101 protein-coding genes, 1 other RNA gene and 1 pseudogene (2 of these 103 running past the window's edge) are annotated in these 113,381 nt (G+C 60.1%); 27 read left to right on the forward strand and 76 right to left on the reverse strand.

The window, feature by feature from the left end; genetic code table 11:
* Positions 1–507 carry the 5' portion of an MFS transporter gene (locus ACJ8IJ_RS06410; protein WP_442518365.1) on the reverse strand. Its footprint begins 717 nt before the window's first position, so only the first 507 of its 1,224 coding nucleotides appear in the window; it begins with the start codon at positions 505–507; the stop codon falls past the left edge of the window.
* 95 nt (positions 508–602) lie between these two features.
* Here ACJ8IJ_RS06410 and ACJ8IJ_RS06415 point away from each other — a divergent pair.
* The 3 genes and pseudogenes from ACJ8IJ_RS06415 to rluF all read left to right on the forward strand — a co-directional run.
* Positions 603–1,040: pseudogene (locus ACJ8IJ_RS06415) on the forward strand (winged helix-turn-helix transcriptional regulator); the annotation flags it as partial.
* 42 nt (positions 1,041–1,082) lie between these two features.
* Positions 1,083–1,886 (forward strand): aminoglycoside adenylyltransferase family protein, encoded by an 804-nt coding sequence (locus ACJ8IJ_RS06420; RefSeq protein ID WP_369324567.1) that lies wholly within the window; start codon positions 1,083–1,085, stop codon positions 1,884–1,886.
* A gap of 125 nt (positions 1,887–2,011) precedes the next feature.
* Positions 2,012–2,881 carry a 23S rRNA pseudouridine(2604) synthase RluF gene (rluF, locus tag ACJ8IJ_RS06425; RefSeq protein WP_021504493.1) on the forward strand — a complete coding sequence of 290 codons (870 nt, stop codon included), beginning with the start codon at positions 2,012–2,014 and terminating at the stop codon, positions 2,879–2,881.
* Between the two features lie 137 nt (positions 2,882–3,018).
* Here the strand turns inward: rluF and ACJ8IJ_RS06430 are convergent, their stop codons facing one another.
* Entirely contained in the window at positions 3,019–6,081 is a 3,063-nt protein-coding gene (locus ACJ8IJ_RS06430; protein ID WP_131165054.1) for an autotransporter outer membrane beta-barrel domain-containing protein, read from the reverse strand.
* Positions 6,082–6,275: 194 nt separating this feature from the next.
* Positions 6,276–6,590: a lipoprotein gene (locus tag ACJ8IJ_RS06435; RefSeq protein ID WP_004941478.1), complete on the reverse strand. Its 315-nt coding sequence runs from the start codon at positions 6,588–6,590 to the stop codon at positions 6,276–6,278.
* Positions 6,591–6,765: 175 nt separating this feature from the next.
* Here ACJ8IJ_RS06435 and ACJ8IJ_RS06440 point away from each other — a divergent pair, with 175 nt between their 5' ends.
* Together ACJ8IJ_RS06440 and ACJ8IJ_RS06445 are read left to right on the forward strand one after the other, a co-directional pair.
* On the forward strand, positions 6,766–7,398 hold the full coding sequence (locus tag ACJ8IJ_RS06440) for a response regulator transcription factor (protein WP_004941476.1): 633 nt from the start codon (positions 6,766–6,768) through the stop codon (positions 7,396–7,398).
* Positions 7,395–9,176 (forward strand): hybrid sensor histidine kinase/response regulator, encoded by a 1,782-nt coding sequence (locus ACJ8IJ_RS06445; RefSeq protein WP_131165055.1) that lies wholly within the window; start codon positions 7,395–7,397, stop codon positions 9,174–9,176. Before ACJ8IJ_RS06440 ends, ACJ8IJ_RS06445 begins: the two co-directional genes overlap by 4 nt.
* A gap of 97 nt (positions 9,177–9,273) precedes the next feature.
* Here ACJ8IJ_RS06445 and ACJ8IJ_RS06450 read toward each other — a convergent pair whose 3' ends face one another.
* The 3 genes from ACJ8IJ_RS06450 to ACJ8IJ_RS06460 form a co-directional block, all read right to left on the reverse strand.
* Positions 9,274–9,468 (reverse strand): hypothetical protein, encoded by a 195-nt coding sequence (locus tag ACJ8IJ_RS06450; protein WP_126186674.1) that lies wholly within the window; start codon positions 9,466–9,468, stop codon positions 9,274–9,276.
* A 158-nt stretch (positions 9,469–9,626) separates the two neighbouring features.
* Complete coding sequence (locus tag ACJ8IJ_RS06455; RefSeq protein WP_033644081.1) at positions 9,627–11,741, reverse strand: peptidase domain-containing ABC transporter; 2,115 nt, start codon at positions 11,739–11,741, stop codon at positions 9,627–9,629.
* Entirely contained in the window at positions 11,734–13,011 is a 1,278-nt protein-coding gene (locus tag ACJ8IJ_RS06460; protein ID WP_033644082.1) for an HlyD family secretion protein, read from the reverse strand. The genes ACJ8IJ_RS06455 and ACJ8IJ_RS06460 overlap by 8 nt, the downstream gene beginning before the upstream one ends.
* A 320-nt stretch (positions 13,012–13,331) precedes the next feature.
* On the opposite strand from ACJ8IJ_RS06460, the gene ACJ8IJ_RS06465 reads away from it, so the two are divergent.
* Positions 13,332–13,649: a hypothetical protein gene (locus tag ACJ8IJ_RS06465; RefSeq protein ID WP_079007635.1), complete on the forward strand. Its 318-nt coding sequence runs from the start codon at positions 13,332–13,334 to the stop codon at positions 13,647–13,649.
* A gap of 76 nt (positions 13,650–13,725) precedes the next feature.
* Here the strand turns inward: ACJ8IJ_RS06465 and ACJ8IJ_RS06470 are convergent, their stop codons facing one another.
* The 4 genes from ACJ8IJ_RS06470 to guaB form a co-directional block, all read right to left on the reverse strand.
* Positions 13,726–15,351: a cholesterol oxidase substrate-binding domain-containing protein gene (locus ACJ8IJ_RS06470; protein WP_342579249.1), complete on the reverse strand. Its 1,626-nt coding sequence runs from the start codon at positions 15,349–15,351 to the stop codon at positions 13,726–13,728.
* Between the two features lie 128 nt (positions 15,352–15,479).
* On the reverse strand, positions 15,480–16,283 hold the full coding sequence (locus ACJ8IJ_RS06475; RefSeq protein WP_442518366.1) for a helix-turn-helix domain-containing protein: 804 nt from the start codon (positions 16,281–16,283) through the stop codon (positions 15,480–15,482).
* Between the two features lie 1,099 nt (positions 16,284–17,382).
* Positions 17,383–18,960 (reverse strand): glutamine-hydrolyzing GMP synthase, encoded by a 1,578-nt coding sequence (gene guaA / locus ACJ8IJ_RS06480; protein WP_021504498.1) that lies wholly within the window; start codon positions 18,958–18,960, stop codon positions 17,383–17,385.
* Positions 18,961–19,063: 103 nt separating this feature from the next.
* Complete coding sequence (gene guaB / locus ACJ8IJ_RS06485) at positions 19,064–20,527, reverse strand: IMP dehydrogenase (RefSeq protein WP_004941460.1); 1,464 nt, start codon at positions 20,525–20,527, stop codon at positions 19,064–19,066.
* A 170-nt stretch (positions 20,528–20,697) separates the two neighbouring features.
* Here guaB and xseA point away from each other — a divergent pair, with 170 nt between their 5' ends.
* A complete protein-coding gene (xseA, locus tag ACJ8IJ_RS06490; RefSeq protein WP_004941456.1) occupies positions 20,698–22,074 on the forward strand; it encodes an exodeoxyribonuclease VII large subunit in 1,377 nt (458 codons plus the stop codon).
* Between the two features lie 3 nt (positions 22,075–22,077).
* Here xseA and ACJ8IJ_RS06495 read toward each other — a convergent pair whose 3' ends face one another.
* Together ACJ8IJ_RS06495 and ACJ8IJ_RS06500 are read right to left on the reverse strand one after the other, a co-directional pair.
* Complete coding sequence (locus ACJ8IJ_RS06495; RefSeq protein ID WP_442518367.1) at positions 22,078–24,444, reverse strand: glycoside hydrolase family 31 protein; 2,367 nt, start codon at positions 24,442–24,444, stop codon at positions 22,078–22,080.
* Between the two features lie 11 nt (positions 24,445–24,455).
* Positions 24,456–25,766: an MFS transporter gene (locus ACJ8IJ_RS06500; protein WP_004941453.1), complete on the reverse strand. Its 1,311-nt coding sequence runs from the start codon at positions 25,764–25,766 to the stop codon at positions 24,456–24,458.
* 359 nt (positions 25,767–26,125) lie between these two features.
* Here ACJ8IJ_RS06500 and ACJ8IJ_RS06505 point away from each other — a divergent pair, with 359 nt between their 5' ends.
* From ACJ8IJ_RS06505 to ACJ8IJ_RS06515, 3 genes are all read left to right on the forward strand, one after another.
* Complete coding sequence (locus tag ACJ8IJ_RS06505; RefSeq protein WP_442518368.1) at positions 26,126–27,208, forward strand: LacI family DNA-binding transcriptional regulator; 1,083 nt, start codon at positions 26,126–26,128, stop codon at positions 27,206–27,208.
* Between the two features lie 63 nt (positions 27,209–27,271).
* Positions 27,272–28,297: a M4 family metallopeptidase gene (locus ACJ8IJ_RS06510; protein ID WP_049186741.1), complete on the forward strand. Its 1,026-nt coding sequence runs from the start codon at positions 27,272–27,274 to the stop codon at positions 28,295–28,297.
* Complete coding sequence (locus tag ACJ8IJ_RS06515) at positions 28,297–28,638, forward strand: protealysin inhibitor emfourin (protein ID WP_004941448.1); 342 nt, start codon at positions 28,297–28,299, stop codon at positions 28,636–28,638. The genes ACJ8IJ_RS06510 and ACJ8IJ_RS06515 overlap by 1 nt, the downstream gene beginning before the upstream one ends.
* A gap of 4 nt (positions 28,639–28,642) precedes the next feature.
* Here the strand turns inward: ACJ8IJ_RS06515 and ACJ8IJ_RS06520 are convergent, their stop codons facing one another.
* The 22 genes from ACJ8IJ_RS06520 to trmJ form a co-directional block, all read right to left on the reverse strand.
* The gene (locus ACJ8IJ_RS06520; protein WP_442518369.1) at positions 28,643–28,864 is read right to left on the reverse strand and encodes a zinc ribbon domain-containing protein; all 222 of its coding nucleotides are present in this window, start codon (positions 28,862–28,864) and stop codon (positions 28,643–28,645) included.
* A gap of 13 nt (positions 28,865–28,877) precedes the next feature.
* On the reverse strand, positions 28,878–29,834 hold the full coding sequence (locus ACJ8IJ_RS06525; RefSeq protein WP_004941444.1) for an AEC family transporter: 957 nt from the start codon (positions 29,832–29,834) through the stop codon (positions 28,878–28,880).
* A 98-nt stretch (positions 29,835–29,932) separates the two neighbouring features.
* Complete coding sequence (gene der, locus ACJ8IJ_RS06530) at positions 29,933–31,423, reverse strand: ribosome biogenesis GTPase Der (protein WP_015378774.1); 1,491 nt, start codon at positions 31,421–31,423, stop codon at positions 29,933–29,935.
* 131 nt (positions 31,424–31,554) lie between these two features.
* Entirely contained in the window at positions 31,555–32,736 is a 1,182-nt protein-coding gene (gene bamB / locus ACJ8IJ_RS06535) for an outer membrane protein assembly factor BamB (RefSeq protein WP_442518370.1), read from the reverse strand.
* 11 nt (positions 32,737–32,747) lie between these two features.
* Positions 32,748–33,368 (reverse strand): YfgM family protein, encoded by a 621-nt coding sequence (locus ACJ8IJ_RS06540; protein ID WP_019452355.1) that lies wholly within the window; start codon positions 33,366–33,368, stop codon positions 32,748–32,750.
* 13 nt (positions 33,369–33,381) lie between these two features.
* Positions 33,382–34,656 carry a histidine--tRNA ligase gene (hisS, locus tag ACJ8IJ_RS06545; protein WP_025159556.1) on the reverse strand — a complete coding sequence of 425 codons (1,275 nt, stop codon included), beginning with the start codon at positions 34,654–34,656 and terminating at the stop codon, positions 33,382–33,384.
* Positions 34,657–34,795: 139 nt separating this feature from the next.
* A complete protein-coding gene (gene ispG, locus ACJ8IJ_RS06550) occupies positions 34,796–35,917 on the reverse strand; it encodes a flavodoxin-dependent (E)-4-hydroxy-3-methylbut-2-enyl-diphosphate synthase (protein WP_016929756.1) in 1,122 nt (373 codons plus the stop codon).
* Between the two features lie 47 nt (positions 35,918–35,964).
* Positions 35,965–36,918, reverse strand: a complete 954-nt coding sequence (gene rodZ / locus ACJ8IJ_RS06555; protein ID WP_131165062.1) for a cytoskeleton protein RodZ — start codon at positions 36,916–36,918, stop codon at positions 35,965–35,967.
* Entirely contained in the window at positions 36,908–37,657 is a 750-nt protein-coding gene (gene pilW / locus ACJ8IJ_RS06560) for a type IV pilus biogenesis/stability protein PilW (RefSeq protein ID WP_004941430.1), read from the reverse strand. Before pilW ends, rodZ begins: the two co-directional genes overlap by 11 nt.
* A gap of 98 nt (positions 37,658–37,755) precedes the next feature.
* Positions 37,756–38,952 (reverse strand): bifunctional tRNA (adenosine(37)-C2)-methyltransferase TrmG/ribosomal RNA large subunit methyltransferase RlmN, encoded by a 1,197-nt coding sequence (locus tag ACJ8IJ_RS06565; protein ID WP_004941426.1) that lies wholly within the window; start codon positions 38,950–38,952, stop codon positions 37,756–37,758.
* A 237-nt stretch (positions 38,953–39,189) separates the two neighbouring features.
* Entirely contained in the window at positions 39,190–39,615 is a 426-nt protein-coding gene (gene ndk, locus ACJ8IJ_RS06570; RefSeq protein WP_004941424.1) for a nucleoside-diphosphate kinase, read from the reverse strand.
* Positions 39,616–39,777: 162 nt separating this feature from the next.
* Positions 39,778–40,608, reverse strand: a complete 831-nt coding sequence (gene sseB, locus ACJ8IJ_RS06575; protein ID WP_004941422.1) for an enhanced serine sensitivity protein SseB — start codon at positions 40,606–40,608, stop codon at positions 39,778–39,780.
* Positions 40,609–40,697: 89 nt separating this feature from the next.
* Positions 40,698–41,993, reverse strand: a complete 1,296-nt coding sequence (pepB, locus tag ACJ8IJ_RS06580; protein WP_442518371.1) for an aminopeptidase PepB — start codon at positions 41,991–41,993, stop codon at positions 40,698–40,700.
* Between the two features lie 83 nt (positions 41,994–42,076).
* Positions 42,077–42,277: a Fe-S cluster assembly protein IscX gene (gene iscX / locus ACJ8IJ_RS06585; RefSeq protein ID WP_006327336.1), complete on the reverse strand. Its 201-nt coding sequence runs from the start codon at positions 42,275–42,277 to the stop codon at positions 42,077–42,079.
* Between the two features lie 32 nt (positions 42,278–42,309).
* The gene (gene fdx, locus ACJ8IJ_RS06590; protein ID WP_004941417.1) at positions 42,310–42,645 is read right to left on the reverse strand and encodes an ISC system 2Fe-2S type ferredoxin; all 336 of its coding nucleotides are present in this window, start codon (positions 42,643–42,645) and stop codon (positions 42,310–42,312) included.
* A 2-nt stretch (positions 42,646–42,647) separates the two neighbouring features.
* The gene (gene hscA / locus ACJ8IJ_RS06595) at positions 42,648–44,498 is read right to left on the reverse strand and encodes a Fe-S protein assembly chaperone HscA (RefSeq protein WP_131165063.1); all 1,851 of its coding nucleotides are present in this window, start codon (positions 44,496–44,498) and stop codon (positions 42,648–42,650) included.
* A 32-nt stretch (positions 44,499–44,530) separates the two neighbouring features.
* Positions 44,531–45,052: a co-chaperone HscB gene (hscB, locus tag ACJ8IJ_RS06600; RefSeq protein ID WP_004941412.1), complete on the reverse strand. Its 522-nt coding sequence runs from the start codon at positions 45,050–45,052 to the stop codon at positions 44,531–44,533.
* Positions 45,053–45,114: 62 nt separating this feature from the next.
* Positions 45,115–45,438 (reverse strand): iron-sulfur cluster assembly protein IscA, encoded by a 324-nt coding sequence (gene iscA / locus ACJ8IJ_RS06605; protein ID WP_004941410.1) that lies wholly within the window; start codon positions 45,436–45,438, stop codon positions 45,115–45,117.
* 54 nt (positions 45,439–45,492) lie between these two features.
* The gene (gene iscU, locus ACJ8IJ_RS06610) at positions 45,493–45,879 is read right to left on the reverse strand and encodes a Fe-S cluster assembly scaffold IscU (protein ID WP_004941408.1); all 387 of its coding nucleotides are present in this window, start codon (positions 45,877–45,879) and stop codon (positions 45,493–45,495) included.
* Positions 45,880–45,903: 24 nt separating this feature from the next.
* Positions 45,904–47,118, reverse strand: a complete 1,215-nt coding sequence (iscS, locus tag ACJ8IJ_RS06615; protein WP_015378780.1) for a cysteine desulfurase — start codon at positions 47,116–47,118, stop codon at positions 45,904–45,906.
* Between the two features lie 54 nt (positions 47,119–47,172).
* On the reverse strand, positions 47,173–47,667 hold the full coding sequence (iscR, locus tag ACJ8IJ_RS06620) for a Fe-S cluster assembly transcriptional regulator IscR (protein WP_004941404.1): 495 nt from the start codon (positions 47,665–47,667) through the stop codon (positions 47,173–47,175).
* A 193-nt stretch (positions 47,668–47,860) separates the two neighbouring features.
* Positions 47,861–48,595, reverse strand: a complete 735-nt coding sequence (trmJ, locus tag ACJ8IJ_RS06625; protein ID WP_015378781.1) for a tRNA (cytosine(32)/uridine(32)-2'-O)-methyltransferase TrmJ — start codon at positions 48,593–48,595, stop codon at positions 47,861–47,863.
* A 119-nt stretch (positions 48,596–48,714) separates the two neighbouring features.
* Between trmJ and suhB the strand changes: the two genes are divergently transcribed.
* Positions 48,715–49,518, forward strand: coding sequence for an inositol-1-monophosphatase (gene suhB, locus ACJ8IJ_RS06630; RefSeq protein ID WP_004941400.1), 804 nt, complete (start codon positions 48,715–48,717; stop codon positions 49,516–49,518).
* A 56-nt stretch (positions 49,519–49,574) separates the two neighbouring features.
* On the opposite strand, the gene ACJ8IJ_RS06635 is transcribed toward suhB, so the two are convergent.
* Together ACJ8IJ_RS06635 and ACJ8IJ_RS06640 are read right to left on the reverse strand one after the other, a co-directional pair.
* A complete protein-coding gene (locus tag ACJ8IJ_RS06635) occupies positions 49,575–50,597 on the reverse strand; it encodes a nickel/cobalt transporter (protein WP_442518372.1) in 1,023 nt (340 codons plus the stop codon).
* On the reverse strand, positions 50,588–51,223 hold the full coding sequence (locus ACJ8IJ_RS06640; protein ID WP_442518373.1) for a DUF1007 family protein: 636 nt from the start codon (positions 51,221–51,223) through the stop codon (positions 50,588–50,590). The genes ACJ8IJ_RS06635 and ACJ8IJ_RS06640 overlap by 10 nt, the downstream gene beginning before the upstream one ends.
* A 182-nt stretch (positions 51,224–51,405) precedes the next feature.
* Between ACJ8IJ_RS06640 and csiE the strand changes: the two genes are divergently transcribed.
* A complete protein-coding gene (gene csiE, locus ACJ8IJ_RS06645) occupies positions 51,406–52,665 on the forward strand; it encodes a stationary phase inducible protein CsiE (RefSeq protein ID WP_442518374.1) in 1,260 nt (419 codons plus the stop codon).
* On the opposite strand, the gene ACJ8IJ_RS06650 is transcribed toward csiE, so the two are convergent.
* Together ACJ8IJ_RS06650 and glyA are read right to left on the reverse strand one after the other, a co-directional pair.
* Positions 52,666–53,811 (reverse strand): 3-phenylpropionate MFS transporter, encoded by a 1,146-nt coding sequence (locus tag ACJ8IJ_RS06650; protein WP_440484483.1) that lies wholly within the window; start codon positions 53,809–53,811, stop codon positions 52,666–52,668. It lies immediately after the preceding gene.
* 156 nt (positions 53,812–53,967) lie between these two features.
* Positions 53,968–55,221 (reverse strand): serine hydroxymethyltransferase, encoded by a 1,254-nt coding sequence (gene glyA, locus ACJ8IJ_RS06655; RefSeq protein WP_004941389.1) that lies wholly within the window; start codon positions 55,219–55,221, stop codon positions 53,968–53,970.
* Positions 55,222–55,578: 357 nt separating this feature from the next.
* Between glyA and hmpA the strand changes: the two genes are divergently transcribed.
* Positions 55,579–56,769, forward strand: coding sequence for an NO-inducible flavohemoprotein (gene hmpA / locus ACJ8IJ_RS06660; protein ID WP_060445257.1), 1,191 nt, complete (start codon positions 55,579–55,581; stop codon positions 56,767–56,769).
* Positions 56,770–56,806: 37 nt separating this feature from the next.
* Here the strand turns inward: hmpA and ACJ8IJ_RS06665 are convergent, their stop codons facing one another.
* The 15 genes from ACJ8IJ_RS06665 to purL all read right to left on the reverse strand — a co-directional run bounded on the left by ACJ8IJ_RS06665 (position 56,807) and on the right by purL (position 78,745).
* Positions 56,807–57,991, reverse strand: coding sequence for a c-type cytochrome (locus ACJ8IJ_RS06665; protein ID WP_442518375.1), 1,185 nt, complete (start codon positions 57,989–57,991; stop codon positions 56,807–56,809).
* Positions 57,988–59,898: an NAD(P)/FAD-dependent oxidoreductase gene (locus ACJ8IJ_RS06670; RefSeq protein ID WP_049299985.1), complete on the reverse strand. Its 1,911-nt coding sequence runs from the start codon at positions 59,896–59,898 to the stop codon at positions 57,988–57,990. Before ACJ8IJ_RS06670 ends, ACJ8IJ_RS06665 begins: the two co-directional genes overlap by 4 nt.
* Positions 59,899–59,983: 85 nt before the next feature.
* Positions 59,984–61,408, reverse strand: a complete 1,425-nt coding sequence (gene patD, locus ACJ8IJ_RS06675; protein WP_033632318.1) for an aminobutyraldehyde dehydrogenase — start codon at positions 61,406–61,408, stop codon at positions 59,984–59,986.
* A gap of 35 nt (positions 61,409–61,443) precedes the next feature.
* Positions 61,444–62,250, reverse strand: coding sequence for an ABC transporter permease (locus tag ACJ8IJ_RS06680; protein WP_442518376.1), 807 nt, complete (start codon positions 62,248–62,250; stop codon positions 61,444–61,446).
* Positions 62,240–63,184: an ABC transporter permease gene (locus ACJ8IJ_RS06685; RefSeq protein ID WP_021504515.1), complete on the reverse strand. Its 945-nt coding sequence runs from the start codon at positions 63,182–63,184 to the stop codon at positions 62,240–62,242. The genes ACJ8IJ_RS06680 and ACJ8IJ_RS06685 overlap by 11 nt, the downstream gene beginning before the upstream one ends.
* Before the next feature lies 1 nt (position 63,185).
* Positions 63,186–64,214, reverse strand: coding sequence for an ABC transporter ATP-binding protein (locus tag ACJ8IJ_RS06690; protein ID WP_015378790.1), 1,029 nt, complete (start codon positions 64,212–64,214; stop codon positions 63,186–63,188).
* 53 nt (positions 64,215–64,267) lie between these two features.
* Entirely contained in the window at positions 64,268–65,422 is a 1,155-nt protein-coding gene (ydcS, locus tag ACJ8IJ_RS06695; RefSeq protein WP_033639608.1) for a putative ABC transporter substrate-binding protein YdcS, read from the reverse strand.
* Between the two features lie 73 nt (positions 65,423–65,495).
* A complete protein-coding gene (locus tag ACJ8IJ_RS06700) occupies positions 65,496–66,959 on the reverse strand; it encodes a gamma-aminobutyraldehyde dehydrogenase (RefSeq protein ID WP_442518377.1) in 1,464 nt (487 codons plus the stop codon).
* 115 nt (positions 66,960–67,074) lie between these two features.
* Positions 67,075–67,998 carry a LysR substrate-binding domain-containing protein gene (locus tag ACJ8IJ_RS06705; RefSeq protein WP_004941365.1) on the reverse strand — a complete coding sequence of 308 codons (924 nt, stop codon included), beginning with the start codon at positions 67,996–67,998 and terminating at the stop codon, positions 67,075–67,077.
* Positions 67,999–68,214: 216 nt separating this feature from the next.
* The gene (gene glnB, locus ACJ8IJ_RS06710) at positions 68,215–68,553 is read right to left on the reverse strand and encodes a nitrogen regulatory protein P-II (RefSeq protein ID WP_004847623.1); all 339 of its coding nucleotides are present in this window, start codon (positions 68,551–68,553) and stop codon (positions 68,215–68,217) included.
* Between the two features lie 11 nt (positions 68,554–68,564).
* A complete protein-coding gene (locus ACJ8IJ_RS06715; RefSeq protein ID WP_004941363.1) occupies positions 68,565–70,187 on the reverse strand; it encodes an NAD+ synthase in 1,623 nt (540 codons plus the stop codon).
* Between the two features lie 130 nt (positions 70,188–70,317).
* A complete protein-coding gene (gene glrR / locus ACJ8IJ_RS06720) occupies positions 70,318–71,658 on the reverse strand; it encodes a two-component system response regulator GlrR (protein WP_004941361.1) in 1,341 nt (446 codons plus the stop codon).
* Positions 71,655–72,527 (reverse strand): two-component system QseEF-associated lipoprotein QseG, encoded by an 873-nt coding sequence (gene qseG, locus ACJ8IJ_RS06725; protein WP_004941359.1) that lies wholly within the window; start codon positions 72,525–72,527, stop codon positions 71,655–71,657. The genes glrR and qseG overlap by 4 nt, the downstream gene beginning before the upstream one ends.
* A gap of 3 nt (positions 72,528–72,530) precedes the next feature.
* Positions 72,531–73,967: a sensor histidine kinase gene (locus ACJ8IJ_RS06730; RefSeq protein ID WP_004941357.1), complete on the reverse strand. Its 1,437-nt coding sequence runs from the start codon at positions 73,965–73,967 to the stop codon at positions 72,531–72,533.
* A gap of 887 nt (positions 73,968–74,854) precedes the next feature.
* On the reverse strand, positions 74,855–78,745 hold the full coding sequence (gene purL, locus ACJ8IJ_RS06735) for a phosphoribosylformylglycinamidine synthase (RefSeq protein WP_442518378.1): 3,891 nt from the start codon (positions 78,743–78,745) through the stop codon (positions 74,855–74,857).
* Between the two features lie 278 nt (positions 78,746–79,023).
* Here purL and mltF point away from each other — a divergent pair, with 278 nt between their 5' ends.
* Complete coding sequence (gene mltF / locus ACJ8IJ_RS06740) at positions 79,024–80,484, forward strand: membrane-bound lytic murein transglycosylase MltF (RefSeq protein ID WP_004941352.1); 1,461 nt, start codon at positions 79,024–79,026, stop codon at positions 80,482–80,484.
* Here mltF and tadA read toward each other — a convergent pair whose 3' ends face one another.
* Positions 80,485–80,991, reverse strand: a complete 507-nt coding sequence (gene tadA, locus ACJ8IJ_RS06745) for a tRNA adenosine(34) deaminase TadA (protein ID WP_015378796.1) — start codon at positions 80,989–80,991, stop codon at positions 80,485–80,487. It abuts the gene before it with no gap.
* 117 nt (positions 80,992–81,108) lie between these two features.
* On the opposite strand from tadA, the gene ACJ8IJ_RS06750 reads away from it, so the two are divergent.
* Positions 81,109–82,161 (forward strand): DUF2157 domain-containing protein, encoded by a 1,053-nt coding sequence (locus ACJ8IJ_RS06750; RefSeq protein ID WP_044030657.1) that lies wholly within the window; start codon positions 81,109–81,111, stop codon positions 82,159–82,161.
* Positions 82,162–82,209: 48 nt separating this feature from the next.
* Here the strand turns inward: ACJ8IJ_RS06750 and yfhb are convergent, their stop codons facing one another.
* From yfhb to murQ, 3 genes are read right to left on the reverse strand one after another with little or no spacing between them, the layout of a single operon-like run.
* Entirely contained in the window at positions 82,210–82,866 is a 657-nt protein-coding gene (gene yfhb, locus ACJ8IJ_RS06755; protein ID WP_004929188.1) for a phosphatidylglycerophosphatase C, read from the reverse strand.
* A 3-nt stretch (positions 82,867–82,869) separates the two neighbouring features.
* A complete protein-coding gene (locus ACJ8IJ_RS06760) occupies positions 82,870–84,237 on the reverse strand; it encodes a PTS transporter subunit EIIC (RefSeq protein WP_197753804.1) in 1,368 nt (455 codons plus the stop codon).
* An 18-nt stretch (positions 84,238–84,255) separates the two neighbouring features.
* Positions 84,256–85,149 carry an N-acetylmuramic acid 6-phosphate etherase gene (gene murQ / locus ACJ8IJ_RS06765; protein WP_049186766.1) on the reverse strand — a complete coding sequence of 298 codons (894 nt, stop codon included), beginning with the start codon at positions 85,147–85,149 and terminating at the stop codon, positions 84,256–84,258.
* A 167-nt stretch (positions 85,150–85,316) separates the two neighbouring features.
* Here murQ and ACJ8IJ_RS06770 point away from each other — a divergent pair, with 167 nt between their 5' ends.
* The 3 genes from ACJ8IJ_RS06770 (at position 85,317) to ACJ8IJ_RS06780 (ending at position 88,205) form a co-directional block, all read left to right on the forward strand.
* Positions 85,317–86,165 carry a MurR/RpiR family transcriptional regulator gene (locus tag ACJ8IJ_RS06770; protein WP_049186768.1) on the forward strand — a complete coding sequence of 283 codons (849 nt, stop codon included), beginning with the start codon at positions 85,317–85,319 and terminating at the stop codon, positions 86,163–86,165.
* A 143-nt stretch (positions 86,166–86,308) separates the two neighbouring features.
* A complete protein-coding gene (locus tag ACJ8IJ_RS06775) occupies positions 86,309–87,853 on the forward strand; it encodes a phosphoethanolamine transferase (RefSeq protein ID WP_192839588.1) in 1,545 nt (514 codons plus the stop codon).
* 91 nt (positions 87,854–87,944) lie between these two features.
* Positions 87,945–88,205 (forward strand): YfhL family 4Fe-4S dicluster ferredoxin, encoded by a 261-nt coding sequence (locus ACJ8IJ_RS06780; RefSeq protein WP_049186770.1) that lies wholly within the window; start codon positions 87,945–87,947, stop codon positions 88,203–88,205.
* A 46-nt stretch (positions 88,206–88,251) separates the two neighbouring features.
* Here the strand turns inward: ACJ8IJ_RS06780 and acpS are convergent, their stop codons facing one another.
* The 7 genes from acpS to lepA form a co-directional block, all read right to left on the reverse strand.
* On the reverse strand, positions 88,252–88,632 hold the full coding sequence (acpS, locus tag ACJ8IJ_RS06785; protein WP_004929169.1) for a holo-ACP synthase: 381 nt from the start codon (positions 88,630–88,632) through the stop codon (positions 88,252–88,254).
* Positions 88,632–89,363, reverse strand: coding sequence for a pyridoxine 5'-phosphate synthase (gene pdxJ / locus ACJ8IJ_RS06790; protein WP_016929790.1), 732 nt, complete (start codon positions 89,361–89,363; stop codon positions 88,632–88,634). Before pdxJ ends, acpS begins: the two co-directional genes overlap by 1 nt.
* Before the next feature lie 71 nt (positions 89,364–89,434).
* Positions 89,435–90,166, reverse strand: coding sequence for a DNA repair protein RecO (recO, locus tag ACJ8IJ_RS06795; protein WP_004929165.1), 732 nt, complete (start codon positions 90,164–90,166; stop codon positions 89,435–89,437).
* A 6-nt stretch (positions 90,167–90,172) separates the two neighbouring features.
* A complete protein-coding gene (era, locus tag ACJ8IJ_RS06800) occupies positions 90,173–91,081 on the reverse strand; it encodes a GTPase Era (RefSeq protein ID WP_004929162.1) in 909 nt (302 codons plus the stop codon).
* Entirely contained in the window at positions 91,078–91,758 is a 681-nt protein-coding gene (rnc, locus tag ACJ8IJ_RS06805) for a ribonuclease III (RefSeq protein ID WP_004929158.1), read from the reverse strand. Before rnc ends, era begins: the two co-directional genes overlap by 4 nt.
* 234 nt (positions 91,759–91,992) lie before the next feature.
* A complete protein-coding gene (lepB, locus tag ACJ8IJ_RS06810; RefSeq protein ID WP_004929153.1) occupies positions 91,993–92,970 on the reverse strand; it encodes a signal peptidase I in 978 nt (325 codons plus the stop codon).
* A gap of 32 nt (positions 92,971–93,002) precedes the next feature.
* Positions 93,003–94,802 carry a translation elongation factor 4 gene (gene lepA / locus ACJ8IJ_RS06815; RefSeq protein WP_004929150.1) on the reverse strand — a complete coding sequence of 600 codons (1,800 nt, stop codon included), beginning with the start codon at positions 94,800–94,802 and terminating at the stop codon, positions 93,003–93,005.
* Positions 94,803–95,321: 519 nt separating this feature from the next.
* Here lepA and ACJ8IJ_RS06820 point away from each other — a divergent pair.
* The gene (locus tag ACJ8IJ_RS06820; RefSeq protein ID WP_004929146.1) at positions 95,322–96,158 is read left to right on the forward strand and encodes a hypothetical protein; all 837 of its coding nucleotides are present in this window, start codon (positions 95,322–95,324) and stop codon (positions 96,156–96,158) included.
* On the opposite strand, the gene rseC is transcribed toward ACJ8IJ_RS06820, so the two are convergent.
* Genes rseC through rpoE form a run of 4 tightly spaced genes read right to left on the reverse strand, consistent with a single transcriptional unit; the run spans position 96,155 to position 98,846 of the window.
* Positions 96,155–96,631, reverse strand: coding sequence for a SoxR-reducing system protein RseC (gene rseC, locus ACJ8IJ_RS06825; RefSeq protein ID WP_004929144.1), 477 nt, complete (start codon positions 96,629–96,631; stop codon positions 96,155–96,157). The two genes, ACJ8IJ_RS06820 and rseC, sit on opposite strands and share 4 nt — an antisense overlap.
* Positions 96,631–97,587, reverse strand: a complete 957-nt coding sequence (rseB, locus tag ACJ8IJ_RS06830) for a sigma-E factor regulatory protein RseB (protein WP_004929141.1) — start codon at positions 97,585–97,587, stop codon at positions 96,631–96,633. The genes rseC and rseB overlap by 1 nt, the downstream gene beginning before the upstream one ends.
* Complete coding sequence (gene rseA / locus ACJ8IJ_RS06835; protein WP_004929138.1) at positions 97,587–98,240, reverse strand: anti-sigma-E factor RseA; 654 nt, start codon at positions 98,238–98,240, stop codon at positions 97,587–97,589. Before rseA ends, rseB begins: the two co-directional genes overlap by 1 nt.
* Before the next feature lie 30 nt (positions 98,241–98,270).
* Positions 98,271–98,846 (reverse strand): RNA polymerase sigma factor RpoE, encoded by a 576-nt coding sequence (gene rpoE / locus ACJ8IJ_RS06840; RefSeq protein ID WP_004929136.1) that lies wholly within the window; start codon positions 98,844–98,846, stop codon positions 98,271–98,273.
* A 214-nt stretch (positions 98,847–99,060) separates the two neighbouring features.
* On the opposite strand from rpoE, the gene nadB reads away from it, so the two are divergent.
* Complete coding sequence (gene nadB, locus ACJ8IJ_RS06845) at positions 99,061–100,662, forward strand: L-aspartate oxidase (RefSeq protein ID WP_004929128.1); 1,602 nt, start codon at positions 99,061–99,063, stop codon at positions 100,660–100,662.
* Between the two features lie 38 nt (positions 100,663–100,700).
* On the opposite strand, the gene trmN is transcribed toward nadB, so the two are convergent.
* A complete protein-coding gene (trmN, locus tag ACJ8IJ_RS06850) occupies positions 100,701–101,447 on the reverse strand; it encodes a tRNA(1)(Val) (adenine(37)-N(6))-methyltransferase TrmN (RefSeq protein WP_442518379.1) in 747 nt (248 codons plus the stop codon).
* A 132-nt stretch (positions 101,448–101,579) separates the two neighbouring features.
* Here trmN and srmB point away from each other — a divergent pair, with 132 nt between their 5' ends.
* Entirely contained in the window at positions 101,580–102,905 is a 1,326-nt protein-coding gene (gene srmB / locus ACJ8IJ_RS06855; protein WP_015378813.1) for an ATP-dependent RNA helicase SrmB, read from the forward strand.
* A gap of 52 nt (positions 102,906–102,957) precedes the next feature.
* Here srmB and ACJ8IJ_RS06860 read toward each other — a convergent pair whose 3' ends face one another.
* From ACJ8IJ_RS06860 to grcA, 3 genes are all read right to left on the reverse strand, one after another.
* Positions 102,958–103,713, reverse strand: coding sequence for an ankyrin repeat domain-containing protein (locus ACJ8IJ_RS06860; protein ID WP_442518380.1), 756 nt, complete (start codon positions 103,711–103,713; stop codon positions 102,958–102,960).
* Positions 103,706–104,665, reverse strand: coding sequence for a phospholipase (locus ACJ8IJ_RS06865; protein WP_442518381.1), 960 nt, complete (start codon positions 104,663–104,665; stop codon positions 103,706–103,708). Before ACJ8IJ_RS06865 ends, ACJ8IJ_RS06860 begins: the two co-directional genes overlap by 8 nt.
* 182 nt (positions 104,666–104,847) lie before the next feature.
* Positions 104,848–105,231 (reverse strand): autonomous glycyl radical cofactor GrcA, encoded by a 384-nt coding sequence (gene grcA, locus ACJ8IJ_RS06870; RefSeq protein ID WP_004929114.1) that lies wholly within the window; start codon positions 105,229–105,231, stop codon positions 104,848–104,850.
* A gap of 346 nt (positions 105,232–105,577) precedes the next feature.
* Here grcA and ung point away from each other — a divergent pair, with 346 nt between their 5' ends.
* A complete protein-coding gene (gene ung, locus ACJ8IJ_RS06875) occupies positions 105,578–106,261 on the forward strand; it encodes a uracil-DNA glycosylase (RefSeq protein WP_033635636.1) in 684 nt (227 codons plus the stop codon).
* A gap of 56 nt (positions 106,262–106,317) precedes the next feature.
* Here the strand turns inward: ung and grpE are convergent, their stop codons facing one another.
* On the reverse strand, positions 106,318–106,902 hold the full coding sequence (grpE, locus tag ACJ8IJ_RS06880; protein WP_016929801.1) for a nucleotide exchange factor GrpE: 585 nt from the start codon (positions 106,900–106,902) through the stop codon (positions 106,318–106,320).
* A gap of 125 nt (positions 106,903–107,027) precedes the next feature.
* Here grpE and nadK point away from each other — a divergent pair, with 125 nt between their 5' ends.
* The 3 genes from nadK (at position 107,028) to bamE (ending at position 110,233) form a co-directional block, all read left to right on the forward strand.
* Entirely contained in the window at positions 107,028–107,906 is an 879-nt protein-coding gene (gene nadK, locus ACJ8IJ_RS06885) for an NAD(+) kinase (RefSeq protein WP_004929107.1), read from the forward strand.
* An 86-nt stretch (positions 107,907–107,992) separates the two neighbouring features.
* Positions 107,993–109,654: a DNA repair protein RecN gene (gene recN / locus ACJ8IJ_RS06890; protein ID WP_033635637.1), complete on the forward strand. Its 1,662-nt coding sequence runs from the start codon at positions 107,993–107,995 to the stop codon at positions 109,652–109,654.
* Between the two features lie 240 nt (positions 109,655–109,894).
* Positions 109,895–110,233, forward strand: coding sequence for an outer membrane protein assembly factor BamE (gene bamE / locus ACJ8IJ_RS06895; protein WP_004929101.1), 339 nt, complete (start codon positions 109,895–109,897; stop codon positions 110,231–110,233).
* Positions 110,234–110,351: 118 nt separating this feature from the next.
* Here the strand turns inward: bamE and ACJ8IJ_RS06900 are convergent, their stop codons facing one another.
* Together ACJ8IJ_RS06900 and ACJ8IJ_RS06905 are read right to left on the reverse strand one after the other, a co-directional pair.
* Positions 110,352–110,636 carry an RnfH family protein gene (locus ACJ8IJ_RS06900; RefSeq protein ID WP_004929098.1) on the reverse strand — a complete coding sequence of 95 codons (285 nt, stop codon included), beginning with the start codon at positions 110,634–110,636 and terminating at the stop codon, positions 110,352–110,354.
* Positions 110,629–111,063: a type II toxin-antitoxin system RatA family toxin gene (locus tag ACJ8IJ_RS06905; RefSeq protein ID WP_004929096.1), complete on the reverse strand. Its 435-nt coding sequence runs from the start codon at positions 111,061–111,063 to the stop codon at positions 110,629–110,631. Before ACJ8IJ_RS06905 ends, ACJ8IJ_RS06900 begins: the two co-directional genes overlap by 8 nt.
* Before the next feature lie 161 nt (positions 111,064–111,224).
* Here ACJ8IJ_RS06905 and smpB point away from each other — a divergent pair, with 161 nt between their 5' ends.
* A complete protein-coding gene (gene smpB / locus ACJ8IJ_RS06910) occupies positions 111,225–111,707 on the forward strand; it encodes an SsrA-binding protein SmpB (RefSeq protein ID WP_280631278.1) in 483 nt (160 codons plus the stop codon).
* 49 nt (positions 111,708–111,756) lie between these two features.
* Positions 111,757–112,120: a transfer-messenger RNA gene (gene ssrA, locus ACJ8IJ_RS06915) on the forward strand.
* Between the two features lie 133 nt (positions 112,121–112,253).
* Here the strand turns inward: ssrA and ACJ8IJ_RS06920 are convergent.
* On the reverse strand, positions 112,254–113,381 hold the 3' portion of the coding sequence (locus ACJ8IJ_RS06920; protein ID WP_131165094.1) for an HlyD family secretion protein. 9 nt of this gene lie beyond the right edge of the window; 1,128 of the gene's 1,137 nt are visible here — the last part of the coding sequence; its start codon lies beyond the right edge, outside the window; it ends in the stop codon at positions 112,254–112,256.

Genomic DNA, 113,381 nt, shown 5'->3' on the forward strand with positions numbered 1-113,381 from the left:
GACGTCCGCCAGCGCGCCGGAGAGAGTGCGCGCCAGCAACAGCCCCAGCACCACCCCGCCCTGCGCCGCGCCGACCACCCGCCCGCGCTCCTGCGGCGCCGCCAGGGCGGCGGCGAATGCGATCAGCCCCTGCGTCATGGCGGTGCCCAGTAGCCCCACCAGCAACATCCCCGCCAGCAGCCAGGGCGCGCTGTGCGCCCAGCACACCAGCAGCAGCGCGCCGATCAGCCCCAGCTGTTGCCCCGCCAGCAATCGATGCCGGTTCAACCGATCCCCCAGCGGCACCACCAACAGCAACGCCAGCGCGCAGCCCAACTGAGTCACTGTGATCACCATGCCGACCGCCGCCAGGCTGATGGAAAAATCACGGGCAATGGCGTCCAGCAGCGGCTGCGCATAATAAACGTTGGCCACGCTAAAGGCGCTGGCACCGGCCAACAGCAGCACCAGGGCGGCCGGCAGACGCCCCAGCGCCGCACAGGGGGGATCCAGCAGTTTGTCGCTCATCGCACACCTCAACCTGGTTTCATAATTAAACCCAATGAACTTTAGATGCGAAGGTTTTATAATGCAACCAGAATATGTCGCTGGAGATAAACGCCGTGAAACGTAAAAGCCTGGAAGACGCGCCGTGCCCGGTAGCGCGCACGCTGGATGTGATTGGCGACTGGTGGTCGCTGCTGATCGTGCGCGACGCCTTCGACGGCGTCACCCGCTTTAGCGAATTTCAAAAAGGGCTGGGGATGGCGAAGAACATTCTTGCCACCCGGCTGCGCGCCCTGGTGACGCACGGCGTGCTGGAGATCGTGCCCGCCGCGGACGGCAGCGCCTATCAGGAGTATGTGCTGACCGAGAAAGGCCGCGCGCTGTTTCCGGTGATCGTTGGCCTGCGCCAGTGGGGGGAAGATCATCTGTTCGCCGAGGGAGAGGCGCACTCAACGCTGGTGGAAAGCGACAGCGGCCGCCCCGTGCCGCGCCTGACGCCGATCGGCAGCGCCGGGCAGACGCTCACCCCGCTGAATACCCGGGTGGTGAAGGTGGGGGAACGCTTTGAGCCGTCTTTTAACAATCCCCAATTAGCGATAAAAGAAACACTTCCAACCGAAATCGCCGCACAGATCGACGCCGCATGCAACGTGCTGACAGAGCAACTCGGCGAGACACTCTTGGGCATCCATCTGTATGGATCCGCGGTCGATGGCGGTCTTAAACCCAACAGCGATATCGACATCTTGGTCGTCATCAGCAAGCCGCTGATGTCAACCACTCGGGCCGCCCTCATGAAAGCTTTGCTGACCGTGTCGGCTCCGCCAGGTGCCGACAGTATTTTTCGCCCGCTGGAAGTCACCGTGCTGGTACAGACCGACATCAAACCCTGGCGCTATCCGCCACGACGTGAGTTACAGTTTGGCGAATGGCTGCGTGAAGAGTTGCTGGTGGGAATTGTCTCCCCCGCCACCTTGGATCCTGATGTGGCGATCCTGCTTACCAAAGCCCGGCAGCATCATCGACATCTGTTCGGCGCCTCCTTTGAACTCCTGTATGACAGCGTCCCTCGCAGCGACTTCATCGCCGCGCTCACCGATACCCTGAGTCAATGGAACGAGCCTGATGACTGGCATGGCGACGAATGCAACATTGTGCTGGCGCTGGCGCGCATCTGGTTCAGCGCGGCGACCGGTCGGATCGCCCCCAAAGATGTGGCCGCCGAATGGCTGCTGGAACGCTTGCCATCTGAACACCAGCCGGTACTCAGCACCGCGCGGCGAATTTATCTCGGACAAGCGATAGATGATCTGCCTCAGCATCAGCAGCCGTTGGCAGCATTCATCGGCTATGCCAAAACGACGATCGCAAGTCTATTGACGACAACAGCATCGCAATAAGACGCAGGCCTGTCGACACCACTTATTGATGCAGGGACGGATTTTGTTCATGGCCGCCGCCCCCTGCATGATTCACTTCGCAGCGCCATCCGGGTAATGTATAGTCCGCGTTTTACGGAGAACCCATGCTGACTAACTCATCCATTCGTCTGAACAAATACATTAGCGAGAGCGGTATCTGCTCACGCCGCGACGCCGATCGATACATCGAACAGGGCAACGTTTTCATCAACGGTAAACGCGCCACCGTTGGCGCCCAGGTATTTGCCGGCGATGTCGTGAAGGTTAACGGTCAGTTGATCGAACCGCGTAACGAAGAAGATCTGGTGCTGATCGCGCTGAACAAACCGGTCGGCATCGTCACCACCACCGAAGACGGCGAACGCGACAACATCGCTGACTTCGTCAACCACAGCAAACGTATCTTCCCGATCGGCCGTTTGGACAAGGATTCGCAGGGGCTGATCTTTCTGACCAACCACGGCGATCTGGTCAACAAGATCCTGCGCGCCGGCAACAATCACGAGAAAGAGTATCTGGTGACGGTCAACAAGCCAGTGACCGACGAGTTTATTCGCGGCATGGGCGCCGGCGTGCCGATGCTTGGCACGGTGACCAAAAAGTGCAAGGTGAAGAAAGAAGCGCCGTTCGTGTTCCGCATCACGCTGGTGCAGGGGCTGAACCGCCAGATCCGCCGCATGTGCGAACACTTCGGCTATGAGGTCACCAAGCTGGAACGCACGCGCATCATGAACGTCAGCCTGAAAGGGTTGCCGCTGGGCGAGTGGCGCGATCTGACCGATGACGAGCTGATCGAACTGTTCAAGCTGATTGAAGGCTCCTCGTCCGAGGCCAAGCCGGCGAAAAAAGCCCCGGCCAAATCCGCCGCGGCGAAAAAGCCGAGCGCCGGAGGGCCAAAAAGCGCCGACAAAGCCGCTGCGCCGGCCGGCCGCAAGCGCTTTACCCAGCCGGGGCGCAAGAAAAAAGGGCGTTAAACGCCCTCCCCCGCCAGCCCGCCGTTGCGCGGGCTTTTTTATCGTGAAAGTCAGCCACAGGCCGCCACTGAGTTCTCACCATAAAAAAGGCCCGCATCATGCGGGCCCGTCGGTACCAGAGAAGTCTAGAGGGAAAATCAGAACGACCAGCGCAGGTTGGCGTTGACCGAATTAACGCGGGTATCGGCGCCGAATTGCCCCTGATAGCCGACATCCAGCGTCGCAGCGCGCGACAGCTTCACGCTCACGCCGATATCGCCCACCATCACGTTGTCATCCACGGCCTGGCCCTGCGTGACGAACGCGTCGCTGCCGGCAAACGCCATGCGCGATGAGGTGTTCTTATCGCCGTAGGCATGTTGCCAGCCGAGCGAGCCGTAGAGGCTGACGTTCTTCGGCAGTTCGGTCACACCGCGCACCCCGAGCGTGGAGTAGAAGGTGTTCATCGTTTCATTGCGCACGCTCAGCGCCGCCGCGCCACCCGACTCCTGGAAGCTGTCGGTATGCAGGCGGATGTAGCTCAGGTTGATGAACGGTTCGACGTTCATCTCCGGCTGGCCGAAACGGTAACCCGCTTCGGTGAACGCCAGCAGCGAGTTGGCGTCGTAATCCGACTTCAGCCGATCCGAGAAGCCGCTGAAATCGACGTTGCGCTTGCCTTCAATCTTGTGCCAGGTGTAACCCAGCGCGCCGCGCAGCGAGAACGCATCCTGTTGCCCGGCCGCATACAGGCCGAGGTGGTAGTTGTCGGTATCGGCCTTGGATCGGCGGCTGTCGACGTCATAATCGCCGCGGCTGTAACCGAAGTAGCCGCCGATGCGCACGTTATGGTCCGCCAGTTTGCGATCTGCGCCCAACAGGAAGCCGGTGGTGTTGCCATCCAGCTTGCCCACGTTGCCGTTGCCGCTGTTCCTGCCCCAGGAACTGAAGGTCTGGCCCCAGACGCCGCTGTTTTGCGCCTGCGCCGGTTGCACCAGCGACATCGCCAACGGCGGTATCGGCAGACTGTCGTTGTCGAACAGGCGCAGCATGCGCTGGTTCAGCACATTGAACAGCTGGGTGCTGCCGGCGATCAGGTTAGACTGCATCGACGGATAGACTTCGCCGGACAGCTGATTGAACGCCTCGCGCGCTTCCGGCGCGCTCAGCAGCAGCAGCGAGTTGTACAGCGCCAGCGAAGGTCCGCTCTGCGTCAGCGTCGAGAGCGCGCCGGCGGTATTCCACTGGTTGCCGCTCTCGGCCACCGTTTGGAAAATGCCCGGCTTGCCGCTGCCTGGATTCTCGCCCCCCGGATTTTCTCCGCCTGGATTTTCTCCGCCCGGGTTCTCGCCCCCCGGATTTTCCCCGCCTGGGTTTTCTCCGCCCGGGTTCTCGCCCCCAGGATTCTCACCGCCTGGGTTTTCCCCGCCTGGATTCTCACCACCCGGATTTTCACCGCCCGTGTCTTTCTGCGCGATGGTCAGATCCACGGCGTTGGCGCTGTGCTTCAGCGCCACATCGAGGAAGGCAGACTTGGAGACCGCCGCCGCGAACTGGCCGTCAATGCCGCCGTCCGAGGTCAGAATGCGGTAGCTTTGGCCGGTTTTATAGCTGGTTTGCGGATCCAGCGCCGTCACCTGCACCTTGGCCTGATCGCTGATGGTGGTTTTGCCCGCCACCAGCAGCTGGTCGCTGCGGCCGTCGCCGGCGATATCGACGTCATAGAAGGATTCGCCGATAAAGTTCAGGTAGCGTTTCAGCGTCAGCGTGCCGATATTGCCGTCGCCGGGCGAGATATGGCCGCCGGACTGGATCTCGGTCTGGCCCAGCGTGCCGTTGCCGCCCAGCGTGCCGCCGGCCTTGATCGACGCGGCGCTGCTGTAGCCCAGCCCGTTATTAACGTCGGTACCCGCCGTCGCGTTCAGGATCAGCGTGCCGCCGTTCTCGGCGCCGAGGGTTTGGATCTCGAAGATGTCGTCTTCTTTCTGGGTATTGATGTCGCTGGCGATGATGAGTTTGCCGCCGCGCGCGGTGACGTTGGCCTGCAACCCAGTGAGATCGCCGTTCAGCGTCGTGTGCCCGGCGGTGTTGATCACCTCGCCTTCGCCGCTCATCTTGTTGCTGAAGACGTAATTGCCGTCGGTATGGTTAAAGTACACATAGCTGCGGAACAATCCGCCCCGCAGGGCGATCGCCGTCTGGGCATCGATGGTGCCTGCGGCGCCCGCCGCGCCGAGCGTCGGCTCGGTCAACCCGGTGCCGGTGTCCATATTGCCGCGGCTGCCGATAATCAGCGCGCCGCGGTTCGAGCCGGAACCGGTCTTGCCCAGCACCACTTCGTTGCCGCCGGCGGAGAATGTCCCGCCGTCCATGACCGCCAACACGCCGTTGCCGTAATCGCCGACGTTGACGCTGCTGCCGCTGGTAAAGCGCGAGCCGTTGCCGGCGACCACCAGCTCGGCGGTTTTACGCGCGCCCGAGACACCCGCCACCTGGATGTTGCCGACGTTGACCGCAGCGCCGTTCAGCACGTCCAGATCGCCGTAGAGCGTGAGCGCGCGGCCGACGTTCCACTGGGAATTGGCCCCGGTGACCGTGGCTTTCGGGCTCAGCGTATCGGTCTCACCCGGTCCGCTGCCATTGCCGATGCGCGCGTCAAAGGCGGTGTTCAGCACCGCGCCGTCTTCGATCGCCAGCGTGGATCGCGCCCCTAAATCGGTGCCGACACTGAGAAAATTGCTGGTGACGCGAGAACCGGCGCCGGTGGCGATAAGGTGGCTGTCGTAGCCACGGGTGGTGCCGACCACGATCTCTTTCGCGCTGGCCAGCGCGCCGTCTTCAACCCGCAGCGTGCCCCGCCCCAGATTCAGGCCGCCGCGCAGCACGAACTGATCGTTCACCGCGTTCAGCTCGGCGTTCGGCCCACGAACCGTGACCACGCTGTCGTGAATTTGGCCGTTGAACATCCGGCCGATATTGATGTTATAGGCGCTGATCTTGCCATTCTCGATCAGCAGGTTGCCGCTTTGATTACGGCCGACGTAAACGTCCCCGGTGTAGGCCAATGATTCGGTAATTTTTGAGTCGCCGTCAAAAATGGCATCGTCTGCGCGAGCGAGATCGGCGGGCGCCAGCATCAACAACGGCGCGGAAAATAGAGCGAGGTAAAGTTTGGAAAGCGGTGTTCTAACCGCTAAAGGGTGCGATGTCTTGTCATTCACGGGCTATCTCCGTACTCGTTAGCGTGATGTCGCGAAATTTATTGTTATAGGGAACTCAATACACTAGAGGAGAAGTGAGGCGTTATTTCGCGCACGCCGGTTTAGTGATCGTCGAAGCAAAAGCTTATTGCCCCCCGGCGCTGACGCTCCGACGATGAAAAACCAGGAAGCGGTAATACCGCCCCCAAAGCGAATTATTTATGCGTGACCACCGGCGTACAGGTCGGCGCGCTCAGCGACGGCGACGAACCTAAAATTCCCGGCATCATCAGCGACGAGCAATCGAAAATGCGGCCTTTTTCCGTGGTGGCGCGATAAGAAAGTTTTTGGCCGCCCAGCGCATCCGGCTGCGCGCCATTGACATTGGTCACGGTAATTTCGTCCGACGATCCCAGCCCCAGCATTTTGGCGGTTTCCGCCTGCAGTAATGGAATGGCCTGATCGGTTTTCAGGGTGGAACAACCGGCTAGCATCATCGTAACGGTTAAAGCGATAAGTGGTTTCTTCATAAATTATCCTTTATAACCAATCAGTTAAAATTACCAATTGGCTTTATGTTTTCTCTTATCCAAATCCTCGAATAATATATTTCCCTTTCCTAAACGAAAAAACCCTCCTAAAGTAGGGAGGGTTGATAATAATTCATCAGGCCTATCTGATATTTGAAGGCGAAAGGAGAATCCTTTGGGGCAGGATTATGCGTTGGTCGTTGATGACCATCCATTGGTAGCAAGCGGCATCGCCAATTTTCTCAGCACGCATTGCCGATTCAAACAGGCGCATGTGGTGACCAATGAAGAGAATTGCTACCGCCATATTAGGGAAAATGGCCCACCGCGTTTACTGGTGATCGATTTTTGGCTCTCTTCCGGCACAGCGTTGAAATTACTCAAAGAAGTAAAGCAACTTTACCCGCAGGTGCGGATTTTGGTGGTCAGCGGTGACGAGAATAACGATATCTGGCAGAAAGTTAACAATGCCGGCGGGCATGGGTTCGTGTTAAAAAACGAACCACCTGAATTATTCGCCAGGGCGGTTTTTGCGCTGAGCAATAATCAGGATTGGTTCCCTGAAGACAATGAATTTACCGTAAAAAACAACCATGACCATTTAAATAAATTCAATTTAACACCGAGGCAAATCGACGTGTTAAATATGATGCTGCGCGGTCTGCCAAATAAAAGAATTGCGACGCAACTGTCTATTTCCGAACCCACCGTCAAAGAACATATCAGCAATATATTGAAAAAGATCGGCGTCAACAGCCGGGTGGAAGCCATCACGCTGTTGCACGGCAAACGGGATCCGTCGTCATGAGGTTTTTCCAGCATTTACAAAATGATGGCATCTCCCCACGCGCGCAGATCCGCCTGCTGGACAACACCTTCATGCGGCTGGTGTTCAGTTTCACCGCCGTGCCTTTCGTCGGCATCCCTTTCGCCATCTGGATTTATTTGCTGGGGGATGAACTTGGCCCAACCATTGCCTGGATCATGGTTTACCTGCTATGCGCCGTGGCGATCAGAATATGGCATCGGCGCTACCTGCGCGAGGCCAAAGAAAATGATGAAGACACCGTGCTGCGCCGCTGGCTGCCGCGCATTAATAAGGTGGCCTTTATTCACGGCTTGGGGATCTCCTCACTCTATTTAATTACGCCGCAGACCCATAACTTTGACTTTTTTCTGCTGCTCAATATCAGCATCGCCGCGATCGTCGCCGCCAACGCAACGCACCTGACGCCTGTCATCAGCACCTTTACCCGCTTTTTCTTCGCCTCCTGGGGGCTGCTGAACCTCGGCATCATCTGGCGGCTGGAAGACGTGATGTTCATCGTGCTGATGCTGAACTTGCTGTACGGCTTCGCTATTTACCGCCACGCGTTAACCTCGCATGCGTTCTTTATTCAGCAGGCGCTGCTCGAAGAACAAAGCTCGCGCCTGGCGGAGCAGTTCCGTCAGGCCAAAGAAGAGGCGGAACAGGCGCTGCTGGATAAGAACCAATTCCTGACCACCGCCAGCCACGACCTGCGCCAGCCGGTGCACGCCATGGGCTTTCTGATCGAGGCCATCATCCACAAAAACCGCGACGACAGCCTGACGCCGCAGCTGCTGGATCTGCAACAGAGCGTGCGTTCGGTGCATTTGATGTTCAATTCGCTGCTCGATCTCAGCAAGATCGAATCCGGCAACGTGCGCACCGCCGCCACCCATGTGGATATCGGCGCTCTGCTCGACTCGGTGGTCACCCTGTTCCGCGAAGAGGCCAACAGCCGCGCCCTGGCGCTGCGCACCTGGCGCCCCAGACGGCGCATCAGCGTGATGGGCGATCCGCTGCTGGTCCGGCAATCGCTGATCAACCTGATCCAGAACGCCCTGCGCTACACGCAACGGGGAGGCGTGCTGATCGCCATCCGCCCGCGCGGCGCCGAGTGCCTGGTGGAAGTGTGGGACACCGGCGTGGGCATCGCCGACGAAGAGAAAAGCAAAATCTTCTCCCCTTACTACCGCCCCGAGCTGGCGTGGAAAATCGACAGCGCCGGCCACGGGCTGGGGCTGGCGGTGGTGGCGCGCTGCGCCAAGCTGATGAAGGTGAAGTACGGCATGCACTCCGTCGAAGGCAAAGGCTCACGCTTCTGGATGCGCTTCACGCAATACATCGGCGAAGATAAAGCGCCGGAAACCGCCGCCGCCTACGACAACACCGCCACGCCTACCCGCTATGCACCGCTGCGCGGCGCCTGCCTGGTGGTGGACGACGATCCCTTGGTGACCTCCGCCTGGGAGAGCCTGATGAGTACCTGGGGCATCACCGTGCGCTGCGCGGCCTCCGCCGAGGAAGCCTTCGCCATTGTCGACGGCGGCTTCACGCCGTTCGCCGTGCTGTGCGACCAGCGGCTGCGCTCCGGCGAGAGCGGCTTCGACATCCTGCAGGCATTGTTCGAACGCCTGCCGAACGTAAGCGGCGCGATGGTCAGCGGCGAGTTCAATTCGCAAGTTCTGCAAGAGGCCGAGCAAGAAGGCTATCTGGTGCTGCGCAAGCCGCTGGAGCCGGCCAGGCTGCATGCGCTGCTGACGCAGTGGGGGGCGGGTTAACTGCGTCGATGGCGCACGTTATCCGCCAGCAATAAGGCAGGCTTAATGAATAAAACATTAAGCCTGCCGCATATTACGCTGCGTTATCTAAATACGATTAATCGCATTTAGGCGGTTTTGGTTTGCAGACCGGCGGCTCAGGTTTACATACCGGCGGTTTTGGCGTGCAACCGCCCCAGGCATTATTCCACGCGTTTCCCCAGCTGTTAACAACCTTGCCGATGATAGCCAAACCCAGGCCAATCGTTGCGCCGTTCACCTGCTGAACTTCTGTTGAGTTTAATTCTCTCATTTTTCATCTCCATTCACTAAAAGAATCAATTAAAAAAGACTGCTTTTTATGAACCGTCGGTTCACGCTTTAGGTATAAGGCGCTCGATAAATTAACTCAATAACGAAAATCTTAATTAAAGATGAAATAAATATAAAATTTTATATTTCATCAAACAATTACGCCATTGCATTTACAGGTTGCAATGTAATTACCCGATCTGCCGATGCAATCGTCGATGGCCGATGAGCAATGATAACGCGGGTCATTTTCAACGAGGATATGGCTTCGTTCACCCTTTTTTCATTGTCCAGATCCAAATGACTGGTGGCTTCGTCCATAAACAGAATACTGGGCCTTCGATATAACGCACGGGCGATAAGCACCCGCTGTTTTTGCCCGCCGGAAAGGCTCCCCCCTAATTCGCCCACCAACGTTTCATATCCCATCGGCATTTTCATAATATCGTCGTGAATATTGCAATGCTTGGCGCATTCAACGATAAATTCCGTATCGGGATGAGCATCAAAACTGCATATGTTCTCGGCAATTGAACCGGCAAGCAGTTTATCTTCTTGCAATACACACGCGATGCACTCCCGATAATTATTAATGCCGATATCATGAATGTTAATGCCGTTGATAAACAAGCGCCCTTCCGTCGGTTCCAACAGCCCGCACATCAGCTTCATCAACGTGGTTTTGCCAACGCCTGAAGGCCCGACGATCGCCACGCTTTCTCCCGCTGCGATCTGCAGGCTGAGCCCGGGGATCACTGGGCGCGAAAGGCTGTCATATTGATAAAGCAGATCGCGCACTTCAAAAGTCACCGCCTCGTTGGGATTGCATATCTTGCGATAGGGCTTTTCTTCCTCTGTCGTAGAAAGCACGATGTCCGCCAGCCTTTCATTATGCAAATTCAGCATTCGCAGCCGAATGACCATATCGATAAGATTTGACGCGCGATCGGAGAATTGCCCCCGATAGGCATTAAAGGCGACAAACATGCCTAATGTCATTTGACTGTCGATCACTAAAGACGCGCCCAACCACAAGATAACGATTTGATCGCAGGCCGCAAGAAACGCATTCACGCCGCCAAAGAACATATCAAGCTTCGTCACCCGAATATTGGCGTTTGCCGTATCGATATTTAAATTTAACCAGAATTGCGAACGCGTTCCCGCCAACCCCAACGACTTCAGCGTCGCGATGCTGTACAGCGTCTCCATAAAATGTGAGCTGGCTTTCGCCGACTTCACCAATTGCTCCTCGGACGCTTGCCGATAATAGCGATAGGTCGAAAGGCGCAGCAGAACATATAAGACCGTAAAGCCGGAGGCTACCCACACCAGCCAGCCGCCGTACATGAACATCATGATAAATACGCCGACCGACATGATGCCATCAATGATGCTGGAAACGATACTGGTGGTAAACGTGGTGCGAATGGCGTCCAACGAGCCAAAGCGCGATTGAATATCACCCAGCTTGCGCTTTTCAAAATAGGCAAGCGGGAGCTTCATCAGATGATCAAACAGCCCTGATTTCCACTGTATATCGATCAGCGCGCCCATCACGATGGAGATCCACGAGCGAAACATCGAAACGCAGGTGCGGAACAAGATAAAAAACAATAAACCGACGCAAATAATGACCAATAAATTATGGTCGCCGGCCTGGATGACGTGGTCCATCACCAACTGAGTCCCGACGGGCATCAGCAGGTTGACGGCCTCAATGACCAGCGACAGCGCGAAAATTTTTACCAGCGCGCTTTTAAGACCGGTGACATTGCTGAGCAGTTTTCTAAAGTGCAGGCGATTTTTCTGCACCACAGGCGTGAATTCACTGCTTGGCCATACCTCTAAAGCGATTCCGGTAAAATGAAGGGAAAACTCCTGCAGGCCGATAACCCGGCGGCCAAATGCCGGATCGTGCAGGGTTATCCGCCCACCGCGAATGTTGACCAGGACCACAAAGTGATTCATATCCCAGTGCAATATGCAGGGCCTTTTCACCTGGTGAATCTCATCCAGGCTCAAGGATAAAGCCCGCGTTTTCAAATTGAGATTCTCGGCGATCGCGATCAGCGAGCTCAGGGTGGCGCCACGGGCCGAGATATCAAACTTCTGCCGCATCGACAGCATATCGATGTGCATGCCGTAATAGCCGCACACCATCGCTAAACTGGCCAGCCCGCATTCGGCGGCCTCCGTTTGCAAGACCTGCGGCACTTTTCTTCTGAGCGACAGGTTCAGCTTGCCAACGATATTCTCATAAACTTTATTCACGAAGTGGCCCCGACACACTGTTTTTCATGTCATAAAATGGCGCGAACATCCATTGGTAGATGGGTCTTTTCTCCAGGAAAAGCGTGGCTTGCGCCTTCATGCCGCTTGAAAGGTTCAGCTTCTTTCCCTGATAGCCAAACTGCGTGTTATCGATAGCCACCAGCACTTTGTAGTACGACTCAACCAGTTCAGCCGATTGTCGAGTTGGCGAACTGCTGTAAGTGGACATTTCCTGAATCGATGCGGGAACATAAGCGATGCTTTCGATCACGCCGGGAAACTGACCAAATTTTTCATACGGAAAGGCGTCATAGCGAACGTTGATGTGATCGCCTCGGCTCACGTAAGGCACGCTGCTGTTGGGCAACCATAAAACCAAATAATAGATGGCATGATTACTGGGGATTAATTGCGCCAGGCTGTCTCCTGTATTGACCATTTGCCCAGGCGTCACGCTGAGCGATTCAACGCGCCCGTCCGCCGGCGCATTGACAATCAACGAGCCGCTGGCGTCCGCTTCGGCCAGCTGCCGCAGGAGATCATTGCGCTGAAATTGATATTGTGAGATTTGATTATCGAAATCGGACGCTCTTGTCGCGAGATCGCTATTCAGGTTAGTTATCTGCAAAGACTCTTGAATGCTTTGGTTATAGAGACTGTGGAACGTACTCTGCTGCTGATAGTAGAGGTAAACCTGGTTATTCAGCTGATCCCGATTAATGAGCCCCTTACTGCGATACTCATCGTAATTTTTCATGGTTTCGCGCATGAAGTTAACGCCGTTGCGTGAATTCTCGACCATCTGTTTGGACTGGCTGTGCGCCAGTTTATATTGGTCAATCTGCGCTTGCAGATTGACCAGGGTCGTTTTCTTGTTCGCCTCCAATTTGGCGATGATGCTATCGACCTGCGCCAGTTGATTTTCTATCGCCTGCCGCGTGCTTGCGCTGACGGTGCCGGAATCCGTCACCCTGCTGACGTCTATCTGATAAAGATGCTGCCCTTTTTTTACCTGATCGCCCACATTAACAAAGCGTTGTGCAATGAATCCCTGCTGAGTAGCAAATATGTTGACCGACCTTGGCAGCGTCGTGACCTCTCCGCCGACGCTGATACGCCGGGTATAACCGCCATAGGTCACGAAAATGATCAGCACAGAAACGAATGAAAGTGAAATGCCCGCGATGACCCAGGCCGGCAACCCTGCAATTAACAATGCTTTTCCTGCCCATTTAGAACGACTGTGCGATAAGGCCTCTTCCCTAAACAAATTCTGACCTCTCCATATATAGCGACACCGTTCATTTTTATCTTATCCATGGCCCAATACGGCGCTTATTTAGATTTAGTCTTTGTTGGCAAAACCCACAAGTAATAATAATCTTAAAAAACCACAAAACTGCTAAAACGTCACAAAAAGTGCGACCATAATATTAGCGACGGCGTTATGAGTTGCATATTTCAACACCGACCTCTTTAATTTAAGTGTATTCTCATCAAGCCGTCATTCACAGAGGCTGCGAGAATTAAGCTGCGAAACGCTTTACGTTTCGTTCCTGAGGTATAGGGATAAAGTTGAAAGGATTTACTATGAAAGAGCTAAATACTGCAGAGATCGAAATCGTTTCTGGTGCGGGGATTATTTCCGATACGGCAAGCTTTGTATCAGGATTTGCCGGCGATGTTATCATTGATACCGTAAAATTGGCCAATGATGCGCTTAATACCCGATTGATCTCTTCCGTAGGCCAAGGGTTCAACGCGATCGGTTTTGGCTTGGGCGCCGTTCATAATGTCGCGGACTCGCTTGGCTATGCGGCATTTAAAAGCGTTGCAGCCGTAGGCTCCCTGCTGGGTGGGGATGCAAGCCGTATCGAATATCATTACGAGAAAGAATGGGGTGCTTGAAAACAAGCGGCTCCCTCTGAAAGGTTAATGATGCTAACCACCTGCCAATCAGGTGGTTATTTCAATTACGCACTCACTAACTCTTCTGTTTGAAAACCGCTTTGGTCAATGGAGAGGAGAACACGTTGTGCGGATCGTACTTATTCAGCACGTTGCAGGCATGATTCCAACTGTCATTGTTCCCTGCCCCGGCATTAAAGCTGCGCGGAATGTTTTCTTCGAGTACGGTTTTATCCTGCCACGCTGCCTGTGACGTATAACCCCAGCCTTTACTCCACTCTACGCGAACCGTCGCATAGTCGCCCGCATAGTGGCTAAAAATCCATTTTTCCATTTCACTGTAGAATTTATTGGCATCCGGCGTATCGGGCATGGTCAGAATATCCAACCAGATCGCGACATCCCATTCCGGATGGGATTCAACGGGGCGAATAGCCGAAAGATCGGGAACAATGGCATTGGCCACCGCACTCTCTTTTGCACTGTCCAATCCGGTGACGCGAATTTCAATCGGGCCATTCATCGGAAATGAATTCTTGCGCTGGTAATCGGCCACCATTTCTTCATATTTTTTCGTGAAATCGTGCAATACGTTTTGAATATTGCTCCGCTTCGTGATTATCGCGTAACCATTGGCCGTCACGCGCAGCGTTGTCGGCTTCACATACAACAGCAGATCCTTGCTCCACCCCCACAGATCCGCCGACACGGTGGCCCCTAAACCAATGCTGACCAACTCCATCTGCGCCTTGCCGAGTGTCGGGGTCAGCTCCGGGTGGCCATTATTGATTTTTTTAATGATATCGGAAATTTTAACCGGCAAATTATCCGAGAACGGATAGTTAAATGGACCATTAACCGGTTTTGACACTTTTGGGAAGCTGTCTTCTTGCTTCCACACTTTCAGCCATGGTTTTTCCGTGAACGGGAACCAGATGACTTCAACGCGCCCGCACAGATCCAAGAAATGGCTGAAGGTATTTTTTGTCGTGCTCGCAGTGGAAAAAAGATCCGCCGCGGTGACATTAACATAACTTTGACAGCGTAAACGCCGGTTGCGCGGCACCTGCAGCGTCACTTCGCTGATAAAAGCCCGGCCGACATGCACCAGGAATGCCGAGCTCTCCGCATTATCACGCGTAAACTCCTTTAATTCATACTTCGACCGCGCCTGATCCCAAACGACAGCTTTTAGCGACACCACGCTATTGCTCACGGAACCAAAGCTGGCAAACTCAGCCAGACGCTCATCTTTTGCCGGGATGCAGGTTCCATGGCCGCCGATGGCGAGCACGCCGCCCAGGGTCAGATCGCCAGGCGCCGGCGTCGCGTAAAAGCCGAGTTTCTTTTTTTCTAATTCAGTGAGCAAAGCCTGCATTGTCACCCCCGTTTGCGCGGTGACGTATCCATGCTCTCCCACTTTATTGATTGAGATGTTTTTGAATTTCCTGGTGAGGTCGATCAGCACGACATTGCTGTTATCCTCCCCGTTTGCAATAACGAGCGGTGACCAGTTGTGCTTGATGCCAACCGGACGCACGCAATATTTATTCTCATGCGCCCAGTTAATCACGGCCAAGAGCTCATCCGTATTTTGTGGATAGCAGGTCAGAATATGATTGCCGGAGATTTCTTTTGACCAATTAACAAAGTTGACATACTCATAACCCACAGGGAACGTGTTCAAACTAGAACTAGTCATAACTGACTTCCTTTTAAAATTAAAATCGATAGAGATAAAAACGGCAACAGCCCGAGCGCTAATTAATCACCCTGATAAGCACCTCCTTTTCCTTGGGATAATCCCTCTGTTTTACTGCCCGAATAGCGTCAAGACTTGCCAATATAAACCAACACCTTGACGTTAAGTTCTGCGTATTGAAAATTCTTTTCTTTATGCAATTCAATTAAAAAGCCGTTTCTTATTCGCACGCCAAGCAAAGGAAGATAGGCGTCATAGATGCTGTCAAAAAAAACCAGGTATTCGTTCAACCTGCCGTTAAACTCGAACAACAAATACTGCCCTCTTATCAACGTCAGATTGCGTGTCTCGTAGTACCCTTTGCTGAGCGTTACTTCCCAACCGGATGATGCCAACTTTACCGTGTGCATTGACGTATCGGTGTTTTTCCCTGTGCGGCTGCTGTATTTCTGTCGTTCCTCTCCTCCAGAGCTGGAAGCATTCATCGAATGATAGAGAAAAAAATTATATCCCTTAAGCAGGTATATGTTCTTGGGCATTTCGATAAAATGATATGCTGACGGATTTTGTATTAAAAAGGGAGGGAGATGTTTGGAAAAGTCCCATTCCTGGCTCGTTCTAAAGTCCTTTGGGCTTTCACCGAAAAAGCGTTGAAAGGCGCGGCTAAAAGCCTGCTGGGAGCTAAAGCCGATAGCAGTAGCCACTTCCAATACTTTTAAATCAGACTGTTTGAGCATGACGGCAGACTTGCTCAGACGCCTATTTCTGATATACGTCGCTATTTTCATTCCCGTATAACGCTGAAACATTCTTTGCAAGTGCCATTTCGAATAACCAGACAAATCCGATAACTTTTCTATCGAGAGATCATGCTGTATATTCATCTCGATCAAATTAACTAGCTCGACCACAATACTATGCTGGTAACTCATAATGACATCCATGCCCTAACAAAACCCACCCTCAGACAACCTGCTCATTGGGCTTTTATCCATTAAAATGAAAAACAAAGCGCTGCCGCAATCATGCAATTAGGATTAGAATGTGAAAAACGATGAACCTTTTATAGTTGATTGACAAAGAGACACTTCTTTTTGGGTAGACATCCTCCTTGTGACGTTATTGGTATAATTCTTATAAAGCTTTTCCCTGGTGACGGCTTTTCCTGTCTCTTTCATCTTGACCAATATCCATCCTGACGTTGTGCAACTAAGCAGTCAAAAGAAAGCATGTCCTGGCATCCGTTGATAAATCGTTTGCCTCCCTCTCGGCGGTGCATTTTAATACCCTTACATTTAGAGTAGCCTATGTAGATAGCTTAGAAAATATCAAATGCCAGATAATTATACAGTTCGCACTTTATGTTACGACAATAAGTAAAAGACAAGAAAAATCATATAATTAGAATTTCAATTCCAAGCAATGAATGCCGATAAAACGTAGGACTCGTCCTTGAGAAGGGTTATTAAATACAATAAAACCGCTGATTTCCTCAATAAAAACAGAAGGAAAGATTTATAAAATAAGAAATAGACTAATTCATCGCATCCTTCTGATGTATTTATTCGTCAGACCAAGTCTTTCAGAAAAATCCCATAAAAGGGCGCACGGAGTCCTTTTATTTTCGCAGAGGATTAATTAGCTACGCCATCGCCCGATGCCGATGAGTCGACGCGCCTCAATACGGCAATTCATTATGCCGCGGCCCGGCGGATACGGTGAATAAAGCTCCGTTATCCGACGACATTATCGCACCGGCGAAGTGCGCGTGGTTGCAGAATGCCGTTCTGCGGATAGGCGCAAAGCCGAGATGGAAAACGCCGCGCCTCAGGAAATGAGCCGTAAGCAAAGTGCAGGCGGCTCCGCGCGGGCTGTCCTCTCCGTTCGCGCCTCTCTCAACCCAGCCCTCCTTTCGGATCGGAGGCCGTCTACGGCACAGGGCGCCAAACATCGGGCATAAAAAAACCCGCCGTTAAGCGGGTTTGGTTCTCATGTGCGGTTCACTGACGCCAGCCTACGCCGGACGCGGGATTACTCCCACTCAATCGTCGCCGGCGGCTTGCCGCTGATGTCGTACACCACGCGGGAGATGCCGTCCACTTCGTTGATGATGCGGTTGGAGACGCGGCCGAGGAAGTCATACGGCAGGTGCGCCCAGTGCGCGGTCATGAAGTCGATGGTTTCCACCGCACGCAGGGAGACCACCCAGTCATATTTGCGGCCGTCGCCCATCACGCCGACCGAACGCACCGGCAGGAACACGGTGAACGCCTGGCTGACTTTGTTGTACAGGTCGGCTTTGTGCAGCTCTTCGATGAAGATGGCGTCGGCGCGGCGCAGCAGATCGCAGTACTCTTTCTTCACTTCGCCCAGCACGCGCACGCCCAGACCTGGGCCCGGGAACGGGTGACGGTACAGCATGTCGTACGGCAGGCCCAGCTCCAGGCCGATCTTGCGCACTTCATCTTTGAACAGCTCTTTCAGCGGCTCGACCAGGCCCAGCTTCATCTCTTTCGGCAGGCCGCCCACGTTGTGGTGCGACTTAATCACGTGCGCTTTGCCGGTGGCGGAAGCGGCGGATTCGATCACGTCCGGATAGATGGTGCCCTGCGCCAGCCATTTCACCTGCTCTTGCTTGCAGGCTTCTTCGTCGAACACTTCAACGAACACGCGGCCGATAATTTTACGCTTGGCTTCCGGTTCGTCCACGCCCGCCAGTGCGGTCAGGAAGCGGTTTTCCGCCTCGACGTGCACGATGTTCAGGCCGAAGTGGTCGCCGAACATTTCCATCACCTGCTTGGCTTCGTTCAAGCGCAGCAGGCCGTTGTCGACGAACACGCAGGTCAGGCGTTTGCCGATGGCGCGGTGCAGCAGCATCGCGGTGACGGAGGAGTCAACGCCGCCGGACAGGCCGAGGATCACGTGGTCCTCACCCACCTGCTCGCGGATGCGCTCGACCGCATCTTCGATAATGGTGGCCGGCGTCCACAGGGCTTCACACTGACAGATGTCCAGTACGAAGCGCTCCAGCATGCGCTGGCCCTGACGGGTGTGGGTCACTTCCGGGTGGAATTGCACGCCGTAGAAGCGTTTTTCTTCGTTGGCCATAATGGCGAACGGGCAGGTGTCGGTGCTGGCGACGGTCACGAAGTCGGACGGGATCGCGGTCACTTTGTCGCCGTGGCTCATCCACACGTCCAGCAGCGGTTTGCCGGCCGGGCTGATGGCGTCTTCGATGTCGCGCAGCAGCGCGCTCTCGTTGACGATTTCCACCTGCGCGTAGCCGAACTCGCGTTCGTTGGAACCCTGCACATGGCCACCCAGCTGCATCGCCATGGTCTGCATGCCGTAGCACACGCCGAGCACCGGCACGCCGGCGTTGAACACGTAGTCAGGGGCGCGCGGGCTGCCGGCTTCGGTGGTGCTTTCCGGGCCGCCGGACAGGATGATGCCGCTTGGGTTGAATTCGCGGATCTGCTCTTCGCTAACGTCCCAGGCCCACAGTTCGCAGTAAACGCCGATTTCGCGCACGCGGCGGGCGACCAGTTGGGTGTATTGCGAACCGAAGTCCAGTATGAGGATGCGATGCTTATGGATATTTTGTGTCATGTGAGGCGAATTCCAGCAACAAGAGAAAAAGAGCGAAAATGTATGTTTTCGGGATGGGGCTTGGCGCCCCACCCCGGCCTCTCACTCAGGAGAGGTTAAGGCATCAGCCCATGCGGTAGTTCGGTGACTCTTTGGTGATGGTCACGTCGTGCACGTGGCTTTCCTGAATGCCGGCGCCGCTGATGCGCACGAACTCCGCCTTGGTGCGCAGATCGTCGATGGTGGCGCAGCCGGTCAGGCCCATGCAGGAGCGCAGGCCGCCCATCTGCTGGTGCACGATGGCTTTCAGCATGCCTTTATAGGCCACGCGGCCTTCGATACCTTCCGGCACCAGTTTGTCGGCGGCGTTATCGGTCTGGAAGTAACGGTCGGAAGAGCCTTTGGACATCGCGCCCAGCGAACCCATGCCGCGGTAAGATTTGAACGAACGGCCCTGATACAGCTCGATTTCGCCCGGAGATTCTTCGGTGCCCGCCAGCATGGAGCCAACCATCACGCAAGAGGCGCCCGCGGCGATCGCTTTGGCGATGTCGCCGGAGAAGCGGATGCCACCGTCGGCGATAACCGGAATGCCGGTGCCTTCCAGTGCTTCCACCGCGTCAGCGATGGCGGTGATCTGCGGCACGCCCACGCCGGTCACGATGCGGGTGGTGCAGATGGAGCCAGGGCCGATACCCACTTTCACCGCGCTCACGCCGGCTTCAGCCAGCGCTTTGGCGCCCGCTGCGGTCGCGACGTTGCCGCCGACGATCTGCAGATCCGGGTATTTGGCGCGGGTTTCGCGAATGCGCTGCAACACGCCTTCGGAGTGGCCGTGCGAGGAGTCGATCAGCAGCACGTCAACGCCCGCCGCCACCAGCGCGTCGACGCGCTCTTCGTTGCCGGCGCCGGCGCCGACCGCCGCGCCCACGCGCAGACGGCCGTGCTCGTCTTTACAGGCGTTCGGCTTACGTTCCGCTTTCTGGAAGTCTTTAACGGTGATCATGCCCAGCAGATGGAAGCTGTCGTCCACCACCAGCGCTTTTTCTACGCGCTTTTCGTGCATCTTCTGCAGCACCACGTCGCGCGCTTCACCTTCTTTCACGGTGACCAGGCGATCTTTCGGCGTCATCACCGCAGTCACCGGCTGAGTCAGATCGGTCACGAAGCGCACGTCGCGGCCGGTGATGATGCCGACCAGTTCGTTGTCTTCGGTAACGACCGGGTAACCGGCGAAGCCGTTGCGCGCGGTCAGCTCTTTCACTTCCTGCAGCGTGGTGGCCGGAGTAACGGTCTGCGGGTCGGTGACTACGCCGCTTTCATGTTTCTTCACGCGGCTGACTTCTTCAGCCTGGCGCTCGATGGACATGTTTTTGTGGATGAAGCCCAGGCCGCCTTCCTGCGCCAGCGCGATGGCCAGGCCGGATTCGGTAACGGTATCCATGGCTGCGGACAGCATAGGGATGTTCAGGCGGATGGTTTTGGTCAGTTGAGTGCCGAGCTCTGCAGTGTTAGGCAGAACCGTGGAGTGGGCTGGAACCAGGAGGACGTCGTCAAACGTCAGAGCTTCTTTAGCGATACGTAGCATGGGCAATATCTCACCAGGGTGGGCTGTGAAAAAGATAAAATATTGCCGCGGCATTATACAGAGCGGAATCGGTTGCCTCCAGCACTTTCTTACAAAAAGTCTTGATTACCTTTTTCAGCCATGTAGTATCGACCAATTAAGTGATTGTTTTGAAATTTGATCTGGGTCACATGTCGCTACCTGTTTCGCCTTCCATTTTTACCGTAAGCCGCCTGAATCAGACGGTTCGCCAACTGCTGGAAAGGGAAATGGGGCAGATTTGGCTCTCCGCCGAGATCTCCAACCTCTCCCAGCCCGCCTCTGGCCACTGGTACTTCACGCTGAAGGACGATCGCGCCCAGGTGCGCTGCGCGATGTTCCGCAACAGCAACCGCCGCGTCACCTTCCGGCCGCAAAACGGCCAGCAGGTCCTGGTGCGCGCCAGCATCACGCTGTATGAACCGCGCGGCGACTACCAGCTGATCGCCGAGAGCATGCAGCCCGCCGGCGACGGCCTGCTGCAGCAGCAGTTTGAGCAACTGAAACAGCGCCTGAGCGCCGAAGGGCTGTTCGATCAGCAGTTCAAGCAGCCGCTGCCCGCGCCGGCCAAACGCGTCGGGGTGATCACCTCCGCCAGCGGCGCGGCGCTGCACGATATTCTGCAGGTCTTGCAGCGGCGCGATCCGTCGCTGCCGATCGTCATCTACCCCACCTCGGTGCAGGGCGCGGAAGCGCCGATGCAGATCGTGCGCGCCATCGAGGCCGCCAACCGCCGCGATGAATGCGACGTGCTGATCGTCGGCCGCGGCGGTGGTTCGCTGGAGGATCTGTGGAGCTTCAACGACGAACGCGTGGCGCGAGCGATCTTCGCCAGCCGCATTCCGATCGTCAGCGCCGTCGGCCATGAAACCGACGTCACCATCGCCGACTTCGTTGCCGACCTGCGCGCGCCGACCCCATCCGCCGCCGCCGAACTGGTGAGCCGCAATCAGCTCGAGCTGTTGCGCCAGCTGCAGTCGCAGCAGCAGCGGCTGGAGATGGCGATGGATTACTACCTGGCGCAGCGCCAGCAGCAGTTCACCCGCATTCACCACCGTTTACAGCAGCAGCATCCGCATCTGCGCCTGGCGCGTCAGCAGACGCTGCTGTTCAAGCTGCAGCGCCGGATGGAAGACGGCATGCAGCAACAGCTGCGCCTGGCCGCCCGCCGCAGCGAGCGCGCCCAGCAACGGCTGGCGCAGGTGCAGCCGCAGGGCCGCATTCACCGCTACCAACAGCGCGTGCAGCAGCAGGAATACCGCCTGCAGCAGGCGATGGAGCGCCAGCTCAACGCCTACCGCCAGCGCTTCGGCGTGGCCTGCAGCCAGCTGGAGACCGTCAGCCCGCTGGCGACGCTGGCGCGCGGCTACAGCGTGACGCAAACTCCGCGCGGCGAGCTGCTGAAAACCACCAAGCAGGCACAGGTCGGCGAACTGCTGAAAACCCGTCTGCAGGACGGCTGGGTGGAAAGCGAGGTGAAAACCATCACCGTCGCCAAGAAGCCGCGCAAGAAACGCGCGGCCGAATAGCCCCTACTCCAGCGTAAAGCGCTCGCCCGGTTCGCCGTTCACCCACAGCGCGCGCGTTTCGCCTTCCGGCAGGCTGAGCGTCAGCGTGCGCCAGGCCGGGCAGAAACGCCCTTCCGTCGCGATATCCAGCATGATGCGCTGATGGTCGCAGCGCATTTCCCAGCGCAGCCACAGCGCATCGCCCTGCCGCCAACCGTCGCTTTCGCCGTCGTCCTCAAACAACAGCCCGCTGCTCACGCCGCAGCCCTTGAGCGGAAACAGCCGCAGCTCGCGCCGATCGTCGGCAGCCACGTCCACATGCGCCAGCCGCTGCGACAGCGGCAGCGCCGCCCCGGCGCGCACCAGCAGCGGCAGACGCTCCAACGGCGCCGCCAGCGTCACCGTCTGCCCGCCGCCGAACCACTGGCCGCTGTAGAAGCAGTACCAGCCTTCGCCGTTATCCGGCAGATACACCGATCGGCGACGCTGCCCCGGCTCCACCACGCTGGCCACCAGCAGATCGCGGCCGATCAGAAAATCGTCGTTCTCGCCGAAGGTGCGCACATCCTGTTCGTGATCGAGAAAAGTCGGGCGCAGCATTGGCTCGTCGTCGGCGCAGGCCTGCCACAGCAGAGTGTAGAAATACGGCAGCAGCCGGTAACGCAGGTTGATCGCCTCACGTACCGCCGGGGTAGCGCTCGGGTACATCCAGGGCTCGTTGACCGTGGCGTCGTCGTTCCAGGAGTGGATGGTGAAACGCGGATGCATCACGCCGTTTTGTACCCAGCGCACCAGCAGCTCGGCGTCCGGCTTGTCGCCGGAGAAGCCGCCGACGTCGTGGCCGAGGTTATACAAGCCGGACAGGCTCATGCCCAGCCCCATGCGGATGTTGTAGCGCAGCGTCTGCCAGCTGGTGCGGTTGTCGCCGCTCCAGGTCTGCACGTAGCGCTGCATGCCGGCGCAGCCGGAGCGCGAGATCAGGTACGGCCGCTTCTGCGGCGCGAAGCGCTGCTGGGCCTCCATCGAGGCGCGCATCATCAGCAGCGGCATCACCGGGCGGATGTGCTTGATGGCGATCGGCCGCCCGAAGCCATGGCAGCGCGCTTCGCCATCCCACACTTCGTACTCGTTGTTGTCGTTCCAGGTGGAATCGATGCCCATCTCCAGCAGTTGCTGCGTGACGCCCTGCTGCCACCAGCGCACCGTCGCCGGGTTGGTGAAGTCGAGGTGCGAGCCTTCGTCGTCCCAGAAGCTGGAGCGTTCCGGCGCGTCGCTTTGCGAATCGCGGATAAACAGCCCCTGCGCCGCCACCTCTTGATACTGCGGATGATCCTGCAGCAGGCACGGCTTGATGTTGGCCGCCAGCCTGAGGCCGGCGTCGTGAAACGCCTGGCTCAATTGCTTGGGCTGCGGCACTTTGTCGTAATTCCAGTTGAACACGTAGCGCTTGTTGTTAATCGAGGTGTAGCCCGACGACAGCTGGAAGGAGTCACAGGGGATGGCGTGCTGGCGGCACAGCGCAATGAACTGTTGCAGCTGCTGCTGGGCGTCCGGCGCGTCGGTATAATGCATGGTCGAGCCGCTGTAGCCCAGGCTCCACTTCGGCCCGAAGTGGGTGCGGCCGGTCAGGCGCACGAAGGCCTTGGTGACGTCCAAAACCTTCGGCCCGAGGAACAGGTAGTAATCCAGATCGCCCGCTTCGGCCTGATAGCGGCGATAGGCCGCGTGGTAATTGTCGATCTCGTTGCCCAGATCCAGCCAGCAGCTGCTCAGGTTGTCGTAGAACAGACCGAAGCTCGCCTCCGGCCCACGGGTGATGGTGAACGGAATGTGCTTGTACAGCGGATCGGTGCTGGCGGCGTTGTACCCCATGGCGTCCAGGTTGCGCATCTCGAAGCGGCGGCCGGTGCGCTCCAGATCGCCGGCTTTCTCCCCCAGGCCGTAATAGCGCTCATCGGCGAAGCGGCGCTGGTAGTGCGCCACGCCGTCGCCGTGCGCATTGAGCAGGTAGGCGCTGGTCGGCCGATCCGCCGCCAGCGGCCGCCACTCGCCGGCGGCATTGCAATGCTCCCATTCCAACCACAGCGGCTGATGCACCGTCACGCGCAGCAGCGGCGTGCTGACCACCAGCCGATCGCTCTCCTGGCGCAGCTGATAGCCCGGCAGGCTGAAACCGGCGACGCTGAGCCGATCGCGCCCCTCCCAGGGCACATCCTCCTGCGGCGCGATGCTCCAGGTACGATCCAGCGCCAGCTCACCCTCACGTTTGATCAACACGCGGAACAGACCGTCTTCCAGCACGTACAGGCAGAAACGGTGGCGTTCATCGACCAGCAGCTCGACGTGGTCGGCATGCTGCGCCGCCAGCGTCCAATTTTTCAAGGTTTTCATAAATATTCCACTTAGCTGTGTGAAGGGGTTTTCTTACCGCCGCGCTCGGCGATCAGGGCAATCAGGAACACAGCGCCGATCAGATCGAAGAAGCCCATCGCGATGAACAGCGGGTTGAAGCCGATGGTGTCGGACACCGCGCCGATCAGGAGCGTGAACAGGAAGCTGGCGATCCAGGCGCTGGAACCGCGCATGCCGTTGACCGTCGCCATCTGGTTTTTATCGAACGACTCCACCACCAGGGCGCTGAGCATGCAGGAGATCACCTGGTGGCCGAAACCGCCGATCGAGATCAGCGCGATCGCCACATAGGGATCTTGGGTGATCGCCACGAACGCCAACGACACCATCAGGAAAGCGCCGGTCACCGAGCTGGCGACCACCGAGTTGACGCGGCTGCAGCCGAACCATTTGCGGTACAGGGTGGTGAGATAGCCGCTGGCGACGCTGCCGATATCCGCCGCCAGGAAAGGCAGCCAGGCGAACATCGCGATCTGTTTCAGATCCATGCCGCGTTCGGTGGCCAGGTACAGCGGCACCCAGAAACTGAATACCGCCCAGGCCGGCTCGGCGAGAAAGGCCGGGATGGCGATGCCGTAAAACTTCTTGTTCTTGCACAGGCTGGCCAGCGAAGTGAAAAACGGCAGCTTCGGCAACACCGGCTCGTTGTCTTCGCGGATCAGATCCAGCTCTTGCTGGCTGAGGTTCGGGTGCTGCTGCGGCGAGTGGTAGAACAGCCACCACAGCACGACCCAGATCAGCGCCAGCCCGCCGGAGAACAGGAACGCCCCCTGCCAGCCGAAGGAGACGTGAGCGATGACGATGATCGGCGGCGCCAGCATGGCGCCGATGGAGAAACCGACGCCCGCCCAGCCGGCGGCGATCGGCCGCTCCTTTTTCGGGAACCAGTCGGAGATCGCCTTGGCGTTGGCCGGGGTAGCCGCCGCCTCCGCGCCCCCCATGAAGAAGCGCAGAATGGCCAGTTGCAGCCAGCTGCCGGCGCCGGCGTGCAGCATACATACCACCGCCCAAATGCTGGCGCAGATCAGAAAGCCCATCTTCAGGCCGATAACGTCGATCAGCCAGCCGCAGATCGGCTGGAACACCGTGTAGGCCAGCTGGAACGACGCCACTACCCAGGCATATTGCTCGGTGCTCATGTTCAGGCTGGTTTTCAGCTCCGGCGCCAGAATGCCCAGCGAGTTGCGGGTGATGTAGTTGACCGTGACGCCCAGCAAGAACAGCGCCAGCATCCACCAGCGCAGCGATTTAAACTTGCGCCGCCCGCTCTGCGCGACCGCCTGATTGATCTCCACACTCATCAGTTCTCTCCCCGCGGCCGCCGGCTATGGCGACGCGCGTTTTGGTAGGGTACGTTGTGCTAGCAAACACGGGACGGTGAAAACGGAACGGTGCCGCATCATTGGCCGACAGACAATCACAACCCCATGATTTATTTTTTGTTTTCTTTTTCGCACACCGTTAAAATTGGACTGACAGGTCGTTAAAATTGGTGTACCAATGCAGACTACTCAGCGATAGCGCACAGCGAAACGGGGTTTTTTGCAAAGATTTTCACGAGAGGGTGAAAAAACAGCCATAATGACCGATAAATCCGGTCAAGACGCTGAAAATCCGCAGTGAAAATATTCTCATGGACGAATTTGAAGGAGATCACAAAATGAACGGAAAGCTGAAAATCCAGGAGATCGCCCGCCAAACCGGGCTGTCGATCAGCACCGTTTCCCGCGTGCTGGCCGGCAAGGCCAACACCAGCGCCGAGGCGCGCCGCAAGGTGCTGGACTGTGCGCAGCAAAACGGCATTCTGCAGGGCATTTCCAGCGGCCGGCTGATGCTGAACAACGTGATGGTGTTCGCGCCGCAGCGCGCGTTCGACGTGCGCACCGACATCTTCTACTACAAGGTCATTCAGGGCATTGCCGCCGCGCTGATGCAGCACGAGGTGCGCATCCGCTACTGCGGGCTGGAAGAGCAGCACAGCGACGGCGCGCTGTTTCTGGAAAAGATGAGCGATCCGCACACCGAAGCGGCGCTGATCATCGGCATCGACGACGAGCATATCCACACCCTGGCGGCCGATCTGCACAAACCTTGCGTGCTGATCAACTGCAGCGATCGGCAGATGCGGCTGGACAGCGTCTCGCCGGATCATCAGTTGATCGGTGATTACTCCGCCAGCTACCTGTTCCAGCAGGGGCACAGCCATATTCTCAACCTGCAGTGTCTGCGCCGCCACACCATGGAGCTGCGTCTGGCGGGCATCCGGCAGGCCTACGCCCGGCATCATCTGCCGTTCGACGACGGCCGCCATCTGGTCACCACCTCCGGCTTCGGCAGCGAAGAGGCCGAGCAGGCGCTGACCACCTATCTCGATGGCATCCACGGCCACGCCCCGCTGCCGACGGCGATCCTGGCCGGCGGCGACTACATGGCGGTCGGGGCGGTCAAGGCGCTCAACAAGCGAGGGCTGAACGTGCCGGGCGACGTGTCGGTGATGAGCACCGACGGCTTCAACCTGGCGGAAATCCATGATGTGCCGCTGACCTCGGTGCAGGTGCCGCGCGACGAACTGGGTTACGAGGCGATCCAACTGCTGCAGCGGCGCATGCTGCGCGCCGACGCACCGCCGTGCAATCTGCTGCTGCACGGCCGGCTGGCGGTACGCGCCTCGGTGCGGCGCATCAGCCCGCACAAGACTGCGCCGGCGGTGAGCACGCATGACCACAGGCTTTATGACGAGTAGGCTACACTTAGGCACAGTGCATTCATTCGATGAGGTAAAATTTTTTGCCTAAGGAGAGCCACTATGCCAGCCCAGCGCATGCGTTCCGTCATTCCTCCCTACATGCTGCGCCGCATCATTGAACACGGCAACGCCCCGCAGCGCGACTGCGCGCTGCACACCCTGAACCACGTGCAAAGCCTGCTCGGCAACAAGCCGCTGCGTTCACCGACCGAGAAAAACGCTCGAGCCGGCGAAGCGCTCCGCGATATCTACGACGCCCAGAACGGCACCCAACTGCCCGGCAAACAGGTGCGTAAAGAGGGCCAGCCCAGCAACCACGACGTGGCGGTGGACGAAGCCTACGACTACCTCGGCGTCACCTACGATTTCTTCTGGCAGGCCTACCGACGCAACTCACTGGATAACCAGGGGCTGCCGCTGGTCGGCAGCGTGCACTACGGCAAGGAGTACCAGAACGCTTTCTGGAACGGTCAGCAGATGGTGTTCGGCGACGGCGACGGCGAGATTTTCAACCGTTTCACCATCGCCATCGACGTGGTCGGCCACGAGCTGGCGCACGGCGTGACCGAGAGTGAAGCCGGGCTGATCTACTACCAGCAGTCCGGGGCGCTCAACGAATCGCTGTCCGACGTATTCGGCTCGCTGGTCAAGCAGTTCCACCTGCAGCAAACCGCCGATAAAGCCGACTGGCTGATCGGCGCCGGGCTGCTCGCCGAGGGCATCAAAGGCAAAGGGCTGCGCTCGATGTCGGCGCCCGGCACCGCCTACGATGACCCGCTGCTGGGCAAAGACCCGCAACCCGCCAGCATGAAGGATTATATCCAGACCAAGGAAGACAACGGCGGCGTGCACCTCAACTCCGGCATCCCCAACCGCGCCTTCTATCTGGCGGCGACGGCGCTCGGCGGCTTCGCCTGGGAGAAAGCCGGCTACGTCTGGTATGACACGGTATGCGACAAAGCGCTGCCGCAAAATGCCGATTTCGCCACCTTCGCCCGCGCCACGGTGAAACATGCGCAAGCGCGTTTCGACCAGAGCGTGGCGGACAAGGTGCAGCAAGCCTGGCATCAGGTGGGGGTGGAATAATGAAACCGCTGCCGACGCTCAATCAGGATACGGTCATTGAGCTGGCGCGCGAGGGAGGCTTCGCCTACATTCCCAAACTGGCGGGCCAGCGCCGCATCGCGCTGGCCGATATCACGCCGGAGCAGCGGCAGCGCCTGAATCAGCTGCTGAACCAGACGCTGCCCTATGCGCAGGAAGAAGGCCAGCCCAACTCCCCCGGCTGCGGCGACCAACGCTACTACCGCATACAGATCAACTACACCAGCCCCACCCTGAGCACCGAGATCGTGCTGTTAATCCCGGAAAGCAGCGCGCCGCAGGCGCTGGTGGATCTGTGGAAAACCGGCCAGGTGGATGAGTGAGGGCTTACAGCGGCTGATAGCTGAAATTCACCCGCTTTTTGGAGATTAGCCCGTGCCCGTTCTGGCACAGGTAATCCACCGCCCCGCAGGCTTTCAATTCTTGCAGCGGCTGCCCGCACTCCGGGCAGCTCGCCAGCTGCCGATAATCGCGGAGGCAGACTTCACAATGGTAGTGACCCGCTACCCAATTCATGGTCTGACGACAGTGCGGACAGTGCGCATCCATAACGGCTCCCAGGTTAAATCGCGCCCCATGAGCGCAAAAAATAGATCCCCAACGCGGTGGTGAAGAACGATCCGACGGTGGTGATGGCAATAATGTTGGCCGCCAGCGTGGCGTTGCCGCCCATGGCGCGCGTCATCACATAGCTGCCCGAAGCGGTCGGCGTGGCGGAAAACAGGAAGATAATCCCCAGCGCCGCCCCCTGAAACCCGCACAGCCAGCCGGCCAGCGTCATCAGGCACGGCACCAGAAACAGCTTGGCCGCCGACGACAGCGCCGCCACGTTGGACGAACGGAACATGGCGCGAAAATCCAGGCTGGCGCCGGTGCACAGCAGCGCCAACGGCAGCGACAGCGCGGAGATATAGCTGCCGGTCTGGCGGATCACGGCCGGGATGCCCAGCCCGGTTTGCGCATACAGCAACCCGCACACCAGGCCGATGATCAACGGATTGGTGACGATGCTGCGCAGCAGCGACAGGTGGCTGATTTTCTTGCCCTGCCCGCCCTGCAGGCTGCGCGTGAGGGTGATGACCGACAGTATATTGAACAGGATCACCGTCACCGTCAGGTACAGCGAGGCGAGCGCAATGCCTTCGCTGCCGTAGGCGGTCATGGCGTAGGCCAGGCCGACGATGGCGGTATTGGCGCGGAAGCCGCCCTGCACGAATACCCCACGCTCACGCGGTTCTTTCACCAACCACCTGGCCGCCAGCTCCAAAAGCAGGAAGGTCGCCAGCGTGCCGACCGCGCCGAACAGCACCAGCGGCAGGTTGCCGAGCAGCTGCGGATGGTTGGTGGCGATGCTGAAAAACAGCAGGCACGGCAGCGCCAGATTGAACACCAGGCGGGTCGCACCGTCGACGAAGCGGTCATCCATCAGGCGCCAATGGCGCAGCAGGATCCCCAGCAGCATCATCAGCAGATTCGGCACGGTGACGTTAAACGCAAAACTCCAGGTTTCCCAGGACATGGTGTTCCTTCAGGCAGGCGAGGTAATCTTCAGATAATAAAACGATTTCGGGCCAATAAAAAAGGGCGCGGCATCACTGCCGCGCCCCTCATGAGCGATTACTTGCTCTTTTTCAGGTGGCTCATCAGGCGCTTGCGCTTACGCATCTGGGTCGGCGTCAGCAGGTTGCGTTTGCCGGCGAACGGGTTGTCACCCTCTTTGAACTGGATGCGGATCGGCGTCCCCATCACGTTCAGCGAGCGGCGGAAGTAGTTCATCAGATAGCGTTTGTACGAATCGGACAGATCGCTGACCTGGTTGCCGTGGATCACCACGATCGGCGGGTTGTAACCGCCGGCATGGGCATATTTCAGCTTCACGCGGCGGCCGCGCACCAACGGCGGCTGGTGATCGTCAACCGCCATCTGCATGATTTTGGTCAGCATCGAGGTGTTCACGCGGCGGGTTGCGCACTCGTAGGCTTCCTGTACCGATTCGAACAGGTTGCCGACGCCGCTGCCGTGCAGGGCGGAAATGAAGTGCACGCGCGCGAAGTCGACGAAGCCCAGACGCAGATCGAGCATCTCTTTCACGTGCTCGCGATCTTCTTCGCTCATGCCGTCCCACTTGTTGACCGCAATCACCAGTGAGCGCCCACTATTGAGGATAAAGCCGAGCAGCGAGAGGTCCTGATCGGAAATGCCTTCACGCGCGTCAATCACCAGCAGCACCACGTTGGCGTCTTCAATCGCCTGCAGGGTCTTGATCACCGAGAATTTCTCGACGGTTTCGGTCACCTTGCCGCGTTTGCGCACCCCGGCGGTATCGATCAGCACGTATTCGCGTTCGTCGCGCACCATCGGAATGTAGATGCTGTCGCGGGTGGTGCCCGGCATGTCGTACACCACCACGCGCTCCTCGCCGAGGATGCGGTTAGTGAGCGTAGACTTACCGACGTTCGGGCGGCCGACGATCGCCAGCTTGATCGGCAGATCCTGCGGATTGAACGCTTCTTCCGGCTCTTCGTCTTCTTCGCCTTCCAGCGTTTCACCGTTTTGCTCAGCCCAGTAAGCGGCGTTGGCCTCTTCCTCGGTCAGCTCGACGTCTTCCGGTTTTTCCGGCACGAACGGCACCAGCACGTGTTCAATCAGCTGGGTCACGCCGCGGCCGTGAGAAGCGGCGATAGCGAACACTTCACCCAGGCCAAGCGAATAGAAATCGGCGGTGGCGGTGTCCGGATCCAGGCCGTCGGTCTTGTTGGCCACCAGGAAGGTCGCCTTCTGGCGGCTGCGCAGGTGCTGGGCAATGCCCTGATCCGCCGGCATCAGGCCGGCGCGGGCGTCGACCATGAACAGCACGATGTCCGCTTCTTCGATCGCCAGCAGCGACTGACCGGCCATGCGCGTTTCTACGCCGTCTTCGGTGCCGTCGATGCCGCCGGTATCGACGATGATGAATTCATTGCCTTCGATTTCAGCACGACCATACTTGCGGTCACGCGTCAGCCCCGGGAAATCCGCCACCAGCGCATCACGCGTATGGGTTAAACGGTTGAACAAGGTGGATTTACCCACATTCGGGCGCCCGACCAGCGCGACGACAGGTATCATTGTTGAAGCCTCATTACTTAATAATCAATGCGTTACTGCACTGTGGATAGACACCAGCGGTACAGCTTATAAAAATACGAAACGGCCCCTGAACATTCAGGAGCCGTTTTCAAGCCATGCGACGAGCGGCGTTAGCGGGTGAAAGCGTAAACTTTCCCACCGCGAGCCTGGATGATCAGCTTGTCGCTGGCCACCATCGGCGCAGACAGGAAGCCGGAGCTGTCCACTTCCTGCTGGGCGACAAAACGGCCATCGGTGGTGTTGATCCAGTGCAGATAACCTTCGGCGTCACCGGTCACCAGATAACCATTATACATCACCGGCGGCGTCAGGTTGCGGTGCAGCAGATCGCTCTGCGTCCACACGGTCACGCCGCCTTCGGTGCTGAGCGCCACCACGCGATCGTTCTGGTCGATCAGGTAGATGCGGCCCGCGTCGACGATGAAATCATTCACCGAACCCAGCTCGCGTTTCCAGATAATCTGGCCGGAACGCAGATCCAGCGCCGTCAGGTTGCCGTTGTAACCCAGCGCGTAGACCACGCCGTCAACGATCACCGGCGTGGTGTCCACGTCGTTCAGACGATCGATTTCGGTCGCGCCGCTCGGCTGAGAAATACGCTGTTGCCAGATAATCTGGCCCTGCTGCATCAGCACCGCACTGACGCGGCCGTTGTCACCGCCGACGATGGCGGCGCCAAAAGCGACGGCCGGCGCGGATTCACCGCGCAGCGACAGCGAAGGCATGTCCAGGTTAACCGTCCACTTCACCGCGCCGTCGGCTTCGTTCAGCGCCTGCAGCATGCCGTTGGAGGTGTGCACCAACACCATGCCGTCGCTGACAACCGGACGGGAGATCGCTTCGCCGGCCACTTTGGTCTGCCAGGCGATGGCGCCGTCGGCGGTGTTCAATGCGTAAACCACCGCTTTTTCGCTGCCGACGTAAACCTTGTTGCCCGCGACCGTCAGGCCGCCCGACAGCAGCGCAGACAGGTTGCTGGAGAAGAAACCGGTCTTCTCGGAGAGATTGACCTTCCACTTCTCGTTACCGCTGTCGGCGTCCATCGCTTTCACGATGCCGAAGCGATCGGCGGCGTAAATGGTGCTGTCCTGATAGGCCGGACGCAGGTGGGAGTAATACTCACCGATGCCGTCGCCCACCGAGGTGCTCCACGCCTTGTTCGGCGTAAACTGATTTTCAACTTTCGGCAACGGCGACATGGTAACCACGTCTTCTTCGCTGTTGAACAGCGAGCAACCACTCAGCAAGGCAGCGGAAACCAGTCCGACCAAGAGTGTTTTACGCAATTGCATGGGAATTCCCCTTAGCTGGACAAGTTATTCAATTTCATGCGCAGCAGAACCTGCAGCGCCTGAGAAGCGTTGGACTCAATGCCTTTGCTGTAAGCTTCGCGCGCGCCCTTGGCGTCGCCCTTGGCCAGCAGCACGTCGCCGCGCACATCCTGCATCATCGCCGCCCAACCTTCGCCTTTCACGCCATCCAGCGTTTTCAGCGCTTCATCCAGCTTTTTCTCCTGCAGCTGGACGCGCGCCAGACGCAGGTCGATCATCGCCAACAGGTTGTCGTCTTTGGTCTGGCCCTGCGCCAGCGCCAGTTGCTGTTCCGCCTTGGCGAAATCATTCTGTTCGACAAAGTGCTTGGCCAACTGCAACGCGGCCAATACGCCGTAGCTGTTGCTGTTAGCCTGGACAAATTTCTCCGCGGCGGCCACGTCATCCGGTTTGCCGGCCGCCAGACGATCGCTGGCTTCCTGATAGGATTGCGATGCAGCCATCATGTTGGAGTTTTCATGGCTCTGCCAGTAACGCCAGCCAACCAGGGCACCAATTCCGAGCACCACGCCCACCGCCAGCGCTTTGCCGTTTTCGGCAAAGAACCGACGCAGTGCGTCGACTTGTTCGTTTTCAGTGGTATAGACTTCCACGGTGTCCTTCTCCTTAACCTAACATCAAAGCCAGACGCGCAGCGACTTCGCTTTGCGCCAGCGTTTCTTGTTCACCACTGCGCAGGTCTTTCACCACTACCTGCTGCGCCGCCACTTCGCTCTCACCCAGGATCAGCGCGATGCGCGCGCCCCATTTGTCCGCACGGGTGATCTGCTTTTTGAAGTTGCCGCCGCCGTAATTGGTCATCAGCTTCAGCTGCGGCGCCGCGTCGCGCACCTGTTCAGCCAGCTGCATCGCCGCGCTCTGGGTGCCCGCGCCGGAAGAGATGACGTACACGTCGATAGCCGACGGCGCCTTGAATTCCGGGTTAACCGCCTGCACCAGCAGCACCAGACGCTCGAGGCCCATGGCGAAACCGACCGCCGGGGTGGCGCGGCCACCCAGTTGCTCGACCAGGCCGTCGTAACGGCCGCCCGCACAGACGGTGCCCTGCGCGCCCAGGCTGGTGGTCACCCACTCAAACACGGTGCGGTTGTAGTAATCCAGACCGCGCACCAGGCGCTCGTTAACGGTATATGGGATACCTGCCTGCGCCAAAAGTTCACACAGACCGGCGAAGTGAGCACGGGATTCTTCGTCCAGGTACTCGGACAGGCGCGGCGCGTCGTTCAGCAACGCCTGCACCTCAGGATTCTTGGAGTCCAGCACCCGCAGCGGGTTGCTGTACATGCGGCGTTTGCAGTCTTCGTCCAGCACCTCGACGTGCTGCTCGAGGAACGCCACCAGCGCGTCGCGGTAGTTGGCGCGCGCCTCCAGCGAACCGATGGAGTTCAGCTCCAGCTTGACGTGCTCGGCGATGCCCAGCGCTTTCCACCAGCGGGCGGTCAGCAGGATCAGCTCGGCGTCGATGTCCGGGCCTTGCAGGCCGAACACTTCCGCGCCCAGCTGATGGAACTGGCGATAGCGGCCCTTCTGCGGGCGCTCGTAGCGGAACATCGGGCCGATGTACCACAGACGCTGTTCCTGATTGTACAGCAGACCATGCTCGATGCCGGCGCGCACGCAGCCAGCCGTCCCTTCCGGACGCAGCGTCAGGCTTTCGCCGTTGCGGTCTTCGAAGGTATACATCTCTTTTTCCACGACGTCGGTCACTTCGCCGATCGCGCGTTTGAATAGCGGGGTCTGCTCTACAATCGGCAACCGGATTTCGCTGTAACCGTAGCTGCCCAGCACCTGCTTGAGGGTGCCTTCAATACGCTGCCATAATGCCGTTTCTTCCGGCAGGTAGTCGTTCATGCCGCGAATGGCTTGAATGTTCTTTGCCACGTGAGTTCTCTGTCCGTTGTCTGTAAAAATGAACCCGATTATAGGGACTTTGCCGCCCGGTATTCAACGCGGATGCGGTTTTCTGCCCTTCAGGTTCATAAACAAGCGGGCCAACAGGCCCGCCGTGTAGCGATAACGCTTATTTTTCCAGCAGGTTGACCGTGATACGGTTGCTTTCGTCCATCATCGCGGCCTTGGCGCGAATTTTCGCTTCCAGCTGGTCGATCATCTGTTCGTTGTCGAAACGCTCTTTCTGGCGCACGCCGTCTTCATAGAAGCCGCTCTTCTTGTGGCCGCCGGTTACGCCCATGGTGGACACCAGCGCTTCGCCCGGGCCGTTCACCACGCAGCCGATGATCGAAACGTCCATCGGCGTGATGATGTCTTCCAGGCGCTGCTCCAGCGCGTTCACCGTGCCGATCACGTCGAACTCCTGACGCGAGCAGGTCGGGCAGGCGATGAAGTTGATGCCGCGCGCGCGGATGCGCAGCGACTTCAGGATGTCGAAACCGACCTTCACCTCTTCGACCGGATCCGCCGCCAGCGAGATGCGCAGGGTATCGCCGATGCCTTCAGACAGCAGCATGCCCAGGCCGATGGCCGATTTGACCGAACCGCTGCGCGCGCCGCCGGCTTCGGTGATGCCCAGGTGCAGCGGCTGATCGATGCGCGACGCCAGCAAGCGGTAGGATTGCACCGCCAGGAACACGTCCGACGCCTTGACGCTGACCTTAAACTGGTCGAAGTTGAGGCGATCGAGGATGTCCACGTGGCGCATGGCGGATTCCAGCAGCGCTTCCGGCGTAGGTTCGCCGTACTTTTCCTGCAGGTCTTTTTCCAGCGAGCCGCCGTTGACGCCGATGCGGATCGGGATGTTCTTGTCGCGGGCGCAGTCCACCACCGAGCGAATGCGCGATTCGTTGCCGATGTTGCCCGGGTTGATGCGCAGGCAGTCTACGCCATATTCGGCCACCTGCAGTGCGATGCGATAATCGAAGTGGATATCGGCGACCAGCGGCACGTTGACCTGCTGCTTGATCAGTTTGAACGCCTCGGCGGCGTCCATGGTAGGAACCGAAACGCGGACGATGTCGACGCCCACGCGCTCCAGCGCTTTGATCTGATTAACCGTTGCTTCAACATCGGTGGTACGGGTGTTGGTCATCGACTGCACGGCAATCGGCGCGCCATCACCAATAGGCACCTTGCCGACGTAAATGCGTGTAGATTTTCGACGGTTGATGGGCGCTTGGTTATGCATTACTTACTCTCCATTGCTGCTCTGACATCACGACCGCTGCCGCGCGATTACTGCGCGGCGACGGTCAGGCGAGCAACACGGTTTGACTTAACGAACCGGCTTAAATCAACCGGTTTACCCTGATACTGGATCTGTACTGCCGCCGGCGCGCCGATGGTCAGTTTATACGGCGCAGTGCCGGCCAGGTTCAGCTTGCCGCCTTGCTTCTGGGTGCCGCTGAACAGCGTTTTACCGCTCGCGTCGGTCACCTGCAGCCAGCAGTCGGCGGAGAAATCCATCACCAGCGCGTTCGGATCGGCCGCCGGCGCAGCCACGCCCGCATCGGCGGTCGGCAACGGCGCTTGTGCCGCCGGCGCGGTTTCCGGCAGGGTGGTCTGGCTTGGCGACACCACGGCAGGCTGCTGCTGAGCCGCGCTCGGCGCCTGAGCCGCTGCGCCGGTATCAGCCGGCGCGGCGCTGTTGTCGGTCAACGGCACGTTGGTGCCGGCGTCGGCATTGCCGTCGGTCAGCGGCACGGACTGCCCTTCGTTATTCTGTGAAAGCTGCGCCGAGGATTGATCGGCCATTGTGGCGATCTCTTCCTGCTGCGCCTTGTGGTTTTGCCACCACCAGGCGCCGGTCAGGCCGATCACCACGAACACGATAAGCCAGGTGAAGCTCATCAGCCAGCCGTCGCGTTTCTTGCGACGCTTGCCCAGCGAGAAACTTTGCATCGGCGCCACTTTCGCCATCTTCAACGGAGCCTGCTTGGCCAGCATCGGCAGCAGTTCGTCTTCCGGCAGATGCACCAGCTTGGCGTAGGAACGGATGTAGCCGCGCACGAAGGTGGACGCGAGGTCAGCGGACACGCTGTCTTCCTCGATATCGCGCACGGTGGACATTTTGAGACACAGGCGTTCTGCAACGGTCTGTTGGCTCAGCCCGAGTTGCTCACGGGCCTGACGCAGGCGCTGGCCCGTCGTCATGGATACGGTTTTATCTTGGGAGGCTTCAGTATTCATTAGCTAAGAACTGCTGGTACTGTTTGGATTGTGGAAAACTTCGCGCTAGCTGCTTGCCATAGCGTTGAACGCTATCCTGGCGGCCGGCTAACGCGGCGAAACGAATCTGTAACCATAAGCTGCTGGCGCTGGCCGGCAGAACATGCTGATAAACATCCAATAAAAGTTGCGACTGGGCGCGCTTCCCTTCTCCAAATTGCTTTTCGGCCTCCGCCAGCAGCGGAGCACCTTTGTCCGGATCGACCTTCAGCGCGCGGCTCAACAGCGTGCGCGCTTCGTCGTTTTGTCCGGCCTTGAGAAAACAGTAACCTGCGTTTTCCAGGCTGTCGGCGACCTGGCCATAATCGGGCGCCAGCGCCGCAGCGCTAAACTGCTGTTGCGCCGGTACATACTGCCCTAAACCGCAAAGAAACGCACCGTAATTATTCAGTACGGTGCCATTGCCCGGCGCAAGTTTGAGCGCTTGCCGATAACGCTGTTCGGCCTCGGCGTTTTCACCGCTGCGCTGCGCGTAGAGCGCCATGCCCAACTGCGTGCGGTAATCCTGCGGGGCCGCGTCCAGCGCCTTTTCCAGGTTCTGGCGCGCGGCGTTCATGTCGCCTTGCTGCAGGTACTCCAGACCCAGCTGCAACCGCGTTTGGCCCGCCTCAGAGACCTGTGCTTCCTTTTCCGGCGCTGAACCGGAACACCCGGCCAACAACCCGGCCGCCAGCCACATACCCCACAGTTTCAGCTTCATGCCCGCATTCATTTCCTTATCGGCCGTCAGCTAACGCCCGCCAGCGACACGCTTTCGCATAACAGGCTGTTAGATAACAAAAAATGGTGCTATAGGATTCAGACCGCCCGTACGTTGATAGGTTCCCCGGCCATTTTCTTCTTCAGGGTACGCTTGGTACGGTCGATCACTTCACCCGCCAGTTGCCCGCAGGCGGCGTCGATATCGTCACCACGGGTTTTACGAACAATAGTCGTAAAGCCGTATTCCATCAACACCTTGGAGAAACGATCCACCCGGCTGTTGGAGCTGCGGCCGTACGGAGCGCCCGGGAACGGGTTCCATGGGATCAGGTTGATCTTGCACGGCGTGTCTTTCAGCACTTCCGCCAGCTGATGCGCGTCGTCGGTGCTGTCGTTGATATGATCCAGCATCACGTACTCGACGGTAACGCGGCCCTGGTTGGCGTTGGATTTCTCCAGGTAGCGACGCACCGCGGACAGGAAGGTCTCGATGTTGTACTTGCGGTTGATCGGCACGATCTCATCGCGGATGGTGTCGTTCGGTGCGTGCAGCGAAATGGCCAGCGCCACGTCGATCATGTCGCCCAGCTTGTCCAGCGCCGGCACCACGCCGGAGGTAGACAGGGTCACGCGGCGTTTGGACAGGCCAAAGCCGAAATCGTCCAGCATGATTTCCATCGCCGGCACCACGTTGTTCAGGTTGAGCAGCGGCTCGCCCATGCCCATCATCACCACGTTGGTGATCGGGCGTTGGCCGGTCACCTTCAGCGCGCCGATGATCTTCGCCGCGCGCCACACCTGGCCGATGATTTCCGACACGCGCAGGTTGCGGTTGAAGCCCTGCTGCGCCGTCGAACAGAATTTGCACTCCAGCGCGCAGCCTACCTGCGAGGAGACGCACAGCGTCGCGCGGTCGGCTTCCGGGATATACACGGTTTCGACCTGCTGATCGCCCACCTTGATCGCCCACTTGATGGTGCCGTCGGCCGAACGCTGTTCTTCCGCCACTTCCGGCGCGCGGATTTCCGCTACGCGCTGCAGCTTGCCGCGCAGGACTTTGTTGATGTCGGTCATCTGCTCGAAATCGTCGCAGCAGTAGTGGTAAATCCACTTCATCACCTGATCGGCGCGGAACGGTTTTTCGCCCATTTCGGCGAAGAACTCGCGCATTTGCTGGCGGTTCAGATCCAGCAGGTTGATTTTGGCCGCAGCCGGTTGCTCCACGTTAACGGAGGGGGTAGTCAGCGAATTATTTTCAGACACGGTGTGCTCGGACGTGATGGGTTCTAACATAATGATCTCTGGCCTCGTTATTACACGTTATGGCGCTAAAGAATGGAAAGTAAGTTGTGCATTTCAGCCCGCGAGATTCGGGTGGCGGCACTAAAAACACGCCCCTGACAAGTCGTCTTATCAGGGGCGCGGCATTGTACAAATTTTAGTAGCGGGTTTCTATGGCTGAAAGGCATTCAGGGCATTTTTATTGTTTCAGCCGGTGAATGCCTGGCTATCAGCTCAGAAACGGCACGATTAACGTGCGCAGATTTCGCTTTCGTTGAAGAAGTAAGCGATTTCACGCTGTGCGGATTCAACGGAGTCGGAACCGTGAACGGCGTTAGCGGTGAAGCTGTCCGCGTAGTCGGCGCGAAGGGTGCCGGCCAGTGCGTTGTCCGGGTTGGTTGCGCCCATGATGTCGCGGTTGCGCTGCACGGCGTTTTCAGATTCCAGAACCTGCACCATGATTGGGCCGGAGGTCATGAACTCTACCAGACCGTCGAAGAATGGGCGGCCTTTGTGCTCAGCGTAGAAGCCTTCAGCTTGCTCGCGAGTCAGACGCAGCATTTTAGCGGCGATGATTTTGAAACCGGCGCGCTCGAAACGCGCGTAGATAGCGCCGATGTCGTTGTTGGCTACAGCGTTTGGTTTAACGATGGAAAAGGTACGTTCTACGGTCATGATGGCCTCTGTATGACTTCCAAAACAGGCCGGTCTGCAATGTTGCCGGCCTTCTCAAGTGGCGCAGATTATATGTGCGCCGTTAACGCTTGCCTACGGGAAAATCAACATTTCATTAAAAAAATATGATCTTCATTCGCCACTTTCAGCGGCGCACCGACGTTATTGGGTCTTGTCGGTAGACGGGATCACATTGCGCAGCCAACTGCCCCAGCGGCGCTGATAAAACGGCTGCGTATGGGCGATCAGGTAGTGGCTGATGCCCCGCTCTTTCTCCGATACCAGGCAGAAATCCACCGGTTCGTCATTCGGCGCCGTTTCGCTGGCGACGCTGCCGGCCTCGTTGATCAACGCCTCGATCTCCGCCGGCTCGGCATCCACTTCCAGCCCGATCAGCAGATTCGGCTTCTCGTCCGCCGCCTGGTCGTGCATCAGCGCCAGAAACGCGCGGCGCACCGGCTTGCGCTGGCTGAACAGCGTGGTCAGCGCATCCACCATCGCCGACGGATACTCTTCGGGCTGCCCCAGCAGGATTTGGGTCTCTTTGTCGACGTAGTGCTCCACCGGTTTGACGACGCCGCCGGTCGCCAGCAGCATCGCCACCTCTTCCGGGTAGAACTCTTTGCCGTATTCCGCCTTCGGGTTGAGGAACAGATCCGCGCCCTGGGTGATTTCAAACAGCACCCGCGCCGGCATGGCGATGAACGGCTGTTCGTCCTCAACGGCCTTCTGCAGCGCTTCCAGCGAAGTGAAGAACGGAATGATGCTGCCGCCGTCCTGTTTTTCCCAATGCTGGATATTGACCGGCGTATCCGCGTTCAGCGTGATGTCGCCATCCTGCTGCACCTGCTCGCTGTCGCCGAGGATCAGCACCGTGGCGTCGAGCAGTTCACGGAAGAACGCCGGGCGATGGGCCGGCTCCGTCACCGCCAGCTTCAGCAGGCGTTCAAGTTCGTTCTCGCTCGGGGCGGCATCGTGATGATGGGCACTCATGGCAAACTCCAGGGATCAAAGAGCGAGGCCCAGCATGCTGGGCCCCGAAGATAATGCGCATTCTAGCGCCCGACGCGGCGGGCGTTCAATTATTTGGCTTTGCTCAGCAACAGATTGGCCAGGGTGCGCACGCCCAGCCCGGTCGCGCCGGCCGACCACTGATCCACCGCGCCTTTGCGGTAGGTGGCGGAACAGTCGATGTGTAACCAGCCTTGCTGGTAGTTCTTGACGAAGTGCGACAGGAAGGCCGCCGCGGTGCTGGCGCCGGCGGTATAGGCCGGGCCGGCCACGTTGTTCAGCTCGGCGAAGTTGGACGGCAGCTGGCTGCGGTGGAACTCGGCCAGCGGCAGACGCCAGAACGGCTCTTGCTCGGCGGCGGCGCTGCTCAGCAGCTCCTGCGCCAGCGCGTCGTCGAAGCTGAACAGCGCGTGATAGTCGTTGCCTACCGCCATTTTCGCCGCGCCGGTCAGGGTGGCGCAGTCGATAATCAGCTGCGGGTTCTGCTCAGAAGCGTCGATCAGGCCGTCGGCCAGCACCAGGCGCCCTTCCGCATCGGTGTTCATCACCTCAACGGTTTTGCCGTTGCGGTAGCGAATGATGTCGCCCAGTTTGAAGGCGTTGCCGCTGACCATGTTGTCGGCGCAGCACAGGTACAGCTTCACGCGCTGCTTCAGGCCGCGCGCCGCCGCCAGCGCCAGGGCGCCGGTGATGGTGGCCGCGCCGCCCATGTCGGATTTCATCGAATCCATGAAGGCGCTTTGCTTCAGGCTGTAGCCGCCGCTGTCGAAGGTGATGCCCTTGCCGACCAGGCATGCGAACACCGGCGCATCCGGGTTGCCGGTCGGGTTGAAGTCCAATGCCAGCAGCACCGGCGGGCGCTCGGAGCCGCGGCCGACGGTGTGGATGCCGGCATAGTTCTGCTCGCGCAGATCTTCGCCCTTGGTGATGCGGTAGCTGACGGCATCGCAGCCGACGTCGCACATCAGATCGACGGCGCGGGTCGCCAGTTGCTCCGGCCCCAGCTCTTCCGCCGGCATGTTGATGGTGTCGCGCACCCAGTCGACGATCTTCAGGCGCTTATCCAGTTCCTGACGCGCGGCTTCCGGCAGCTCGGCCCATTCGACGTTGCGCTGCCCTTTCGGCCCGCGGTAGCCCTGCCAAAACGCCCAGCTGTTTTCCAAATCCCAACCGTCGCCGGCCAGCTTGACGTTTTTGATGCCCTGGCCATCAATTTTGCGGCCCGCGCGCTGGATCGCGCCCAGCTTGTCGGCGCCGGTCAGGTGAATGGTCATCCCTTCGCCGTTGGTGCTCAGCAGCGCTTTTTCGCCCCAGCGGGCGTCGGCAGGTTGTTGCGACAGCGTGACCTGCATGAATTCTGTTGTCATAGCCTTCTTACTCCGGATTATTCTTTTATTAATCTTGTCGGATACAAAATAAACGGGCCGCCCATGGCAGCCCGTTACGCTATTTACTCCGCTTCATCTAACCAGACCAGCAGGATCGCTTCCAGTATTTTTTCGTTGGAAGCCTGCGGATCGTCATCGAACTCTTCCAGATCGCAGATCCACTGATGCATGTCGGTAAAACGCACGGTTTTCGGATCGGTATCCGGGTATTGGTCGTACAGGGCTTCGCCGATTTCACGGCTGTCGGTCCACTTCAGTCCCATTATGATCTCCGGGTTGACGCTGCGGCTAACAATTAATGCTCACGCGCGTGGTTGACGGTGTAGCGCGGCATTTCGACCACCAGATCTTCGTCGGCGACCAGCGCCTGGCAGCTCAGACGGCTTTCCGGCTCCAGCCCCCACGCTTTGTCCAGCATGTCGTCTTCCAGCTCGCTGCTCTCTTCCAGCGAATCGAAGCCTTCACGCACGATGCAGTGGCAGGTGGTGCAGGCACAGGATTTCTCGCAGGCGTGCTCGATTTCAATGCCGTTGCGCAGCGCAACGTTGAGGATCGACTCCCCTTTTTCGGCTTCCAGAACCGCCCCTTCCGGGCAAAGATCTTGATGGGGCAGGAAAACAATTTTAGGCATGGTTAAACCTCATCCACAGAATGGCCAGCCAGCGCGCGGCGAATGGAAGCGTCCATGCGGCGCGCGGCAAAATCTTGCGTTTGTGCATCTAATGTTTTGATGGCGTCTTCGATAGCGGCGGGATCTTCACCCTGCGCCGCCTGCTGCAACGCCTGGGTCGCGGCGGCGATCGCCTGGCTTTCCGCCTCGCTCAGCAGCGCGGCGTCGGTGGCCAGCGCGCCCTGCAGGCTTTCCAGCACCCGCGCAGCTTCCACGCGTTGCTCCGCCAGCTTGCGCGCGCCCACGTCGCTTTGCGCGTTGGCCATCGAGTCTTTGATCATGCCGGCGATTTCGCTGTCCGACAGGCCGTACGACGGCTTGACCTGGATCGACGCTTCAACGCCGGTGGATTTCTCCATCGCGGTGACGCTCAGCAGGCCGTCGGCATCCACTTGGAAGGTGACGCGAATGTGCGCGCCCCCGGCAGGCAGCGGCGGCAGGCCGCGCAGCGTAAAGCGCGCCAGCGAACGGCAATCCTGCACCAGCTCGCGCTCGCCCTGCAGCACGTGGATCATCATCGCGCTCTGGCCGTCTTTAAAGGTGGTGAACTCCTGCGCGCGCGCCACCGGGATAGTGGTGTTGCGCGGGATCACTTTCTCCACCAGGCCGCCCATGGTTTCTAGGCCCAGCGACAGCGGGATCACGTCCAGCAGCAGCATATCGCTGTCCGGCTTGTTGCCCACCAGGATGTCGGCCTGGATCGCGGCGCCGATGGCGACCACTTTATCCGGATCGATCGACGTCAGCGGCGTGCGACCGAAGAAGGCGCCCACCTGCTCACGCACCAACGGCACGCGGGTGGAACCGCCGACCATCACCACTTCCAGCACCTCGTCGGCGGCGACGCCGGCGTCTTTCAGCGCCCGGCGGCAGGCCATCAGCGTGCGTTTCACCAACGGGGCGATCAGCGCTTCAAACTGGGCGCGAGACACCTCGCCCTGCCAGCCGGCCACCTCGACGCGCACGCTGTCGGCATCGCTCAACGCGATTTTGGCGGCGATGGCGGCATCCAGCAGTTGGCGCTGCACACCGTGATCGCTGCGATCGGCCACGCCGGCCTGCTCACGCAGCCAGTCGGCCAACAGATGATCGAAGTCGTCGCCGCCCAGCGCGGAATCGCCGCCGGTGGCCAGCACTTCGAACACGCCGCGGCTGAGGCGCAGAATGGAGATATCAAAGGTGCCGCCGCCCAGATCGTAAACCGCGATCACCCCTTCCTGGCCGGAATCCAGCCCATAGGCGATCGCCGCCGCGGTCGGTTCGTTCAACAGGCGCAGAACGTGCAAGCCGGCCAGACGCGCTGCGTCTTTGGTGCCCTGGCGCTGCGCGTCGTCGAAGTAAGCGGGAACGGTGATCACCACGCCGTCCAGCTCGCCTTCCAGCGCCGCTTGCGCGCGCGCGGACAGGGCCCGCAGGATATCGGCGGAGACGCCGACCGGATTAACCGGGCCGGCGGCGGTGACGATCAGCGGCAGGCCGTTGTCGCTGGCCTGAAATTGATACGGCAGGTTCGGGTAACGCTGCTGCACGTCCGCCAACGAGCGGCCCATCATGCGTTTGATGGAGCTGACGGTATTGGCCGGATCCTGCGCCGCCTGTTGGCGCGCCTCCCAGCCGACGCGCTGCGCGTCCGCCTGATAATGCACCACCGAAGGCAGCAAATGGCGCCCCTGTTCGTCGGCCAGCGTTTCCGCCTGCCCGCTGCGCACCGTGGCGACCAACGAGTTGGTGGTGCCTAAGTCGATGCCGGCGGCCAAGCGTCGCTGGTGCGGCGCGGCGCTGAGGCCAGGCTCACTAATTTGTAATAAGGCCATGTTGAAGCTTCCACAATCAGAATCAGAAGGTGTTACTCAAAACCCAGCAGTTTTTCTTCGAGTTGTTCAACCTGTTGCTGGAGTTTGTCCAAAAAGCGCAGCTTGCGCACGGTGTCGGCGGCGTCCGCCCACTGCTCACTGTCCAACTGCTGCAGCATCAGCGCGCTGCGCTGTTTGATGGAGACGGCCAGCCGCGCGCCGAAATCGGCCAGCAGGCTTTCCGCCTCCGGCTTGCGCTCAATGGCGTCGAGCTCTTCGCGCAGTTCCAGCTGTTCCATCAGGAACGCGGTGTCGCGCATCGTATGCTGTTCGTTGCCCAGATCGAAGCCGTGCAAAGATAGCATATACTCCGCGCGTTTTAACGGGTGCTTCAGCGCCTGGTAGGCTTCGTTGATGGTCGCCGCCTGCTGCAACGCCATCAGGCGTTCGCGCTCCGGCTGGTTGGCGAAACGATCGGGGTGGAATTGGCGCTGCAGATCCTGGAAGCGGGACGCAAGCAGGCTGCCGTCCACGGTGTAGCGAACTGGCAGCCCGAATAAAGTAAAGTAATCCATAGCGTGCTCTGGGCGTTAGCGGATGAAGTTCCCCCGCCGAAACGGGGGAGCACGATGGACTGTCAGACGTTGAAACTCTCGCCGCAGCCGCACTCGCTTGAGACGTTCGGGTTGTTGAACTTGAAGCCTTCGTTCAGGCCTTCCTTAACGAAATCAAGCTCGGTGCCGTCAAGGTAGACCAGGCTCTTGCCGTCGATGATCACCTTGATGCCTTTGTCTTCAAACACGATGTCGTCATCGTTGGCTTCGTCAACAAATTCCAGCACGTACGCCATCCCGGAGCAGCCGGAAGTTCGCACTCCCAGACGCAGGCCGAGACCTTTGCCGCGGTTCGTCAAAAACGCCTGAACACGCTGCGCAGCGCTGTCGCTCATGGTAATAGACATCACAACCTCACACTTCACATCAAAGCCCGGCGCGGCCGGGCCGACTCAGACAAATTACTTGGCGCTATGCTTGCTCTTATAGTCGGCAATCGCTGCTTTGATGGCGTCTTCAGCCAGGATCGAGCAGTGAATTTTGACCGGCGGCAATTCCAGCTCTTCGGCGATCTGGGTGTTTTTGATCGCTTCAGCCTGATCGAGCGACTTGCCTTTCATCCATTCGGTCACCAGCGAGCTGGAGGCGATGGCGGAACCGCAGCCGTAAGTTTTAAAGCGCGCGTCTTCGATGATGCCTTCATCGTTAACCTTGATTTGCAGCTTCATCACGTCGCCGCAAGCCGGCGCCCCTACCATGCCGCTGCCGACGGTAGGATCTTCGTTGTCGAAAGAACCCACGTTGCGCGGGTTTTCATAATGATCGATTACTTTTTCGCTGTAAGCCATGACCTTGCTCCTGAAACCTGAGAATTAATGATGCGCCCATTCGATGCTGTTGATGTCCACGCCCTGCTTGAACATTTCCCACAGCGGGGACAGATCGCGCAGACGGCCGATGGATTTACGCACCAGTTGAATGGTGTAGTCGATCTCTTCTTCCGTGGTGAAACGCCCCAAGGAGAAACGGATCGAGCTGTGCGCCAATTCATCGCTCATGCCCAGCGCGCGCAGCACGTAGGACGGCTCGAGGCTGGCGGAGGTACAGGCTGAACCGGAAGAAACGGCCAGGTCTTTCAGCGCCATGATCAGCGACTCGCCTTCAACGTAGTTGAAGCTGACGTTCAGGATGTTCGGTGCGCCGTGCTCCAGATCGCCGTTCAGATACACTTCTTCCATATCTTTCACGCCGTTCCACAGACGATCGCGCAGGGTGCGCAGACGCGCCATCTCTTCGGTCATCTCTTCTTTGGCGATGCGGTAAGCTTCGCCCATGCCGACGATCTGGTGGACAGGCAGGGTGCCGGAACGCATGCCGCGCTCGTGACCGCCGCCGTGTACCTGCGCTTCGATGCGGATGCGCGGCTTGCGACGCACGTACAGCGCGCCGATGCCTTTCGGGCCATAGATTTTGTGGCCGGAGAACGACATCAGGTCGACTTTCAGCTTGCTCAGATCGATAGGCAGTTTGCCCACGCTCTGGGTAGCGTCAACGTGGTAGATGATACCGCGCGCGCGGCACATTTCGCCGATCGCTTCGATGTCCTGCACCACGCCGATTTCGTTGTTGACGTGCATGATGGAGACCAGAATGGTGTCATCGCGCATCGCCGCTTCGAGATCCTGCAGGCTGATGATGCCGTTGCTCTGCGGCGCCAGGTAGGTCACTTCAAACCCTTCGCGCTCCAGCTGACGGCAGGTGTCGAGCACGGCTTTGTGTTCGGTTTTGCTGGTGATGATGTGCTTGCCTTTTTTCTGGTAGAAATTGGCAGCGCCTTTGATCGCCAGGTTGTCGGATTCGGTCGCCCCGGAGGTGAAGACGATTTCGCGCGGATCAGCGCCCACCAGTTCGGCGATTTGGTTACGGGCGATATCTACCGCCTCTTCCGCCTGCCAACCGAAACGGTGGGAACGGGAAGCCGGGTTGCCGAAAGTGCCGTCCAGGGTCAAAAACTGCATCATCTTCTCAGCAACGCGCGGGTCAACCGGCGTCGTTGCTGAGTAATCCAGATAAATCGGTAATTTCATTGCTCTTGTGCTCCGTACATCACTTCCAAAAACTAAAATAATTTCGCCAGCTGCTTATGCGCGCAGATTAACGTTGATAGTTTCTTGCGGACGGCCGTTGGCCGTGCGGCGCGTATCGTTGTTTTGACGATCCGCCACCACCAGCACTTCCTGGTTGTTGACCAGTTCTGCCAGCGTAATGTTGTTCAGGAACCCGCTGATGCGCTCGCTCAGATCGCGCCACAGGGCGTGGGTCAAGCAGCGATCGCCGCCCTGACAGCCTTCTTTGCCCTGGCAACGGGTTGCATCTACCGATTCATCGACAGCAGTGATGACAGCGCCAACGGCGATCTCACCCGCGTCTTTACCCAGCAGATAACCACCGCCCGGACCGCGCACGCTGGCCACCAGGCCATTCTTGCGCAGACGGGAGAATAATTGTTCCAGATAAGAGAGCGAAATACCCTGGCGTTCGGAAATGTCCGCCAGTGGCACCGGCCCTTCCTGAGAATGCAGCGCTACGTCGAGCATAGCGGTTACGGCATAACGGCCTTTGGATGTCAGTCTCATAGCTCAATGGTTACCTGTTGGTCAAATATGGCCGAAAGTCTGACATTCCTGAGTAAAACAGTCAACTATTTAACCCAGTAATTAACTCAAGTATTAGCACGTTTTGAACTTAGCAAGAACAAAGGTATATAAAATACATGTTATAACCTTTGGATAACTAATACTATTGTCGCCCACCGTGATGCCACATCAATTAATTACCTTGATGTTTATCCTGTTTCTCGATCGACGTCAGCATGCCGCGCAGGATATTCAGCTCCTGCCCTTCCGGGCGCGCGCGGGTGAACAGCCGACGCAGACGGTTCATCACCTGGCCCGGATGCGACGGGCGAATGAAACCGGTGCGCTGCAGCGTCTGCTCCAGATGCTGATAGAAACGCTCGAGGTCGTCCACCAGCGGATACGGTGTCTCTTCCAGCTGCGGCGCGCCCGCCTGTTGGCGATCGAGGTAAGCCACGCGCACTTCGTACGCCAGGATCTGCACTGCCATCGCCAGGTTCAGCGAGCTGTAGTCCGGGTTGGCCGGAATGGCGACGTGGTAGTGGCACTTCTGCAATTCATCGTTGGTCAGCCCGACGCGTTCGCGGCCGAACACCAGCGCCACCGGCGCGTGCTCGCCCTCGTGCACCGCGCGCACGCCGCATTCGCGCGGCTCCAGCATCGGCCACGGCAGGGTGCGAGAACGTGCGCTGGTGCCCACCACCAGGCTGCAGCCGGCGATGGCGTCATCGAGGGTATCGACGATAGTGGCGTTGCCGATCACGTCGCTGGCGCCGGCGGCCAGGGCGATGGCCTGAGAATCGGGTTTGATCAGCGGATTAACCAGATAAAGGTTGGTTAAACCCATGGTTTTCATGGCTCTGGCGGTCGAGCCCATGTTGCCGGTATGTGAAGTCTCTACCAGAACAATGCGGATATTGTGCAGCATACAAACTCTGAGCGTGGCGGAAAATCGCAGCATCTTAACACAGCCGTAGGCAATTTGCCGAACAGCTGCTATACTTCGCGCCGTTTCCTGTTCTTTAACATCCTAGTTGGAAGATACCCATGCATCCGATGCTGACTATCGCCGTGCGCGCTGCGCGCAAGGCCGGTAACCTGATTGCCAAAAACTACGAAACCCCGGACGCTGTAGAAGCGAGCCAGAAAGGGACCAATGACTTCGTCACCAACGTCGATCGCGATGCAGAGCATCTGATCATCGACGTCATCCGCAAGTCTTATCCGCAACACAGCATCGTGAGCGAAGAACGCGGTGAGCTGATCGGCGAAGATCGCGATGTGCAATGGGTGATCGATCCACTGGATGGCACTGCAAACTTCATCAAACGCTTCCCTCATTTCTCCGTTTCCATCGCCGTACGTATCAAAGGCCGTACTGAAGTGGCCGTGGTTTACGATCCGATGCGCAACGAACTGTTCACCGCCACGCGCGGCCAGGGCGCACAGCTCAACGGTTACCGTCTGCGCGGCACCAACGCCAAAGATCTGGATGGCACCATCCTGGCGACCGGCTTCCCGTTCAAAGTCAAACAGCACGCCACGCCTTACATCAACATCGTCGGCAAACTGTTCACCCAGTGCGCGGACTTCCGCCGCACCGGTTCCGCTGCGCTGGATCTGGCCTATGTCGCCGCCGGCCGCGTAGACGGTTTCTTCGAAATCGGCCTGAAGCCGTGGGACTTCGCCGCAGGCGAACTGCTGGTGCGTGAAGCCGGCGGCCTGGTCACCGACTTCGTCGGCGGCCACAACCACTTCAGCTCCGGCAACGTGGTCGCAGGCAACCCGCGCGTGGTGAAAGCCATGCTGGCCACCATGCGTGAAGAACTGAGCGAAGCGCTGAAGCGTTAATCGCCAGAAGCGAATCGAAAAAAAGCGCTGCCGATGCAGCGCTTTTTTTATGCCCGTTAGCGGGAGAAGGGGCGGATGCCGCCGCCGAATTCCGGCTGCGCGCTGACGTACAACAGCAGCCCGGCGGCCAGCAGGATCAGGCCACCGGCCAGCGCCAGCGAACCCCAGGCCACCGCGCTCCAGGCGGCGGGCGCGCGCGAACGGCTGAGGCGCACCGCCAGCCGGCGGCTGTAATGCACCAGCAGCGCCAGCATGGAGATGGTCAACGATGTGCCGAACGCCATCGCCAGCGCGGAGAGCACGCCCCAGCCAAACACGCCGATCACCTTGGAAAACAGCAGCACCAAAATCGCCCCCGAACAGGGACGCATGCCCATCGCCAGCACGATGGCGGCCTGAGTGCGCCAGTCGCTTCCCGCCTGCAGCTCGCTGTCGCTCGGCAGATGCCGGTGGCCGCAGCCGCAGTCGGCGCTGTGCACATGATCCGCCGCCAGCGGCGTCAGGCTGTTGATGCGCAGCGCCGGCGCCGGGCGCATCGCCTTGATCGCCGTAAACAGACGTTTCAGCGCGCGCCAGCTCAGCAGCACGCCAAGCAGCATCACCAGAATAAAACTGCCCTTCTCCAGCCAAAAGCTGCTTTGGTGCAGCTGGCGCGAAGAGAGCTGCAACACCACCAGCATCAACGTGACCAGCGCGATCGCCACCAGCCCCTGCACCAGCGAAGCGGCGAAGGTCAGCTTCAGGCTGCTTTTCAGCCGCGCCGGGTGGGTGGCCAGATAGGTGGCGATCACCACTTTACCGTGGCCGGGCCCAAGCGCATGCAAAACGCCATAACCGAGGCTGAACAGCATCAGCGCCAGCCCGGCCTGCTGCGGCGCGGCCTTCACCTGCTGCAACAGCCCCGCCATCTGTTGATGCAGCGCTTTTTGCCATACCACGCTCTGCATCAGCAGCTGCGGCCAGTAGTGCCACGCCAGCAGCGCGGCGGCCGTCAGCGCCAGCGTGAACGGCAGCAGCGGCCACAGGCCAAAGGCCCAATGGTGTCGGCTTGTCGTCGGCGGCGAGAAATTTAGCGACATTGCAGCGTCACCCGCTGGGCAAACTGTTGCCCCAGCGCCAGGTCTTCGCCGGGCGAGTCGTTCTTGTCGAGCGACAGCGCATAGGCCTGCAGCGACGCATTCGGCTTCGGCGTCATCAGCTTGTAGCTGCACAGCTGCGCCATCTCCGGCGGCAGATGCAGCGCATTTTGGTCTTTATAGGTCATATCCACGAAATAAGTCGGATCGTAAGTAGAAAGTTGAAACGGCTTACCCGCCAACGGCTGCGGCTCGGCCAACGGCAGCACGAACTCCAGCACCGCCTGGTTGCCCTGGCGCGACAGGTGATATTCGCTGGGCAAGTTCAGGTATTTCACCGGTTTGCCGTCGCGGTAAAGATCGGTGAAATAGTGCTGCCCCAGCACATTGGCCATCACTTCCGCCGCCAGCTTTTTCCACACTTCCGAATCGCTCTTGGCGTTTTTCGCATCGTAGAGCAGATCCGCCGAGGTAATTTCATCCATCACCCACACCATTTTCAGGCCAACCAGCCGCTGGTCTTTGGCGACGAAGGTGGTGTTCATGTCGATAAAGCTGTGCGGATGAGCGATCGCACCGGCGCTGAACACGGCGCCAAAGGCAGCCAAAAGTCGACGTAACTTCATCATTATCCTGCCTTACCTGCATTTGTTATAACGTAACACAAATAACTGCCGAACGGTCCGCCGCTCCCGGCGATATTTGTGACGAAAGTTGTAAGCCGAAGTAAAAGCCGCGCTGTCATCCTGACGTTACAAAGCCTTTTGCTATGCTTAGGCATAATCGCAACCTTTTATGCCGGAAGGTGATAATGAGCCTGGACACCTCTCCCGTGCCCGAGCTCTCCGGACAACAACGGCGCTGTCATCTGCTGCTGATGCTGTACACGCCGGAGCCCGAGTTACAGCTGGAGACCTTAAGCCGAATCAATGGCGTAGCCCCCCCGATAACCCGGCAAGATATAGCCGAGGTGGCCAGTGAAATCCAGCGTTTCCATCATCTGGAGATCGCCGTCGATCCCGACCATGGCTACCAACTGCGGGGCAGCGCGCTCGACCAACGCCTGTGCCTGATCCATTGGCTGCGGCGGGCCCTGCGCTGCAGCCCGCAGTTCGTCGAAAGCGACTTCGCCCCGCGGCTGGCGCTGGCGGCCGATGCCGGGTCGGCGTCGCAGCTGGCTCAAGTGATAGATGCCTGCGAGCCGCTGCTCAACCGCCACTTCGACGCGCGCGACCGCCAATTCCTGCAGCATTATCTGCTCTACTGCGCCAGGCAAAATCGCCTGCAGCAGCATCCGCGTTTCGACGCCGTTCAGCGCGACTGGCTGCGGCAAAAGCCGGAACAGCAAGCCGCCGCCTGGCTGCATCAGGCCTGCAACCGGCTGTTTAACCAGCCGCCGCACGCGGACGAGCGCGATTTTTTGGCGCTGACCTTCACCCTGTTGAAAAATCACAGCTACCACAGCAATGACTCGGCGCAAGAGCAGAGATTGATGGCGGCGATCGGCAGCATGGTCGAGCGTTTCCAGCAACTTTCAGGCATGGCCTTCAGCAGCAAGGCCGAGCTGGTCAGCCAGCTGTTCGCCCACCTGGCGCCGGCGCTGGAGCGCTGCCGTTTCGCCATCGGCATCGACAATATGCTGCTGGAAGACGTGGTGCGCAAATACCCGCGGCTGATGCGCACCACACAGGAAGCGCTGATACCGCTGGAGCAGGAGTACGGCGTGCATTTTTCCAACGAGGAGGCGGGCCTGGTGGCCATCAGCTTCGGCGCCTGGCTGATGCAGGACAACGCGCTGCAGGAAAAACAGGTGCTGCTGCTGACGCTGGACAATCCGCAGCTGGAAGAGGAAGTGGAATATCAGATCCGCGAGCTCACGCTGCTGCCGCTGAACATCAAGTATCTGCCGCTGAGCGACTATCTGAGCGGCGGAGCGCCGCAGGGCGTCACGCTGGTGATCACCCCCTACGCGGCGGTGCACAGCGCTCCGCACCCGCCGCTGATCTACACCGAGCTGCCGCTGGAAACCCGGCAGCGCCAGGCCATCCGCGCGCTGCTGGAAGCGCCTTAATCAACGGCTGACGCTGACCGCCGGCGGCCGGATGAACAAGGCCGGCGCCGCGACCGCCGCCATCACCCAGAACACTCCGCCCTGCCAATGTTCGAACAGGAACCCGGCGATCACCGTCATGACGGCGATACCGCCGCCCATCGCCAACGCCGAATACACCGCCTGCAGCCGGATCACCTCTTGCCCCTGGCGCGCGGCGATAAAGCGCATCGCCGCCAGATGGCAGACGGTGAAGGTGCCGCAGTGCAGGATTTGGATCAGCAGCAGCCAACCCAGCTCGGTGCTGTAGGCCATCAGGCTCCAGCGCAACACGCCGCAGCAGGCGGAGAGCAACAGCAGGTTGCGCGCATTCCAGCGGCGGAACAGCACGTTGCTGCTGGCGAAAATAATCACCTCCGCCACCACGCCCAGCGACCACAGATAACCGATGGTCGAGGCCGAATAGCCCGCCTCCTGCCAGTAAATGGAGCCGAAGCTGTAGTAGCCGGCGTGCGCCCCCTGCAGCAGCGTGACGCACAGCAGGAAGCGCCACACCGGCCCCTCTTTCAGCAGTGCCCACAGCGAGCGCTCGGCTTCGCTGTGCGTGCGCGCTTCGCCCTGCGGCATGACGCTCGGCTTCAGCAGCATGCCCAGCAGCATCGCCAGCACGCTGAGGATCAGGCTGTAAAGAATGGCGTTATGGCCCCACACCGCCACCAGCTGCCCGGTCAGCGCCGAGCCGATGACGAACGCCAGCGAGCCCCACAGCCGCACCCGGCCGTAGTCCATGCGGATCTGCTTTTGCCAGGTGGCGGCCAGCGCGTCGGTCAATGGCACCAGCGGCGAGAAGAACAGGTTGAACCCCGCTATCACCAGCATCAGCCAGCCCCAGCCGTTGCCGAAGCAGAAGCCAACCGCGAAAGCCAGGGTCAGCAGCGCCAGCAGGCGCAAGGCGGAGACCAGATGAGAGGGATCTTTAACGCGGGGAGCAATCAGTAAACTGCCGAGGAAGCGGGCCACCAAACCGGCGCCGAGCAACATGCCGATGGTTTCGGGCGCGATGCCCTCGCCTTTCAGCCACACGCCCCAGAACGGTAAGAAGATGCCGTAGGAAAAGAAGTAGGTGAAATAACTGAGCGCGAGCCAACGCGTGGATTGCAGAACCATGATCCCTCCGGTGTGAGGGCAATACTTTGACAGAGCTCACACCGGCCCGCAATCTTCATTCCACTTCAATGCGTTAGAGTGCCAGACAGCTCACAGTTTGCCGCAAGCGGCCATAAAAAAACCCGCCGCAGCGGGTTTTGTCAGGCAAAAGCGGGATTAGGCGTAAACCGGCAGGCGGGCGCAGATATCCAGCACTTTCTTCTTGGTGCGTTCGATGGTGGCTTCATCGTTGATGTTGTCCAGCACATCACAGATCCAACCGGCCAGTTCGCGCACGTCGGCTTCTTTGAAGCCGCGACGGGTCACGGCCGGGGTGCCGATACGCACGCCGGAGGTGACGAACGGGCTCTTCGGATCGTTCGGCACGCTGTTTTTGTTGACGGTGATGTTAGCGCGGCCCAGGGCGGCGTCAGCTTCTTTACCGGTCAGGTTTTTGTCGACCAGATCCAGCAGGAACAGGTGGTTATGGGTGCCGCCGGAGACCACTTTATAGCCGCGCTGCAGGAACACTTCCACCATCGCCTTGGCGTTGACCGCCACTTGCTGCTGGTAAACCTTGAACTCAGGCTCCATCGCTTCTTTCAGCGCCACCGCCTTGCCGGCGATCACGTGCATCAGCGGGCCGCCCTGGCCGCCAGGGAACACGGCGGAGTTCAGCTTCTTGTACAGCTCTTCGTCGCCGCCCTTCGCCAGGATCAGGCCGCCGCGCGGGCCCGCCAGGGTTTTGTGGGTGGTGGTGGTGACGATGTGCGCGTGCGGTACCGGGTTCGGGTACACGCCGGCGGCGATCAGGCCGGCCACGTGCGCCATGTCGACGAACAGATAAGCGCCGATGCTGTCGGCGATTTCGCGCATTTTGGCCCAGTCAACCACGCCGGAGTAGGCGGAGAAGCCGCCGATGATCATTTTCGGCTTGTGGGTTTGCGCCTGTTTGGCCAGATCGTCATAGTCGATTTGACCTTTGTCGTCGATGCCGTAAGGCACCACGTTATACAGTTTACCGGACAGGTTAACCGGGGAACCGTGGGTCAGGTGGCCGCCGTGCGCCAGGTTCATGCCCAGAATGGTGTCGCCCGGCTGCAGCAGCGCGGTGTACACGGCGAAGTTAGCCTGGGAGCCGGAGTGCGGCTGCACGTTGGCGTAATCGGCGCCGAACAATTCTTTGGCGCGGTCGATAGCCAGCTGCTCAACGATATCCACGTATTCGCAGCCGCCATAGTAACGCTTGCCCGGATAGCCTTCAGCGTATTTGTTGGTCAGCTGGGAACCCTGAGCCTGCATTACGCGCGGGCTGGTGTAGTTCTCAGACGCGATCAGCTCGATGTGCTCTTCCTGACGCACCACTTCCTGCTCCATGGCACGCCACAGTTCCGCATCGTAATCGGCAATGTTCATTTCACGCTTTAACATCCGGCATCTCCTGACTTAAATCAGCTAACTAAAAAATCACCAAATAACTACCCGTTTGGGGTCTGGGCCACAGTGTAAACCGTTTCGCCCTACCGAAGATAGGTCTTGACAGAGGTTTTTACGCAAACGATTGGCATAAGGCGGCGCAAGGCTTTGATCCGCGAAACGCTGCCGTTTATCAACGGACATTTCCTCATGCGAACAATGCGCTTTTTTCATGTTCTGTGAGCGCGATCGACGCCCGAAGAACACCGCAACGAAAACAAGGGTATTTACAAGCGGCGTGGAACCCAATAAGATGCATTTAAAATACATCATTAAAATTCTCGTCAAGATCCCAACCCAAGGAGCGCTCCCATGCTGGATAGCCAAACCATCGCCACCGTGAAATCCACCATCCCCCTGCTGGCAGCAACCGGGCCGAAGCTGACCGCCCACTTTTACGATCGCATGTTCGCCCACAACCCGGAATTGAAAGACATTTTCAATATGAGCAATCAGCGCAACGGCGATCAGCGTCAGGCGCTGTTCGACGCCATCTGCGCCTATGCCGCCAACATCGAGAACCTGGCGGCGCTGCTGCCGGCGGTGGAACGCATCGCGCAGAAGCACACCAGCTTCAATATCCAGCCGGAGCAATACCAAATCGTCGGCGGCCACCTGCTGGCGACGCTGGACGAAATGTTCAGCCCGGGTCAGGAAGTGTTGGACGCCTGGGGCAAAGCCTACGGCGTACTGGCCAACGTGTTTATTCAGCGTGAAGAGCAGATTTATCAGCAGAGCGAAACCGACAACGGCGGCTGGCGCGATCTGCGCGCGTTCCGCATCCTGAAGAAACAGCCGCAGAGCGACGTGATCTGCAGCTTCGTGCTGGCGCCGGTGGACGGCGGCCGGGTGGCGGACTTCAAACCGGGGCAATACCTGGCGGTCTACATCAAGCACGACAGCCTGGAGCATCAGGAAATTCGCCAGTACTCGCTGACCACCTCGCCGAACGGCGAGTTCTACCGCATCGCGGTGAAGCGTGAAGATCAGGGTAAAGTGTCCAACTACCTGCACCAGCAGGCGCAGGAAGGCGACGTGATCGACATCGCCCCGCCGCACGGCGACTTCTTCCTCGACGTGACGCCGACCACGCCGGTGGCGCTGATCTCCGCCGGCGTCGGCCAAACCCCAATGCTCGGTATGCTCAACAGCCTGCACGACAGCCAACATCAGGCACAGGTCCACTGGCTGCACGCGGCGGAAAACGGCAGCGTGCACGCCTTTGCCGATGAAGTGGCGGATATTGCCGGGCGCATGCCGAATCTGAGCCGCCATGTGTGGTACCGCGAGCCGGGCGCCGATGACGTGGAAGGCCGCGACTACCACAGCCGCGGATTGATGGATTTGAGCGCGCTGCAAGGCAGCCTGGCCGATCCGCAAATGCACTATTACTTCTGCGGCCCGGTAGCCTTCATGCAGTTCGTGGGCAAACAACTGCTGGAGATGGGCGTAGAGGCCGAACGCATCCACTACGAATGCTTCGGCCCGCATAAGGTGCTGTAATGCTTGCGGAGCGCGGCCGTCAGACCGCGCTCCCCCTTCATTTCTCCTGCAGTTGGCGCGCGTCCTGCACCTGCTGCACCGTCACCGGCGCCGCCTGGTTGCCCCAGCTTCCCCGCAGATAGCTCATCAGATCGGCCGCTTGACGATCGTTCAACGCCCAGCCATAAGCCGGCATGTCGAACGCCATCGCCCGTTGCGTGATCGGCGTATGCGCCCCTTCCAGCACCACCCGCAGCGCGGTCAGCGGATTATCCGCCGTTACCGTGGCATTGCCCGCCAGCGCCGGAATGGCGAAGTCGGTGCCCTCCCCCTTATTGCCGTGGCAGGTCGAGCAGTACATTGCATAGGTCGCCTTGCCACCCGAATTATCCGCCTGCGCAGCAGATGAGGCAGGTTTGGCGGCGGTGTCCGGCGCCAGGCTGCGCAGGTACACCGCGATGGCGTTCAGATCGCCGTCGCTGAGGTACTGCGTGCTGTGGGTCACCACCTCGCTCATTGGCCCGGCGACCGCCGCATGGCGGCTGCGGCCGGTTTTCAGCAGCGCCGTCACCTCTTCCGGCGGCAGGCCGCGCAGATTGGAGGCGTACCAGCCGTCCAGCTCGGCGCCGCTCAGGAACACCGGCTCCTTACCGTCCAGGCCCTTCTCCTGCATCGCCCAGCCGCGCGGCGTGTGGCAGCTGCCGCAATGGCCTGCGCCTTGCACCAGATAGGCGCCGCGGTTCCACTCGGCGCTTTGCTGCGGATCCGCCTGATACGGCTGGTCGTCGTGGAACAGCGAGTTCCACACCGCCAGCGGCCAGCGCATCGACAGCGGCCAAGTGATATCGCTGTCGCGGTTGGCGACGTTCTGCGCCGGCACCTCGTTCATCAGATAGTCATACAGCGCGCGCATGTCTTCCGTGCTCATTTTGGCGTACGAGGTGTACGGCATCGCCGGATAAAGCCGGTGACCGTCTTTGGCGATCCCCTGACGCATGGCGCGATCGAACTCTTCGAATGAGTAAGCGCCGATGCCGTGCAGCTTGTCCGGCGTGATGTTGGTGGCGTAGATAGCCCCGAGCGGCGTCGGGAACTTCATGCCGCCCGCCAATTCGGCGCCGCCCGGCGCGGTATGGCAGGCGGTGCAGTCACCGGCTTTGGCGACGTATTCCCCGGCCGACATCGCCTGGGCCGAGCCGCCGGCGGCCAGCAGGCTCAACAGGTACAGCGAACGCAGACTCATGCTCCCTCCTTGGCGGCAACCTTGCCGTAGGCCAGTTCGTTAACCGCGCGCCACGCCTGATCGATCGCCGAGTTGGCGTACGGGCTCCAGTCGGCATCGGAGTTGGCGATAGCGATCTTGCCGATCGGCTGCCGCGCCGTTTCGATGATTTTCTTGGCTTCGTCTTCGTCGTCAAACAACCCATTGAGGAAGTAAGAGTAACCGTGCGACCAGCGGTTGACGGTGATCGCCTGAATGTCGCGCTGATGATCGAAACCGGCCTCGCCCAGCATGCCCTGCAGCTGTTCGCGGATCATCTGCTCGTGCACTTCGAACGGCGTGCCCAGCAGCAGCGCGCGCCCCTTGCGCGACTGTTCGCGCGTGCTGAGGCCGCTGCCCGGCAGCGTCGGCACATACACCATATGCAGGCCGATCGGCCGATCCGGATCGCGCGGGTGCTGATAGCCGCCCATGCTCACCGGATAATCCAGCTTCACGCGGCTGTACGGCGCGGCCGGCGAATAGACCTCGTGCACGCCCAGCTTGATGAACGGCTGCCAGTTGCGGATCACCACCTTGCTGTACACCAGCGGCGCCTTGACGTTCTGCTTCAGCGCCTCCTGCTGCTCGTGCGCCATCTCCGGCACCAGATACGGGATCATCATGTTGTAGCCGGCCATCACCACCTGCCCGGCGCGCACTTTGGTCATCTTCTCGCCGGTCATGTAGGTGACTTCCACCTTGTCGCCGACGTTGGCCGCGTGCAGTCCGGTGCTGTTCAAACGCAGCTTCACCGGCGACTCCGGCCGATCGAGCTGGCTGTAGTCGAATTTAGCCAGCACCACATCGTTCATGTCCTTGCCGGCCGGCGCCACCGCCGGGATCAGTTGGCGCACCATCAGGCGCGCCAGCGTGGCGTTGCCGTCCGGGAAGTGGAACACGTAAGGATCGTCGAGATCTGCCTGCGACTCTTCGTCCAGCGGCGGCAGATTCATGCCGTTCAGGCCCGGCAGATCGCAAATGCGCGCATCGCTGCACGAGGTGCCATCGATGCCCACCGCCTGGAAATCGTTGGTGGTCTGCTGGAAATAACGGATCGCCAGCTCGCTCAGGCCCACCTTCTCGCGCAGGAACTGGGTGTAGCTGTGGGTGTCGAGCCAGTCGACCTTCTGCTCCAGCGTCATCTCCGGCAGATAATCCTTCTCCACCGTGTGCAACGCGATCAGCGCCTGGCGATCGCTTTCCGGCAGCGGGAAATCGCCGATGAACGCTTCATAAGAGCGGCCGTTGAGGCGATCGCGCGGGATGTCGTCCGCCACCGTGCGGCCCGGATCGCCGCTCACCACCTTGTCGACGCCGAAGTTCTTGCGATCGAAGTAAACGCCGCGGCTCAAATTCAAATCCGGGTAGAAGGTGGTGTCGAAAGCCTGTTCCAGTTGGTCGATATCGACGCCGAGCTTGCGCAGCAGCCCCATCGCCACCGGGCTGAAGTTGGAGCGCGGCGACTGCAGCGATTCGCTGCCGCCGTAGCCGAGCAGCATGCCGTCGTCGCTGTTGAACTCGTTGCGCTTGGCGTGGCCGCCGAAGTCGTCGTGGTTGTCGATCAAAAGAATGCGCTGCTGCTCGCCCTTCAGCTGCTGCCAGAAACAGGCGGCCGCCAGCCCGCTGATGCCGGCGCCCACCACCACCAGATCGAACTCTTCAACGGCGGGCACGCTGCCGAAATCAAAGGTTTTGCCGTCGCGCCCCAGCTGATGCGCATGCTCGAACGAGCCCGGATGGTTACCCCGCAGCCCGGTCAGCGCCGGCGGGTAGTACAGGGTTTGATTGGCGGTTTGTGGTGACGCGCGCAGGATTTGCAGCGGCGTCAACCCGGCGGCGATGGTGATCGCCACCCCGTTGAGAAAATCGCGTCTGGTGATACCCATATAGGCTTCCTTTCAATTTTTATTATCATCGGCCGGCCGGGGCCGGCCCAAAGGCCGCGCTATTGTGCGGATAATTATTGTAAAATCAATGTTTGAACATCACATGACGAATGGCCGTGTAATCCTCCAGCCCGTACATCGACATATCCTTGCCGTAGCCGGACAGTTTCTGGCCGCCGTGCGGCATCTCGCTCACCAGCATGAAGTGGGTGTTCACCCAGGTGCAGCCGTATTGCAGGCGGGCGCTCAAGCGATGCGCGCGGCCCACGTCGCGGGTCCACACGGACGACGCCAGCCCGTAATTGGATTCGTTCGCCCAGGCCAGTACCTGCTCTTCGTCGTCAAACGGCGTCACCGTCACCACCGGGCCGAACACTTCGCGCTGCACGATCTCATCGTCCTGGCGCGCGCCGGCCAGCAGCGTCGGCTGGAAATAGTATCCCGGCCCCTTCACCTTCTCGCCGCCGGTCACTACCTGCACGTGCGGCAACGCTTTGGCTCGCTCGACAAAACCGGCCACCCGCTCCAGATGCTGGGCGGTAATCAACGGCCCCAGCTCGGTGGTCTCGTCGTCCGGCGCGCCGATCTTCAGGCTGGCCACCGCCTCGCCCAGCCGCTTCACCAGCTCGGGATAAATGCTTTTCTGCGCGTAGATGCGGCAGGCGGCGGTGCAATCCTGGCCGGCGTTGTAAAAACCAAAGCCGCGAATGCCGTCCACCACCTGCTGCAGATCGGCGTCGTCGAACACCAGCACCGGTGCCTTGCCGCCCAGCTCCATATGGGTGCGCTTAATGCCGGCGGCGGTGTGGGCGATGATGTGCTCGCCGGTGGCGATCGACCCGGTCAGCGACACCATGCGCACCTTGTCATGCCCGGTCAGCCGATCGCCGACGCTGGCGCCGCGCCCGAACAGCACGTTGAGCACGCCCGGCGGGAACAGCCCCGCGGCCAGTTCGGCCAATTTGAAGGTGGTCAGCGGCGTCTGCTCCGAAGGCTTGATCACCACGCAGTTGCCCGCCGCCAAGGCCGGCGCCAGTTTCCAGGCCGCCATCATCAGCGGATAGTTCCACGGCGCGATCGAGGCCACCACGCCGAGCGGATCGCGGCGGATCATCGAGGTGTGCCCGGCCAGATACTCACCGGCCGCCATGCCGGTCAGGCAGCGGCTGGCGCCGGCGAAGAAGCGAAACACGTCGGCCACCGCCGGCAGCTCGTCGTTCAGCACGCAGTGATAAGGCTTGCCGCAGTTGAGCGACTCCAGCCTGGCGAAGGTCTCGGCATGCTCGTCGATCAGATCCGCCAGCTTGAGCAGATGCTCGGCGCGCTCCTTCGGCGTGGTTTGCCCCCAGGCGGCGAACGCGGCGTCCGCCGCCAGCACCGCGCGATCGACCTGCTCCGGGCTGGCCTCCGCCACCTGCGCGATCACTTCGCCGGTCGCCGGGTTATACACCGGCTGGGTCGCGCCCTGGCCATTCACCAGTTGGCCGTCAATCAACAGTTGGCTTTGCATAGGGTTATCCTTTTGTCAGAGGTCGGGTAAGGAAATTATTTGCCGCTGCCGGCGACGCTTTCCCCACCTTTGGTCAGGTAGTAAGCGCCGAGGATCGGTAGCATGGTCAACAGCATCACCGACAGCGCCACCACGTTGGTGATCGGCACGTCGCGCGGGCGACCGAGCTGGTTCAGCAGCCACAGCGGCAGCGTGCGCTCGTGGCTGGCGGTAAAGGTGGTCACGATGATTTCATCGAACGACAGCGCAAACGCCAGCATGCCGCCGGCCAGCAGCGCCGAGCCGAGGTTCGGCAAGATCACGTAACGGAAGGTTTGCCAGCCGTCGGCGCCGAGATCCATCGAAGCCTCGATCAGGCTGTACGAGGTGCGGCGGAACCGGGCGATGACGTTGTTGAACACGATCACCACGCAGAACGTCGCATGGCCGACGACGATGGTCAGGATGCCCGGCTCGATGTTCAGCGCCTTGAACGCCGCCAGCAGCGCCAGGCCGGTGACGATCCCCGGCAGCGCGATCGGCAGCAGCAGCAACAGCGAAATGCTGTCTTTGCCGAAGAAATCGCGCCGATACAGCGCCGCCGCCGCCAGGGTGCCGAGCACCAGCGCGATGGCGGTCGCCAGGCAGGCGATCTGCGCCGACAGCAGCACCGCATCGAGGATGTCCTGCCGCCCGGCGGCAACGTTGAACCAGTGCAGCGTAAAGCCCTTCGGCGGAAAGCTGAAGGCCGCGTCTTCGGTGTTGAAGGCATAGATGGCGATGATCGCCAACGGGAAATGCAGGAAGACAAGTCCGCCCCAGGCGGCCAGCTTCAGCCCTAAGGGCGCGCGTTCAGAGTGCATCGAAAGCCCCCAGACGTTTGACGATGGAAAGGTAGATGGCGATCAGGACGATCGGCACCAGCGTAAAGGCCGCGGCCATCGGCATATTGCCGATCGCGCCCTGCTGGGCATAGACCATGCTGCCGATGAAATAGCCCGGCGGCCCCACCAGCTGCGGCACGATAAAGTCGCCCAGCGTCAGCGAAAAGGTGAAGATCGATCCGGCCGCGATGCCCGGCACCGCCAGCGGCAAAATGACGTGGCGGAAGGTCTGCGCCGGCCGCGCACCCAGATCCGCCGAGGCATGCAGCAGCGAGGGCGGCAGGCGCTCCAGCGCCGCCTGGATCGGCAGGATCATGAACGGCAGCCAGATATAAACGAACACCAGAAAACGCCCCAGCCCCGAGGTCGACAGCGTATTGCCGCCGACGCCGGGCACCGTCAGCAGCGAAGCCAACAGCGGCTCCAGCCCCAGGTGCTGCAGGAACCACTGCGCCACGCCGTCTTTCGCCAGCAGCAGAGTCCAGGCATAGGCTTTGACGATATAGCTGGCCCACATCGGCATCATCACCGCGATGTAAAAGAACGCCTTGACGCGGCCGCTGGTGTAGCGCGCCATGTAATAGGCGATCGGGAACGCCAGTACCGCGCTGGCCAGCGACACCAGCACCGCCATGGTCAGCGTGCGCAGGATGATGTCGTAGTTGGCCGGGTTGAACAGCGCCGCCAGGTTGGCGAAGGTCAGATCCGGCGTCACCGCCATGGTGAAATCGTCGAAGGTGTAAAAACCCTGCCACAGCAGCGTCAGCAGCGAGCCGAGGTACACCGCACCGAACCACAGCAGCGGCGGCACCAGCAGTAACAGCAGATACAGCGTCGGCCGGCGATAGAGCCAGGTCGACAGCGCGCGCACGCTACCGCCGCGCGCCGGGGGGGAATCGATGCTCATGTCCATCTCACCTCTCCTCCAGCAGTGGCACCATCGCCGCGCGCGGCCAGCAGGCGACGATCGGCTGGCCGATCTGCCGCTGTTGCCCTTCGGCGATCCACTGTGGATTGGCCTGGCTGACCAGCAGCTTTTCGCCGCCGTTCAGCGCGATCTCATAGCGCGTGGCCGCGCCCTGGTAGTGGATTTCCTGCAGCGTGCCCTGCACCTGGATTTCGTCCTGCGCCGCGCCGCCTTGCTCCAGCAGGCGAATATGCTCCGGCCGGATCGAGAAGGTTCGGCTTTCGCCGAGCAGACGCTGCGCCAGTTCGCTGCGCACCACGTTGGAGGTGCCGACGAACTCGGCGACGAACGGCGTCTTCGGCCGCATGTAAAGCTCGCGCGGCGTATCCACCTGCTCGATGCGGCCGTTATTGAATACCGCCACCCGATCGGACATCGACAGCGCTTCGCTTTGATCGTGGGTGACGAAGATAAAGGTGATGCCCAGCTGGCGCTGCAGCTTCTTCAGTTCGCCCTGCATCTGCTCGCGCAGCTTGAGATCCAGTGCGCCGAGCGGTTCGTCCAGCAGCAGCACCCGTGGCCGGTTGACCAGCGCGCGCGCCAGCGCCACGCGCTGCCGCTGGCCGCCCGACAGGTGCGCCGGCTTGCGTTCGGCGACGAAACCGAGCGCCACGCTCTCCAGCGCCTCTTGCGCCCGCGCCAGCCGCTCGCGTTTGGCGACGCCCTTCACCATCAGGCCGTAGGCGACGTTTTCCAGCACCGACATGTGCGGAAACAGCGCGTAATCCTGAAACACGGTATTCACGTCGCGCTGGTAAGGCGGCAGGTTGGCGGCTTCCTGGCCGTGAATGCGAATCGAGCCGGAAGTGAGCTGTTCAAAGCCGGCGATCAGGCGCAGGCAGGTGGTTTTGCCCGAGCCGGACGGCCCGAGCATGGAGAAGAATTCCCCGTCCTGAATGTCGATGGATACCCGATCCACGGCGCGAACATCGCCGAAAGTCCGCGAAACATCGATGAATTGCACGGCAATGGTCATTTTCTGTGCTCCATTCTGATGTAATTCGGGCGCAGCGGGCTGCGCCCCGCGGCTTAGCGGCCGCCCATGATGGCGATGTAATCCTGGGTCCAGCGGCTGTACGGCACGAACTTGCCGCCCTGCGCCTGTGGCGTTTTCCAGAAGGCGATTTTGTCGAACTGGTTGAAACCGTTGGTTTCGCAACCCTTCTCACCCAGCAGCGCGCTGGCCTTGCAGCCCGCCGGCGAAGCCGGCACCGACCCGAACCAGGCCGCCACATCGCCCTGCACCTTCGGCTCCAGCGACCAGTTCATCCACTGGTAGGCGCAGCTCGGGTGTTTGGCGTCGCTGTGCAACATGGTGGTATCCGCCCAGCCGGTCACGCCCTCTTTCGGGAACACGGTGGCGATCGGCTGCCCTTCGCCCTTCAGGGCGTTGGCCTGATACGGCCAGGCGCTGGAGGCCACCACGCCTTCGTTTTTAAAGTCGCTCATCTGCACCGAGGTATCGTGCCAGTAGCGGTGGATCAGCGCGTGCTGGCTGCGCAGCAGCTTCAGCGCCGCCTGATACTGCTCTTCGTTGAGCTGGTAAGGATCGCTGATGCCGAGCTGCGGCTGGGTGGCCTTCAGGAACAGCGCCGCGTCGGCGATGTAGATCGGGCCGTCGTAAGCCTGCACCCGGCCCTGGTTGCTCTTGCCGTCCGGCAGGTTCTGCTGCTGGAAGATCACCGCCCAGCTGTCCGGCGGCGTCGGGAAGGTTTTGGTGTTGTACATCAGCAGGTTCGGACCCCACTGGTACGGCGTGCCGTAGGTTTTGCCGTCCACGGTGTACCAGGCGCCGTTCAGCAGGCGCGGATCGATGTTCTTCCAGTTCGGGATCAGCGCGGTGTTGATCGGCTGCACCCGCTTGCCGAAGATCAGGCGCAGCGAGGCGTCGCCGGAGGCGGTCACCAGATCGTAGCCGCCCTTGGCCATCAGGCTGACCATTTCATCGGAGGTGGCGGCGGTCTTCACGTTCACCGCGCAGCCGGTTTGCTTCTCAAACTGGGTGACCCAGTCGTAGTTTTTGTCGGACTGGCCGCGTTCGATGTAGCCGGGCCAGGCGATGATGTCCAGCCGGCCTTCGCCTTTGCCCAGCGACTGCGGCAGATCGGCCGCCTGGGCCAGGCCGCACAGCACGGTGAGGCAGAGCGCGGAGACGGTGGTGGTGACTGCGGTAGTTTTTCCCATCGTAATTACCCCTGTGTTGCTTATCGGTATGCGGCAGGGAACGGCTGCCGCCTGATTTTTCTTGATATAACCGTTAGAAGCTGGCTTTGAACTTCGCCATTACGTGCCTGACAACGCTGTAATCCTGCAGCGAATCGCTGGACAGATCCTTGCCGTAGCCGGAGCGTTTCAGGCCGCCGTGCGGCATTTCGCTCGCCAAGGTGAAATGGGTGTTGATCCAGGTGCTGCCGTACTGCAGATGGGCGGCAATGTGCAGCGCCCGATCGATATTTTGCGTCCACACCGACGAGGCCAGCCCGTATTCCGAGTCGTTGGCCCACGCGACCGCCTGCTCCAGGTGCTCGAAGCGCGTGACGCTGACCACCGGGCCGAACACCTCGCGCTGCACGATCTCGTCGCTTTGCAGGCAACCCGCCAGCAGGGTCGGCTGGTAGTAGAACCCCGGCCCGGAGTGCGCCGCGGCGCCGGTGATCAATTCGATATGCGGTTGGCTGAGCGCCCGCTCGACAAAGCTGGCGACGCGATCGCGCTGGCGGGCACTTATCAACGGGCCGATCTCGTTGTCCTGATCGCGCTTGCGGGCGAAGCGCAGGCTGGCGACCGCTTCGCCCAGCGCGTCCACCAGTTTGGGATAGATGCCGGCCTGCGCGTAGATGCGGCAGGCGGCGGTGCAGTCCTGGCCGGCGTTGTAATAGCCATAGGTGCGAATGCCGTTGACCACCTCGTCGAGATCGGCGTCGTCGCAAACGATCACCGGCGCCTTGCCCCCCAGCTCCAGATGGGTGCGCTTGACGCTTTTGGCCGCCGCCTGGAGGATTTTTTGCCCGGTGACGATATCGCCGGTGACCGACACCAGCCGCACCTGCGGGTGCCCCACCAGCTGGCTGCCGACCCCTTCACCGCCGCCATAGACGATGTTCAGCACGCCCGGCGGCAGGATCTCCTGCAGCGCCGGCACCAGCGCCAAAATGGTCAGCGGCGTATGTTCGGAGGGTTTAAACACCACGGTATTGCCCGCCGCCAACGCCGGCGCGATCTTCCACGCCGCCATCATCAGCGGATAGTTCCAGGGGGCGATCGAGGCCACCACGCCAATGGGATCGCGGCGGATCATCGAGGTGTGGCCCGGCACATACTCACCGGCCAGTTGCCCTTGCTGCGTACGCACCGCGCCGGCAAAGAAGCGGAACACGTCGACCGCCGCCGGCAGATCGTCATTAAGCGCCTGATGCAGCGGTTTGCCGCAGTTGAGGGCCTCCAGCTGCGCCAGCTGCGGCGCCTGCCGCTCAATGGCGTCGGCGATGCGCAGCAACAGCGTGGCGCGCTGGGCCGGCGTAGTGCGCGACCAATGGCCAAACGCCTGCTGCGCGGCTTTCACCGCGCTGCCGACCTGCGCCGCAGAGGCTTCGGTCAGGGCGATCAGCGTCTCGCCGTTGGCAGGATTGACGATGCACTCCTGCTGGCCTTCGCCGTCGATAAGCTGACCGTTAATGAACTGCTGACAGGGCAAACCTGAGAGAACCTGCACATCCGCCATCGCCTGACACCCCTAAGTGACAAAAACGTTAACCAAATGTGAATAAGTTAGTTTTAATCAGCCTAAGCGAGCCTCTGGCGGGCAACAAATTCTAAATACTGAACGCCGCGTTCGATTAAATCGAATGCTTAAGCCCGGCGGCGTGTTTGCTGCCGTTCTCGCGCGCGATGGTGAGGAACGGCGTCACCAGCTCCGGCCGCGCGCTGCCGCGCCGCCATGCCAACCCGATATCCAGCGGCTCCAGCAAATCGTCCAGCTTGCGCGCCTCGATCATGTTGCCCTCCAGCGACCAGGCGCGGTACGCCATGTCCGGCTGGATGGAGACCCCCATCCCCGCCGCCACCAGGCTGCGCACCGCCTCGGTCGAGGCGGTCTTCATGGCGATCTCCGGCTTCAGCCCGGCGCGCGCCCAGATGCGCCGCGCGTGCACGTCCATTTCATCGGCGTTGAGCTGGATCAGCGGCTGTTTGGCCACGTCCGCCAGGCTGATGCTCTCGTGCTCCAGCAGCGGGTGCAGCGGCGGCAGCCACAGACGATACGGCGAGTGCATCAGCACCTCGGTCTGCAGCGCGTCGCGGTCCTCGATGTTCGACAGGATCAGCACGCCGATGTCGATCTCGCCGCTGACCAGCAGATGCTCGATATACGGGCGCTCGTCTTCAACCACCTGCACGGTGACGTTGGGATAGGCCGATTTAAAGCGCGTGAGCAACTCCACCAGGAAGTAACCGGCCACCAGGCTGGTGACGCCGACGGTCAGCTTGCCGGTCAGGCTTTCGGTGCCGATCTGCAGGCTGCGCTTGGCATTGTCCACCGTCGCCAGGATCAGATACGACTGACGCAAAAACTGGTGCCCCTGATGGGTCAGCGTCATGCCCTTGGCGTGGCGATCGAACAGCCGCACGCCGATCTCGGTTTCCAGCTGCTGGATCGCCAGCGTCAGCGAAGACTGGGAGACAAACACCGCCTGGGCGCCGGCGGAGATCGACCCGGTTTCCGCCACGGCGATGAAGTGGCGGATTTGGCGTAACGTCATCATGGAGGTGATTCCTCAAGCAAAAACATTGCGTTGAGTGTAGACGCCGGCCGTGAAGCGATCGGGAAAAGTGTCAAAAACGCGATAGCGTTCGCTTTTTTAGAATGCCCGCAGGCAAAAATGGGGGAAACGGCGAGGCGAAGAAGTGTGATGTACGGGGAGCAGAAATGACAAGGGCGCAGCATGCTGCGCCCTGATGGCCGATGATCCTGCTGAGGATCAGATCGCTTCTTCGTCCTGCTCGCCGGTACGGATACGCACCACGCGCGCCACGTCGAAGACGAAGATTTTGCCGTCGCCGATCTTGCCGGTCTGCGCGGTTTGCATAATGGTTTCCACGCAGGTGTCGACGATGTCGTCGGCAACCACGATCTCGATCTTCACCTTAGGCAGAAAATCGACCATGTATTCGGCGCCGCGGTACAGCTCGGTGTGGCCCTTCTGGCGGCCGAAGCCTTTGACTTCGGTGACTGTCATGCCGGTGATGCCCACTTCGGCCAGCGCTTCGCGGACGTCATCCAGTTTGAACGGCTTGATAATCGCGTCGATCTTTTTCATCTTCTTTCCTTTTACCAATTTTTGCGGCCAAAACCGGATGTGATGGGGTAGCGGCGGTCTTTGCCGAAGTTACGGGCGGTGATGCGCGGCCCGACGGCGGCCTGACGCCGCTTGTATTCGTTGATGTCCACCAGGCGGATCACCTTGCGCACGATCGCTTCATCGAAGCCTTCGGCCACCAGATCGGCGACCGACTTGTCGCGCTCGACGTAGCCTTCCAGGATCGCATCCAGGATATCGTACGGCGGCAGGCTGTCCTGATCGACCTGATCCGGCGCCAGCTCGGCGGACGGCGGACGATCGATCACCCGCTGCGGGATCACGTAGGAGACGGTGTTACGGTATTCAGACAGCTTGAACACCAGCGTTTTCGGCACGTCTTTCAACACGTCGAAACCGCCGGCCATATCGCCGTACAGCGTGGCGTAACCGACCGCCATTTCGCTCTTGTTGCCAGTGGTCAGCACGATGCTGCGGCGCTTGTTGGACAGCGCCATCAGCACCACCCCGCGGCAACGCGCCTGCAGGTTCTCTTCGGTGGTGTCGCGCTCGGTGCCGGCGAACATCGGCGACAGCTGGCCCATAAAAGCGTCGAACATCGGTTCGATGGAGACGATATCGAACTCCACGCCGAGGATTTCCGCCTCTTCCTTGGCGTCGGCGATGCTGATATCCGCGGTGTAGCGGAATGGCATCATCAGCGCCTGCACCTTGTCTTTGCCCAACGCATCCACGGCGATCGCCAGCGTCAGCGCCGAGTCGATACCGCCGGACAGCCCCAGCACCGCGCCTTTAAAGCCGTTTTTGGTCACGTAGTCGCGCACCGCCAGCACCAGCGCCTGATACACCTGCGCCAGCTGCGGCAGTTCGGCGGCCGGATCGGCCATCGGCACCACATCCAGCTCGTTGAATTCCAGGCGGGTCACCTGCTCGTCGAAGGCCGCCAGACGGTGAGTCATGGTGCCGGCGGCGTCGAAGACCTTGGAGCAACCGTCGAAGATCAGCTCATCCTGGCCGCCGACCTGGTTGAGGTACACCAGCGGCAGCTGAGTGCGCTGGCAGTGGCCGGCCATCAGCGTTTTGCGGATATACGGTTTTTCGCGATTATACGGCGAGGCGTTGATCGACAGGATAATCTCCGCGCCGGCCGCCTTGGCGGCGTCGATCGGCTCAGGGAACCACAGATCTTCGCAGATCAGCAGCCCCAGACGGTAGCCTTTCAGCTCCACCACGCAGGTGTCGTTGCCGGCGTGGAAATAGCGCTTCTCATCGAACACGCCGTAGTTCGGCAGCTGCTGCTTGAAATAGCGGGTCAGCAGGCGGCCTTCGGCGAACAGCGACAGCGCGTTGTACAGCTTGTCGCCTTCGCGCCACGGGTGGCCGACCAGGATCGCCGTCTCGGCGGAGGCCTGCTGCAGGCGCAGCAGCTGCGCATCGCAGCGCTCATAGAAATCATTGCGATACAGCAGATCTTCCGGCGGGTAGCCGGACAGCGCCAGTTCGCTGAACATGACCAGATCGGCTCCCGCCTTCTGCTGCTCCTGCACGATTTGCAACATGCGTTCGGTGTTGCCTTCAATGTCGCCGACCAGCAGGTTCAACTGGGCCAGGGCGATGGAAAGTGATCTGCTCATTTGTGTACGATCCCGCTTAATACGTTCCATGGTGCTCTACGCCGGGGCGCGCCGCGGCAAAGAGAACGGAGTGTAAATCATTCCGCCGGATTTGTTGAGAACCTGCGTGGCAGGCGCCGGCGGGAAACTGTCATTCTTTAAAATCGTTGGCGTCCAGCTCGTGGCGCGACAGCAATTTGTAAAACTCGGTGCGGTTGCGGCCCGCCATGCGCGCGGCCTGGGTCACGTTGCCCTTGGTGATCTGCAGCAGCTTGCGCAGGTAATGCAACTCGAACTGGTTGCGCGCTTCGGCAAAGGTCGGCAGCGCGGTATTTTCCCCTTCCAGCGCCTGCTCCACCAACGCTTCGCTGATCACCGGCGCAGAGGTCAGCGCCACGCACTGCTCGATGACGTTGACCAACTGACGCACGTTGCCCGGCCAGCTGGCGGTCATCAGCCGCTTCATGGCGTCGGTCGAGAAGCTGCGCACGAACGGCTTGTGCCGCTGAGCCGCTTCGCGCAACAGGTGATTGGCCAGCAGCGGGATATCTTCGGCGCGCTCGTTGAGCGCCGGGATCTTCAGGTTCACCACGTTGAGGCGGTAGTAGAGATCCTCGCGGAACTCGTTCTTCGCCATCGCCTTTTGCAGATCGCGGTGGGTGGCGGAGATGATGCGTACGTCAATGTCCAGATCGCGATTGCTGCCGAGCGGCCGCACCTTGCGTTCCTGCAGCACGCGCAGCAGCTTCACCTGCAGCGACAGCGGCATATCGCCGATCTCGTCGAGGAACAGCGTGCCGCCCGCCGCCGCCTGGAACAGCCCTTCGCGGCTGCTGACCGCGCCGGTAAAGGCGCCCTTGGCGTGGCCGAACAGTTCGGACTCCAGCAGCTGCTCCGGCAGCGCGCCGCAGTTTATGGCGATGAACGCCTTGCTGGCGCGCGGGCTGGCCGCGTGGATAGCCTGCGCCACCACCTCTTTACCGGTGCCGCTCTGGCCGTTGATCAATACGCTGACGTCGGACTGCGCCACCATTTTCACCTGCTCCAGCAGGCGCAGCATCAACGGGCTGCGGGTGACGATGTCTTCCCGCCAGGCATCGTCGCCGGCCGGGCTGGCCGACAGCGCGAGCGCCTCGTCGATGGCCTTGTACAGCGCATCGCGATCCACCGGCTTGGTGAGAAAGCTGAACACCCCCTGCTGGGTAGCGGCCACCGCATCGGGAATCGAACCGTGCGCGGTGAGAATGATCACCGGCATGCCCGGCTGATGTTTTTGGATCTCGGCGAACAGCGCCATGCCGTCCATCTCATCCATGCGCAGATCGCTGATCACCAGATCGATCTGTTCGCGCGCCAGCAGGCGCAGCGCTTCCTGGCCGCTTTCGGCGGTGGTGACGTGAAAACCTTCGCTGGTCAGGCGCATGCCCAGCAGCTTCAGCAGGCTGGGATCGTCGTCAACCAATAACAGGTTGGCCGGTTTGCGTGCGGTCATTGCGCGTGGGACTCCTTATTGGCAGGGTGCGGCGTATAGGTGTCTTCCGGTTCAACCGGCAGCGCAGTGCCCTTTTCCGGCTCGTCCTGCGGCTCAGCCCCTTTCGCGGCCGCGCCGTTTTTACCGGCGGCTTCGCCCTTTTGCGAGCCTGTGCCGTTGTCCGGTATTTCCCCTTGCAGCTGCTTGCGCGATGAGAGCTGGCGCTCGATGTCGGTCAGGTTTTCCAGCTTGCGCGAGGTGTCCTGCAGCTGCGATTGCAAGCGCGCCTGGCTCTGGCGCAGCGAATCGATCTGGCTGTCGCTGCTTTCCTGCAGATGCTGATAACGCGCTTTCTCATCGAACAGCGTGATCTGCAGCATCTGCTGCTGGCGCCACAGCTGCGTCAGTGGACGCAGCGAACCGGGAAACTCCATCCGGTAGCTGTTGATCCTGTCGATCATCTGGCGGCGTTCGCCGGAGGTCGGCTGTGCGCTCCCCAGCAGGATGCTCTGTTTGAAAACGCCGGACCAGCTGTCGCCAGGCACCGTTTTCGCCAGCGCGCGCGCCTGGGTTGAGCCGATGCGATCGGCGCAGTCCATCGCACGCAGCCAGTAGAGCGCGTTATCCAGCGCGTCCTTGTCGTCCAACTGCCACAGGGTATCGCAGGCCGCGGTGCGGTAATCGATCACCTTGGTATCCGGGATCGCTTCTTGCTGCTGAGCGCTCAGGCCGCCGCTGACCGCGCGATCGACGCAGCCCGCCAGCAACAGCGGCATAAAGAAAACGGCGCCCAACCAGCTGATCGGGCGTTTGCCGAGCGGCGCTCTGTGCGTGGCACGCGGTGAACGTTCGGTCTGCGAAAGACGAAGGCGTTTAGACCATGTGTACATTATTTATTCATTCTCGGCGGTTAACGGCAGTTCAATGCGGAAGCAGACGTCTGCACCGGCGACCGTCGCCAGTTGCAGCTCACCGCGCATGCGACGGATACAGTCCTGAGCGATGCTCAACCCCAGTCCGCTTCCTTTTACCGCCCCTTTTCGCTGGTGACTACCCTGGAAAAAAGGCTCGAAAATCATGGCTCTTTCAGCCTCGGGGATCGGCGTGCCGGTATTGGCGACGTCGATTTGCACCCGTTGTCCAACCTGACGGCTGCGGATCCAAATGTTACCGGATTCCTTGCCGTAGTGCACCGCATTGGAGTAGAGATTATCCAGCACGCGCATTAATAGCGTAGGCTCTGCCCAGCAGATTTCCGCCTCCAGGGCGATTTCGGTGGAAATCATCTTCGCCCGCGCCGGCAAACTGTGCGCGGCGACCACCAAATCGACCATCTCGCGCAGCTCGACGTTCTCGTGTTCCGCCGGGCCGTCGGCCAGTTTGCGGTTGTAATCCAGCAGTTGTTCAATCAGCTGCTGCAGGTGGCGACTGCTGTTGTCGAGGATCGCCACCACCTCTTTTTGATCGGAGGTCAGCGGCCCCGCCACTTCGTCGGCCAGCAGTTCGGTGCCTTCACGCATGCTGGCCAGCGGCGTTTTCAACTCGTGCGAGATATGGCGCAAGAACTCGTGGCGCTGCGATTCCAGCCACGCCAGCCGCTCGCTCAGCCAAATGATGCGCTGCGCCAGCGAACGCAGCTCGCGCGGCCCTTTGAACGACGCGGTGCTGCCCAACGCGCGCCCTTCCCCCAGGCGATTGATCATCCGCTCCACGGCCTTGACCGGCCCGATGATCATGCGGGTGAACAGCACCACCAGCAGCACGCTGACCAGGAACAACAGCAGCGCCTGCCAGCCGAAGAACTGGCCGCGCTCGGCGATGGCTTGCTGCAGCTGCTGGCCGCGCGAGAACACCACCGCGCGCGTGGCCTGCACCATTTCGGCGTTGGAACGGGAGAACGATTCGAGCAGGGCCGAAGCCTCTTGGTCCGGCCCGCTGTTATGGCATTTGATCGCCGCCAGCTGGGTCAGCAACTGACGCAGCGTTTGGTAGTAGCGCTCGTCCGGCAGGATCGGCGCGTGGGCGTCCAGCATCTGCGAATACTGTTTGCGCTGGTTCTGGTACAGCTTCTGCAGCGTAGGATCGACCAGCACGCAGTACTGACGATAGCTGCGCTCCATCTCCAGCGCCACGCTGGTCATCGCCTCGCTGCGCCGCGCGTCCACCAGCGTGGTGCGGTTGATGTCCGCCGCCTGCGCGCTGAGGTGATCCAGGCTCTGGTAGGCTTGATAGGCCAGCACCAACAGCGGCAGCAGCACCAACAGGAAGGCCAGCAGCACCAATTGCCGCAGCGAACGGGGGAATAAACGCCATTTTTTCAACGAAATCATCTCATTCTCTCAGCTCTGTCACGATGCTAACTGACTCGCCGGAAAGAGAAAAGCCCGGCAGGGGAGAATCCTGAACGCGCAAGGAAAAAGCCGCGGGATCGGCGAAGCGCGCCCATGGGCCTGGCCTGCCGACGGCATGCGGCCCCGGTAACATCAACCGGCGCGAAAACGAGAGTGTGGGGATAGCGTCTGCGTTCGAGGGCATAGGCAACGAAACGGGCATAAGCGCAGCGTTGAGAATTGACATCGGGGCAAGAAACTTGCCCCAACGCAAGGAAAGTGTGGATGCCCTTAAACCTCGTCCCCAGGGTGATGTAGCGCAGCGGCTGGCATCGAACAGGACGAATAGCATCCGTAAGTATCCAGGATTGATGAACCCTTCATCACAGTTGGATACAGGCGGTGCCTCACTCCACGTGTCGCCCGATGCTTGATAAAGCCGCTTGCGCGGTCTGTTATCGGTTTGGTTGGACGATAGGCACCATTTCTTTGGCATCATTCGGAGGCTTATGAGGCGATTTGCCGTCTAATTACGGCGCCGTCATAAAAAGGTGAATGAGCAGCCGCCGAGAATAATGCACGTAGCGTGCCAACTTTGCAATAAAAATCATAACACAATGATTTTATTTAAAAATAAAATTACATCAGCAAATTCCCCCACTCATTACGCACTGATGAGCGATGAAAAAAACGCCGCGCTGTCGCCAAATGCAGACAACTAAAGTCAAACCTGCTTACCTACAATAAAATCAATAAGTTAAACGTCTCCATTTGGCGACAGGGAAAATGGCGCTTGTCGCAAAATGCAGACACTGCCGCCAGACGGCGAACGCCGGCCATAAAAAAGGGCGCAATTGCTTGCGCCCTCTGTACGGTGGGGGCCGTTTTTAGCCCAGCTGCTTACGGGCGTTGCGGAACATACGCATCCACGGGCTGTCCTCACCCCACTCTTCCGGGTGCCAGGAGTTACTGACGGTGCGGAACACGCGCTCCGGGTGCGGCATCATCACCGTGGCACGCCCGTTGGCGCTGGTCACGGCGGTGATGCCGTTCGGCGAACCGTTCGGGTTAGCCGGGTAAGCTTCCGTCACCTGACCGGCGTTGTTGACGAAACGCAGCGCCACCAGGCCGTGGCTTTCCAACGCCGCCAGATGCGCCGCATCGCGCACTTCGACGTGCCCTTCACCGTGGGAAACGGCGATCGGCATGCGCGAGCCGGTCATGCCCTGCATGAACAGCGACGGGCTGGCCGCCACTTCCACCAGGCTGAAGCGCGCCTCGAAGCGATCCGACAGGTTGCGCACGAAGCGCGGCCAGTGTTCGGCGCCCGGGATCAGCTCACGCAGGTTGGACATCATCTGGCAGCCGTTGCATACGCCCAGCGCCAGCGTCTGCGGACGGTGGAAGAACGCTTCAAACTCGTCGCGCACCCGCTCGTTGAACAGGATAGACTTCGCCCAGCCTTCGCCGGCGCCCAGGACGTCGCCGTAAGAGAAGCCGCCGCAGGCCACCAGCGTGTGGAAGTCCTGCAGATCGCGGCGCCCGGCCAGCAGATCGCTCATGTGCACGTCCACGGCGTCAAAGCCGGCGCGGTGGAACGCCGCCGCCATTTCAACGTGGGAGTTCACCCCCTGCTCGCGCAGCACCGCCACTTTCGGGCGAGCGCCCTTGGCGATGTACGGCGCAGCGATGTCTTCCTCAGGTGCGAAGGTCAGCTTCACGTTCAGGCCGGGATCTTGTTCATCCTGCTTGGCCTGATGTTCCTGATCGGCGCACGCCGGGTTGTCGCGCAGGCGCTGCATCTGCCAGGTGGTTTCCGCCCACCAGGTGCGCAGCGTATTGCGGCTTTCGCTGTACAACGCCTTGCCATGTTGGTTGATGACGAAACGATCGCCGGCCTGCGCGCTGCCGATCTGATGCACGTTGTCGGTCAGCCCATGCTGAGCGAACGCCTGCTTCACCTCGTCGAGACGTTCGGCGCTCACCTGGATCACCGCGCCCAGCTCTTCGTTGAACAGCACCGCCAGCGCATCGTCGCCGAGGCCATCGAGGTTAACCTCTACGCCGCAGTGACCGGCAAAGGCCATCTCCGCCAGCGTCACCAGCAGGCCGCCGTCGGCGCGGTCGTGATAAGCCAGCAGCGCGCGATCGGCCACCAGCTGCTGCATGGCGTTGAAGAAGCCCGCCAGCTGCGCGACATCGCGCACATCGGCCGGTTTGTCGCCCAGTTGGCGATAAACCTGCGCCAGCGCGGTAGCGCCCAGCGCGTTATGGCCGTTGCCCAGGTCGATCAACAGCAGCGCGCTGTCGCCCTTATCGGTGCGCAATTGCGGCGTCACGGTGTGGCGCACGTCTTCCACGCGGGCGAAGGCGGTGATGACCAGCGACAGCGGCGAGGTCATTTCGCGCTGTTCGTCGCCTTCCTGCCAGCGGGTTTTCATCGACATGGAGTCTTTGCCCACCGGAATGGTGATGCCCAGTGCCGGGCACAGCTCTTCGCCCACCGCTTTCACCGCTTCGTACAGGCCGGCGTCTTCGCCCGGGTGGCCGGCGGCGGCCATCCAGTTGGCAGACAGCTTCACGCGCTTCAGGCTGCCGATTTCCGTGGCAGCCAGGTTGGTCAGCGCTTCCCCGACCGCCAGGCGGCCGGAAGCGGCGAAGTCCAGCAGCGCCACCGGCGCGCGTTCGCCGAGCGACATCGCTTCGCCGTAATAGCTGTCCAGGCTGGCGGTGGTGACCGCGCAGTCGGCCACCGGGATCTGCCACGGGCCGACCATTTGGTCACGCGCCACCATGCCGGTGACGGTGCGGTCGCCGATGGTGATCAGGAAGGTTTTCTCCGCGACGGCCGGCAGATGCAGCACGCGCTTCACCGCGTCGGCCAGCGTGATGTCCCCACGCTGCACCGCCTGGCCCTGCGCCTGCAGACGGGTGACGTCGCGGGTCATCTTCGGCGTTTTGCCGAGCAGCACGTCCAGCGGCATGTCGATCGGTTGGTTGTCAAAGTGGCGGTCGTTCAGCGTCAGATGTTGTTCTTCAGTCGCTTCACCGATCACCGCATAAGGCGCGCGCTCGCGGCGGCAGATCTCGTCGAACTGCGCCATCTGCGCCGGGGCGATCGCCATCACGTAACGTTCCTGCGATTCGTTGCACCACACTTCCAGCGGGCTCATGCCCGGCTCGTCGTTGAGGATATCGCGCAGTTCGAAACGGCCGCCGCGGCCGCCGTCGCTCACCAGCTCCGGCATGGCGTTGGACAGGCCGCCGGCGCCGACGTCATGGATAAACAGGATCGGGTTCTGGTCGCCCAGCTGCCAGCAGCGGTCGATCACTTCCTGACAGCGGCGTTCCATTTCCGGGTTGTCGCGCTGCACCGACGCGAAGTCCAGATCGGCATCGGACTGGCCGGACGCCATCGACGACGCCGCGCCGCCGCCCAGACCGATATTCATCGCCGGGCCGCCCAGCACCACCAGCTTGGCGCCGACGGTGATTTCCCCTTTCTGCACGTGATCGGCGCGGATGTTGCCGATGCCGCCCGCCAGCATGATCGGTTTGTGGTAGCCGCGCAGCTCGACGCCGTTATGGCTGTTAACGCGCTCTTCATAGGTGCGGAAGTAGCCCAGCAGCGCCGGGCGACCGAATTCGTTGTTGAACGCCGCGCCGCCCAGCGGGCCTTCGGTCATGATGTCCAGCGCGGTGACGATGCGTTCCGGCTTGCCGAAGTCCTGCTCCCACGGCTGTTCAAAGCCGGGAATGCGCAGGTTGGACACCGAGAAGCCCACCAGGCCGGCCTTCGGCTTGGCGCCGCGGCCGGTGGCGCCCTCGTCGCGGATCTCGCCGCCGGAGCCGGTCGCGGCGCCCGGCCACGGCGAAATCGCCGTCGGGTGGTTGTGAGTTTCCACCTTCATCAGGATGTGCGCGTCTTCCTGATGATAATCGTACGTGCCGTTCTCCGGCGCGGCGAAGAAGCGGCCGACCTGCGAGCCTTCCATCACGGCGGCGTTGTCTTTATACGCCGACAGCACGTAGTCCGGCGTCTGCTCATAGGTGTTCTTGATCATCTTGAACAGCGATTTAGGCTGCTGCTCGCCGTCGATGATCCAGTCGGCGTTGAAAATCTTGTGGCGGCAGTGCTCGGAGTTGGCCTGCGCGAACATATAGAGTTCGATATCCGTCGGGTTGCGCCCCAAACCGGTAAAGGCATTCAGCAGGTAGTCGATCTCGTCCTGCGCCAGCGCCAGGCCGAGCCGGACGTTGGCTTGCTCCAGCGCGGCGCGCCCTGCGCCCAGCACGTCGACCGACTGATACGGCGCCGGCTGATGGTGCGCGAACAGCTGTTCAGCCTGTTGCAGCTCGCTGAAGACGGTTTCCATCATGCGATCGTGCAACAGTGCGGCGAGCTGGCGCCACTGGGTTTCCGTCAGCTCGGGCGCCTTGACGTAGAACGCCAGGCCGCGCTCCAGGCGCAGCACCTGTTGCAAGCCGCAGTTGTGGGCGATGTCGGTGGCTTTGGAAGACCAGGGAGAAATGGTGCCCGGACGCGGCGTAACCAGCAGCAGCCGGCCTTCGGGAGCGTGTTCGGCGAGAGAAGGACCGTACTTGAGCAGACGCTGAAGCTTGGCGTGTTCTTCGGCACTTAGCGGTGCGCTGACATCGGCAAAGTGGACGTACTCGGCGTAGATATCACTGACGGGCAGGTGAGCGTCCTGGCAGCGGGACAGCAGTTTGGTAATGCGAAAAGCCGATAAAGCGGGCGAACCACGCAGAATTTCCATAATCAAAGTTCTCTCGTCTTCGAAGCGAAGGATAAGACGCTTCATTGGGCGCAACAGGGGAAAACGCGCGTCATTATAGAGAATCCTCGGCGCCGACGAAACCGTTTGCGTAGGGATTATTGATAAAAGCATGCCGCACCGTCGAATTGTCATAACGTGTCAATAAAGTTGCACACTGGCGTTTTGTTGCGCAAAATGCCCCCCGCACTGGTGATTTAACCATGAGAAAAGTCGCGGTTGTCGTCGCCGGTGTACCTGTGCCACCACTGGATAACTATTTGAAACGTCTTAAAATAAACTACATCCTCATCGGCGTTGTCACCCTGCTTCTGGCTCTCGCGCTGTGGCCCAACATCACCTGGCGCAGCGGCCAGGGCGGGCAACTCCAGGAGATCATTTCCCGCGGCGAGTTGCGTATCAGCACGCTGAATTCACCGCTGACCTATTTCAACACCAAGCAAGGGCCGGGTGGGCTCGACTACGAACTGGCCAAGCGCTTCGCCAACTACCTCGGGGTGAAGCTGGTGGTGATCCCCCATCAGAACATCAATGACCTGTTCGACGATCTGGACGACGACGACGCCGACCTGCTGGCGGCGGGCCTGATCTACAATCAGGAGCGCCTCAGCCGCGCGCGCACCGGCCCGGCCTACTACTCCGTTTCCCAACAGCTGGTGTACCGGCTGGGCACCCCGCGGCCGAAAAGCTTCGCCGACATCAAAGGCAAGCTGGCGGTCGCCTCCGGTTCCGCGCACGTCAGCACGCTAAAACAGCTCAAGCAGGATAAATACCCGGATCTCGCCTGGGAGTCCTCCAGCGATCTCACCTCCAAAGAGCTGCTGGAACGGGTGGCCGACGGCAAGCTGGATTACACCCTCGGCGATTCGGTGACCATCGCGCTGCTGCAGCGCATCCATCCGCAGCTGGCGGTGGCGTTCGACGTCACCGACGAAGAACCGGTCACCTGGTACCTGAAACGCGACGGCGACGACAGCCTGTACGCGGCGATGCTGGATTTCTACAGCCAGATGGTGGACGACGGCACCCTGGCGCGGCTGGAAGAGAAATACCTCGGCCACGTCGGCAGCTTCGACTATGTGGACACCAAAACCTTCCTGTCGGCCATCGATTCGGTGCTGCCCAACTTCCGCCCGCTGTTCGAGAAGCACGCCAACGAGATCGACTGGAAGCTGCTGGCGGCCATCGCCTATCAGGAATCGCACTGGAATCCGCAGGCCACCTCACCCACCGGCGTGCGCGGCCTGATGATGCTGACCCGCGCCACCGCCGACGGCCTGGGGGTCAACGATCGCCTCGATCCGGAAGAGAGCATTCAGGGCGGCGCCCTTTACCTGCAGCGGCTGATGGCCAAGGTGCCGGACAGCGTGCCGGAAGACGAGCGCATCTGGTTCTCGCTGGCGGCCTACAACATGGGTTGGGGCCATATGCTGGACGCGCGCAAGCTGACCAAGACGCAAAAAGGCAACCCGGACAGCTGGGTCGACGTCAAACAACGCCTGCCGATGCTCAGCCAAAAGCGCTACTACCCGCAGCTGACCTACGGCTATGCGCGCGGGCGTGAAGCCTACAACTATGTAGAAAACATCCGCCGCTATCAGGTCAGCCTGGTGGGCTATCTGCAGGAAAAAGAGAGAAAGGCGGCGCAAGCGGCCGCCGAGCAGGAGGCGTTGGGGAAAGGCTACCCGACGGTGATGCCGGAACTGGCGCTCAACTACTGATTATTCCGGCTTATCCGCCGCCCGCTGCGCCAGCCTGAGCGCTTTTTTCTGTTCGCGGCGCAGGCGGAAGAAATTGCTCAGGGTGGCGGCGCATTCGTCCGCCAGCACGCCTGAGACGATCTCCACCTGATGATTCATGCCCGGATGGCGCAGAATGTCCACCAGCGAACCAGCCGCGCCGGTTTTCTCGTCGGCGGCGCCATACACCAACCGGCGGATGCGGCTGTGCACCATCGCGCCGGCGCACATCACGCAGGGCTCCAGCGTGACGTACAGCGTGGCGTTCAGCAGGCGATAGTTTTGCAGCACCGCGCCGCCCTGGCGCAGCGCCATGATCTCGGCGTGCGCGGTAGGATCGTGGCGGCCGATCGGCCGGTTCCAGCCCTCGCCGATGACCTGATTGTCCAGCACCAGCAGCGCCCCCACCGGCACCTCGCCCTCTTCCTGCGCGCGCAGGGCCAGCTGCAATGCCTGACGCATCCAGTACTCATCGTTATATTCAGTCATCGCATAATTCCTCGTGCGCTTTTGCGGCGGGCATTATACACACTAGCCCTCCTTTGTCGTAGCCGCCCGCCAATGGCTATACTGGCCGAATCAGCATGTGATTCAGGGACAAGAAGCATGAAACTCAGTAAAAAGAACGCCGTCGTGGTGCGCAAGGCGCTGGACGGCTGGGTTGGGGAAGGCGCCATGACGCCCGAACAACGGCAGCAACTGCTGCAGCATGTGGACGTGCAACCTTTCGACTGGCGGCGGCTGGCGCGCTATGCGTTTCTCGCCGCGCTGGCCTCGCTGCTGATCGCCGTCACCAGCCTGTTCGCCGACAGCGAACTGCTTGCATGGCTCAGCGGACTGTTCCGCTTCGACGCGCCGGTGCGCATGGCGATCGCCGGCGTACTCGCGGCGCTGGCCTATGTCTGGGCGCTGCGCCGCCGCCAACGGCACCCGGAAAAACGTTACGGCAACGAGGCGGCATTGTTTGTCGCCGTGTTGCTTACCGCCTGCGCCTTATGGCAGTTGGGGGTCTGGCTGGATAACGGCAGCGGCCGGGTTTCCGTACTGCTGCTGGTCGCCGCGCTGCTGTACGGCGCGATCGGCTGGTTCAGCCGATCCGGGCTGGTGTGGTGGTTCGCCCTGCTGTCGCTCGGCAATGCCTTCGGCGCCGAGACCGGCTACCTGTCCGGCTGGGGCGCCTACTGGCTCGGCATGAGTTATCCGATTCGCTTTATCGCCTTTGGCGCGGTGCTGATCGCCGCCGCATTGCTGCTGCGGCCGCTGTTGGCGCAGCGCGGCCTGCAGCGGGTGTCGCTGGCGATGGGGCTGCTGTACCTGTTCATCGCCCTGTGGCTGCTGTCTATCTTCGGCAACTACGGCGATCTCGACAGCTGGTACCGCGCGCGCCAGATCGAGCTGTTCCACTGGAGCCTGCTGTTCGGGCTGGCCGCCCTCGCCGCCATCTGGCTGGGGCTGAAGCATGACGACGCCATGCTGCGCGGTTTCGGGCTGACCTTCCTCGGCATCAACCTGTATACCCGTTTGTTCGAGTTTTTCTGGGACAGCATGCCGAAGACGATTTTCTTCGCGCTGCTCGGGCTGAGCCTGTGGGCGTTGGGGCACTATGCAGAAAAGATTTGGCAACTGGGGCGCAAGCCGCACGACGTGAGCGACGACTGATCGCGGTACCGATAAAAGCAACCAAGGGCGGAATTCTCCGCCCTTGGCTTATTCCAGCTGCTGCAGCTCGCCCTGCTTGCTCACCCGCCAGCGGTGCTCGCAAAAGAACAGCAGCGGATTATCCTGCTTGCTATCGCTGTAACCGCTGTACAGCTTCAGCGGCGCGCCGAGCCGCTGTTCCAGCTGCACCACTTTCTGCGCCCCCAGGCAGCGCAGGGTCAAGACCCAACCGCCGCAGCGGCGCGTGATGCGGCTGCCGATCAACCGCACCCGCGGCAGAAACGCCGAATCCCGATACACCTGCTCCACCAGTTGCTCCGGCGAGCCGGTAATCAGCCACACTTCGGCATCGTGCTCATCCAAATACTGCCGCAGCCGCATTTGCACCACCGGAAACGCGGTCACCTTCTGGCGGAAAGCCTCGATAAACTGCCGCTCCAGCGCCTTCAGCGTCGCTTCAGAACGCCCGAAAGTAATCGCCCACAGCAGCAGGCTCATCGGCCAGCGCGCGGCGCGCCCCAGCAGCAGCAGCGCCAACCCGATCGGCGGCAGCAGCGGTATTACCAGCAGCAGGTTCAGCGGTAGGCGGCGCAGCAGAAAGCGCAAAAAACTGCCGAACATATCCTCCTGATGCAGGGTGCCGTCCAGATCGAAAAAGACCACGCGGCGCCCCTCTGCGGCCGGTTGTTGCTGCTTGTCGCTCAAACGCTACTCCTCGGGATCGTCGAACCCCATCATCCAGGTGAAGAGAAAACCGGCGATAATCGTAATCAGCATCCCCGCCAGATACAACATCACCTTACCTGAGACGATGGTCAACGCCAAAGGCAGCCCCGAAATGCCGAAGGTGATGACCGTCGCCACCTTCCAGTAGCTGATCAGCGCGCCGCCTACCGCGCCGCCGAGGCAGGCGCCGATAAACGGCCGGCCCAGCGGCAGCGTCACCCCGAAGATCAGCGGCTCGCCGATGCCGAGAATGCCGACCGGCAACGCCCCTTTGATCACCTTCTTCAGCCGCGCGTTGCGGGTTTTCAGCAGCACCGCCAGCGCCGCCCCCACCTGACCGACGCCGGCCATCGCCAGGATCGGCAAAAGCGGATTGGAACCGTGCGCCTGCACCAGCTCGACGTGGATCGGCACCAGCCCCTGATGCAGGCCGGAGAGCACCAGCGGCAGGAACAGCCCCGAGAGCAACGCCCCCACCAGCAGCCCGCCCTTGTCGATCGCCAGATTGGCGCCGTGGGCGATGGCATCGGAAATAACCCCCCCGAGCGGCTGCAGGATCAGGATCGCCAATGAGGCGGTGACCAGCGTGGTCAGCAATGGGTTAAGGATCAGTTCGACCGACTCCGGCAACAGCGTGCGCAGGCGCTTCTCCACCCAGCACATCAACGCCACCACCAACAATACGGCGATCACCCCGCCGCGCCCCGGCTGCAGCGCCTCCCCGAACAGGGTGATCTGCGCCAGCGCCGGACTGGAGAGAATGCCGGCCATCACGCCGCCCATCGCCTGCGAACCGCCAAACACCCGCGCGGCGTTGACCCCAACCAGAATGTTCATAATGGCGAACACCGCGCTGCCGAAGATTGCCAGCAGTCCCAGCACGTTCGGATAGTCCACCGCCAGCTGGCCGGCGATGTCGGGCCGTTTCAGCAGGTTGATGATGCCGGTGATCAGGCCCGAGGCGATAAACGCCGGGATCAGCGGAATAAAGACATCGGCCAGCTTTTTCAGCGCGCCGCTCATCGGCGCAGCGTATTTTTGCTTGGCCTGCGCCTTGGTGCGGGCGGCGTCACCGACGGCGGCAACGGGCTGCGCATCACCGCTCAACAGCCCGCGCATGGCGTCCACCACCTTGGCGGCGGCGCCCGGGCCGACGATAAACTGATGCTGTTCACCCTGCTTGATATAGCCCTTCACCCCCGGCAGCTGCTTGAGCGCGGCCAGATCCAGGCGCTGCTCATCGCTGACCTCGACGCGCACCCGCGTCATGCAGTTTTCCAGTTTGAGAATATTGCCCTCGCCCCCCACGCCCGCCAGGATCTGTGTCGCCAATGCCGTTGTCTTGTCCATCGCCGCCCCCACCGTGAATTAACGCGCCAGCGCCGCGCGCAGGTAGCCATCGTGCCGCTGCAGCCGCTGCTGCGCCTCATCGGCGCTGACGCCGGCTAAAATCATCAGGATCGCCGGTTTAACCTCAAAGCCGGTCTGCGCCAGCACCGCCTCCGCCTGAGCGCGTTCGGCGCCGGTGGCCTCCATCACGATGCGGCAGGCGCGATCCACCAGTTTGACGTTGGTAGCCTTCACGTCCACCATCAGGTTCTGGTAGACCTTGCCCAGTTTGACCATCGCACCGGTCGACAGCATGTTGAGTACCAGTTTCTGCGCGGTGCCGGATTTCAGGCGCGTTGAGCCGGTCAGCGCCTCCGGCCCCACCACCGGCGAAATCGCCACCTGTGCTTCGTGCGCAATCGGCGAATCCGGGTTGCAGGAGATGGCCGCCGTCGGGCAGCCCAGCCCGCGCGCATAGCGCAGTGCGCCGATCACGTAGGGCGTACGCCCCGAGGCCGCCAGCCCCACCACCATATCGACGGCGGTGAGGTTCAGCGCCCGGAGATCGGCTTCACCCAGGGCCTCGTCATCTTCCGCCCCCTCCACCGCTTTGAGCAGCGCGCCCGGCCCGCCGGCGATTAGCCCCACCACCACGCCGTGTGGCACGCCGAAGGTCGGCGGACACTCGGAGGCGTCCAATACGCCCAGGCGGCCGCTGGTGCCGGCGCCCAAATAAATCAACCGCCCACCGGCCTTCAGCGCCGCCGCGGCCAAATCGACCGCCTGCGCGATCGCCGGCAACACCTGTTCAATCGCCTCCGGCACCTTGCGATCTTCCTGGTTAAAGCAACGGACCATGTCCAGCGTCGACATTTCATCCAGCCCCATGGTGGCCGGGTTGCGGGTTTCCGATACCAGTGCGCCTAAGTTCATCTGTTCACCTTTGAATTTTTAATTCACAAAATTAAATCAATATTTGAATATTTTATTCAACAAAGCGAGCGCTATTTGCTATTTTAACGGTGAGCTCACAAAAATTTTCACCGCGCGTTTTCGCCCTCTGCATGGCAAAATGGCCGCTGGTTTCCAGGGAAAGAACAATGAGTACCCTTCTGCGCATTCGCCAGATGTATCCGACACTGGCGCAAAACGACCGCAAGCTGGCGGACTTTCTGCTGAATAACGCCGAGCAGGCGCGCCATCTCAGCTCGCAAAAGCTGGCTCAGTTGGCCGGCATCAGCCAGTCGAGCGTGGTGAAGTTCGCCCAAAAACTGGGCTATAAAGGTTTCCCGGCGCTGAAGCTGGCGCTGAGCGAGACGCTGGCCCAACCGCAGGCCGAGCCGGTGGTGACCGTTCACAACCACATCCTCAGCAGCGATACGCTGAAAATCGTCGGTGAAAAGCTGCTGGCGGAAAAGCAGGCGGCGCTGCGCGCGACGCTCGACATCAACAGCGAAGAGCGGCTGCATCAGGCGCTGGACATGCTGCGCCAGGCGCGCCGGGTGATGCTGATCGGCATCGGTGCCTCCGGGCTGGTGGCCAAGGATTTTTCCTTCAAGCTGCTGAAAATTGGCGTGATGGCGGTGGCCGAAGCGGATATGCACGTCCAGCTGGCGGCGGTGCAGGCGCTGGACAAACGCGATCTGCTGCTGGCTATCTCTTTCAGCGGCGAGCGGCGTGAAATCAATCTGGCGGCGGAAGAAGCGCGCCAGGCCGGCGCCAGGGTGCTGGCGCTGACCAGCTTCTCGCCCAACGGCCTGCAGCAACGCGCGGACCACTGCCTCTATACCATCGCCGAAGAACCCCACACCCGCAGCGCGGCCATCTCCTCCAGCACTGCCCAGTTCGCCCTCACCGACCTGCTGTTTATGGCGCTGATCCAGCACGACCTTGATCATGCCCGCGACCGTATCAGGCACAGCGAACAATTGATGAAAAAGTTGGTTTGACGCGTATAATGGCGGCCGATAAAACGCCGCCAGTTCAATTATTTCCATTCTCTGCATTCGAAAAATAATGTGCGGGCGGTGAACAGCTCAATTGTCGAACAGTAATTGAGCGTGCATGGACGGCATTATTTGACGATATCATTATGAATACACACACTGTTATTTTAGATAAGTTACGGCATTCCGTGGCTCATCCGATTCTGCGTACCTTTTTACTCTATGTCATTACTGCATTGATTCTAATCAAGGCGATGGGATACAGCGGTGGAAAAGGCATTGATATTCTTTTTATTGCGCTTATTTTGCTATTATTATCTATTCATTCGCTTACCCGATATGGCCTGATTATTCCGTTTATTCTGCTGTGCGCGCTGTATGCGCCGGTCGGGGTTATTTACGGTGCCCCTTCCACTGCCGTGATGTCCGCCCTGTTGCAAACCAACCTAATAGAAGCAACGGAGTTTTTGCAGACTCTGCCGGCCAGCTGTTATCTGCTGCCTGCCGCCATTCTGGCTATGCTGGCCATTCTCGGCCTATTTATTTGGCGGCAAACCATTTCAAAACAAACAATACTTCCCTTGCTAGCCCTGCTGGGGGTTATCATTGTCGCCAGAGCCTTCAATGGCGGTGTGGCGAATCTTAAATTGCCTGACTTCTTTTTATCCCTCTACTCGGCTTACCATCAATACCAACGGCAGGTCGATGAATTAAGCGCCGGCGCTTCAACGCCGAACACTTGGTCAATAACCGCAGGCGCACCGACGAATGAAAACTATGTCATTATCGTCGGCGAAAGTATGCGCAGGGATCATATGTCCTTATTTGATTATCCAGTGTCCACTACGCCGTTTCTGGATAATGCCAAAGGACGGTTTTACAGCAATTATATTTCCACCGCGCCAAATACGTTCGAATCGCTCCCCCGCACGCTGGCTTTAAGCAACGGCCACAACATTGCCATCGGAGATAATATCATCACCCTGGCAAAAGCCGCCGGCCTCAAAACCCACTGGCTGTCCAATCAGGGCATGTTCGGACAATTCGATACGCCGGTATCAAAAATCGCCATGTTCAGCGATAGCCATTATTTCCTGAAGAAAGGCGACTTCCAATCGCGTAACACCGACGATGATGCGCTGCTGCCGATATTTGACCAATTATTGCGTCGCCAGGGGCAAGGCAATCTGTATGTGTTGCATCTGATGGGCTCGCACGCCGACTTTTGCGAGCGGCTTAACGGTGAAGCGCCCAGCGTCGAGTCGCCGAATAAGGAGCTGGCCTGCTATCTCTCGACCTATCGCAAGACAGACCATTTTATCGAGCAGGTTTATCACCGTCTGAAGCAGAGCGGCGCGCCGTTTAAACTGTTCTATTTCTCCGATCATGGTCTTTCCCATAAGGATATCGGCGGCGAGCGTTCTTTGCGCCACAGCGGCGATACCCGGCAGAATTATCAGGTGCCGTTGCTGGTGCTGACCGATCGCGATCGACAGCACCAGATCACTGATGCTCCCTTGAGCGCATTCGATTTTATCGGGCTGTTTGCTCAAGAGGCGGGAATACGGGTTGCCTATCCGGAGGTGATGCCCACCATGCGCATGGCGGATGAAGACAAGCGCTGGGTGTTTGACGGACAGAGAATGGTTGATTTCGATCAGTTGGCTGATGACCCGCCTGAGTTACCCTAAGCGGTAAGATGACGAAAAAGCGCCCGCCGCGCGGCGATTCTATGATAGATTGCGCGCCAGCCCGAGCACACCGATGGAAAGATAACTGACAATGGCACTGCTGATTACCAAGAAATGCATCAACTGCGACATGTGCGAGCCGGAATGCCCGAACCAGGCAATTTCGATGGGCGATGAGATCTACCAAATCGATACCGAGCGCTGCACCGAGTGCATTGGTCATTACGATACGCCAACCTGTCAGCAGGTCTGCCCCATCGACAACACCATCATTACCGATCCGCAGCATCGCGAGACTAATGAGCAGCTGTGGGATAAATTCGTGGTGTTGCACCACGCCGATCGCATTTAACCCGCCGCAGGACTGACAAGGGCGCCGCAGGGCGCCCTTTCTATTTTCAGCTTTCGACGATCACCGTCGCACAGGCATAGCGCCGTTCGTCGGCCAGCGAAACGTGGATCGCGGTGACCCCCATCTCCCCCGCCAGCTCGGCGGCGCGGCCGTGCAAACGAATATTCGGTTTGCCCAACGCATCGTTGAACACCTCGAACTGGTTGAACGCCAGGCCGTTGCGAATGCCGGTGCCGAACGCCTTGGCGGCGGCCTCTTTCACCGCGAAACGTTTGGCCAGAAAGCGAATCGGCTGCTGGTGCTGCTGATACAGCGCCCACTCGGCGTCGCTCAGCACGCGGCGCGCCAGACGATCGCCGCTGCGCTCCACCACCGCTTCGATACGCGCCATCTCGACGATGTCGGTACCCAGCCCGAGCACCGCCATTACCGGCGCGCTTCCCGCATCAGCACTTTCATGTCGGCAACCGCGGCCGGCAGCCCGCTCATCACCGCCTGGCCGATAATCGCATGGCCGATGTTCAGCTCGTGCATTTCCGGCAGCGCGGCGATCGGCTGCACGTTATGGTAGGTCAGGCCGTGGCCGGCGTTGACCTTCAGCCCCTTCTCGGCCGCGTAGGCGGCGGCGACCGCGATGCGGCGCAGCTCGGCCTGTACCGCCAGCTCGCCCTGCGCTTCCGCGTAGGCGCCGGTGTGGATTTCGATATAGGGGGCGCCCACCGCCACCGCCGCGTCAATCTGGCGATGATCGGGATCGATGAACAGCGAAACCAGAATGCCCGCCTGCGCCAGGCGCTCGACCGCCACGCTCATTTTGTCCAGCTGGCCGGCGACGTCCAGGCCGCCTTCGGTGGTCACTTCCTCGCGTTTTTCCGGCACCAGGCAGCAGAAATGCGGCTGCAGCTCAATGGCGATGTCCAGCATCTCGTCGGTCACCGCCATCTCCAGGTTCATGCGCGTCTGGATGGTCTGGCGCAGCAAGCGCACGTCGCGGTCGGTGATGTGGCGGCGATCTTCGCGCAGATGCACGGTAATGCCGTCGGCCCCCGCCTGTTCGGCAATGAATGCCGCCTGAACCGGATCCGGGTATTGGGTTCCGCGCGCGTTACGTAACGTGGCGATGTGATCGATATTGACGCCCAGCAGCAAATCAGCCATGACAACCTCTAAATACGATTTTCAGTGCCAGCAGTTTACACGCGGGCGCAGGGCGGCAAAAGGGGAAAAGGTCAGGCGTCGTCAACCGGCGTATTCGGCTGTTTGCGCACGAACTGGCGGAACAGTTCGCGGCTCTTCAACGGTTTGCCGCCGAGGTAGGGTTTCAGCGCCATGCGGGTGAAACGCTTGGCGGCGCGCAGCGTCTCGGCATCGGGAAACTGCCGCTCCGCCAGCGCGCGCAGTTCACGCCCGGTGAAGCTGTAGTGATCCACCACCAGGCTGGCGATAAAGCCTTTCTCTTCACGGTAACGGTAGGTCATGGCGTCATCCACCGGCAGGCCGCTGCCGGCGCAGTGCAGAAAATCGAGGCCGTAGCCGAGATGATGCAACAAGGCCAGCTCGAACTGGCGCAGCGCCTGTTCCGGTGAACTGTCTTCCGCCGCCAGCGCCTGCAGGCATTGCAAGTAGTCGAAGAACAGCACCGAGTAGTTGGTTTCCTGCTCCAGCACGCGCGCCAGCAGTTCGTTCACGTACAGGCCGCTGTAAAGCATCATGCCGCTGAGGGGTAAACCGAGAGAGACCGCTTCGGCGTTGCGCAGCGTTTTCACTTCGCCGCGGCCGCCCCAGCGCACTAACAGGGGGGTAAAGGGCTGCAGGCAACCCTTCAGATTGGAGCGGCGGCTGCGCGCGCCTTTCGCCAGCAAGCGCACCCGCCCATGACCTTCGGTAAACAGATCCAGCATCAGACTGGTTTCACTGTACGGCCGCCCATGCAGGACGAAAGCGCGCTCCCAGCCGTCCACGGATCGTTACTTCAGATCGTCAACATAGCCCAGGCTGCGCAGCGCACGTTCGTCGTCCGCCCAACCGGATTTCACTTTCACCCACAGCTCGAGATGCACTTTGGCGTCGAACATCTGTTCCATGTCCTGACGCGCTTCGATGCCGATGGTTTTGATCTTGGCGCCCTTGTTGCCGATGACCATTTTCTTCTGGCCTTCGCGCTCAACCAGGATCAGGCCGTGCACATCGTAGCCGCCGCGATCGTTAGCCACGAACTGTTCGATTTCCACCGTCACTGAGTACGGCAGCTCTTCGCCCAGGAAACGCATCAGCTTCTCGCGGATGATCTCGGACGCCATAAAGCGCTGGGAGCGATCGGTGATGTAGTCTTCCGGGAAGTGGTGTTCCGCTTCCGGCAGCAGCTTGCGCACGATGCCGGCGATGGTGTCGACGTTCATCCCTTTCTCGGCGGAGATAGGCACCACGTCGAGGAAATTCATCTGCTGGCTGAGGAACGCGATGTGCGGCAACAGCTTGGATTTGTCGGTAACGTTATCGACCTTGTTGATCGCCAGCAGTACCGGGCAGCGCAGGCTGCGCAGCTTGTTGACCACCATTTCGTCGTCGGCGGTCCAGTTGGTGCCTTCGACCACGAAGATCACCAGCTCAACGTCACCGATCGAGCTGCTGGCCGCGCGGTTCATCAAACGGTTGATGGCGCGTTTTTCTTCGATGTGCAGCCCTGGGGTATCGACGTAGATCGCCTGATAGGCGCCATCGGTGTCGATGCCCATGATGCGGTGACGGGTCGTCTGCGGCTTACGCGACGTAATGGAAACCTTCTGCCCCAGCAGTTGGTTCAGCAACGTCGATTTGCCCACGTTCGGGCGGCCGACGATGGCGATAAACCCGCAGTGTTGTTTTACTTCGCTCATTCAAGCTCCAGCTTTTTCAGCGCTTGTTCCGCTGCCGCCTGCTCGGCTTTACGGCGGCTCGAGCCGGTGCCCACCACGGGCTCGCTCAAACCACTCACCTGGCAGTGGATGGTAAACTCCTGGTCGTGCGCTTCACCGCGAACCTGCACCACCAAATAAGAAGGCAACGGCAGATGACGCCCCTGCAAAAATTCCTGCAAACGGGTTTTCGGGTCTTTCTGCTTATCACCGGGGCTGATTTCGTCCAACCGGCTGCGATACCAGTCCAAAATCAGACGCTCGACGGTCTGGATGTCGCTGTCCAGGAACACGCCGCCGATCAATGCCTCCACCGTATCCGCCAGGATTGACTCGCGGCGGAACCCACCACTTTTCAATTCGCCCGGCCCAAGCCGCAGACATTCGCCCAGGTCAAACTCGCGCGCCATCTCCGCCAGCGTGTTGCCGCGCACCAGCGTGGCGCGCATGCGGCTCATGTCGCCCTCGTCTACGCGAGGAAAACGGTGATAGAGCGCATTGGCGATGACAAAGCTCAGAATCGAGTCACCCAGAAACTCAAGACGTTCATTGTGTTTACTGCTGGCGCTGCGGTGAGTCAAAGCCTGCAGTAAAAGCTCCTGCTGTTGAAAAGTGTAGCCCAGCTTCCGCTGCAGCCTGTTTATTACGATGGGGTTCATGAGTTACCAATAGATCAAGAATGCGTCAAAAACTTGCAGCACACGGAACAGGCCTGCTTCGCCGAAAGCCGATCCAAAGCTGTTTCGTTTGCAGTGGCTCCCAGCAGGAGCCAACTTTTATCGCTCGAGAAGGTATTCTACAACGAGTGGAAACATAATGCTGTGTTTATATCCTCTTAATCTTTCACGCCGCAGTAGGCTGCGGCGTGAAATTGACAGGGAATAAATCAGCGATTAATGAATGCCGCCGATCCGGCTGAAACGCACGCCGGTAGGCCACTCGCCTTCCTGTTTTTCAAAGCTCATCCAGATGGCCGTGGCTTTGCCCACCAGATTCTTCTCCGGCACAAAGCCCCAGTAACGGCTGTCCGCGCTGTTGTCACGGTTGTCGCCCATCATGAAGTAATGCCCGGCCGGCACCACCCACTCCGCCAACGGTTTGCCCGGCTGTTGGTAGTAAGCGCCCACCCGATCCTGCGCGTCCGGCACGGTCAGGATGCGGTGCGTGACGTTGCCGAGGCTTTCCTGGCGCTCACGCATGCGAATGCCGCCCGACGGCACGTTATCGTTCAGCGGGATCTGGTAGAAGCCGTTGCTGGCCTCGCCCATGCCGCTGCGGCTGAACAGCTGCACGAAGTCGCTCGGCTGCGCATCGGCGTATGTCACGGCCAGCGCGGTATCACAGGACTGCCCGCTGTTGCAGGACGGCTGCACCGTGACGCGCTTATTCACCGGATCGTAAGTAATACGGTCGCCCGGCAGGCCAATCACGCGCTTGATATAATCCAGTTTCGGATCCAGCGGATATTTAAATACCGCAATATCACCACGCTTCGGATGGCCGGTTTCAATGAGCGTCGTCTGGGTAATCGGATCTTTAATGCCGTAGGCATATTTCTCCACCAGAATGAAATCGCCAATCAACAGCGTCGGCATCATTGAGCCGGACGGGATCTGGAACGGTTCGTAAATAAACGAACGCACCACAAACACCAGCAGCAACACCGGGAAGACCGATGCGCCGGTCTCCACCCAGCCTGGCTGCTTCGCCACTTTCGCCAGCGTTTTATCGTCTACGGCGCCCGCGGTCTGTGCGTTGACCGCCGCGATCTTCGCGCGGCGGGCCGGCGCCCATTTAAAGCGCTCGAAGCACCAGATGATCCCGGTGACCAGGGTGGCCAACGCCAGGATCAGGGCAAACATATTCGCCATGCAAACTCCCTCGTTTCGCGAACTCGTCGCGGTTACTTGCCGTCTTTACCGACGTGCAGAATGGCCAGGAACGCTTCCTGCGGCAGCTCGACGTTGCCGACCTGCTTCATGCGCTTCTTACCGTCTTTCTGTTTCTGCAGCAGCTTTTTCTTACGGCTGACGTCACCGCCGTAGCATTTCGCCAGCACGTTTTTACGCAGCTGCTTCACGGTGGAGCGCGCGATGATGTGCGTGCCGATCGCCGCCTGAATCGCGATGTCGAACTGCTGACGCGGGATCAGATCTTTCATCTTCTCCACCAATTCACGGCCGCGGTACTGCGAGTTGTCGCGGTGAGTGATCAGCGCCAGCGCATCCACGCGCTCGTTGTTGATCAGCACGTCCACGCGCACCATGTCGGAGGCCTGGAAGCGCTTGAAGTTGTAATCCAGCGACGCATAACCGCGCGACGTGGACTTCAGGCGGTCGAAGAAGTCGAGCACCACTTCCGCCATCGGGATTTCATAGGTCAGCGCCACCTGGTTGCCGTGGTAGACCATGTTGGTCTGCACGCCGCGCTTCTCAACGCACAGGGTGATGACGTTGCCCAGGTATTCCTGCGGCATCAGCATGTGACATTCGGCGATCGGCTCGCGCAGTTCCTGGATGTTGTTCAACGGCGGCAGCTTGGATGGGCTGTCGACGTAGATCACTTCCTTGCCGGTGGTTTCCACTTCATAGACTACCGTCGGCGCGGTGGTGATCAGATCCAGATCGTATTCACGCTCCAGACGCTCCTGAATGATCTCCATGTGCAGCAGACCGAGGAAGCCACAGCGGAAGCCGAAGCCCAACGCGGTGGAGCTTTCCGGTTCGTAGAACAGGGAGGCGTCGTTAAGGCTCAGCTTGCCCAGCGCATCGCGGAAAGATTCATAGTCGTCGGAGCTGATCGGGAACAGACCGGCGTACACCTGAGGCTTCACTTTCTTGAAGCCCGGCAACGCTTTATCCGCCGGCTGACGCGCCTGCGTCAGGGTATCGCCCACCGGCGCGCCGAGGATGTCTTTGATCGCACAGACCAGCCAGCCCACTTCGCCGCAGTTCAGCACGTCGCGATCGACCTGCTTCGGCGTGAAGATGCCCAAGCGATCGGCGTTATACACCTGGCCGGTGCTCATGACCTTGATCTTGTCGCCCTTGCGCAGCGTGCCGTTCTTGACGCGCACCAGAGACACGACGCCCAGATAGTTATCGAACCAGGAGTCGATGATCAGCGCCTGCAGCGGCGCATCCGGATCGCCCTGCGGCGGCGGGATGTCGCGCACCAGGCGCTCCAGCACGTCTGGCACGCCGACGCCGGTTTTGGCCGAGCAGCGCACGGCATCGGTGGCGTCGATGCCGACGATGTCTTCGATTTCCTGCGCGGCGCGATCCGGATCGGCGGCCGGCAGGTCGATTTTATTCAACACCGGCACCACTTCCAGATCCATTTCGATCGCGGTGTAGCAGTTGGCCAGCGTCTGGGCCTCTACGCCCTGGCCGGCGTCCACCACCAGCAGCGCGCCTTCGCAGGCCGCCAGCGAGCGGGAAACTTCATAGGAGAAGTCAACGTGGCCAGGGGTGTCGATAAAGTTAAGCTGATAGGTCTGCCCATCCTGCGCTTTATAATCCAGCGTCACGCTCTGCGCCTTGATGGTGATGCCGCGCTCGCGCTCCAGATCCATGGAATCGAGCACCTGCGCAGCCATTTCACGGTCGGTCAAGCCACCGCAGATTTGGATAATGCGGTCAGACAGCGTCGACTTACCGTGGTCAATATGGGCAATAATGGAGAAATTTCGTATATGCTTCATTATAAAAGTTTTTCTGCCTTGGTATTTCTGAATTACTCGCCTATAGAAACCCGCATGGACCTAAAGCGACAGTGAATGGGTGAGGCCGTCTTGCACCTGAATCGCTGCATTCTACATGCCACACCACTGAAAACCTAGCGATCGGTGCAGTGAAGGCATTCTATTATGCGCCGCTAAATGTTACAGGGCGCCCCGGCGGGTGAAAACAGATGTTAACGCGGACGATGCGGCCTGAACCCAAGGCTTGCCGGTGCTTCGTGGCCGTCAAACTTCGGCGCTAATACATAACCGGCCACAGCGCAATAAACCCTCTCCGAAATTATAAAAAAAGAATATTTGGATCAACCTCTTAGAATTCCATTTTGCCCCACTTCCTTTAGGAAAAACCCCATATACGCCACCACCGTCCCTCGGATAGAAAGGGCATGAGCTCCGCGACAAAACATTATTCAGGGCACTACATCGGCAGCCCACCGGGGTTCACCAGCATATCTGCGTACGTTGATTGGAAGGTGCATTATGATCGATAAAGGGCAAATGCTGAGCCGGCACGATTTTTCAAAGGTCAACTGGGGCATACTGGCGGCGGCGGCGCTGCTGTTTAGCGTGGGGGCGGCGCTGTTGGTGCTGCCGCTGCTGAGCAGCATTGACGAAAGCCAGGTCATCACGCTGTTGCAAGCCGGCGCGGGCACGATTTTACTCGGCTGTACGCTGCTGGCGCTGCGGCATTATCTGCGTCCGACGCTGACCTATCGTCTGTACGAGCACGGCGTGCGGGTCTTTGACAGCCACCATCACAAAGAGCGTTTCATCCCGTTTGAGAAGATCGGCGACATCTATCGCTTTCGCGGCGGCCAGGCTTTTGGCGGGCTGTTTGACGTTACGGCGTTCCGCGCCGGTGCAGATCAGCCCTGGTGCACGGTTTTCAGCAACGTTGCCCACTCGTGGCGATTGGCGGACGTGATCGTCGACCAACAGCTGCAGCAGCGCGGGCCGCTGGCGCTGAATGCGCTCTATCAGGGGGGAACGGTGTCGTTTCACACCATAGAGGGCGACGCGCGCTGGCTGTGGCAGTTGCTGCTCGGCAAGCAGCAAGGCACGCCGACCGAAACGCTGCGGCTGAGCGCCACCCTGCTGACGACGGAACGGGGAAACGTGCCTATCGAACAGATCCGCGCGTTGGAAAATCACCCGCAGCGCGGTATCCGCTTATTCGACGGCCAGGGACATGTGCTGTTCGCGATTAACTACGATTCGCTGCTCAGCGCCGATCTATTCATCGCGCTGTTGGAGCATATGATCCACAACCGCATCCCCGCCTATCACAACCCGGCGATGACGCGGCCATCGGTTTAAATCAGCGGGGAGTTTTCCGCCTGCATGCGCATCGCGGTAGGCGGCAACCCAATTTGCAGCACCACCGGCTGGTAATCGGCCTGCTCGCCCAGACGTCGGGCCAAGCGGCGAGCCAGCATAAAGGCCGCACCGCCGCCCAACACGGCGCCGACTGCCGCCGAGGCATCGCTGCCGAAACAATATTGCAGCAGCGTGCCGCCCAACATCATACCCAGCAGCGGCGTCAGGTAAACCAGCATGGCGGAACGCAGCAGGCTGCCTTCCGCGATGCCGACCTCGACGCGCTGCCCCGGTTCAAGCGGCTGATCGATATGTACCTGCAGCTGATGCTCGGTTTCCGGCACCAGCTCGTTCAGCGCACGCGCGCCACAGCCGGAGCGCGCGGTGCAGCTGCCGCAGCCGGCCTTGGGTTCACAGCGCAGCAGCGCTACGCCCTGTTGCCACGAAACCACCGTGGCCCACTCTTTCATCATTACGGCGATACCTTGAAAGAAATGCTGTCGGCGATGCGCTTGGCCGTCGCCGGCGGCAATTCGCCCACAATCGTGATTTCGTTGCCCGCGCGCACTTCGGTCTGAATGGTGCGGCGCCCCTGACGGTAGTACTGCTGCCCGGCGCCGCTGCCCGCCGGGCTGACGTTAACCGAGAAGCTGAACAGGCCGTCGCTGTAGAGCCGGGATTCCACCGGCACGGCGACGTTCGGCAATTTGCGGCGATTGCGCGCCACCTCGTCCACGCCGGCCGGCAGCCAGCCGGTGCTCCAGCTGAGCTGGACATTTTCCACCGCCGGCAGCGACAGCAGCGGCGGCAGGTTGGCTTTGAGCAGCCCCTGCATCGCGCCCTGCACCTCGGCACCGACCGCGAAGGAGATCACCCGGTATTGCTCCAGCGTTTCGCCGTCGCGATCGAGCAGATCTACCCGCAGCGGCAGCTTGGTGTCTTCGTCCATCCAGACGATGTAGCTGTAGCGGGAACCGTCGCGCGCCACCACGCGCAGCACTTCACACGGCCGATCGGCGATGCGGGTGCTGCCCACGGAGATGAAGTCGTAATACTTCGCCAGACGGGTGAAATCGGCATAAACGATCGCCGGCAGCGCATCGACGATGTGATCGCCGGTGAGCGTGAACGGCTCCAGACCGGGTTCGAAGTAGCTGATCCCGCCGCCGCGCTGCAACACTTCGCGGCGCGGGCCATCCATATGCAGCAGCTGACCGAGCGGCACGTTGCCGATCACCGCATGGCGATAGCGCAACGACTCGATTCCCTGCTTGCTGACGCTGATGTAGGCGAGCTCGTAATTGAGAGAACGGCTGGCGCTGCTCATCTGTTGCAATAACGCCCCGGACGCAGTTGGCTGCGCCGGGGCGATGCTGGAATAGAGCAGGCTGCCCGTCAATAAACAAACGGAGAACCAGATTTGCTTCATTACTGCTGTTGCATTCCTAAAGACTGAGTTCCGGGAACCTGAATGGCAGCCTGTTGCGGGTTGCCTTGCTCAAGCTGCAGCTGATCCGAATGCAGGCGACGTTGCAGTTCATAGTCCTGCAGCATGGCGTTGATACGCTTGCGCTGTTCCTGCACCTGCTGCTGTTGGCCGCTGCCGGTGGAGAAACTGTCGGCAGGAACGCCCAGGCTGACCGGCGAGGCCTGCCCCATGATCGGCAGCGTGGTGAAGGCCGGCGATTCGGACGCGTTCGATGTCGCAGAAGGCTGGTTGTAGTGCTGCACGCCGACGATCACCGCCAGCGACACGCAGGCCGCCATGCCGATTTGCGTAATCTGGCTCGCCCAAGGACGCACTTTGTCCCAGAACGGCATTCTCGGCCAGGTGTGAGGCTGCGGCTGAGATTCCTGAACGGCGGAAGGCACCAGCCGGGCGGGTTCTTTCTCAAGTGCAGCGGCGACGCGATCGGCGATGTCGAGATGCATCACTTGTCCGACATCACCTCGCAGTGTGTCACGTATCAGGTGATAGCTCTGCCAGCTTTGTTGAAGCGTTCGATCTTGCGACAGAGAACTCAACAGCTCGCTGTCGAACGATTCACCATCCATCAGAGCGGAAAGCTTTTCTTTCTGCATGCCTAAGTACCCTTCCTGTGCCCGCCATTGCTAACGCTGGATCAGCGGTTGAACTTTATTATCGATAGCTTCCCGGGCGCGGAAAATACGCGAACGTACGGTTCCGACCGGGCAATCCATGATGGCGGCTATTTCTTCGTAGCTTAGACCATCCAACTCCCGCAGGGTAATCGCCATGCGAAGATCCTCAGGGAGAGACTCAATGGTACGGAAAACTATCTGTCTCAGCTCTTCTGACAACATTAAGTTCTCAGGGTTCGAAATTTCTTTCAGTGCGCCCGCACTTTCGTAATTTTCCGCATCGTTGGCGTCCACATCACTGGATGGCGGACGGCGCCCCTGAGCAACCAGATAATTCTTTGCCGTGTTCACGGCGATTCGATACAACCAGGTATAAAAAGCGCTGTCGCCACGGAACGATTCCAGTGCGCGATAGGCCTTGATAAACGACTCCTGCACCACATCGGGCACATCGCCCTGCGGCACATAGCGGGAAACGAGACTCGCCACCTTATGCTGATAGCGCACTACCAGTAGGTTAAACGACTTCTGGTCGCCCTTTTGGACCCGCTCGACCAGAACTTGATCCGTTAACTGCTCGCTCATCCGAGGTAAACTCTCCCCAAATCCGTCTCCACGCGTAAAATTGTACTGCCAGCCATACATTATTTTCCTGAGCAAGCACTCGCTTGGAGTTCATATAGAACACGAAGTTCCATATCGCCATTGTTTTTTCTGTTGATGTCACCCTATCCGTGGCTTTTGCCCGGACAGTTAGGCTAACATGAAATTCACTCTTCTTCTGCACACATCATACGTTATGCAACCATCATCTGAACATGTTAGCGATGTACTGATCGTCGGCAGCGGCGCTGCGGGCCTGTCACTGGCGCTGCGCCTGGCGCAGCATTGCAAGGTTACCGTTCTCAGCAAGGGGCCGCTCAGCGAGGGAGCCACCTTTTACGCCCAGGGCGGGATCGCCGCGGTGTTCGATGAGACGGACAGCATTGCCTCACACGTTGATGACACTTTGATTGCCGGCGCCGGCCTGTGCGACAAAGAGGCCGTCGAATTCATCGCCGGCAACGCGCGCCACTGCGTGCAATGGCTGATCGATCAGGGCGTGCTGTTCGACACCGAGGTCAACGCGCAGGGCGAGGCGCATTATCACCTCACGCGCGAAGGCGGCCACAGCCATCGCCGCATCCTGCACGCCGCAGACGCTACCGGTAAGGAAGTAGAGACCACGCTGGTAGGGAAAGCAAGCGCTCACCCCAATATTTGCGTGATGGAACGCCGCAACGCGGTCGACCTTATTACCTCGAACAAAATCGGCCTGCCTGGCACCCGCCGCGTAGTGGGCGCTTACGTCTGGAACCGCGAACTGGAGCGGGTGGAAACCTACCGCGCCAAAACGGTGGTGCTGGCCACCGGCGGCGCGGCCAAGGTATACCAATACACCACCAACCCGGACATCTCCTCCGGCGACGGCATCGCCATGGCCTGGCGCGCCGGCTGCCGGGTCGCCAACCTGGAGTTCAACCAGTTCCACCCGACCTGCCTGTTCCACCCGCAGGCGCGCAACTTCCTGCTGACCGAAGCGCTGCGCGGCGAAGGCGCCTACCTGAAACGTCCGGACGGCAGCCGCTTTATGCCGGATTTCGACCCGCGCGGCGAACTGGCCCCGCGCGATATCGTCGCCCGCGCCATCGACCATGAAATGAAGCGCCTGGGCGCCGACTGCATGTACCTGGACATCAGCCACAAGCCGGCGGCGTTCATCACCCAGCACTTCCCGATGATCCACGAAAAGCTGCTGACGCTGGGCTTCGATCTGACCCGGCAACCGATCCCTATCGTCCCGGCGGCACACTACACCTGCGGCGGCGTGATGGTCGATCAGCACGGCCGCACCGATCTCGACGGGCTGTACGCCATCGGCGAGGTCAGCTACACCGGCCTGCACGGCGCCAATCGCATGGCGTCGAATTCGCTGCTGGAGTGCCTGGTTTACGGTTGGTCGGCGGCGGAAGACATTCTGCAGCGCCTGCCGTTCATCCAGCAGGCCAAACAGGTGCCGCACTGGGATGAAAGCCGGGTGGACGATGCGGACGAACGGGTGGTGATCCAGCACAACTGGCACGAGCTGCGGCTGTTCATGTGGGATTACGTCGGCATCGTGCGCACCACCAAGCGCCTTGAGCGCGCCCTGCGCCGCATCAATACGCTGCAGGCGGAAATCGACGAGTACTACGCTCACTTCCGCATCTCCAACAACCTGCTGGAGCTGCGCAATCTGGTGCAGGTGGCCGAGCTTATCGTGCGCAGCGCCATGGCGCGCAAAGAGAGCCGCGGCCTGCACTACACGCTGGACTACCCGGATTTGCTGCCGGAAGCGCTGCCGACCATTTTGCAGCCTTAAACCATGCAACAGGGCGCCTTATCGGCGCCCTTTTCCTTTCAGTAGAACAGATAGAAGTCGGCGATCAAGCGGCGGAAATCGTCGGTATAGCTGCCGTCGGCCTGTTTGATCGCCAGCGCCTGCTCCCGCAGCGGCGTTTCCTTACGCATCAGCGCCAGCAGCACCCGGTGCCGCGGCGTATCGGCCCGATCGCTGACGTTCACTTTCGCCGCCGTGTGCCAGCCGCTTTGCTGCGCCAGGCGTTCAAATTCGGCGCCGATGTCATGCGGCAGCACCACGCAGAACGTTCCTTGCTCCACCAGCAGCTGCGCCGCGCAGGCCAACAGCGCGTCGTGCGTTAAGGTTTCGGTGTAGCGCGCGTTGTGGCGCGCCTGATCGCGGCAGGCCACCGCCGGCTCAAAATAAGGCGGATTGCTGACGATCAGATCATACTCAGCGGCATGCTGCTGCGCATAATGGTGAATATCCTGCGCATGCACGCGGATGCGCTGCGGCCACGGCGATTCCGCCACGTTTTCGCGCGCCTGGCCGGCGGCGGCTTCGTCCAGTTCCACCGCGTCGACGGTCACCTCGTCGCCGCTGCGCTGCGCCAGCATCAGCGCGATCAGCCCGCTGCCGCTGCCGATGTCCAGCACCCGGCGCGCCTGCCCCACCGGCGCCCAGGCGCCGAGCAACACCCCGTCGGTGCCCACTTTCATGGCGCAACGATCGTGGGCGACAAAGAATTGTTTAAAGGTAAATCCCCCGCGGCGCGGGGTAAAATCGGCTTTCGATCGCTTGCTCACACTCACCACCTGGCTATAAAACTGGCGTAGCATAAGGCAATCTGATCGGCGGGAAAAGAGCGGCTTTCCGCTTAAATAGGTGAAGATCGCGGCCAACCCGTCTATAATCGGCGCCCCAAGTAGAGGTAGACCATGACAGCAACCACTTTTTCCGAACTCGAACTCGATGATCGCCTGATCGACGCGCTGCGCGACAAAGGCTACGATCGCCCCACCGCCATTCAGGCCGCTGCGATCCCGCCGGCGATGGACGGGCGCGACGTCTTAGGTTCGGCTCCGACCGGCACCGGCAAAACCGCCGCCTTCCTGCTGCCCGTGTTGCAGCACCTGCTGGACTTTCCACGCAAGAAATCCGGCCCGCCGCGCGTGCTGATCCTGACGCCAACGCGTGAACTGGCGATGCAGGTCGCCGACCAGGCGCGTGAATTGGCTGCTCATACCTCGCTGGATATCGCCACCATCACCGGCGGCGTCGCTTACATGAACCACGCGGAAGTGTTCAGCGAAAACCAGGACGTGGTGGTCGCCACCACCGGCCGCTTGCTGCAATACATTAAAGAAGAGAACTTCGACTGCCGCGCGGTGGAAACCCTGATCCTCGACGAAGCCGACCGCATGCTCGATATGGGCTTCGCGCAGGACATCGAAACCATCTCCGCCGAAACCCGCTGGCGCAACCAAACGCTGCTGTTCTCCGCCACGCTCGAAGGCGAAGCGATCCGCGAATTCGCCGAACGCATCCTGAAAGAGCCGGTGGAAGTGGAAGCCGATCCGTCGCGCCGCGAACGCAAGAAGATCCTGCAGTGGTACTACCGCGCCGATGACGTGCAGCACAAAACCGCGCTGCTGATCCACCTGCTGAAACAGCCGGACGTGCAGAAATCGGTGATCTTCGTGCGCAAACGCGAGCGCGTGCACGAGCTGGCCACCTGGCTGCGCGAAGCGGGCATCAACACCTGCTATCTCGAAGGCGAAATGGTGCAGGCCAAACGCAACGAAGCGGTCAAACGCATGATGGATGGCCGGGTTAACGTGCTGGTGGCCACCGACGTTGCCGCGCGCGGCCTGGATATCCTCGATATCACCCACGTATTCAACTTCGACATGCCACGCACGGCGGATACCTACCTGCACCGTATCGGCCGTACCGGCCGCGCCGGGCGCAAAGGCACCGCCATTTCGCTGGTGGAAGCGCACGATCATCTGCTGCTGGGCAAAGTGGGCCGTTACCTGAACGAACCGCTGAAAGCGCGCGTGATCGACGAACTGCGGCCGAAAACCAAGGTGCCAAACGAGAAGAGCAACGGTAAACCGTCGAAGAAAGTGCTGGCCAAACGCGCGGAAGAAAAAGCGAAAAGCAAAGAAAAAGCCAACAAGGTGAAAGTGCGCCATCGCGACGCCAAAAACGTCGGCAAACGCCGTCAGGCGAAGGCCAAACCGGCCGGCGACGCGCAATAACCACCGCTGCCTAAGAAAAAACCGCCTTTACAGGCGGTTTTTTTATGGGCGTTTACTGCTGCGCGTAATGCGTGGCCAGGCGGTGCCCCTGCAGCCATTTATCCAGCTCGCGGAACTGCGCCTTCAGCTCGTCATTCTGCAAATGCGCCGGCGTTTGCGAGAAATAAAACTGGAACGCAAAACCCTGCTGATTGCGCGCCCGGGCATCGGCCCCGGCCTGCAACAGCAACAGCGCCAGATGCGGCGCATTAATCTTCGCCGCCAGATGCAGCGGGGTATCCCCCAGCCGATCGCTCAGGGTGGTGTCCGCCCCGGCCGCCAGCAGCAGCCGCAGTTGCTCCTCACGCCCGGCCAGCACCGCCGCCGCAAGCGGTGTGGCGCCGGTAACGGCATTGCGCACGTTCACCTGCTTAACCTTGGCCAGCAGCAACCGCAGGTACTGCGCATCGTGCAATATCGCTGCGGTGTGCAGCGCACTGTTGCCGTCCAGCCCCGCCGCCGCCGCATCGGCGCCGAGATCCAGCAACGCCTGCACGCTGGCCGGCTGCTGAGAAAGCACAGCCCACTGCAACAGCGTGACCTGCCGATCGCCCCGTTCGCGCAAACGATCCTGCGTAGCCTGCGTATGGATACCCTGCGTATCGCCGCGCGCCACCGCCTGAGCCAGCGCCAGATTGCTGCGGCCGTCAAACGGTGAAATCTCCTGCCCCATCTGTTGCTCCTTAGCCATCATCAGTAAACCGCTCACCGCGACCAGCGCCAGTAAGGCTATCGCCAGCGCCCGCCGCAAGCGACGCCCTTCAGGCATTGGCCTTCGCCTCCCACGGCTTTTGTTCCGCCATCGAGCTTATCACCTTGTCGATGCCGTGCGCCGTCAGGCTGCGATCCAGATGCTTGCTCGGCCGCCAGTCATCGATGCCGGTCAGGGTATCGTTGTTGGCCAAGGTGATGTTATGGCCGATGGCGTCCGGGATCAGCGAGGTCGACTCCTGGGTGCTGGTCAGCATGTCATATTGCTCGCTGTAACGACGGATGCCGCCGGCTTCGGCATCTTTCTTCGCCGCCGCCGGATCGATACCCAGGCGATTCAGCGTGTAATCCGAAACCCCAGCCGCGTTGAAGGTGACCGCGACGGTACCGGTCGCCAGCGCAGCCGTGGCCGCCAGGCCACCGCCAAGCGAATGACCGGCGATCACCAGCGCATCGCCAAAGGCCGCCTTGGCGCTTTTGGCAGCGGCAACCGCCTGATTGTACTGCACATCGTCATAGCCCGTCGCCTGCCGCACGTTGCTCAGCCAGTCGCGCCAGTCGTTGGTGCCGGCGAACGCCAACACATACTGCTTGTCGTTGCTGTAAACCCCGGCCTGGAAACCGCTGCCCGCGTCGTGCAGGCTGGCGGGATCGATGCCGAAACCGAGCAGCGCGCTGTCGCTCAGACGGTTGAACCCGGCGGCGCCCTGGCCGTTCAGCGAGTAAACGTCCTTGGCCAACAGCGCCAACGCATAATCGCCCTCTTGCGATTGCTGCCCCCGGGTCACGCCCGGCACAACCGCCGTCGGCGCCGCTGCGGAGAGATCGCCGACCAACGTATTCAACAGATTCTGCGCATTGAGCGTGTTCTGAGAGGGGGTGGCCACCGGCGCGGGACTTGCCGGCGCGGCTGCGGGCTGCGCCGCCGGTGCCGTCTCGGCGATGGCGCGAGGTGTAGGGATCGCGGCCACCGGAGATACTGCAGAGGTAAAACTTAAAGGCATACTCATGCCGACTCCTTGTCGATAGACTTTTTATTGAGCACCTGAATAGGTACTGACTTAGCTATCGGCAGGTCGGATGAGTTCTGTATCAGGAATGCTTAACTTTGTGCAAATTGTGATCCACGTTTGGTTTTCGGCCGCCAAACGCAAAAAGGGAGCCGAAGCTCCCTGATTGACTGCGCCGCCGATTACAGGCTTTCGGTAAAGGTGCGGGCGATAACGTCGCGCTGCTGTTCCGGCGTCAGGGAATTGAAACGCACCGCATAGCCGGACACGCGGATGGTCAGCTGCGGGTATTTTTCCGGATGCTTGACCGCGTCTTCCAGGGTTTCACGGCGCAGCACGTTGACGTTCAGGTGCTGGCCACCTTCTACGCGCACGGTCGGCTGCATTTCCAGCGGCACTTCACGGTATTCGATCTGGCCCAGATCGCTCACCGCGACAACCTGATCTTCCGCGTAGTTAGCCTTGGCGCACACGCAGCGAGCTTCCGCTTTTTCATCGTCCAGCAGCCAGAAAGAATTCACCAGCGCCTGGTCGTTCGCTTTGGTAATTTGAATACCGGTAATCATTATGTTGCCTCCGTACAAGGGCGTAAAAATTCACGTCGTGAGAAAACCCAATTCTGGTTTCGGCCATTTGGTAAAACCATTGTTGTCTTGTTGTTCTGTATACCAGCCTGACCGGGCCAGTTCTTTGATTAAAGTCAATTTTTACCGGGTAGGCACAGGGCGTTAAGGGGCAAATTTATGTTTTATATCAATTTTCCCGTCGCGCTAAAAAACAATTATTTTTGTAAATTTTCAAAAATAATTGCATTACAAACGGCGGCGAGAAATGAAAAGCGGGTTTCGCTGCGCGTGCCGACACGGTAAGCTATAGCCTATGATTTGCTAAAGAAAACAAAGGAGAGCGTTTATGGCCACCTCCCTCACCTGGCATGACGTGATCGGCAAAGAGAAAGAGCAGCCCTATTTTGTTGAAACGCTCGCCTTTGTTGCCGCTGAGCGCCAAGCCGGTAAGACCATTTATCCACCGCAGAAGGACGTGTTCAACGCTTTCCGCTATACCGAGCTGGCGGACGTCAAGGTCGTCATCCTCGGCCAGGATCCCTACCACGGCCCCAACCAGGCGCACGGCCTCTCTTTCTCGGTACGCCCCGGCGTGCCGGCGCCGCCGTCGCTGGTGAACATGTATAAAGAGCTGGCGACCGACATTCCCGGCTTCGAACGCCCGGATCACGGCTACCTGCAAAGCTGGGCCGAACAGGGGGTGCTGCTGCTCAACACCGTACTGACGGTGGAAGGCGGCCGCGCGCACTCGCACGCCAATTTGGGCTGGGAAACCTTTACCGATAAAGTGATCGCCGCCCTGAACGAGAACCGCGAAGGCGTGGTGTTCCTGCTGTGGGGCTCGCACGCGCAGAAGAAAGGCAACTTTATCGACCGCAACCGCCACCATGTGCTGAAAGCGCCACACCCGTCGCCGCTTTCCGCCCACCGCGGTTTCCTCGGCTGCCGCCACTTCTCGCAGGCCAATCAGCTGCTGGAGCAGCAAGGGCTCACGCCGATCGACTGGATGCCGCGCCTGCCGCAGGCGTAGCCCAGAGACAAAAAAGGCACCCTTGGGTGCCTTTCTTTATATCGTTGCCGGGGCGATTACGCCTTGGCCTTGGAGACCGCGACCATCGCCGGGCGCAGCAGGCGGCCGTTCAGCGTATAACCTTTCTGCATCACCATCATCACGTGGTTCGGCTGGTGATCGGCGGATTCCATCATGCTCATCGCCTGATGCACTTCCGGGTTGAACGGCACGTTGACGTCGCCGACGATTTCGATGCCGTACTTGCGCACCACGTCCAGCAGCGATTTCAGCGTCAGCTCGATGCCTTCGATCATCGCGGCCAGTTCCGGATTGTTTTTATCCGCCAGATCCAGCGCGCGCTCCAGGTTGTCGATCACCGGCAGCAGATCGCCAGAGAATTTCTCCAGGGCGAACTTGTGCGCTTTCTCGACGTCCAGTTCGGCGCGGCGACGGATGTTTTCCGCTTCCGCTTTGGCGCGCAGCAGGCTGTCGCGCTCTTGCTGCTGAGCTTCCGCCAGTTGGGCTTCCAGTTCGGCGATACGCGCATCGCGCAGATCGACGCCTTCCGCCGCTTCCGGCAGCGTATCCTCGTGATGAGCGTGTTGTTCCATTTCTTCTGAGACTTGCTCGTTTGGCGTCTTCTGTTCTTTACTACTCATGAATATCTCCGCGTTTTAGCATTAATCTCGCAACTTGGCTTATTATGGGGATCAAAACCGGGGTTTCAAGTCAACCGGTCACAATGTGGGGCATAAACGGGTCCCGGTGAGGAAAATCACAGCAAATGAATAAAAAATTCGCCTGTATTGGCATTGTTGGCCACCCGCGTCACCCTTCAGCGCTGGCAACCCACGAGATGCTGTTCCACTGGCTGGTCGCCCGCGGCTATTCGGTGATGGTCGAACGCCAAATCGCCCATGATTTGGGGCTGAAAGACGCCGTGACCGGCAGCCTGGCGGATATCGGCCAGCGGGCCGACCTGGCGGTGGTGGTCGGCGGCGACGGCAACATGCTCGGCGCCGCGCGCGTGCTGGCGCGCTACGACATCAAGGTGATCGGAGTCAACCGCGGCAACCTCGGCTTCCTTACCGATCTCGATCCCGACAACGCTCTGCAGCAGCTGGCGGACGTACTGGAAGGCGAGTATATCGACGAACAGCGTTTCCTGTTGGAAACCATCGTGCATAAAGAGCACCAGCAGTGCCGCATCAGCACCGCCATCAACGAAGTGGTGCTGCACCCCGGCAAAGTGGCGCACATGATCGAATTCGAGGTGTACATCGACGATCGCTTCGCCTTTTCACAGCGCTCCGACGGCCTGATCATCGCCACGCCGACCGGCTCCACCGCCTACTCGCTCTCCGCCGGCGGGCCGATCCTCACCCCGTCGCTGGAGGCGATCGCGCTGGTGCCGATGTTCCCGCATACCCTCTCCGCCCGGCCGCTGGTGATCAACGGCGACAGCACCATCCGCCTGAAGTTTTCGCAGATCGGCAGCGATCTGGAGATCAGCTGCGACAGCCAGATCGCGCTGCCGATCCAGGAAGGCGAAGAAGTGCTGATCCGCCGCAGCAACTTCCATCTGAACCTGATTCACCCGAAGGACTACAGCTATTTCAACACGTTAAGCACCAAGTTGGGCTGGTCGAAAAAATTGTTCTAAAATCTGCGCCGGCCACTTTACTGTATATAAAACCAGTTTATACTGTATGAAACTACAGTTATGTGTTTATACACAGGAAGGTTCCCATGCTGGCGCAATTAACCATCAGCAACTTTGCTATCGTTCGTGAGTTGGAAATCGATTTTCAACCGGGCATGACGGCGATCACCGGTGAAACCGGCGCCGGCAAATCCATCGCTATCGATGCGCTGGGGCTGTGCCTCGGCAACCGCGCCGACGGCAACGTGGTGCGCCTGGGAGCCGCCCGCGCCGATATCTGCGCCCGCTTCTCGCTGGCGGACACCCCGTCCGCGCGCGAATGGCTGGAGCAGAACCAGCTGGACGACAGCAACGAATGCCTGCTGCGGCGGGTGATCAACGCCGACGGCCGTTCGCGCGGCTTTATCAACGGCACCGCCGTGCCGCTGTCGCAGCTGCGCGAGCTGGGGCAACGCCTGATTCAAATCCACGGTCAACACGCCCATCAGCTGCTGCTCAAGCCGGAGCACCAAAAAGCGCTGCTCGACGCCTACGCCGACGAGCCCGCCCTGCTGGCGGCGATGAGCCAGGCCTACCAGCGCTGGCACCAGAGCTGCCGCGAACTGGCGCACCATCAGCAGCAGTCCATCGAACGCGAAGCGCGCAAGCAACTGCTGCAATACCAATTGAAAGAGCTGAACGAATTCGCGCCGCAGGCCGGCGAGTTCGAGCAGACCGACGCCGAGTACAAGCGCCTGGCCAACAGCGGCCAGCTGCTGACCCTCAGCCAGCAAGCGTTGCAGCTGCTGGCCGACAGCGACGAGAACAACATGCTCAGCCAGCTTTACAGCGCCAAACACCTGCTGCTTGAACTGGCCGGGCTGGACGATAAGCTCAGCGGCCTGCTGGACATGCTGGAAGAGGCCTCTATCCAGATCAGCGAAGCCAGCGACGAGCTGCGCCATTACGCCGATCGCATGGATCTCGATCCCAATCGCCTGCACGAGCTGGAGCAACGCCTGTCGCGTCAAATCAGCCTGGCGCGCAAACACCAGGTCGCGCCGGAAGAGCTGCCTCAGCTGCATCAGCAGTTGCTGGATGAACAGCAGCTGCTGTCTCAGCAGGAAAGCGACCATGAGCATCTGAACGAGGCGGTCACCCTGCATCATCAGCAGGCGCTGGCGCTGGCGGAGCAGCTGCATCAGAAACGCCTGCACTACGCCGCCGAGCTGACCACGCTCATCACCGACAGCATGCAGGCGCTCTCCATGCCGCACGGCAAGTTCAACATCGACGTGCGCTTCGAACCGCAGCACCTGAGCGCCGAAGGGGCCAGCCGCACCGAGTTCTGCGTCTCCACCAACCCGGGGCAGCCGCTGCAGCCGCTGGCGAAGGTCGCCTCCGGCGGCGAGCTGTCGCGCATCGCGCTGGCCATTCAGGTGATCACCGCCCGCAAGATGGAAACCCCGGCGCTGATCTTCGATGAGGTGGACGTGGGCATCAGCGGCCCGACCGCCGCCATCGTCGGCCGTCTGCTGCGCCAGCTCGGCGAATCCACCCAGGTGATGTGCGTCACCCACCTGCCGCAGGTGGCCGGATGCGGGCATCAGCACCTGTTCGTCAGCAAGCAGACCGACGGCACGGTCACCGAAACCCAGATGGCGCCGCTGGATAAACGCGCCCGGCTGCAGGAGTTGGCGCGCCTGCTCGGCGGCAGCGAAGTCACCCGCAATACGTTGGCGAACGCCAAAGAACTGCTGGCCGCATAAAAAAGCTCAACTTTTTCACTTTCCTGCGGTCTGACAGTGACGCTGTTGGCCCGAGAAATATCTAAAGTGCGGCGCGGCGGTGATCCAAAGCCATCTCAACAGCCTGAAAAAGGCCAAGCGCTTGAGGTGCTAAAGGAAAGCCAATGCGTCGCAACGTGAAAGATGAAGGGTATAAAGGTTTCCAACTGCCGCAAGGTCTATTATCATCGGCATCCTATGCCCTAAAGGAATGTGATTACTATGCGCTGTAAAACGCTGACTGCCGCCGCTGTAGTTCTTGTGATGCTGACTGCAGGCTGTTCTACTTTTGAAAAGGTGGTTTATCGTCCTGACATCAACCAGGGGAACTACCTGACGTCGACCGACGTGGCGAAAATTCAGAAAGGGATGACCCAACAACAGGTCGCTTACACATTGGGCACCCCAATGCTGCAAGACCCGTTCGGAACGCAAACGTGGTTCTATGTATTCCGTCAGCAACCTGGCCATGAAGATATCACCCAGCAAACGCTGACGCTGACCTTCGACAGCGCAGGCGTGTTGACCGATATCCAGAACAAACCGGCGCTGACCAAGTAATCGGTGCCGCCCGCTCTTCCGGCCCATGAGGGGGCATGATGTTCCTCATGACAGTCGCAGGCTGCAACGCGGAAGAAAAAGTCAGCTTCAGATAAAAAAATAAGGCGCTATAAGCGCCTTATTTTTTTGCCTTTTCTGCCCGTTGCCGGCGCAGTTCTTTCGGATCGGCTATCAAGGGCCGGTAGATCTCCACCCGGTCGCCGTCGTTCAGCGTATCGCCCAGCTTGGCCGGGCGGCTGTAGATGCCGATTTTGTTGCTTTTAAGATCGATATCCTGGCGCAGCTCCAACAGGCCCGAAGCCTGGATCGCCTGCTCGACGCTGCTGCCCTCGGCCAGCTTCACCTTGCGCAGGTACTGCCGCTCCGGCAAGGCGTACACCACCTCGACCTGGATGTCAGACACTGTAGACCTCTTTCGCCCGCTGGGTGAATGCCTGCACCATGCTGCCCGCCAGCTCTTTAAACACCTTGCCGAACGCCAGCTCAATCAGTTTGTTGGTGAACTCGAAGTCCAGGTGCAGCTCCACCTTGCAGGCCTCTTCGCTCAGCGGTGTGAACTGCCAACCGCCCATCAGCTTGCGGAACGGGCCATCGACCAGCTGCATATTGATGCTCTGGTTATCCAGCAGCGTATTGCGCGTGGTGAAGGTCTTGCTGATACCGGCCTTGGCGACGTCCACCGCGGCGGTCATCTCGTTGGAGGTAGCGTTAAGCACCCGGCTGCCGGTGCAGCCTGGCAGAAAATCGGGGTAAGAATGAACATCGTTAACCAACTGATACATCTGCTCGGCGCTGAACGGCACTAATGCAGACCGACTGATCTGGGGCATATCATTTCCTGTAAGACATAAAACGTACAGATAATATCATTTATCTGGCGGCAAACAAAAAATCTGCTACGGGATGAGGGCACCAAAAATGCGAAAAATTGCGCAGGTGCTGAACGGGAAAGGATTTCTTTCGCTGAAGCATCCAGTATAATGAACGCACTATGACAAAGAAAAAAGCACACAAACCCGGTTCCGCCACCATTGCCCAAAACAAGCGCGCGCGTTTTGAATACTTCATTGAAGAAGAGTTCGAGGCGGGCCTGTCGCTGCAAGGGTGGGAAGTTAAATCGCTGCGTGCCGGCAAAGCCAACCTCAGCGACAGCTACGTGACGTTCCGTGACGGTGAAGCCTATCTGTTTGGCGCCTCCATCACCCCGCTCAACGTGGCTTCGTCGCATGTGGTGTGCGATCCGACGCGTACCCGTAAACTGCTGCTGAACCGACGCGAGCTGGACACCCTGCTCGGCCGCGTCAACCGCGACGGTTACACCGTGGTGGCCTTGTCCCTGTATTGGAAAAATGCCTGGAGCAAGATCAAGATCGGCGTAGCCAAAGGCAAGAAAGAGCACGACAAACGCGATGACATCAAAGATCGCGAATGGCAGACGGCGAAAGCCCGTATCATGAAGCACGCCAATCGTTAAGCCGCTGGCTTATCGAGGTAAACTTCTGGTATACTGCACAAAGTTACTTGGGGCTGATTCTGGATTCGACGGGATTTGCGAAGCCCTAGGAGCATGCCGAGGGGCGGTTGGCCTCGTAAAAAGCCGCAAAAAAATAGTCGCAAACGACGAAAACTACGCTTTAGCAGCTTAATACCCTGCTTAGAGCCCTCTCTCCCTAGCCTCCGCTCTTAGGACGGGGATCAAGAGAGGTCAAACCCAAAAGAGATCGCGTGGACGTCCTGCCTGGGGCCGAAGCGTTAAACTCAATCAGGCTAGTCTGTCAGTAGCGTGTCCATCCGCAGCTGGCCGGCGAATGTAAAGATTGGACTAAGCATGTAGTGCCGACGGTGTAGTAATTTCGGACGCGGGTTCAACTCCCGCCAGCTCCACCAAATACGTCGCCAGTGAACCAGATAGACCCGGCGATAATAGCGAAAAAGCCCACAACTTCGGTTGCGGGCTTTTTTGTTTTTGTCACATTCAGGGGGAACCCCCTTGGCACGGGTTCCCCCGGGCCGATGCAGGCTAGTGATCCAGATAAAGGTAGTGCAGCCAGCTGGTCATGCGCAGCAGCACTTTGCGCATCACGGAGACGTGTTCGAAGTGGCCGGTGTAAACCGCCGCCTGGGCGCTCACGCCGTCGGGCAGATGATCCAGATCCGGGTTGGCTGCCAGATCGATCATTACGTACACCCCTTCCCGCCCTGGCGTGGCGCTCAGGCCCTGCAGTGCGCCGCTGGCCTGGTAGCTGCCGTCCGGTATCGCCGGCAACACCCGGCTCACGGTGCCGCCATAAACCTGTCCCGGCAAGCCGTTAAACACCACCTCAGCCTGATCCCCCTGCGCCAAGCGCAAGATGGCGTTCTGGCGGAATACCGCCACCACCTGGCGCTTTTGCTGCGGGATAAAGATCATCACCGGTTTGAACGGCAAGCGCACCGCCGCCGTGCCCGGCCGCGCCAGCACCTGCGTGACATAGCCATCGCTCGGCGCACGCACCACCGTTTGTTCCAGGTTGTAACGCGCTTCGGCTATTTGCGATTTCAGGCTGGCTATCGTGGCGTCTTCGCCGTCATAGCGTCCGGACAACCGAGCCTGTTCCTGTTGGAACTGGGCTTTCGCCGCCTGCAGCGCGGCGGATTGCGCCTGGTACTGCTGCTGCGCATGGCTGACGTCCTGCTCCGAGAATGGGTTGACCGGCATGGCCGCCCCTTTCGCGTAGCGCTGGTAATCCTTGCGGGCACGATCATACTCCGCGTTCGCCCGCTGCACGTTGGCGGCGGACTCGCTGAGCGCCGCCCGACGCATTCTGATCTCCGCCTCCGCCCCGGCCAGATCCGCCTCCAGCCTGGTGAGCCGCGCGCGGTAGCGGCTGTCGTCGAGCCGGAACAGCACCTCGCCTTTGCGCAGCAGCACGTTGGTTTTCTCCGTCACTTCAACGATCATGCCCGAGACCTGCGGCACCATCGGCACCGACACGGCAATTTTCTGCGCCCGATCGCTGTACGGATGGTTGTAGTTCATCGTCAGAATCAAAGCGCCGACGATAACGATCCCGCCGAGTACGGCGGTCGGCACGGTCCATTTGTTGACCGGAATGCGGAACAGTTTAAATACGCCGTAGCTCAGCGCCACGTAGCTGAGAATAATGAG

This window comes from Serratia sp. CY40230 (assembly GCF_052168835.1).
GTDB classification, from domain to species: Bacteria; Pseudomonadota; Gammaproteobacteria; order Enterobacterales; family Enterobacteriaceae; genus Serratia; species Serratia nematodiphila.

What these genes read in the sequence shown, in the direction of transcription:
- rluF (WP_021504493.1), top strand. Translation starts at nt 2,012, where the DNA reads ATGCTGACTAACTCATCCATTCGTCTGAACAAATACATTAGCGAGAGC.
- ACJ8IJ_RS06435 (WP_004941478.1), bottom strand. Translation starts at nt 6,590, where the DNA reads ATGAAGAAACCACTTATCGCTTTAACCGTTACGATGATGCTAGCCGGT.
- ACJ8IJ_RS06445 (WP_131165055.1), top strand. Translation starts at nt 7,395, where the DNA reads ATGAGGTTTTTCCAGCATTTACAAAATGATGGCATCTCCCCACGCGCG.
- ACJ8IJ_RS06450 (WP_126186674.1), bottom strand. Translation starts at nt 9,468, where the DNA reads ATGAGAGAATTAAACTCAACAGAAGTTCAGCAGGTGAACGGCGCAACG.
- ACJ8IJ_RS06465 (WP_079007635.1), top strand. Translation starts at nt 13,332, where the DNA reads ATGAAAGAGCTAAATACTGCAGAGATCGAAATCGTTTCTGGTGCGGGG.
- ACJ8IJ_RS06470 (WP_342579249.1), bottom strand. Translation starts at nt 15,351, where the DNA reads ATGACTAGTTCTAGTTTGAACACGTTCCCTGTGGGTTATGAGTATGTC.
- ACJ8IJ_RS06475 (WP_442518366.1), bottom strand. Translation starts at nt 16,283, where the DNA reads ATGAGTTACCAGCATAGTATTGTGGTCGAGCTAGTTAATTTGATCGAG.
- guaA (WP_021504498.1), bottom strand. Translation starts at nt 18,960, where the DNA reads ATGACACAAAATATCCATAAGCATCGCATCCTCATACTGGACTTCGGT.
- guaB (WP_004941460.1), bottom strand. Translation starts at nt 20,527, where the DNA reads ATGCTACGTATCGCTAAAGAAGCTCTGACGTTTGACGACGTCCTCCTG.
- xseA (WP_004941456.1), top strand. Translation starts at nt 20,698, where the DNA reads ATGTCGCTACCTGTTTCGCCTTCCATTTTTACCGTAAGCCGCCTGAAT.
- ACJ8IJ_RS06495 (WP_442518367.1), bottom strand. Translation starts at nt 24,444, where the DNA reads ATGAAAACCTTGAAAAATTGGACGCTGGCGGCGCAGCATGCCGACCAC.
- ACJ8IJ_RS06500 (WP_004941453.1), bottom strand. Translation starts at nt 25,766, where the DNA reads ATGAGTGTGGAGATCAATCAGGCGGTCGCGCAGAGCGGGCGGCGCAAG.
- ACJ8IJ_RS06505 (WP_442518368.1), top strand. Translation starts at nt 26,126, where the DNA reads ATGAACGGAAAGCTGAAAATCCAGGAGATCGCCCGCCAAACCGGGCTG.
- ACJ8IJ_RS06510 (WP_049186741.1), top strand. Translation starts at nt 27,272, where the DNA reads ATGCCAGCCCAGCGCATGCGTTCCGTCATTCCTCCCTACATGCTGCGC.
- ACJ8IJ_RS06515 (WP_004941448.1), top strand. Translation starts at nt 28,297, where the DNA reads ATGAAACCGCTGCCGACGCTCAATCAGGATACGGTCATTGAGCTGGCG.
- ACJ8IJ_RS06520 (WP_442518369.1), bottom strand. Translation starts at nt 28,864, where the DNA reads ATGGATGCGCACTGTCCGCACTGTCGTCAGACCATGAATTGGGTAGCG.
- ACJ8IJ_RS06525 (WP_004941444.1), bottom strand. Translation starts at nt 29,834, where the DNA reads ATGTCCTGGGAAACCTGGAGTTTTGCGTTTAACGTCACCGTGCCGAAT.
- der (WP_015378774.1), bottom strand. Translation starts at nt 31,423, where the DNA reads ATGATACCTGTCGTCGCGCTGGTCGGGCGCCCGAATGTGGGTAAATCC.
- bamB (WP_442518370.1), bottom strand. Translation starts at nt 32,736, where the DNA reads ATGCAATTGCGTAAAACACTCTTGGTCGGACTGGTTTCCGCTGCCTTG.
- ispG (WP_016929756.1), bottom strand. Translation starts at nt 35,917, where the DNA reads ATGCATAACCAAGCGCCCATCAACCGTCGAAAATCTACACGCATTTAC.
- rodZ (WP_131165062.1), bottom strand. Translation starts at nt 36,918, where the DNA reads ATGAATACTGAAGCCTCCCAAGATAAAACCGTATCCATGACGACGGGC.
- pilW (WP_004941430.1), bottom strand. Translation starts at nt 37,657, where the DNA reads ATGAAGCTGAAACTGTGGGGTATGTGGCTGGCGGCCGGGTTGTTGGCC.
- ACJ8IJ_RS06565 (WP_004941426.1), bottom strand. Translation starts at nt 38,952, where the DNA reads ATGTTAGAACCCATCACGTCCGAGCACACCGTGTCTGAAAATAATTCG.
- ndk (WP_004941424.1), bottom strand. Translation starts at nt 39,615, where the DNA reads ATGACCGTAGAACGTACCTTTTCCATCGTTAAACCAAACGCTGTAGCC.
- sseB (WP_004941422.1), bottom strand. Translation starts at nt 40,608, where the DNA reads ATGAGTGCCCATCATCACGATGCCGCCCCGAGCGAGAACGAACTTGAA.
- pepB (WP_442518371.1), bottom strand. Translation starts at nt 41,993, where the DNA reads ATGACAACAGAATTCATGCAGGTCACGCTGTCGCAACAACCTGCCGAC.
- iscX (WP_006327336.1), bottom strand. Translation starts at nt 42,277, where the DNA reads ATGGGACTGAAGTGGACCGACAGCCGTGAAATCGGCGAAGCCCTGTAC.
- fdx (WP_004941417.1), bottom strand. Translation starts at nt 42,645, where the DNA reads ATGCCTAAAATTGTTTTCCTGCCCCATCAAGATCTTTGCCCGGAAGGG.
- hscA (WP_131165063.1), bottom strand. Translation starts at nt 44,498, where the DNA reads ATGGCCTTATTACAAATTAGTGAGCCTGGCCTCAGCGCCGCGCCGCAC.
- hscB (WP_004941412.1), bottom strand. Translation starts at nt 45,052, where the DNA reads ATGGATTACTTTACTTTATTCGGGCTGCCAGTTCGCTACACCGTGGAC.
- iscA (WP_004941410.1), bottom strand. Translation starts at nt 45,438, where the DNA reads ATGTCTATTACCATGAGCGACAGCGCTGCGCAGCGTGTTCAGGCGTTT.
- iscU (WP_004941408.1), bottom strand. Translation starts at nt 45,879, where the DNA reads ATGGCTTACAGCGAAAAAGTAATCGATCATTATGAAAACCCGCGCAAC.
- iscS (WP_015378780.1), bottom strand. Translation starts at nt 47,118, where the DNA reads ATGAAATTACCGATTTATCTGGATTACTCAGCAACGACGCCGGTTGAC.
- iscR (WP_004941404.1), bottom strand. Translation starts at nt 47,667, where the DNA reads ATGAGACTGACATCCAAAGGCCGTTATGCCGTAACCGCTATGCTCGAC.
- trmJ (WP_015378781.1), bottom strand. Translation starts at nt 48,595, where the DNA reads ATGCTGCACAATATCCGCATTGTTCTGGTAGAGACTTCACATACCGGC.
- suhB (WP_004941400.1), top strand. Translation starts at nt 48,715, where the DNA reads ATGCATCCGATGCTGACTATCGCCGTGCGCGCTGCGCGCAAGGCCGGT.
- ACJ8IJ_RS06635 (WP_442518372.1), bottom strand. Translation starts at nt 50,597, where the DNA reads ATGTCGCTAAATTTCTCGCCGCCGACGACAAGCCGACACCATTGGGCC.
- ACJ8IJ_RS06640 (WP_442518373.1), bottom strand. Translation starts at nt 51,223, where the DNA reads ATGATGAAGTTACGTCGACTTTTGGCTGCCTTTGGCGCCGTGTTCAGC.
- csiE (WP_442518374.1), top strand. Translation starts at nt 51,406, where the DNA reads ATGAGCCTGGACACCTCTCCCGTGCCCGAGCTCTCCGGACAACAACGG.
- ACJ8IJ_RS06650 (WP_440484483.1), bottom strand. Translation starts at nt 53,811, where the DNA reads ATGGTTCTGCAATCCACGCGTTGGCTCGCGCTCAGTTATTTCACCTAC.
- glyA (WP_004941389.1), bottom strand. Translation starts at nt 55,221, where the DNA reads ATGTTAAAGCGTGAAATGAACATTGCCGATTACGATGCGGAACTGTGG.
- hmpA (WP_060445257.1), top strand. Translation starts at nt 55,579, where the DNA reads ATGCTGGATAGCCAAACCATCGCCACCGTGAAATCCACCATCCCCCTG.
- ACJ8IJ_RS06665 (WP_442518375.1), bottom strand. Translation starts at nt 57,991, where the DNA reads ATGAGTCTGCGTTCGCTGTACCTGTTGAGCCTGCTGGCCGCCGGCGGC.
- ACJ8IJ_RS06670 (WP_049299985.1), bottom strand. Translation starts at nt 59,898, where the DNA reads ATGGGTATCACCAGACGCGATTTTCTCAACGGGGTGGCGATCACCATC.
- patD (WP_033632318.1), bottom strand. Translation starts at nt 61,408, where the DNA reads ATGCAAAGCCAACTGTTGATTGACGGCCAACTGGTGAATGGCCAGGGC.
- ACJ8IJ_RS06680 (WP_442518376.1), bottom strand. Translation starts at nt 62,250, where the DNA reads ATGCACTCTGAACGCGCGCCCTTAGGGCTGAAGCTGGCCGCCTGGGGC.
- ACJ8IJ_RS06685 (WP_021504515.1), bottom strand. Translation starts at nt 63,184, where the DNA reads ATGGACATGAGCATCGATTCCCCCCCGGCGCGCGGCGGTAGCGTGCGC.
- ACJ8IJ_RS06690 (WP_015378790.1), bottom strand. Translation starts at nt 64,214, where the DNA reads ATGACCATTGCCGTGCAATTCATCGATGTTTCGCGGACTTTCGGCGAT.
- ydcS (WP_033639608.1), bottom strand. Translation starts at nt 65,422, where the DNA reads ATGGGAAAAACTACCGCAGTCACCACCACCGTCTCCGCGCTCTGCCTC.
- ACJ8IJ_RS06700 (WP_442518377.1), bottom strand. Translation starts at nt 66,959, where the DNA reads ATGGCGGATGTGCAGGTTCTCTCAGGTTTGCCCTGTCAGCAGTTCATT.
- ACJ8IJ_RS06705 (WP_004941365.1), bottom strand. Translation starts at nt 67,998, where the DNA reads ATGATGACGTTACGCCAAATCCGCCACTTCATCGCCGTGGCGGAAACC.
- glnB (WP_004847623.1), bottom strand. Translation starts at nt 68,553, where the DNA reads ATGAAAAAGATCGACGCGATTATCAAGCCGTTCAAACTGGATGACGTC.
- ACJ8IJ_RS06715 (WP_004941363.1), bottom strand. Translation starts at nt 70,187, where the DNA reads ATGAGCAGATCACTTTCCATCGCCCTGGCCCAGTTGAACCTGCTGGTC.
- glrR (WP_004941361.1), bottom strand. Translation starts at nt 71,658, where the DNA reads ATGACCGCACGCAAACCGGCCAACCTGTTATTGGTTGACGACGATCCC.
- qseG (WP_004941359.1), bottom strand. Translation starts at nt 72,527, where the DNA reads ATGTACACATGGTCTAAACGCCTTCGTCTTTCGCAGACCGAACGTTCA.
- ACJ8IJ_RS06730 (WP_004941357.1), bottom strand. Translation starts at nt 73,967, where the DNA reads ATGATTTCGTTGAAAAAATGGCGTTTATTCCCCCGTTCGCTGCGGCAA.
- purL (WP_442518378.1), bottom strand. Translation starts at nt 78,745, where the DNA reads ATGGAAATTCTGCGTGGTTCGCCCGCTTTATCGGCTTTTCGCATTACC.
- tadA (WP_015378796.1), bottom strand. Translation starts at nt 80,991, where the DNA reads ATGACTGAATATAACGATGAGTACTGGATGCGTCAGGCATTGCAGCTG.
- ACJ8IJ_RS06750 (WP_044030657.1), top strand. Translation starts at nt 81,109, where the DNA reads ATGAAACTCAGTAAAAAGAACGCCGTCGTGGTGCGCAAGGCGCTGGAC.
- ACJ8IJ_RS06760 (WP_197753804.1), bottom strand. Translation starts at nt 84,237, where the DNA reads ATGGACAAGACAACGGCATTGGCGACACAGATCCTGGCGGGCGTGGGG.
- murQ (WP_049186766.1), bottom strand. Translation starts at nt 85,149, where the DNA reads ATGAACTTAGGCGCACTGGTATCGGAAACCCGCAACCCGGCCACCATG.
- ACJ8IJ_RS06770 (WP_049186768.1), top strand. Translation starts at nt 85,317, where the DNA reads ATGAGTACCCTTCTGCGCATTCGCCAGATGTATCCGACACTGGCGCAA.
- ACJ8IJ_RS06775 (WP_192839588.1), top strand. Translation starts at nt 86,309, where the DNA reads ATGAATACACACACTGTTATTTTAGATAAGTTACGGCATTCCGTGGCT.
- ACJ8IJ_RS06780 (WP_049186770.1), top strand. Translation starts at nt 87,945, where the DNA reads ATGGCACTGCTGATTACCAAGAAATGCATCAACTGCGACATGTGCGAG.
- acpS (WP_004929169.1), bottom strand. Translation starts at nt 88,632, where the DNA reads ATGGCGGTGCTCGGGCTGGGTACCGACATCGTCGAGATGGCGCGTATC.
- pdxJ (WP_016929790.1), bottom strand. Translation starts at nt 89,363, where the DNA reads ATGGCTGATTTGCTGCTGGGCGTCAATATCGATCACATCGCCACGTTA.
- era (WP_004929162.1), bottom strand. Translation starts at nt 91,081, where the DNA reads ATGAGCGAAGTAAAACAACACTGCGGGTTTATCGCCATCGTCGGCCGC.
- rnc (WP_004929158.1), bottom strand. Translation starts at nt 91,758, where the DNA reads ATGAACCCCATCGTAATAAACAGGCTGCAGCGGAAGCTGGGCTACACT.
- lepB (WP_004929153.1), bottom strand. Translation starts at nt 92,970, where the DNA reads ATGGCGAATATGTTTGCCCTGATCCTGGCGTTGGCCACCCTGGTCACC.
- lepA (WP_004929150.1), bottom strand. Translation starts at nt 94,802, where the DNA reads ATGAAGCATATACGAAATTTCTCCATTATTGCCCATATTGACCACGGT.
- ACJ8IJ_RS06820 (WP_004929146.1), top strand. Translation starts at nt 95,322, where the DNA reads ATGATCGATAAAGGGCAAATGCTGAGCCGGCACGATTTTTCAAAGGTC.
- rseC (WP_004929144.1), bottom strand. Translation starts at nt 96,631, where the DNA reads ATGATGAAAGAGTGGGCCACGGTGGTTTCGTGGCAACAGGGCGTAGCG.
- rseB (WP_004929141.1), bottom strand. Translation starts at nt 97,587, where the DNA reads ATGAAGCAAATCTGGTTCTCCGTTTGTTTATTGACGGGCAGCCTGCTC.
- rseA (WP_004929138.1), bottom strand. Translation starts at nt 98,240, where the DNA reads ATGCAGAAAGAAAAGCTTTCCGCTCTGATGGATGGTGAATCGTTCGAC.
- rpoE (WP_004929136.1), bottom strand. Translation starts at nt 98,846, where the DNA reads ATGAGCGAGCAGTTAACGGATCAAGTTCTGGTCGAGCGGGTCCAAAAG.
- nadB (WP_004929128.1), top strand. Translation starts at nt 99,061, where the DNA reads ATGCAACCATCATCTGAACATGTTAGCGATGTACTGATCGTCGGCAGC.
- srmB (WP_015378813.1), top strand. Translation starts at nt 101,580, where the DNA reads ATGACAGCAACCACTTTTTCCGAACTCGAACTCGATGATCGCCTGATC.
- ACJ8IJ_RS06860 (WP_442518380.1), bottom strand. Translation starts at nt 103,713, where the DNA reads ATGCCTGAAGGGCGTCGCTTGCGGCGGGCGCTGGCGATAGCCTTACTG.
- ACJ8IJ_RS06865 (WP_442518381.1), bottom strand. Translation starts at nt 104,665, where the DNA reads ATGAGTATGCCTTTAAGTTTTACCTCTGCAGTATCTCCGGTGGCCGCG.
- grcA (WP_004929114.1), bottom strand. Translation starts at nt 105,231, where the DNA reads ATGATTACCGGTATTCAAATTACCAAAGCGAACGACCAGGCGCTGGTG.
- ung (WP_033635636.1), top strand. Translation starts at nt 105,578, where the DNA reads ATGGCCACCTCCCTCACCTGGCATGACGTGATCGGCAAAGAGAAAGAG.
- grpE (WP_016929801.1), bottom strand. Translation starts at nt 106,902, where the DNA reads ATGAGTAGTAAAGAACAGAAGACGCCAAACGAGCAAGTCTCAGAAGAA.
- nadK (WP_004929107.1), top strand. Translation starts at nt 107,028, where the DNA reads ATGAATAAAAAATTCGCCTGTATTGGCATTGTTGGCCACCCGCGTCAC.
- recN (WP_033635637.1), top strand. Translation starts at nt 107,993, where the DNA reads ATGCTGGCGCAATTAACCATCAGCAACTTTGCTATCGTTCGTGAGTTG.
- bamE (WP_004929101.1), top strand. Translation starts at nt 109,895, where the DNA reads ATGCGCTGTAAAACGCTGACTGCCGCCGCTGTAGTTCTTGTGATGCTG.
- ACJ8IJ_RS06905 (WP_004929096.1), bottom strand. Translation starts at nt 111,063, where the DNA reads ATGCCCCAGATCAGTCGGTCTGCATTAGTGCCGTTCAGCGCCGAGCAG.
- smpB (WP_280631278.1), top strand. Translation starts at nt 111,225, where the DNA reads ATGACAAAGAAAAAAGCACACAAACCCGGTTCCGCCACCATTGCCCAA.